Annotated in this window: 93 protein-coding genes, 2 tRNA genes, 1 rRNA gene and 4 pseudogenes; 43 read left to right on the top strand and 57 right to left on the bottom strand. The window is 63.3% G+C overall.

Annotation, left to right across the window (positions count from 1 at the left end):
• Nucleotides 1–182: 182 nt before the first annotated feature.
• A 5S ribosomal RNA gene (gene rrf, locus BM297_RS17565) occupies nucleotides 183–298 on the top strand.
• A 216-nt stretch (nucleotides 299–514) separates the two neighbouring features.
• Nucleotides 515–1,456, top strand: coding sequence for a DUF808 domain-containing protein (locus BM297_RS17560; protein WP_092433857.1), 942 nt, complete (start codon nucleotides 515–517; stop codon nucleotides 1,454–1,456).
• A gap of 53 nt (nucleotides 1,457–1,509) precedes the next feature.
• Here BM297_RS17560 and BM297_RS17555 read toward each other — a convergent pair whose 3' ends face one another.
• The gene (locus BM297_RS17555; protein WP_092433873.1) at nucleotides 1,510–2,025 is read right to left on the bottom strand and encodes an O-acetyl-ADP-ribose deacetylase; all 516 of its coding nucleotides are present in this window, start codon (nucleotides 2,023–2,025) and stop codon (nucleotides 1,510–1,512) included.
• 69 nt (nucleotides 2,026–2,094) lie between these two features.
• Nucleotides 2,095–3,927: an ABCB family ABC transporter ATP-binding protein/permease gene (locus BM297_RS17550; RefSeq protein ID WP_092433852.1), complete on the bottom strand. Its 1,833-nt coding sequence runs from the start codon at nucleotides 3,925–3,927 to the stop codon at nucleotides 2,095–2,097.
• Between the two features lie 262 nt (nucleotides 3,928–4,189).
• On the opposite strand from BM297_RS17550, the gene BM297_RS17545 reads away from it, so the two are divergent.
• The 3 genes from BM297_RS17545 to BM297_RS17535 all read left to right on the top strand — a co-directional run bounded on the left by BM297_RS17545 (nucleotide 4,190) and on the right by BM297_RS17535 (nucleotide 6,262).
• Nucleotides 4,190–4,816: a hypothetical protein gene (locus BM297_RS17545; RefSeq protein ID WP_092433850.1), complete on the top strand. Its 627-nt coding sequence runs from the start codon at nucleotides 4,190–4,192 to the stop codon at nucleotides 4,814–4,816.
• A gap of 100 nt (nucleotides 4,817–4,916) precedes the next feature.
• Nucleotides 4,917–5,312: a PA2779 family protein gene (locus tag BM297_RS17540; protein ID WP_092433849.1), complete on the top strand. Its 396-nt coding sequence runs from the start codon at nucleotides 4,917–4,919 to the stop codon at nucleotides 5,310–5,312.
• On the top strand, nucleotides 5,300–6,262 hold the full coding sequence (locus BM297_RS17535) for a PA2778 family cysteine peptidase (protein ID WP_092433847.1): 963 nt from the start codon (nucleotides 5,300–5,302) through the stop codon (nucleotides 6,260–6,262). The genes BM297_RS17540 and BM297_RS17535 overlap by 13 nt, the downstream gene beginning before the upstream one ends.
• A gap of 62 nt (nucleotides 6,263–6,324) precedes the next feature.
• On the opposite strand, the gene BM297_RS17530 is transcribed toward BM297_RS17535, so the two are convergent.
• Complete coding sequence (locus BM297_RS17530) at nucleotides 6,325–7,608, bottom strand: NAD(P)/FAD-dependent oxidoreductase (protein ID WP_092433846.1); 1,284 nt, start codon at nucleotides 7,606–7,608, stop codon at nucleotides 6,325–6,327.
• Between the two features lie 185 nt (nucleotides 7,609–7,793).
• Here BM297_RS17530 and BM297_RS17525 point away from each other — a divergent pair.
• The 11 genes from BM297_RS17525 (at nucleotide 7,794) to BM297_RS17475 (ending at nucleotide 16,430) form a co-directional block, all read left to right on the top strand.
• Nucleotides 7,794–7,870, top strand: a tRNA-Val gene (locus BM297_RS17525).
• Nucleotides 7,871–7,956: 86 nt separating this feature from the next.
• Entirely contained in the window at nucleotides 7,957–8,775 is an 819-nt protein-coding gene (locus BM297_RS17520) for an alpha/beta fold hydrolase (protein ID WP_245768291.1), read from the top strand.
• A gap of 207 nt (nucleotides 8,776–8,982) precedes the next feature.
• A complete protein-coding gene (thrS, locus tag BM297_RS17515) occupies nucleotides 8,983–10,893 on the top strand; it encodes a threonine--tRNA ligase (RefSeq protein WP_092433843.1) in 1,911 nt (636 codons plus the stop codon).
• A 33-nt stretch (nucleotides 10,894–10,926) separates the two neighbouring features.
• Nucleotides 10,927–11,460: a translation initiation factor IF-3 gene (infC, locus tag BM297_RS17510; protein WP_090313180.1), complete on the top strand. Its 534-nt coding sequence runs from the start codon at nucleotides 10,927–10,929 to the stop codon at nucleotides 11,458–11,460.
• Nucleotides 11,461–11,520: 60 nt separating this feature from the next.
• Entirely contained in the window at nucleotides 11,521–11,715 is a 195-nt protein-coding gene (rpmI, locus tag BM297_RS17505; RefSeq protein ID WP_090215844.1) for a 50S ribosomal protein L35, read from the top strand.
• A 29-nt stretch (nucleotides 11,716–11,744) separates the two neighbouring features.
• Entirely contained in the window at nucleotides 11,745–12,101 is a 357-nt protein-coding gene (gene rplT / locus BM297_RS17500; protein ID WP_092433839.1) for a 50S ribosomal protein L20, read from the top strand.
• A 94-nt stretch (nucleotides 12,102–12,195) separates the two neighbouring features.
• On the top strand, nucleotides 12,196–13,212 hold the full coding sequence (pheS, locus tag BM297_RS17495) for a phenylalanine--tRNA ligase subunit alpha (protein WP_092433836.1): 1,017 nt from the start codon (nucleotides 12,196–12,198) through the stop codon (nucleotides 13,210–13,212).
• A 33-nt stretch (nucleotides 13,213–13,245) separates the two neighbouring features.
• Nucleotides 13,246–15,624: a phenylalanine--tRNA ligase subunit beta gene (gene pheT / locus BM297_RS17490; protein ID WP_092433834.1), complete on the top strand. Its 2,379-nt coding sequence runs from the start codon at nucleotides 13,246–13,248 to the stop codon at nucleotides 15,622–15,624.
• Nucleotides 15,625–15,627: 3 nt separating this feature from the next.
• Nucleotides 15,628–15,936 (top strand): integration host factor subunit alpha, encoded by a 309-nt coding sequence (ihfA, locus tag BM297_RS17485; RefSeq protein ID WP_092433832.1) that lies wholly within the window; start codon nucleotides 15,628–15,630, stop codon nucleotides 15,934–15,936.
• On the top strand, nucleotides 15,911–16,279 hold the full coding sequence (locus tag BM297_RS17480; protein WP_092433830.1) for a MerR family transcriptional regulator: 369 nt from the start codon (nucleotides 15,911–15,913) through the stop codon (nucleotides 16,277–16,279). Before ihfA ends, BM297_RS17480 begins: the two co-directional genes overlap by 26 nt.
• Nucleotides 16,280–16,353: 74 nt before the next feature.
• A tRNA-Pro gene (locus BM297_RS17475) sits at nucleotides 16,354–16,430 on the top strand.
• Nucleotides 16,431–16,765: 335 nt separating this feature from the next.
• Here BM297_RS17475 and mobH read toward each other — a convergent pair.
• Nucleotides 16,766–18,469 (bottom strand): MobH family relaxase, encoded by a 1,704-nt coding sequence (gene mobH / locus BM297_RS17470; protein WP_092433828.1) that lies wholly within the window; start codon nucleotides 18,467–18,469, stop codon nucleotides 16,766–16,768.
• Between the two features lie 246 nt (nucleotides 18,470–18,715).
• Nucleotides 18,716–19,639, bottom strand: coding sequence for an ArdC family protein (locus BM297_RS17465; protein WP_092433826.1), 924 nt, complete (start codon nucleotides 19,637–19,639; stop codon nucleotides 18,716–18,718).
• Between the two features lie 438 nt (nucleotides 19,640–20,077).
• On the opposite strand from BM297_RS17465, the gene BM297_RS17460 reads away from it, so the two are divergent.
• Nucleotides 20,078–20,446: a DUF3742 family protein gene (locus BM297_RS17460; protein WP_092433825.1), complete on the top strand. Its 369-nt coding sequence runs from the start codon at nucleotides 20,078–20,080 to the stop codon at nucleotides 20,444–20,446.
• Nucleotides 20,447–20,462: 16 nt separating this feature from the next.
• Here the strand turns inward: BM297_RS17460 and BM297_RS17455 are convergent, their stop codons facing one another.
• The 6 genes and pseudogenes from BM297_RS17455 to BM297_RS17430 all read right to left on the bottom strand — a co-directional run bounded on the left by BM297_RS17455 (nucleotide 20,463) and on the right by BM297_RS17430 (nucleotide 26,813).
• Complete coding sequence (locus BM297_RS17455) at nucleotides 20,463–22,001, bottom strand: conjugal transfer protein TraG N-terminal domain-containing protein (RefSeq protein WP_092433824.1); 1,539 nt, start codon at nucleotides 21,999–22,001, stop codon at nucleotides 20,463–20,465.
• Nucleotides 22,002–22,010: 9 nt separating this feature from the next.
• Nucleotides 22,011–22,313 carry a hypothetical protein gene (locus tag BM297_RS17450; protein WP_092433822.1) on the bottom strand — a complete coding sequence of 101 codons (303 nt, stop codon included), beginning with the start codon at nucleotides 22,311–22,313 and terminating at the stop codon, nucleotides 22,011–22,013.
• On the bottom strand, nucleotides 22,310–23,689 hold the full coding sequence (locus tag BM297_RS17445; protein ID WP_092433821.1) for an integrating conjugative element protein: 1,380 nt from the start codon (nucleotides 23,687–23,689) through the stop codon (nucleotides 22,310–22,312). Before BM297_RS17445 ends, BM297_RS17450 begins: the two co-directional genes overlap by 4 nt.
• 8 nt (nucleotides 23,690–23,697) lie before the next feature.
• Entirely contained in the window at nucleotides 23,698–24,660 is a 963-nt protein-coding gene (locus tag BM297_RS17440; RefSeq protein WP_092433820.1) for a TIGR03756 family integrating conjugative element protein, read from the bottom strand.
• 382 nt (nucleotides 24,661–25,042) lie between these two features.
• Nucleotides 25,043–25,267 (bottom strand): diguanylate cyclase domain-containing protein, encoded by a 225-nt coding sequence (locus BM297_RS22395; protein ID WP_394328024.1) that lies wholly within the window; start codon nucleotides 25,265–25,267, stop codon nucleotides 25,043–25,045.
• Between the two features lie 293 nt (nucleotides 25,268–25,560).
• A pseudogene (locus BM297_RS17430) lies at nucleotides 25,561–26,813 on the bottom strand (transposase).
• Between the two features lie 475 nt (nucleotides 26,814–27,288).
• Here BM297_RS17430 and BM297_RS17425 point away from each other — a divergent pair.
• From BM297_RS17425 to BM297_RS17400, 6 genes are all read left to right on the top strand, one after another.
• Entirely contained in the window at nucleotides 27,289–28,590 is a 1,302-nt protein-coding gene (locus BM297_RS17425; protein WP_092433816.1) for a M20 family metallopeptidase, read from the top strand.
• Between the two features lie 230 nt (nucleotides 28,591–28,820).
• The gene (locus tag BM297_RS17420) at nucleotides 28,821–30,131 is read left to right on the top strand and encodes an OprD family outer membrane porin (RefSeq protein ID WP_245768289.1); all 1,311 of its coding nucleotides are present in this window, start codon (nucleotides 28,821–28,823) and stop codon (nucleotides 30,129–30,131) included.
• A gap of 19 nt (nucleotides 30,132–30,150) precedes the next feature.
• Nucleotides 30,151–31,494, top strand: a complete 1,344-nt coding sequence (locus BM297_RS17415) for an amidohydrolase (RefSeq protein WP_092433812.1) — start codon at nucleotides 30,151–30,153, stop codon at nucleotides 31,492–31,494.
• Between the two features lie 100 nt (nucleotides 31,495–31,594).
• A complete protein-coding gene (locus tag BM297_RS17410) occupies nucleotides 31,595–33,199 on the top strand; it encodes a flavin monoamine oxidase family protein (RefSeq protein WP_245768288.1) in 1,605 nt (534 codons plus the stop codon).
• A gap of 16 nt (nucleotides 33,200–33,215) precedes the next feature.
• A complete protein-coding gene (locus BM297_RS17405; RefSeq protein WP_092433808.1) occupies nucleotides 33,216–33,614 on the top strand; it encodes a c-type cytochrome in 399 nt (132 codons plus the stop codon).
• 39 nt (nucleotides 33,615–33,653) lie between these two features.
• A complete protein-coding gene (locus BM297_RS17400) occupies nucleotides 33,654–34,151 on the top strand; it encodes a RidA family protein (RefSeq protein WP_245768292.1) in 498 nt (165 codons plus the stop codon).
• 37 nt (nucleotides 34,152–34,188) lie between these two features.
• Here the strand turns inward: BM297_RS17400 and BM297_RS17395 are convergent, their stop codons facing one another.
• On the bottom strand, nucleotides 34,189–35,094 hold the full coding sequence (locus BM297_RS17395) for a LysR family transcriptional regulator (RefSeq protein ID WP_175526683.1): 906 nt from the start codon (nucleotides 35,092–35,094) through the stop codon (nucleotides 34,189–34,191).
• A 276-nt stretch (nucleotides 35,095–35,370) separates the two neighbouring features.
• On the opposite strand from BM297_RS17395, the gene BM297_RS17390 reads away from it, so the two are divergent.
• The 4 genes and pseudogenes from BM297_RS17390 to BM297_RS22390 form a co-directional block, all read left to right on the top strand.
• The gene (locus BM297_RS17390) at nucleotides 35,371–36,663 is read left to right on the top strand and encodes an MFS transporter (RefSeq protein ID WP_217648279.1); all 1,293 of its coding nucleotides are present in this window, start codon (nucleotides 35,371–35,373) and stop codon (nucleotides 36,661–36,663) included.
• A 4-nt stretch (nucleotides 36,664–36,667) separates the two neighbouring features.
• The gene (locus tag BM297_RS17385; protein ID WP_217648278.1) at nucleotides 36,668–38,317 is read left to right on the top strand and encodes a thiamine pyrophosphate-dependent enzyme; all 1,650 of its coding nucleotides are present in this window, start codon (nucleotides 36,668–36,670) and stop codon (nucleotides 38,315–38,317) included.
• A gap of 179 nt (nucleotides 38,318–38,496) precedes the next feature.
• The gene (locus BM297_RS17380) at nucleotides 38,497–39,990 is read left to right on the top strand and encodes an aldehyde dehydrogenase (RefSeq protein ID WP_092433799.1); all 1,494 of its coding nucleotides are present in this window, start codon (nucleotides 38,497–38,499) and stop codon (nucleotides 39,988–39,990) included.
• A gap of 463 nt (nucleotides 39,991–40,453) precedes the next feature.
• Nucleotides 40,454–40,605, top strand: a pseudogene (locus tag BM297_RS22390) (recombinase family protein); the annotation flags it as partial.
• 68 nt (nucleotides 40,606–40,673) lie between these two features.
• Here the strand turns inward: BM297_RS22390 and BM297_RS17375 are convergent.
• From BM297_RS17375 to BM297_RS17335, 9 genes are read right to left on the bottom strand one after another with little or no spacing between them, the layout of a single operon-like run.
• Nucleotides 40,674–43,409: a conjugative transfer ATPase gene (locus BM297_RS17375; RefSeq protein ID WP_092433797.1), complete on the bottom strand. Its 2,736-nt coding sequence runs from the start codon at nucleotides 43,407–43,409 to the stop codon at nucleotides 40,674–40,676.
• Nucleotides 43,409–43,810 (bottom strand): TIGR03751 family conjugal transfer lipoprotein, encoded by a 402-nt coding sequence (locus BM297_RS17370; RefSeq protein ID WP_092433795.1) that lies wholly within the window; start codon nucleotides 43,808–43,810, stop codon nucleotides 43,409–43,411. The genes BM297_RS17375 and BM297_RS17370 overlap by 1 nt, the downstream gene beginning before the upstream one ends.
• Nucleotides 43,773–45,245 carry a TIGR03752 family integrating conjugative element protein gene (locus BM297_RS17365; protein WP_092433794.1) on the bottom strand — a complete coding sequence of 491 codons (1,473 nt, stop codon included), beginning with the start codon at nucleotides 45,243–45,245 and terminating at the stop codon, nucleotides 43,773–43,775. Before BM297_RS17365 ends, BM297_RS17370 begins: the two co-directional genes overlap by 38 nt.
• Complete coding sequence (locus BM297_RS17360; protein ID WP_092433793.1) at nucleotides 45,235–46,038, bottom strand: TIGR03749 family integrating conjugative element protein; 804 nt, start codon at nucleotides 46,036–46,038, stop codon at nucleotides 45,235–45,237. The genes BM297_RS17365 and BM297_RS17360 overlap by 11 nt, the downstream gene beginning before the upstream one ends.
• The gene (locus tag BM297_RS17355; RefSeq protein ID WP_092433791.1) at nucleotides 46,035–46,676 is read right to left on the bottom strand and encodes a PFL_4703 family integrating conjugative element protein; all 642 of its coding nucleotides are present in this window, start codon (nucleotides 46,674–46,676) and stop codon (nucleotides 46,035–46,037) included. Before BM297_RS17355 ends, BM297_RS17360 begins: the two co-directional genes overlap by 4 nt.
• Entirely contained in the window at nucleotides 46,673–47,083 is a 411-nt protein-coding gene (locus BM297_RS17350; protein ID WP_092433790.1) for a TIGR03750 family conjugal transfer protein, read from the bottom strand. The genes BM297_RS17355 and BM297_RS17350 overlap by 4 nt, the downstream gene beginning before the upstream one ends.
• A gap of 7 nt (nucleotides 47,084–47,090) precedes the next feature.
• Complete coding sequence (locus tag BM297_RS17345) at nucleotides 47,091–47,450, bottom strand: TIGR03745 family integrating conjugative element membrane protein (protein WP_092433789.1); 360 nt, start codon at nucleotides 47,448–47,450, stop codon at nucleotides 47,091–47,093.
• A 17-nt stretch (nucleotides 47,451–47,467) separates the two neighbouring features.
• Nucleotides 47,468–47,707 (bottom strand): TIGR03758 family integrating conjugative element protein, encoded by a 240-nt coding sequence (locus BM297_RS17340; protein WP_092433787.1) that lies wholly within the window; start codon nucleotides 47,705–47,707, stop codon nucleotides 47,468–47,470.
• Nucleotides 47,704–48,024: an integrative conjugative element protein, RAQPRD family gene (locus tag BM297_RS17335; RefSeq protein ID WP_092433785.1), complete on the bottom strand. Its 321-nt coding sequence runs from the start codon at nucleotides 48,022–48,024 to the stop codon at nucleotides 47,704–47,706. The genes BM297_RS17340 and BM297_RS17335 overlap by 4 nt, the downstream gene beginning before the upstream one ends.
• Before the next feature lie 194 nt (nucleotides 48,025–48,218).
• On the opposite strand from BM297_RS17335, the gene BM297_RS17330 reads away from it, so the two are divergent.
• From BM297_RS17330 to BM297_RS17300, 8 genes are all read left to right on the top strand, one after another.
• Complete coding sequence (locus BM297_RS17330; protein WP_092433783.1) at nucleotides 48,219–49,835, top strand: type I restriction-modification system subunit M; 1,617 nt, start codon at nucleotides 48,219–48,221, stop codon at nucleotides 49,833–49,835.
• Nucleotides 49,832–51,028, top strand: coding sequence for a restriction endonuclease subunit S (locus BM297_RS17325; protein WP_092433781.1), 1,197 nt, complete (start codon nucleotides 49,832–49,834; stop codon nucleotides 51,026–51,028). Before BM297_RS17330 ends, BM297_RS17325 begins: the two co-directional genes overlap by 4 nt.
• Nucleotides 51,029–51,062: 34 nt before the next feature.
• Nucleotides 51,063–51,320, top strand: a complete 258-nt coding sequence (locus BM297_RS22000) for a DUF4145 domain-containing protein (protein ID WP_217648277.1) — start codon at nucleotides 51,063–51,065, stop codon at nucleotides 51,318–51,320.
• Nucleotides 51,290–54,598: a DEAD/DEAH box helicase family protein gene (locus BM297_RS17320; RefSeq protein WP_217648276.1), complete on the top strand. Its 3,309-nt coding sequence runs from the start codon at nucleotides 51,290–51,292 to the stop codon at nucleotides 54,596–54,598. The genes BM297_RS22000 and BM297_RS17320 overlap by 31 nt, the downstream gene beginning before the upstream one ends.
• An 87-nt stretch (nucleotides 54,599–54,685) precedes the next feature.
• On the top strand, nucleotides 54,686–55,930 hold the full coding sequence (locus BM297_RS17315; protein ID WP_092433779.1) for a hypothetical protein: 1,245 nt from the start codon (nucleotides 54,686–54,688) through the stop codon (nucleotides 55,928–55,930).
• Nucleotides 55,927–56,526 carry a condensin complex protein MksE gene (locus BM297_RS17310; protein WP_092433777.1) on the top strand — a complete coding sequence of 200 codons (600 nt, stop codon included), beginning with the start codon at nucleotides 55,927–55,929 and terminating at the stop codon, nucleotides 56,524–56,526. Before BM297_RS17315 ends, BM297_RS17310 begins: the two co-directional genes overlap by 4 nt.
• Nucleotides 56,523–59,297: a coiled-coil domain-containing protein gene (locus BM297_RS17305; protein WP_245768287.1), complete on the top strand. Its 2,775-nt coding sequence runs from the start codon at nucleotides 56,523–56,525 to the stop codon at nucleotides 59,295–59,297. The genes BM297_RS17310 and BM297_RS17305 overlap by 4 nt, the downstream gene beginning before the upstream one ends.
• Nucleotides 59,294–60,169 carry a DUF7281 domain-containing protein gene (locus BM297_RS17300; protein ID WP_092433776.1) on the top strand — a complete coding sequence of 292 codons (876 nt, stop codon included), beginning with the start codon at nucleotides 59,294–59,296 and terminating at the stop codon, nucleotides 60,167–60,169. The genes BM297_RS17305 and BM297_RS17300 overlap by 4 nt, the downstream gene beginning before the upstream one ends.
• Before the next feature lie 605 nt (nucleotides 60,170–60,774).
• On the opposite strand, the gene BM297_RS17295 is transcribed toward BM297_RS17300, so the two are convergent.
• The 25 genes from BM297_RS17295 to BM297_RS17175 all read right to left on the bottom strand — a co-directional run bounded on the left by BM297_RS17295 (nucleotide 60,775) and on the right by BM297_RS17175 (nucleotide 82,123).
• Complete coding sequence (locus BM297_RS17295; protein ID WP_092433774.1) at nucleotides 60,775–61,047, bottom strand: HU family DNA-binding protein; 273 nt, start codon at nucleotides 61,045–61,047, stop codon at nucleotides 60,775–60,777.
• An 85-nt stretch (nucleotides 61,048–61,132) separates the two neighbouring features.
• Nucleotides 61,133–61,498 carry a histone-like nucleoid-structuring protein, MvaT/MvaU family gene (locus BM297_RS17290; RefSeq protein WP_092433772.1) on the bottom strand — a complete coding sequence of 122 codons (366 nt, stop codon included), beginning with the start codon at nucleotides 61,496–61,498 and terminating at the stop codon, nucleotides 61,133–61,135.
• A 46-nt stretch (nucleotides 61,499–61,544) separates the two neighbouring features.
• Complete coding sequence (locus tag BM297_RS22185) at nucleotides 61,545–62,018, bottom strand: RloB domain-containing protein (protein WP_139231079.1); 474 nt, start codon at nucleotides 62,016–62,018, stop codon at nucleotides 61,545–61,547.
• A complete protein-coding gene (locus tag BM297_RS17280; RefSeq protein ID WP_092433770.1) occupies nucleotides 62,018–63,286 on the bottom strand; it encodes an AAA family ATPase in 1,269 nt (422 codons plus the stop codon). The genes BM297_RS22185 and BM297_RS17280 overlap by 1 nt, the downstream gene beginning before the upstream one ends.
• Nucleotides 63,287–63,394: 108 nt before the next feature.
• Entirely contained in the window at nucleotides 63,395–64,126 is a 732-nt protein-coding gene (locus BM297_RS17275; RefSeq protein ID WP_092433768.1) for a TIGR03747 family integrating conjugative element membrane protein, read from the bottom strand.
• A 6-nt stretch (nucleotides 64,127–64,132) separates the two neighbouring features.
• Nucleotides 64,133–66,265 (bottom strand): type IV conjugative transfer system coupling protein TraD, encoded by a 2,133-nt coding sequence (gene traD, locus BM297_RS17270; protein WP_092433766.1) that lies wholly within the window; start codon nucleotides 66,263–66,265, stop codon nucleotides 64,133–64,135.
• 3 nt (nucleotides 66,266–66,268) lie between these two features.
• Nucleotides 66,269–66,706 (bottom strand): integrating conjugative element protein, encoded by a 438-nt coding sequence (locus BM297_RS17265; protein WP_092433764.1) that lies wholly within the window; start codon nucleotides 66,704–66,706, stop codon nucleotides 66,269–66,271.
• Complete coding sequence (locus BM297_RS17260; protein WP_092433762.1) at nucleotides 66,703–67,263, bottom strand: lysozyme family protein; 561 nt, start codon at nucleotides 67,261–67,263, stop codon at nucleotides 66,703–66,705. Before BM297_RS17260 ends, BM297_RS17265 begins: the two co-directional genes overlap by 4 nt.
• Nucleotides 67,245–67,946 carry a TIGR03759 family integrating conjugative element protein gene (locus BM297_RS17255; protein WP_092433761.1) on the bottom strand — a complete coding sequence of 234 codons (702 nt, stop codon included), beginning with the start codon at nucleotides 67,944–67,946 and terminating at the stop codon, nucleotides 67,245–67,247. Before BM297_RS17255 ends, BM297_RS17260 begins: the two co-directional genes overlap by 19 nt.
• Entirely contained in the window at nucleotides 67,943–68,617 is a 675-nt protein-coding gene (locus BM297_RS17250; protein ID WP_092433758.1) for a hypothetical protein, read from the bottom strand. Before BM297_RS17250 ends, BM297_RS17255 begins: the two co-directional genes overlap by 4 nt.
• Entirely contained in the window at nucleotides 68,614–69,153 is a 540-nt protein-coding gene (gene pilL2, locus BM297_RS17245) for a PFGI-1 class ICE element type IV pilus protein PilL2 (protein WP_092433755.1), read from the bottom strand. The genes BM297_RS17250 and pilL2 overlap by 4 nt, the downstream gene beginning before the upstream one ends.
• A 153-nt stretch (nucleotides 69,154–69,306) precedes the next feature.
• Nucleotides 69,307–69,804, bottom strand: a complete 498-nt coding sequence (gene radC, locus BM297_RS17240; protein WP_092433754.1) for a RadC family protein — start codon at nucleotides 69,802–69,804, stop codon at nucleotides 69,307–69,309.
• A 108-nt stretch (nucleotides 69,805–69,912) separates the two neighbouring features.
• Nucleotides 69,913–70,167 carry a hypothetical protein gene (locus BM297_RS17235; RefSeq protein ID WP_092433752.1) on the bottom strand — a complete coding sequence of 85 codons (255 nt, stop codon included), beginning with the start codon at nucleotides 70,165–70,167 and terminating at the stop codon, nucleotides 69,913–69,915.
• Between the two features lie 88 nt (nucleotides 70,168–70,255).
• Nucleotides 70,256–70,819, bottom strand: coding sequence for an STY4534 family ICE replication protein (locus tag BM297_RS17230; protein ID WP_092433750.1), 564 nt, complete (start codon nucleotides 70,817–70,819; stop codon nucleotides 70,256–70,258).
• A 767-nt stretch (nucleotides 70,820–71,586) separates the two neighbouring features.
• Nucleotides 71,587–73,599, bottom strand: a complete 2,013-nt coding sequence (locus BM297_RS17225; RefSeq protein WP_092433747.1) for a DNA topoisomerase III — start codon at nucleotides 73,597–73,599, stop codon at nucleotides 71,587–71,589.
• A 30-nt stretch (nucleotides 73,600–73,629) separates the two neighbouring features.
• Complete coding sequence (locus BM297_RS17220; protein WP_092433744.1) at nucleotides 73,630–74,073, bottom strand: single-stranded DNA-binding protein; 444 nt, start codon at nucleotides 74,071–74,073, stop codon at nucleotides 73,630–73,632.
• Nucleotides 74,051–74,584 carry a DUF3158 family protein gene (locus BM297_RS17215; protein ID WP_092433741.1) on the bottom strand — a complete coding sequence of 178 codons (534 nt, stop codon included), beginning with the start codon at nucleotides 74,582–74,584 and terminating at the stop codon, nucleotides 74,051–74,053. Before BM297_RS17215 ends, BM297_RS17220 begins: the two co-directional genes overlap by 23 nt.
• Nucleotides 74,571–75,317: a PFL_4669 family integrating conjugative element protein gene (locus BM297_RS17210; RefSeq protein ID WP_092433738.1), complete on the bottom strand. Its 747-nt coding sequence runs from the start codon at nucleotides 75,315–75,317 to the stop codon at nucleotides 74,571–74,573. Before BM297_RS17210 ends, BM297_RS17215 begins: the two co-directional genes overlap by 14 nt.
• A gap of 205 nt (nucleotides 75,318–75,522) precedes the next feature.
• Entirely contained in the window at nucleotides 75,523–76,743 is a 1,221-nt protein-coding gene (locus BM297_RS17205; RefSeq protein ID WP_092433737.1) for an STY4528 family pathogenicity island replication protein, read from the bottom strand.
• The gene (locus tag BM297_RS17200) at nucleotides 76,740–77,291 is read right to left on the bottom strand and encodes a DUF2857 domain-containing protein (RefSeq protein WP_092433735.1); all 552 of its coding nucleotides are present in this window, start codon (nucleotides 77,289–77,291) and stop codon (nucleotides 76,740–76,742) included. The genes BM297_RS17205 and BM297_RS17200 overlap by 4 nt, the downstream gene beginning before the upstream one ends.
• Before the next feature lie 15 nt (nucleotides 77,292–77,306).
• On the bottom strand, nucleotides 77,307–78,827 hold the full coding sequence (locus tag BM297_RS17195; protein ID WP_092433733.1) for a ParB family protein: 1,521 nt from the start codon (nucleotides 78,825–78,827) through the stop codon (nucleotides 77,307–77,309).
• Entirely contained in the window at nucleotides 78,827–80,167 is a 1,341-nt protein-coding gene (gene dnaB / locus BM297_RS17190; RefSeq protein ID WP_092433731.1) for a replicative DNA helicase, read from the bottom strand. Before dnaB ends, BM297_RS17195 begins: the two co-directional genes overlap by 1 nt.
• A complete protein-coding gene (locus BM297_RS17185; RefSeq protein ID WP_092433729.1) occupies nucleotides 80,164–81,009 on the bottom strand; it encodes a ParA family protein in 846 nt (281 codons plus the stop codon). The genes dnaB and BM297_RS17185 overlap by 4 nt, the downstream gene beginning before the upstream one ends.
• 11 nt (nucleotides 81,010–81,020) lie before the next feature.
• Complete coding sequence (locus BM297_RS17180; RefSeq protein WP_092433727.1) at nucleotides 81,021–81,242, bottom strand: AlpA family transcriptional regulator; 222 nt, start codon at nucleotides 81,240–81,242, stop codon at nucleotides 81,021–81,023.
• A 125-nt stretch (nucleotides 81,243–81,367) separates the two neighbouring features.
• Nucleotides 81,368–82,123: a hypothetical protein gene (locus BM297_RS17175; RefSeq protein ID WP_092433725.1), complete on the bottom strand. Its 756-nt coding sequence runs from the start codon at nucleotides 82,121–82,123 to the stop codon at nucleotides 81,368–81,370.
• Between the two features lie 427 nt (nucleotides 82,124–82,550).
• Between BM297_RS17175 and BM297_RS17170 the strand changes: the two are divergent.
• Nucleotides 82,551–82,839 (top strand): annotated as a pseudogene (locus BM297_RS17170) (transposase); the annotation flags it as partial.
• A gap of 17 nt (nucleotides 82,840–82,856) precedes the next feature.
• Here the strand turns inward: BM297_RS17170 and BM297_RS17165 are convergent.
• The 3 genes and pseudogenes from BM297_RS17165 to BM297_RS17155 all read right to left on the bottom strand — a co-directional run bounded on the left by BM297_RS17165 (nucleotide 82,857) and on the right by BM297_RS17155 (nucleotide 86,233).
• Nucleotides 82,857–83,594: pseudogene (locus BM297_RS17165) on the bottom strand (IS5 family transposase).
• Nucleotides 83,595–83,825: 231 nt separating this feature from the next.
• Nucleotides 83,826–85,076, bottom strand: coding sequence for an FAD-dependent monooxygenase (locus BM297_RS17160; protein WP_092433723.1), 1,251 nt, complete (start codon nucleotides 85,074–85,076; stop codon nucleotides 83,826–83,828).
• Nucleotides 85,077–85,333: 257 nt separating this feature from the next.
• Nucleotides 85,334–86,233, bottom strand: coding sequence for a LysR family transcriptional regulator (locus BM297_RS17155; RefSeq protein ID WP_092433721.1), 900 nt, complete (start codon nucleotides 86,231–86,233; stop codon nucleotides 85,334–85,336).
• 152 nt (nucleotides 86,234–86,385) lie between these two features.
• Here BM297_RS17155 and BM297_RS17150 point away from each other — a divergent pair, with 152 nt between their 5' ends.
• Both BM297_RS17150 and BM297_RS17145 read left to right on the top strand, forming a co-directional pair.
• Nucleotides 86,386–87,090 (top strand): SDR family NAD(P)-dependent oxidoreductase, encoded by a 705-nt coding sequence (locus BM297_RS17150; protein ID WP_092433720.1) that lies wholly within the window; start codon nucleotides 86,386–86,388, stop codon nucleotides 87,088–87,090.
• A gap of 166 nt (nucleotides 87,091–87,256) precedes the next feature.
• On the top strand, nucleotides 87,257–87,610 hold the full coding sequence (locus tag BM297_RS17145; protein ID WP_092433719.1) for a putative quinol monooxygenase: 354 nt from the start codon (nucleotides 87,257–87,259) through the stop codon (nucleotides 87,608–87,610).
• Nucleotides 87,611–87,860: 250 nt separating this feature from the next.
• Here the strand turns inward: BM297_RS17145 and BM297_RS17140 are convergent, their stop codons facing one another.
• The 3 genes from BM297_RS17140 to BM297_RS17130 form a co-directional block, all read right to left on the bottom strand.
• A complete protein-coding gene (locus BM297_RS17140) occupies nucleotides 87,861–88,532 on the bottom strand; it encodes an alpha/beta hydrolase (RefSeq protein WP_092433717.1) in 672 nt (223 codons plus the stop codon).
• A 228-nt stretch (nucleotides 88,533–88,760) separates the two neighbouring features.
• Nucleotides 88,761–88,958 (bottom strand): tautomerase family protein, encoded by a 198-nt coding sequence (locus tag BM297_RS17135; RefSeq protein ID WP_090348245.1) that lies wholly within the window; start codon nucleotides 88,956–88,958, stop codon nucleotides 88,761–88,763.
• A 109-nt stretch (nucleotides 88,959–89,067) separates the two neighbouring features.
• Nucleotides 89,068–90,024 (bottom strand): alpha/beta fold hydrolase, encoded by a 957-nt coding sequence (locus BM297_RS17130; protein ID WP_245768286.1) that lies wholly within the window; start codon nucleotides 90,022–90,024, stop codon nucleotides 89,068–89,070.
• Nucleotides 90,025–90,165: 141 nt separating this feature from the next.
• On the opposite strand from BM297_RS17130, the gene BM297_RS17125 reads away from it, so the two are divergent.
• Complete coding sequence (locus tag BM297_RS17125) at nucleotides 90,166–91,056, top strand: LysR family transcriptional regulator (RefSeq protein ID WP_092433715.1); 891 nt, start codon at nucleotides 90,166–90,168, stop codon at nucleotides 91,054–91,056.
• A gap of 101 nt (nucleotides 91,057–91,157) precedes the next feature.
• Here the strand turns inward: BM297_RS17125 and BM297_RS17120 are convergent, their stop codons facing one another.
• The 4 genes from BM297_RS17120 to BM297_RS17105 are packed head-to-tail and all read right to left on the bottom strand — an operon-like array spanning nucleotide 91,158 to nucleotide 94,846.
• Complete coding sequence (locus BM297_RS17120) at nucleotides 91,158–92,141, bottom strand: LLM class flavin-dependent oxidoreductase (protein ID WP_092433713.1); 984 nt, start codon at nucleotides 92,139–92,141, stop codon at nucleotides 91,158–91,160.
• A 53-nt stretch (nucleotides 92,142–92,194) separates the two neighbouring features.
• Complete coding sequence (locus BM297_RS17115) at nucleotides 92,195–93,004, bottom strand: sugar phosphate isomerase/epimerase family protein (RefSeq protein ID WP_092433711.1); 810 nt, start codon at nucleotides 93,002–93,004, stop codon at nucleotides 92,195–92,197.
• A 25-nt stretch (nucleotides 93,005–93,029) separates the two neighbouring features.
• Nucleotides 93,030–93,830 (bottom strand): sugar phosphate isomerase/epimerase family protein, encoded by an 801-nt coding sequence (locus tag BM297_RS17110; RefSeq protein ID WP_092433709.1) that lies wholly within the window; start codon nucleotides 93,828–93,830, stop codon nucleotides 93,030–93,032.
• Nucleotides 93,830–94,846 carry an LLM class oxidoreductase gene (locus BM297_RS17105; protein WP_092433707.1) on the bottom strand — a complete coding sequence of 339 codons (1,017 nt, stop codon included), beginning with the start codon at nucleotides 94,844–94,846 and terminating at the stop codon, nucleotides 93,830–93,832. The genes BM297_RS17110 and BM297_RS17105 overlap by 1 nt, the downstream gene beginning before the upstream one ends.
• 135 nt (nucleotides 94,847–94,981) lie before the next feature.
• On the opposite strand from BM297_RS17105, the gene BM297_RS17100 reads away from it, so the two are divergent.
• Complete coding sequence (locus tag BM297_RS17100; RefSeq protein WP_092433706.1) at nucleotides 94,982–95,875, top strand: LysR family transcriptional regulator; 894 nt, start codon at nucleotides 94,982–94,984, stop codon at nucleotides 95,873–95,875.
• A gap of 164 nt (nucleotides 95,876–96,039) precedes the next feature.
• On the opposite strand, the gene nahR is transcribed toward BM297_RS17100, so the two are convergent.
• Nucleotides 96,040–96,942 carry an HTH-type transcriptional activator NahR gene (gene nahR, locus BM297_RS17095; RefSeq protein ID WP_092433704.1) on the bottom strand — a complete coding sequence of 301 codons (903 nt, stop codon included), beginning with the start codon at nucleotides 96,940–96,942 and terminating at the stop codon, nucleotides 96,040–96,042.
• A 153-nt stretch (nucleotides 96,943–97,095) separates the two neighbouring features.
• Here nahR and salA point away from each other — a divergent pair, with 153 nt between their 5' ends.
• The 3 genes from salA to BM297_RS17080 form a co-directional block, all read left to right on the top strand.
• Nucleotides 97,096–98,388 carry a salicylate 1-monooxygenase gene (gene salA / locus BM297_RS17090; RefSeq protein WP_092433702.1) on the top strand — a complete coding sequence of 431 codons (1,293 nt, stop codon included), beginning with the start codon at nucleotides 97,096–97,098 and terminating at the stop codon, nucleotides 98,386–98,388.
• Between the two features lie 75 nt (nucleotides 98,389–98,463).
• Entirely contained in the window at nucleotides 98,464–99,819 is a 1,356-nt protein-coding gene (locus BM297_RS17085; protein ID WP_092433701.1) for an MFS transporter, read from the top strand.
• A 177-nt stretch (nucleotides 99,820–99,996) separates the two neighbouring features.
• A partial coding sequence (locus BM297_RS17080; protein WP_139231078.1) for an OprD family outer membrane porin occupies nucleotides 99,997–100,616 on the top strand: 620 nt, incomplete at its 3' end.

The following is a 100,616-nucleotide window of genomic DNA, read 5'->3' as shown; positions in this document are numbered from 1 at the left end:
TGTGAGGCGTTGAGCTAACCAGTACTAATTGCCCGTGAGGCTTGACCATATAACACCCAAACAATTTGTTGTTTGCGTGTGACAGGCCGAAAGCTTGCAGGAACGCGTGAAATTACCGAAGATACACCGATATCACATACCCAATTAGGGGGAGCGACTAAAAACGATTCCCCAACAAATTGCTTGACGACCATAGAGCGTTGGAACCACCTGATCCCATCCCGAACTCAGCAGTGAAACGACGCATCGCCGATGGTAGTGTGGAGCTTCTCCATGTGAGAGTAGGTCATCGTCAAGCACCTATACAGAAACCCCGATCAGCTAACGCTGGTCGGGGTTTCGGCTTTTCGGCGGGGGGAAGCCTGTACACCATGCAATTGCTGTCATCATAGCGACGTCTTCCTTGGGGCCGCTAAGCGCTCTGTCACCGCATGCTGCGCGAAAATGACTTGCAGCATGGATATCGTTGGTGATGATGGCTTGAACCAACAACCAGAACGCAGGGAGTACCAACTTGGCTGGAAGTAGCTTGCTCGCATTGATTGATGACATTGCCACCATCCTCGACGACGTCTCGGTGATGACCAAGGTGGCGGCCAGAAAGACGGCTGGAGTGCTCGGTGATGACCTCGCCTTGAATGCCCAGCAGGTAACCGGGGTCCCTGCAGACCGGGAGTTGCCGGTGGTGTGGGCGGTCGCCAAGGGTTCATTCCTCAACAAGCTGATCCTGGTCCCTGCCGCTCTGCTGATCAGTGCGCTTGCGCCTTGGGCGATCACGCCTTTGCTGATGCTGGGGGGCGCGTTCCTGTGTTTCGAGGGCTTCGAGAAGCTGGCTCACAAGTTCCTGCACAGCAAGGTGGAAGAGGACGCCGACCATGCCCGGCAGCTAGCGGCATTGAGTGACCCCGCTGTCGACATGGTTGCATTTGAGCAGGACAAGATCAAAGGTGCAGTCCGCACGGACTTCATCCTCTCCGCGGAGATAATCGCCATTACCTTGGGGGCAGTAGCTGCAGCGGCCTTCATGCAGCAGGTGCTTGTGCTGTCGGTCATCGGCATCGTGATGACTGTCGGTGTGTATGGTCTGGTGGCGGGGATAGTGAAGCTGGATGACCTCGGGCTTCATCTCTGTCAGCGCGATTCGCGTCTGGCGAAACGCTTCGGCGGCGTGATCCTCAGCGCCGCGCCTTACCTGATGAGAGGACTCTCGGTCGTGGGCACCGCGGCCATGTTCATGGTCGGTGGCGCCATCCTGACCCACGGCATCCCCATGGTGCATCATGGCATCGAGCAGTTGGCCCGTGCGGGGGACGCAGGATCTGCTATAGGTGTAGCGCTCCAGGCCCTGGTTCCCACGCTGCTCAATGCCGCCTTCGGCATAGTGGTCGGCGGGGTGGTAGTGGCAGGGGTTGCCCTGTTCGGCAAGGTGCGGGGTAAGCTCGGGCTTGCTGAGTAGTCCTCTTTCCGTTGGAGTGGGCAGGGCGGTTCGTGGCTCTACCTCCCCGACCTTTAGTCCCGAGCCTCGAGAAGCCGAGTGTAAACCTGCAGATCTGCGCTGGAAAAACAGCAGAACACCACCGACTCGAGGGTGGGAAATGCCGGCAGGGTTGCCCGCACAGTATCCACGGCTATGACCGCGGCCTGCTCGAAGGGGTAGCCGAAGATGCCGGTACTGATGCTCGGGAAAGCCAGGCTACGTGCGCCCGCTTTGGCGGCGACTTCAAGGGCGCGACGGTAGCAGGAGGCCAGCAACTCCGCCTCCTGCTGCTGCCCACCGTGCCAGACAGGGCCGACCGTGTGGACGACGTAACGGGCGGGTAGGCGATAGCCGGGGGTGAGTTTGGCATCGCCACTATCGCAACTGCCAAGGCGACGGCATGCCTCGATGAGCTCCGCGCCCCCGGCTCGCAATATGGCTCCGGAAACACCGCCGCCGCCAAGCAGTGACGGATTGGCCGCGTTGACGATGGCGTCGACCGTGAGCGTGGTGATGTCGGCCTGGATGGCCTGCAGCTGTGCTGACATGACATGGGCCTGGTAAGTTTGAGGCATGCCTCCCATGTTAGAGGATCGCCAGCGACCTTGCCGGGAGCATCATCGGTCGTGTTGCTCGGTCGCCGCCTGCTCCGCGCGTTGCTGCTGAAGTCGCCACATCTGCGCGTATTGCCCGCCCAGGGCCAGCAACTGCGGGTGGCTGCCGCGCTCGACGATACGCCCATCATTCATCACCAGTATCTGGTCGGCGTTCATTACTGTGGACAGGCGGTGGGCGATCACTAGGGTGGTGCGTCCGAGTTGGATGCGCTCCAGCTCTGCCTGGATGGCGCGCTCCGACTGGGAGTCCAGCGCCGAGGTGGCCTCATCGAAGATCAGGATGCTGGGGTTCTTGAGGATCGCTCGGGCGATGGCCACACGCTGCTTCTCGCCACCGGAGAGCTTCAGGCCGCGCTCGCCGACTGGGGTTTCGTAGCCATCCGGCAAGCTCTGAACGAAGTCGTGGATATGCGCGGCGCGGGCTGCGGCCTCGACGTCTTCGCGACTGGCCGAGGGTTTGCCGTAGAGGATGTTGTAGTAAATGCTGTCGTTGAACAGCACGGTGTCCTGCGGAACGATGGCGATGGCGCTACGCACCGAGGCTTGGGTCAGCTGACGCAGGTCGTGGCCGCCAATTGTGATGCGACCGCCATCGACGTCGTAGAAGCGGTACAGCAGTCGCGCCAAGGTGGATTTGCCGCAGCCGGAGTGACCGACTACCGCTACGGTGCCGCCGGCCGGGATCTCGAAATCCACGTCATGCAGGATTTGCCGACGCGGGTCGTAGCCAAACTGCACCATCTCGAAGCGTACCTGAGGCTGGCTGGTGACCAGTTGCCGAGCGTCTGGAGAGTCCTGCACGTCCTGGCGTTCGTCCAGCAGGCCAAACAGGCGCTCCATGTTGGTCAGCGCCTGCTTAACTTCCCGGTACATCATGCCAAGCAGGAACAGTGGCGCGGAAAGCTGCAGCAGATAAGCATTGACCAGTACCAGATCCCCAACCGTCAGGGTGCCGGCGACTACCCCGTCCGCAGCCAGCCACATCATCGCGGTGACACCGAGGGACACGACTGCCGCCTGACCGAGATTGAGGAGTGCAAGGCTGGTTGTGGCCTTGACCTTGGCATTCTCCAGGCTGCGTAGGTTTTCGTCGTAGCGCGTTGCTTCGTGTTCCTCGTTGTTGAAGTACTTGACCGTCTCGTAGTTGAGTAGCGAGTCCACTGCACGTTCGTTGGCGCGGGTATCAGCCTCCACTGCGGCGCGATAATAGCGGGTACGCCATTCGGTGATGGCAAAGGTCCATATCCCATAGGCCAGCAGGGTGCCGAGGGTGATGGCGGCGAAACGCCAGTCGTAAGCCCACACCAATACCCCGGTGACCAGCAGTACCTCCAGCAGGATCGGAATGATCGAGTAAAGGGTCCAGTCGAGCAGGTCGGCAATCGCACTGCCGCCTCGCTCCACATCGCGAGCGACGCCGCCAGTACGCCGACCGAGGTGGAACTTCAGGCTGAGGCCGTGCAGGTGGCGGAACACTCTGAGGGTAACCTGGCGAGAGGTGCGCGCCATGACCCTGGCGAACACTACCTGGCGCAGCTCGGTGAACAGGGTGACGCCGATGCGCGCAGCGCCGTAGGCCAGTAGCAGGCCGACCGGCAGCATCATAAGGTTGGGCTCTACATTGAGACCGTCGACGATATGCTTGAGGACGATTGGTACCAACAGGTTAAGCAGCTTGGCAGCCAATACCAGGCTCAAGGCCAGAAGGATGCGTCCGAGGTAGGGACGCAGGTAGGGCAGCAGGTCTGCTATCACGGCGAAGTCACTGCGTACCTGTTCGGCATCCTTGGCCGGGGCAGTATCGGCTTGCTCATTGGTATTGCTGGACGTCATGGTCGTCTGATCCTTGTGTGCCTCGCCAGGCAGGACGGCGCGATAGGCCAATACTTAGCTGCCTATGCTGGGCCGGCTGTAGCCGCGATGCAACGGGCAAGCGTGGGCAGCTGAGGCGGGCTTGGTTTGCCGAGCAGGGTGGGGGGCTTGGCTGCGCGGCTGACTCACGAGTGGTCCCGTATTTTGCGGAGGCTCTCACGGATATCGATGCAGGAGCCGGGCAGGATCCCCGTGCAGAATATCGGGCAAGGAGGTCTTGGATATGGATGTGCATGAGATTCGGGCCGGTATGCCCGGCGGCCTGTCATCCGAGTCGTCTTGGGAGGCAGGCTATCGGCGTGGTTTCCACGACGCTCAGGTAGGCGCGGGGGCAACGGACCGTGCGCAGCTTGCCGCGATCGAGAAACTGTTGCAGCGGGTGTTGGCAGAAAAGTCGGAGCTCGGCGCGCGCGTGCAAACGCTGGGGGAGCAGTTGGCGGTGCATGATCGGGCGGTCAGTGCCGACCTCAAGAAAGGGATTGATGATCTGCAGCGACGAGCGACTTGTGCCGAGCTGGAAAGTGAAGCCTTGAGACAGGATCTGGCCGCGCTGGAGGACAAGCTGACTCGGCGCTCGAAGCAGTACGTGGAGCAGAGCTGGCAGTTCAATCGCAGCCGGGTATTCATGGATGCGACCCGTAAGGTATTGGAGGCTTTGCTGCAGGACGGTGCGGCGGAGTCGAGGCGCGTCCGCGAGTTGTTCGCGCAGAAATATACCGAACAGGTACAGCGGGCGCAGCTCAAGGGCTTGGTCAAGGCTGCGCCCGAGGCGAGCCCGGAGTTTGCCGAAGCCATGCCGTCCACGCGCAAATTCATCCTGGACATGCTCAGGGTGCTTCCACACCGCTAAGGCTGTGGCGCTGCCGTCGAACTGTGACAGGATCACCTAATCTACGATGGAACTCGGTTTCCCGGCGATAGTCGAATCGAGTCCTTGGAAGGAGAGTCCAATGTTGAAGCGAGTATTTTCCCGTCGGTTAGCTGCTTTGCTGGCGGCATCCCATCTGCTACTGATGGTTCAGGTTCCGCTAGTCCAGGCTGCGATGATCGCTACTCCGGAGGTGGTGCAGGCGCAGCAACAGCAGGTCGATCGTCAGCAATTGCTGGCCATGCTGGATGACCAGGGCGTGCAGGACAAACTGGTGACCTTGGGGGTCGAGCGCGGGCAGGTCGAGGAGCGCATCCGGGGCCTGACCAATGCCGAGCTGGCTCAGTTCAACCAGCAGCTCAGCGAGGCGCCGGCAGGCGGCATCATCGGGGTTATCGTGCTGTTCCTGGTCATCTTCATCATCACCGACATGCTCTGCGCGACTGATGTCTTCAGCTTCGTCAAATGCATCAATTGATGAGGCGGCAGGTCTTCTGCCTGTTGCTGGCTGGTCTGCTGCTCGGTGGCTGTGCCACGCCGCCGCAATTGTCGCCAAAGGCCGAGCTGCTGCCGGAGCGGGTCGAGCTGAGCGAGGTGCCGTTCTTCCCTCAGGCCGAATACCAATGTGGTCCGGCCGCACTAGCGACCATGCTCAACCAGCGAGGCGTGAGTACCACGCCGGGGCTGCTCAAGAATCGGGTGTTTCTCCCTGGGCGTAACGGCAGCCTGCAGGTCGAGTTGGTGGCGGCCGCGCGCGATCATGATCTGCTGGTCTACCCATTGGCGGCCAATCTGGAGTTTCTGTTGGCCGAGGTGGCGGCGGGTAATCCGGTGCTGGTGCTGCAGAATCTGGCCTTCGACTGGTATCCGCGCTGGCACTTTGCTGTGCTGGTGGGTTATGACCGTAGGAAGCAGCAGCTGATCTTGCGCTCCGGTACCACGCGGCGCTGGGTGACGAACTTTGCCAGTTTCGATGCGACCTGGGCGCGTGGCGGACGCTGGGCGGTTCTTACGCTGCCACCAGGCAGGTTGCCGGCCCAGGCCGAGCTGCGCCCCTGGTTGACGGCCGCCAGCGATCTCGAGCAGACCGGGCATGTCGCTGCGGCGGGGCGCGCCTACGAGGCGGCTGTGCGCCATTGGCCCCGTGAGGGCGTAGCCTGGTTCGCACTGGGCAATGCCCGTTATGCATCGCGGGATTTTGACGGCGCACAGGCGGCGCTCAGGCAGGCCGTTACGGTCGAGCCAACGCTGGCTCCAGGCTGGGCCAATCTGGCTCATGTGCTGGCAGAGCAGGGGTGTGCGATCCCCGCGGGACAGGCTCAGCAATGCGCTCGCGTGCTGGTTCCTGAGGAGTCGAGGTTTCGCGAGGCGTTGCCGACAGCTACTCGGGTGGGGGCGTGCACGGTCCTGCCCGCGTGTCCGCAGTAACGATCAAGGCTGGAGCGTCAGCGGCACCTTTGGGTGCCGTGGCTTCTTGGGGGGGGGGCTGTTCAGACGCCTAGGCGGTCGCGCAACTGGTAATACCAGGCGCCGAGCGCGGTGAGCGGGACACGGAGCAGGCGGCCCCCGGGGAAGGGGTAGTGCGGTAGGTTGGCGAAGGCATCGAAGCGCTCGGCCTGGCCGCGCAGGGCCTCGGCCAGCACCTTGCCGGCGAGATGGGTATAGGTCACGCCATGACCGCTGCAGCCCTGCGAATAGTAGATGTTGTCACCGATGCGCCCGACCTGAGGCAAGCGCGACAGGGTCAGCAGGAAATTGCCGGTCCAGGCGAAGTCGATCTTGACGTTCTGCAGTTGCGGGAAGGTATTGAGCATCTTCGGCCGGATGATGGCTTCGATGTTGGCCGGATCGCGCGCACCGTAGGTCACGCCGCCGCCGTAGATCAGGCGCCGGTCGGCCGAGAGGCGGTAATAGTCGAGCAGGTAGTTGCAGTCCTCGACGCAGTAATCCTGTGGCAGGAGGGTGCGGGCCAATTCTTCGCTCAGCGGTTCAGTGGTGATCACCTGGCTGCCGCAGGGCATCGACTTGGCGGCCAGTTCTGGCAGCAGATTGCCCAGATAGGCGTTGCCGGCCACCACTAGAAACTTCGCGCGTACCCGACCCTGCGGGGTGTGTGCCACTGGACTGGGGCCGCGCTCGATGCGCATGACTGCGGATTGTTCGTGAATCACCCCGCCCAGCGATTCCACCGCCGTCGCCTCGCCGAGGGCCAGGTTGAGTGGGTGGATATGCCCTCCGCTGTGGTCGAGCAGTCCGCCGACGTAGTTGTCGCAGGCAACCACCTGGCGGATCCCCTGCCGATCAAGCAGTTCCAGTTGGGTATGGCCGCAGCGCTCCCACAACCGCTTCTGTGTTTCCAAATGCCCCATCTGCCTGGTGCTGAGCGCGGCGAATACCCCGCCGTTCTTGAGGTCGCACTGGATGTTGTAACGTTCGATCCGTTCGCGAATGATCCGGCCACCCTCGAAGGCCATCTGTCCCATCAGGGCGGCGGCGTGTGCATTGGTACTGCGCTCGACCACATCGATGTCGCGGCTATAACTGTTGACTATCTGCCCGCCGTTGCGACCGGAGGCGCCGAAGCCGACCCGGGCGGCTTCGAGCACGGTGACGCGAAAGCCGTTTTCCAGCAGGAACAGCGCAGTCGACAGCCCGGTGTAGCCGGCGCCGATGATGCACACGTCCGTTTCGCATTCGCCGATCAGGGGTGGGCGTTGCGGTGCCGGGTTGGCGGAAAAGGCATAGTAGGATTGCGGATAGGGGGTGTGCGCCATTTTGCAACCTTCCGTTTTATATCCTTTACGTGTGCTTCGATCCTACTCGGGAATTGCAGGGGCTGCCAGAGGGTGGGGGCGCAGGCAAGATCCCGTCCAGGAAAAAAGATGGTGTTTTTTCAGTGGGTTAGCGAAAAAGTGTTTGACAGGGTTGGGGGTGTTCCCTATCATGTGCCCCACAACGCAGGCACATAGCTCAGTTGGTTAGAGCACCACCTTGACATGGTGGGGGTCGTTGGTTCGAGTCCAATTGTGCCTACCAAATACCAGAAAAGCCGGTCATTTTGACCGGCTTTTCTGCTTTCTGCATCCGGAAAATGGCGCAGCGAGGGTGTTCAGGTGGAGCCAGTGGTTTGGCGGCTGTCGGATTACGAGCTGAAGGGGCTCGAGCAGGGCTCGGGGCCTTCGTTGTTGCTAGTGCATGGTTCGCTGTGCGACTACCGCTTCTGGTCGGCGCAGATTTCGGCGCTGGCTGAGCGCTACCGCGTGCTGGCTGTCAGCCTGCGACATTACTTTCCTGAGCGCTGGGATGGCATGGGGGAGGGGTTCTCCACGGCGCAGCATGTCGCCGATCTGGCGGAGTTGATCGAGCGTCAGGGTGAGTCGGTGCATGTGCTTGGTCATTCCCGGGGTGGCAATGTCGCCCTGCGTCTGGCTGCGCAGCGGCCGGAGCTCGTGCGCTCGCTGCTGCTGGCCGATCCCGGCGGTGACTTCGCGCCTGAGTTGTTCGATGCGGCTGGCCTGCTGGCGCCGGCTGGAGCTGGTGAGCGCAATCAGTTTCGCATGGAGGCCTTGCGCTTGATTGGTGCCGGCCAGGTCGAGGCTGGTCTGCAGTTGTTCATCGATACGGTCAGTGGACCCGGGATCTGGCAGCGCTCTTCGGCGCGCTTTCGGCACATGGCTCTGGATAATGCCTTCACTCTGGTGGGGCAGGTTGATGATCGGCCGGAGTCGGTGACGCCTGCGCTGCTGGCCGAAATCCGCTGTCCGACGCTGTTGCTGGGTGGTGAGCGCAGTCCGCAGCCGTTTCCGGTGGTGCTGCAGATGCTTGAGTATCATCTATCCGGAGCGCGCTGCACGATCCTGCCAGGGGTGTCCCATGGCATGAATGTACAGCGCCCGGCGCTGTTCAATCGGCTGGTTGGTGAGTTTCTGGATGCTCAGTAGCGTAGTTTGCTAGGCGCTTTGCCTTGCGTCCTGTGGTTTTTTCTGAAACGATGTTGCGCTTATTTTTCCAGTGATCTCCGCTTGTGTGCCGGGAAGGCCGTATTCGGTCCTGCCATCGTAAGGCAGTTTTCCCGCCGGGCGCCGTTTACTGGCTCATCCCACCCCACGTGGCCTTTGGTAGGGGTCACCACTGAGAGAGGAGGCGCCATGCCCATCGTTACTCTTCCCGACGGCAGTCAGCGTTCATTCGAGCAACCGGTCAGTGTGGCCGAAGTTGCGCAATCCATCGGTGCCGGTCTGGCCAAGGCCGCGCTGGCCGGCAAGGTCGACGGCCAGCTGGTGGATACCTCGTATGTCATCGAGGGCGACGTCGCGCTGTCGATCATCACTGCGCGGGATGCGGAGGGTGTCGACGTGCTGCGCCACTCCTGTGCCCATCTGATGGCCATGGCAGTGCAGGAGCTGTTCCCCGGTACCCAGGTCACCATCGGCCCGGTGATCAATGATGGCTTCTACTACGACTTCGACTGCGAGCGTCCCTTCACCAGTGAGGATCTCGAGAAGATCGAGGCGAAGATGTACGAGCTGGCCAAGGCTGACTATCAGGTCAGCCGCTCGCTGATGTCGCGCGATGAGGCGGTGGCCTTCTTTGACCGGCTCGGCGAAAAGTACAAAGTCGAGATCATCGAGGCGATTCCTGGTGATCAGCAGTTGTCCTTCTACCGGCAGGGCGATTTCATCGATCTGTGCCGCGGTCCGCACGTGCCGTCCACCGGCAAGCTGCAGGCATTCAAGCTGATGAAGGTGGCTGGCGCCTACTGGCGCGGCGACTCGAAGAACAAGATGCTGCAGCGTATCTACGGTACCTGCTGGGGCAACAAGCAGGACCTCAAGGACCACCTGCACCGCCTGGAAGAGGCGGAGAAGCGCGATCACCGCAAGATCGGCAAGCGCCTGGATCTTTTTCACACCCAGGAAGAAGCGCCCGGTATGGTGTTCTGGCATCCCAACGGCTGGACCCTGTACCAGGTGCTCGAGCAGTACATGCGCCGTATCCAGCGCCAGAACGGCTACCTGGAGATCAAGACGCCGCAGGTGGTCGATCGCGTACTGTGGGAAAAGTCCGGGCACTGGGCTAACTATGGCGACCTGATGTTCACCACCGAGTCGGAAAGCCGCGACTACGCGGTCAAGCCGATGAACTGCCCGTGCCACGTGCAGGTGTTCAATCAGGGCCTGAAAAGCTACCGCGAGCTGCCGCTGCGCTTGGCCGAGTTCGGTGCCTGTCACCGCAACGAGCCGTCCGGCTCGCTGCACGGCATCATGCGCGTGCGCGGCTTCGTGCAGGACGATGCGCACATTTTCTGCACCGAAGGGCAGATGCAGGACGAGGCCGCGGCCTTCATCAAGCTGACCCTGGATGTCTACTCCGACTTCGGCTTCAAGGATATTCAGCTCAAGCTGTCGACCCGTCCGGAAAAGCGCGTCGGCTCCGACGACCTGTGGGACCGCGCCGAGGCTGCGCTGCAGTCCGCGCTGGACAACGCCGGGCTGCCGTGGGATCTGCAGCCGGGCGAAGGTGCCTTCTACGGTCCGAAGATCGAGTTCTCGCTGAAGGATTGCCTGGGGCGAGTCTGGCAGTGCGGTACTCTGCAGCTCGACTTCAATCTGCCGATCCGCCTCGGTGCCGAGTACGTCAGCGAGGACAACAGTCGCAAGCACCCGGTGATGCTGCACCGTGCCGTGCTCGGTTCCTTCGAGCGTTTCATCGGCATCCTCATCGAGCACTACGAGGGTTCCTTCCCGGCCTGGCTGGCGCCGACCCAGGCGGTGGTGCTGAATATCACCGATAAGCAGGGCGAATTTGCCGCCCGAGTGGCGAAAGAGCTCGAAGAAAATGGCTATCGTGCCAAGGCCGACTTGAGAAACGAGAAGATCGGCTTTAAAATCCGCGAGCATACTTTGCTCAAGGTTCCCTACCTGCTGGTGATCGGGGATCGCGAAGTCGAATCGCAAACCGTCGCCGTGCGTACGCGCGATGGTCAGGATCTGGGCTCGATGACCGTCACCGAGTTCCAGGATCTGCTGGTCCAGGCCGTTTCCCGGCGTGGTCGGTAACAGAACGGAGTAATCACTATTAAGCAGCGCGACATGAGACAAGACAGGCGAGTACAGGCCCGTCCGCCGATCAATGAAAACATCACGGCCCGCGAGGTTCGCCTGATCGGCGCTGATGGCCAGCAGGTTGGTGTGGTTTCCATTGCCGAAGCCATCCAGGCCGCTGAAGAGGCCAAGCTCGATCTGGTTGAGATTGTTGCTGATGCGGTTCCGCCGGTATGTCGGATCATGGACTACGGCAAGCACCTGTTCGAGAAGAAGAAGCAGGCTGCCGAGGCGAAGAAGAACCAGAAGCAGTCGCAGGTTAAAGAAGTAAAGTTTCGTCCAGGGACGGAAGAAGGGGATTACCAGGTAAAACTACGCAACCTGGTACGTTTCCTTGTCGACGGGGACAGGGCCAAGGTATCGCTTCGATTCCGTGGTCGTGAGATGGCCCACCAGGAGCTGGGCATGGAGTTGTTGAAGCGGGTCGAAAACGACCTCGCCGAATACGGCTCCGTCGAGCAGCATCCGAAGATGGAAGGACGCCAGCTGATCATGGTCATCGCCCCGAAAAAGAGAAAGTAACCACCAGGGCACTGGCAGGCCTTGCGGTTATGCGTAATCACTGAATGCGGAGTACTAAACATGCCAAAGATGAAAACCAAGAGCGGTGCCAAGAAGCGCTTCAAGCCGACTGCAAACGGCTTCAAGCACAAGCACGCTTTCAAGAGCCACATCCTGACCAAGATGACTACCAAGCGTAAGCGTCAGCTGCGCGGCACCTCGCTGATGCATGCATCCGACGTTGCCAAAGTAGAGCGCATGCTGCGCGTTCGTTAATCTGGTCAAGATAATCAAGAGGTTACAACATGGCTCGTGTTAAGCGTGGCGTCATCGCCCGTCGTCGTCACAAGAAGATTCTGAAACTCGCCAAAGGCTACTACGGTGCACGCTCGCGCGTGTTCCGCGTTGCCAAGCAGGCGGTAATCAAGGCAGGCCAGTACGCCTACCGCGACCGCCGTCAGAAGAAGCGTCAGTTTCGCGCTCTGTGGATCGCCCGTATCAATGCGGGTGCGCGTGTCAACGGTCTGTCCTACAGCCGTCTGATCGCGGGTCTGAAGAAGGCCGCCATCGAGATCGACCGCAAGGTTCTGGCCGATCTGGCAGTGAACGAAAAAGCGGCGTTTGCTGCGATTGTCGAGAAAGCCAAAGCCGTTCTGGCCTAAGCCCCACGACAATCGGACCTTCGGGTCCGGGCAACGTCACCAATAGGGGAAGGGCCTTTGTGCCCTTCCCCTATTTTGTATCTGGAGTTTGTACATGGAAAACCTGGATGCGCTGGTCTCCCAAGCCTTGGAGGCCGTGCGACACACCGAAGATGTGAATGCCCTGGAGCAGCTCCGGGTTCATTATCTTGGCAAGAAGGGCGAGCTGACCCAGCTCATGCAGACCCTGGGCAAGCTCTCGGCCGAGGAGCGCCCGAAGGCGGGCGCCCTGATCAATGCCGCCAAGACCAGCGTTCAGGATGCCCTCAATGCGCGCAAGGCCGACCTCGAGTCCGCCGCGCTGGCAGCCAAGCTGGCGGCCGAGCGCATCGACGTGACCCTGCCGGGCCGCGGTCAGGCCTCCGGTGGCCTGCATCCGGTGACCCGCACCTCCGAGCGCATCGAGCAGTTCTTCACCCGTATCGGCTACAACGTCGCCGAGGGTCCGGAAGTCGAAGACGACCATCACAACTTCGAAGCCCTCAACATCCCCGGCCACCACCCGGCGCGGGCGATGCACGACACCTTTTATTTCAACGCCAACATGTTGCTGCGCACCCACACCTCGCCGGTCCAGGTGCGCACCATGGAGAGCCAGCAGCCGCCGATCCGCATCGTCTGCCCCGGCCGCGTCTATCGCTGCGACTCCGACATCACCCACTCGCCGATGTTCCACCAGGTCGAAGGCCTGCTGGTCGACGAGAACATCAGCTTCGCCGACCTCAAGGGCACCATCGAGGAGTTCCTCCGCGTGTTCTTCGAGAAGCCGCTGGGCGTGCGTTTCCGCCCGTCGTTCTTCCCCTTCACCGAGCCGTCGGCCGAGGTCGACATGGAGTGCGTGATGTGCTCCGGCAAGGGCTGCCGCGTGTGCAAGCAGACCGGCTGGCTGGAAGTGATGGGCTGCGGCATGGTGCACCCGAACGTGCTGCGCATGTCCGGCATCGACCCGGAGAAATACTCCGGCTTCGCCTTCGGCATGGGCGTCGAGCGTCTGGCCATGCTGCGTTACGGCGTCAACGACTTGCGCCTGTTCTTCGACAACGACCTGCGCTTCCTCGCGCAATTCCGCTAGGTCGACCCGTCAACGAGATTTCAGGAGAGCAGGATGAAATTCAGCGAACAATGGTTGCGTACCTGGGTTAACCCGCAGGTTGCGCGCGATGAACTGGTGGCCCGCCTGTCCATGGCCGGCCTCGAGGTGGATAGTGTCACCCTGGCTGCCGGCGCATTCAGTGGCGTCGTGGTCGGCGAGATTCTGGCCACCGAACAGCACCCGGACGCCGACAAGCTGCGCGTCTGCCAGGTGAGCAACGGCGGCGAAACCTTCCAGGTGGTCTGCGGTGCACCCAATGCCCGTCCGGGGATCAAGATCCCCTTCGCCATGATCGGCGCGGTGCTGGGCGAGGACTTCAAGATCAAGAAGGCCAAGCTGCGCGGCGTCGAGTCGTTCGGCATGCTCTGCTCGGCCGCCGAGCTGCAGATCAGCGAAGAGAACGATGGTCTGCTCGAGCTGGCCGCCGATGCGCCGGTGGGCGAGGACATCCGCAGCTACCTCAATCTGGACGACGCGAGCATCGAGGTCGACCTGACCCCGAACCGCGGCGACTGCCTGTCGGTCGCCGGTCTGGCCCGCGAAGTCGGTGCCCTGTACGACGCCCCGGTCACCCGTCCGGCCATCGCCGCGGTGCCGGCGGTGCACGATGAGGTGCGCAGTGTTGAGGTGCTGGCCAGCCAGGCCTGTCCGCGCTACCTCGGCCGGGTGATCCGCAATGTCGATCTGTCACGTCCGACCCCTCTGTGGATGGTCGAGCGTCTGCGCCGCTCCGACGTGCGCGCCATCGACCCGGCGGTCGACGTCACCAACTACGTGATGCTCGAGCTGGGCCAGCCGATGCATGCCTTCGATCTTGCCGAGATCAAGGGTGGCATCCGCGTGCGCATGGCCGAGCCCGGCGAGAAGCTGGTGCTGCTGGATGGCCAGGAAGTTACCCTGCGTCCCGATACCCTGGTGATCGCCGATCACGAGCGCGCCCAGGCCATCGCCGGCGTGATGGGCGGCGAGCACAGCGGCGTGGCCGCCGGCACCCGCGACCTGTTCCTCGAGAGCGCCTTCTTCGACACCATCGCCATTGCTGGCAAGGCCCGCTCCTACGGCCTGCACACCGATGCCTCGCACCGCTTCGAGCGTGGCGTCGATTCGCAGCTGGCCCGCGAGGCCATGGAGCGCGCCACCGCGCTGCTGCTGGAAATCGTCGGCGGCGAACCCGGCCCGATCGTCGAGGCCGTCAGCGCCGCCGATCTGCCGCAGCTTGCTCCCGTCACCCTGCGTGCCGAGCGCATCGAGCAGATGCTTGGTCTCGAGCTGCCGGCTGCCGAAGTCGAGCGCCTGCTCGTTGCACTGGGTCTCAAGGTTGCTGCCAGCGGAGTAGGGCAGTGGCAGGTTGAGATCCCCAGCCATCGCTTCGACCTGTCCATCGAGGTGGACCTGATTGAGGAACTGGCCCGCCTGTACGGCTACAACCGTCTGCCGGTGCGCTACCCGCAGGCGCGTCTGGCGCCGCAGCCGCAGAGCGAGACGCGTGCCGATCGCGGTCAGTTGGCTCGCCTGCTGGTCGCTCGTGGCTATCAGGAAGCGATCACCTTCAGCTTCATCGATCCCAAGTGGTTCGAGCTGTTCCACCCGGGCGTGCAGCCGCTGACCCTGGCCAACCCGATCTCCGCCGACCTGGCCGCCATGCGTGCCTCGCTGTGGCCAGGCCTGGTCAAGGCGCTGCAGCACAACCTCAACCGCCAACAGAACCGCGTGCGTCTGTTCGAGTCCGGCCTGCGCTTCGTCGGCCAACTCGATGAACTCAAGCAGGAAGCCATGCTCGCCGGCGTGCTCTGCGGCAGCCGTCTGCCGGAGGCCTGGGCCAATGGCCGCGAAGCCGTGGACTTCTACGACCTCAAGGCTGATGTCGAGGCGCTGCTGAACTATGGCGGTGCCGGCCCTTCCTTCAGCTTCGTGGCTGGCGAGCATCCGGCCCTGCATCCGGGGCAGACCGCGCGCATCGAGCGCGACGGCCAACTGGTCGGCTTCATGGGGGCGCTGCACCCGGAGCTGGTCAAGACCCTGGGCCTGGATCAGCCGGTGTTCCTCTTCGAGCTGGTGCTGGCCGAAGTCGCCGCCGGTCGTCTGCCGCAGTTCCGCGAGCTGTCGCGCTTCCCCGAAGTGCGTCGCGACCTGGCGCTGCTGGTGGGGCGCGAGGTGTCGGCCGAAAGTATGCTGGCCGAGATCCGCGGCCAGGCTGGCGAATACCTCACCGACCTGCGTCTGTTCGACGTCTATCAGGGCAAAGGTATTGATCCGCTTAGCAAAAGTCTGGCAGTCGGCTTGACCTGGCAGCATCCATCGCGCACTCTTAACGACGAAGAAGTCAATGAAAATCTGCAAAGAATCATTGCTTCACTGGGAGAAAGGTTCCAAGCCACGTTAAGGAAGTAGCGTATGAAGGCCCTGACGAAAGCCGAGATCGCCGAACGCCTCCATGAGGAGTTGGGCCTGAACAAGCGTGAAGCCAAGGAGCTGGTTGAGCTGTTCTTCGAGGAGATTCGTCAGGCGTTGGAACATAACGAGCAGGTCAAGTTGTCCGGTTTCGGCAACTTCGACCTGCGCGACAAGCGCCAGCGGCCAGGACGCAACCCCAAGACGGGCGAGGAAATCCCCATCACCGCCCGTCGCGTGGTGACCTTCCGACCCGGGCAAAAGCTCAAGGCGCGAGTCGAGGCCCATGTCGAACCTGAACCCAAGCCATAACGACGAGCTGCCGCCGATTCCCAGCAGGCGCTATTTCACCATTGGTGAAGTGAGTGAGCTGTGTGCCGTCAAGCCACATGTACTGCGCTACTGGGAGCAAGAGTTTCCTCAGCTCAGCCCGGTAAAGCGCGCGGGTAATCGTCGTTATTACCAGCAGCAGGACGTGCTGATGATCCGCCAGATCCGGGCCCTGCTCTACGAGCAGGGTTTCACTATTGGCGGCGCGCGCCAGCGGCTATCCAGTGAGGAGGTGCGGGATGAAAGCACCCCGTACCGCCAGCTGATCCGGCAGATGATCGCCGAGCTGGAGGACGTGCTGCGGATTCTCCGCAGGCCGCTGTGAGTCTCCAAAAAAGCTTCCACAATTCATATGCTTAGTGTATATTTCACCTCGTCTTCAGAAGCTTGAAGGCATGTCGGGGCGTAGCGCAGCCCGGTAGCGCACTTGCATGGGGTGCAAGGGGTCGAGTGTTCGAATCACTCCGTCCCGACCAAAAATCCCTAGAAAATCCAAGCACTTACGGGTGCTTGGATTTTTTTATGCCTGTTGTTTTTGCTGGCGGATCAGAAATTGTCCGTTCTGGTGACCGTTTGGTGACCGTATGTACTTGGCTGGGATGCCCCCGTGACAGATCAGAGTCTGTAGGGGCTGGCTACGCCTCCGCCATCTCCCGCACGCAAAGCCTGGACTCTGCGACTTGGAGTTTCTGGGGGATGGTTTTGACCTGAGCTGCGAGCTTGCTGGAAGCAACACCCTGCGACGCTTGAGGTGTGCAGCCTCGAGGCGACTGCTGCCCATTGCGTCAAGCTGCTGTTAGCAGTGGTCAGATCAAGCCTCCCCTTGCGGCTCGACCAGGCGCAGAAAGGGATTGTCCATGGGGATGGCCTGGAAAATCGTCCCAGCCGGCTCGAGCAGATAGCCTTTGAGCCGACTCGCCTTGCGCCGCGGTCCCTGCACTTCACATTCCCAGATATTCAGCCCGTCAGGCCGCTTGCGGTGCTGCTGCAGGGCCTCGAAGCGCCTCTGCACACGGCGCCAGGGTTCCGCCGTGCCAGCCTGCGTGCTGAGTTCAGGGTGTTCCTGGCAATAGCGCTGGAAGATGCCGGGGGTGACCAGAAAGGCCATGCCGGCCACCGTGTGCACCTTGGCTCCGCTGTCATTGATGATCAGTGAATGTCCGGCGATTCCTGCCTTGAGCCAGTCGAGAAAATCCAGGCCTTGATCGCTGCTCGCAGGCAGTACCTGAGGGGCCTGTCTCTCTTCGGTAGCGGGTGCTTGCTCTGCATCAGACTCAGTGTCCAGCAGGCTCAGCAGCTCATCCACTGCGTCGGGCAGCGTGGGAGGTGTGCTCGGCGGGAGAGATAGGACTGATGGGCTTTTCGCAGGGTTTGGATTGTCTTCAGTGGCCTCGACCCGAACACTACCGGTAAACATCGCTGGTCGCTCCTCTTTCTGCCAGATCAGCGCCGGCGGCACCTTGAGCAGGGTGAAGGGCTGGTGCCAGGTGCCGTCCTCGATGGTGGCGCTCCAGATCGCCTTGCCCTCTGGCGTCGTCTCGACCAGGCCATGCGCCTGCAGCTCATCGAACATCGCCGAGTTGGAGGTCGGGATGCCGTCGATCGACTGTGCCAGCAGCCAGGCGCGTAGCTTGTCGGTCACCGTCTTGCTCACCAGCCACAGGGCATCTTGGGTCAGCCAGCCGGCAGCGCCCGGTTGGTTGAGTTTCAGCTCCTGGAGCAGCAGGTGACGCAGTCCCGTTATCAGATGGTGTTGCAGAGCGTGGGTGGGGGCCTGCAGGGCTTTTTGCGGATTGCCGCCGATGTTCTGTGCGGTGGACACCCGGTCGGCCTGGATGATCAGTTCGCCCAAGGTGCCGGCTCGCTCGTACTGGCCGGAGAGGGCATACAGCAAGCTGCTCCAGAGCGCTGGGAAACCGCTGAGCCAGTCGAGGCTGGCGTTATCGAGCACCTGCCGCAACAGCAGCCCGCTGGCGGCGGAGTGCAGTTGGTAGTCGCGCGGTCTGCGGTAGCTGAATCGGTAAGCCTGTTTCAGCGGCCCATGCCAGGGGTGCCAAGCTGAGCCATCCTGTTGCTCGACCTCGATATCCACAGCGATCTTGCCCACGTCATGAAGAAGGGCGCCGTAGGCGAGCCCGGCGGACCAGGCGTCCGACTGCGAGGCTTGGTCTTCCGGCGCTGCTCCGCTCGGCAGCAGGTGCGATTGACGCAACTTGAGGACGCAGGCGACCAGTTCCAGACCATGATCCAGCAGGCCACCCGAGTAGGCGTGATGGTGTGTCTCGCTGGCTGGGAGTTGCTGGACCAGCTCGGCGTAACGTTGGATCGGGCCGAGATAAAGCTGCTCGAAGAGCGGGTGGGAGAGGGCGGTGTACTGCCAGATGCGCTCGAGCAGCTGGCGTCGATGCGCGGGTTGCAGCAGTTCCGAGGCGGGCTGTGCTGCGAGATAACCGGCGGGTAGCGGGTCGGCGAAGGATGTGGCCTTTTGCGGCTTGCGCTGGAACAGCCAGAGCATCATGTTCTCCGGGAATAGCCGAGATGGCGGACCTTTTGGCCTTTTCGGGTAGGGCTCTTACCCTTGTCCACCATTCCCTTCGGACCCTTGTCAGCCTTTTTGCCCTTTTGCCGGGAGGCTGTCGGAAGGAAAATCGAACAGTCTGGATTCGCTTTGGTGGCAAGCCCAGCTGATCCCGCGTGTTTGCAAGAGGGTATCTGTCACAGCCTACCTGAGCGGCCCCGGATTGCCCGGGGCTGTTTCAGGTCAGGTAGCGAGGGGATGATCCTCGGCCAGGTTGATCAGGTACTCGCTGGCTTCGCGGGCAAAGCCGCCGGCGAGGAAGAGAAATTTCTTATCCGACTTCAGCGCCTTGAGCCACGAGTTGATGTAACCCTCATGCCGGAGTTCGCCCTGGATGCCGGCACGGGCGCACAGAAAGGCCGTGCCCATTTCGGCGACCAACTCTTCGAAGGCGTAGGCGTCGACGCCAAAAGGCGAGGGCGCGAAGGTTTGGTGACGCTTCAGGCGGGAAGCATGACCTGTCCAGTGGGTCAGTTCATGCAGGGCCGTCGCGTAATAGCCGGATTCGCTGGCGAACTGCTTCCTTTCGGGCAGCTGGATCAAGTCCTGGCTAGGGTTGTAGAACGCTTGGTCAGCTGGTCGATGCACAATCCGTGCGCCGGACCGCTGCAGCAATTGCTCGGCATACAGGTTGGGATCGAATTCGTCTGTTGGCGGCGAGTCTTCGGCTTCAGTTTCATACAGTCCTTCCAGTCCCTCGGTCTGCTCGATGTTGAACAGGAAGTTGGCTTTCAGCCAAGCGACCTGCGCCATCTCGGGGTTGCCTGCTTCGTCCAGAATCGGGTTACCGTGCTCGTCCTTGGCTTCGCGCTCCAGCGTCTTGTACAGAACAGCCAGTGTGCTGTGTTCACCCTTGCGGATATGGCCACCGGCACTGCGGGCCTGATTGAAGGTTAACCAGCGATCCTGGCTGAACCCCTGCAGCTGGGCTTCGGCCCACAGCAGGGGAATGTTGACACCCCGATAGGGCCGCCCGGTGATCGCATTGATAGGGAAGGGGGGATAGGTCGAGCCTCTTGCCGGAGACCAGGGCTTAATCCAGGGAATGACACCCTGATCAAGGGCGGCAACGATCTTGTTGGTGACGTTCTGGTAGATGTCAGTCATGGGGATTGCCTCGAAAAAGGGAACCCATACCCGGACGGGGATGCTGGTCCCCGGTGGGTGAAAAACTGGATGGCGGCAATGTCTCGCTCTGGAGTGGACATGCCGCGCCTGGCGAGCTTGAGGTGGAGTGGGCGTTCGTCACCGAAGTGATCGTGCGAGCTTCCGAACGCTGATCGCACTTGGGGAGTTGAACCACCAGCCAGCTGGCGCAGCCTTGAAGGTCCTGGCTACCTGGGGGTAGCTGTCGATGACAGCGATCCGTAACGAATTAATTAGCTACGCTTGGAAAGGGTGTCAACCGCATGGGAGGACGGCTTCCTGACATGTTTTCCACCGCTTTCCACTGAGCTCTGGGAGCTGCGAAAAAACTTTCCGGAGACTGGACGGTCACTATTGAAGCAGCGGCATTGCGCACGTTATCCAAGGGAGGTCGCTGGAATGAAATCTGTCCATGGCGTTTCAGCCTGGCAGCGCCTGGGATACCGGTTGGGTAATGCATGGCGTTGGCAGCAGCATTTCGAGAGGCGTGTGGCCCAGCGAGTTGAGCTTGCAGGTTTTTCGACTGGCAAAGTACTCATTAAATATATGTTTCTGATAGCAAAAGTCGCCTTGATTGGTTCGCTAATCCTGATCAGTTTTTGGCTGTTTGTGACAGTAGCTATCATTGCTGCGAGGCTATGGGTACAGGTTAATACTGGCTGCCAAAGCTTCCCCAAGGATTTTCTATGGCATCAGGCCTACGGTGATCCTTACGGGGAATACGAGCTTGAACGCGTTCCAGGGCAATCTGATCTGGATGATAAGTAGCTCGTTGCATTGACGCTTACTTATTGCCCATCGATTTCCCCGCAGATAACAGGGTGTCTGCTCCTTTGGCGCCAGCGTTTTGCGCGTGAATCGAGCCCTTGGAGAGCATGCTGTCCGCGATATTCCCTACGCTATATCCGGCCCAGCCCATTGCTGCCAGAAATAATGCAGGTAGCACAACAAACATCGCGCCCATCACATAACCGATCACCTGTGCTGCCACGGTGGCGTCATCCATGCCTGCTGATGGTAGGGTCAGCAGCAGTCGGTCGCCGAAGGCCACGCTGCCGTACAGGGTGTCGAGCATGCTGGAGTCGACCCAGCGGGCAAGCTCCCACCAGAAGGTCAGCATGTGCAGGGTGAACAGGGCGAAGGTCAGGGTCATCAGCACTTTCAGTTGGTAGGTGCTGATGAGTATCACCAGCGGCAGACAAATGATGGTGCCGAGCAGCAGAAAGGCTTGAATCATCGGTAATGCTGTGCGCAGGGCGTTCATGGCTGGGTAGTTGCTGAGGGTGCCGAAGGCCAGGCCGGTGTTGGTGGCCAGGTTGTTGAGGCGATGGCCGATCGACTCGCTGCGGCCGTTGCCACCGTAATCCTGATAGATCTGCCCAGGGGCCATGGTCAGCGATTGCATGCGCGGACTGACCAGTTCGCGCAGGGTGGCATTCTGGATCTCGGTCAGCGAGCGGCCGCTGAGCCAGCCACTGAGCTGGCTCCACAACCCCGGATCGACCTGCTCGACCAGGCGAGCCCGCAAGCCTATGACGGGATCCGACCACCACTGGCGACAACTGGGGTAGCCTGCGCCGTTGGGCAGCTGGGGCAGGGTCGCGTCGCGCGCCTCGTCATAGGGCCAGTTGAGTCGCGGGCTACGTGAGCGGTCGACGTCGTAATAGCCCGATGTGCTGAGAAAGTATTCAGAGCCGATCCAGGACGCCGCATGGTCCTCCTCCTTGCTCAGCACTGGCCGGTTGGTGAACAGGCGGGCTCGCGATCGGCCGTAACAATCCCGGGTGAAGTCAGCGACTTCCTGCAATAGCACCTGATCGTTAATCCGCGTCTCGTCGATTTCCATGCGGATCTGCCGGATGTCCGGTGCACAGGGGATGGCCGCGATGCCGGCCGCGGCTACACCCTTGCTAAGGGTATGCACCAGAAACCACCACAGAGGCACATTGGCCGACTGGTTGCCCAGAGTATCGAAGGTTACTCCCCAGGCGGTATTGCCCGGCTGCGCCACACTGATGCCGCAGCGCTCGCTCGCCGTGGCATCCAGTTTCATGCTGGTCAGACTGACCGGCAGCATGGGGACGCAGGCAAACAGCAGAACGACATAGGCCAGCCACAGGCGGTTCTCGACCCGGGCCACCGAGAGCAGCCCCTTGTTACCCTCGTCGGCGCCCTGTTGCCGGGCCGACAGCCACTCCTGGAGGATGATGGCGCCTAGCGGTGCGGCGAACAGGCCGGTATCCAGCAGCACGTTCCACACCCCGTTGTTGACGATCCAACCGAGCAGGGTCAGGTAGAACTCGAGGTAGCTGTTGGTGCTCATGGCAAGTCCTCAGATGAGTCCGGAGCGGCTGATCTCGATCCAGGCGATCAGCACTGCGCTAAGCAGGCCCAGGCGCCGCCACTGCGTTTGTGCTGCTGCCTGTGTCTGGCGCCGGTCAACCTGATGCCATAGCCCTGCGATGGCGGCATACAGACCCAGGCGCCATAGCAGGAGGTAATGACCGGCGCTTTCAAGTGCCTGCTTCCACTCAGCCACGCGATCCAGGCGCTCGATGCCCAGCTGGATCAGCAGAAGTGCCACCAGCAGCAGGCAAAAAACCAGAGTCACGGGAGTCAGCCAGTGCCGCTTCATGGGTTGGTACTCTGGGAGCGGTCAGCCTCCTTCAGGCGCTGCGGCTCGGGATCGGCCTGTTGCACGGCACGTGACGCTGTGCTGACGGCTTCCTGACGCTCCAGCACCCAGCGGGCGGTGTTTTGAGCCAGGGTCTGGCGTATCTGCATCTCGATCTGCAGGGTGCTTATTTCCCGCTCCAAGGTGTCAATGTTCTTCGCCAGGGCCTTCTGTGCGGGCTCGGCCGACTCGACGTTGGGCTCATGCCCGCCGGCAAGCAGAGTGCGCAGCAGCAGCAGCGACTTATCGATCACGCTGGATAGCGCGACTTCACTGGCCAGACGCCGGGCCAGCAGATCCTGATCGGGATCATCGCGCAGTGCCTCGATCACCCCGCGACTGACCTGCAGCATGGGGCTCGAGGCGGCGGCCAGGCTGTCAGCATTGATCGGTGTCGAGCCATCGAGCAGCGCCTGCAAGGCCTGCAGATGCTCGGTAAAGGCCTCCTGGATCAGGGGCGTGAGACCCGCCCCGGCAGTGGTGCGCCGGGTCTCACAATCGTCACAGGTCGCGACTTCGGTCTCGCCCAGCACGCGTACTGCCCAGTCGGTAGCGGCCTGCGGTGTGCTCCAGGTCCGGCAGAGCGCCGTGTCATCACAGTCGTTGCCGACGAGAGCCGCGCTTTCGGTGACGGCTCGGCCATGCAGCAGGTTGTAGCCGGAGCGCACCACATCGCTGGTGACGCGGATCGGCTGTTGTCCTGTGCCGCCGGCCTTGTTGCCGCCGATCCAGGTCACTCCCTGATTGCCGTTGTTGCGCTCGGTGCCCTGCACCACGCTCACCGCATCCTGGCTCTGCGCCAGGTTGCTCTGCATTTCCTGGCCTTTAGCCAAGGCCCCCCAGCTTCCCTGGTCGATGGTGTCGGCCATCTTCTGTGCCATGGCCTGGCAGGTTAGCTTGGAGCGATCGAAGTCAATGCGTCCCTGTAGGACGCCATTGCTTAGCAGCTCATACAGCCCGGGGTTGGAACGCTGGATGATCAGCGCCGGCAGTGACATGACTGCTTGGGTGGCGTTCTGCACGATGCTGCCCATAATCTGCTGGAAACCGTTGGTGAGCCCGTTCAGCTGGTTCTCCAGGGTGGTTTCCAGACTCATGTTTCCGCACATCAGATTGGCCTGCCAGGACAACCCAACGCCGAGGCCGCCGGGGCGGTACAGGGTGCTGGGCGAACCCACGGCCGAACCGCCGCCGATGGTGTAGAGCACCCGGTCATCCAGTACTTCGCCGCTGGCCCCCAGACGGTAGTCACTTGCCGCCGAGGCACTTGCGGAGCACAGGATGATGGCTAGGCAGAGGCTGCGGGAGATCTTGGGAGCAGGCAGCATAGATTTCATGATCCACCTCACTGGGCAAAATTGATGCTGCCGATAAAGAGTTGCCCCCGGCGCTGGCAGCAGCTGTAGGGGCGCCACAGCGACCAGGCATAGCCGCCGTCCTCGCTCTGTACTGCATCGCTGGGAAAAATTGCGCAGGTGTTCTGCATGACCGGGTAGAGCAGTTGCCACTTGTGGTTCCCGGTCTGGTTCTCCATCACTGCTGCAGGTGGCCAGTAACCGGCGGAGGCGTCGGGAGTCAGTGGTAGGTAGACATGGGGCTGGCCGTCGCGGGTGACGACATCGGCGGTACGTTGCGCCATCACCGCCGCGGCCTTGAAGTCATCGGGTTGGACCAGAAAGCCCTGGCGGGGATAGACGTTGCCCCACATGTTTCCGCCGGTTTGGCTGCCGATCTCGCGCTGCCCGGGGATGAGCGACTCCGGGTAGAGGTTTTCCGGCACACCATGGCGCCAGGCCAGGGTATCCAGAGTGCTGAGGAAGTAGGGCAGGAAGGCCGTGCCGCCGCTAGCACAGGCATAGCCGGACCGGGAGGCGAGCTGCGTGGAGGCCCAGCCGCTCGGGTGGCCGATAGCATCGGTGTTCTTGAATCGGGGCAGGTTGTCACGCCGAGTGCTGGGCGTGATCAGGTTGCCGCCTCCTTCGGCTCCCACTATGGGCGATGACAGAGAGGCCATCTCGATCCAGGGATTGCTGCCTGTGGTGGCATAGCTGGAGACGACCAGCTCCGGAATGAAGTGCCTCACCTTGACCGATGTCCGCACGTCGCAGCCTGTAGAGGTGCAGAACAGCCAGAAACAGACTCCCACTACCTTGTATTCGAGGCAGTTGGACGACAGCACTGAGCTGGCAATGCTGGCGGTGTTCAGGGCAAAGGCGGGCAGAGGAAGAGCCAGACTGGCAAGACATGCACGACTGACCCTCAGTAGCGCAGTTGCAGGGCTTTGGTCGGGGGAGCATGGGCGGGACATGACGTTGCCTCGATGCAGAAGAGCGTCGGGGCAGGATTGATCGTTGGATGGAGGATTCCAATGGAATAATCGACAACGGGGCGTCGATTTATAGGGCGGTTCGGCTGCTGTCGGTGGTCTTGGGGGGGGGCAGGGTTCGGGTCGGTAGTGGTCGCAACGAATGGCTGCGCCCTCATTGGTAGAAGCTGCCCACGGAGCCTGGCTCACGCACGGCTTATAGCCCAGAATTTATTTGCGCCCGTGTGATCGTCATCGTGCAGGAGGATTGACCGGTTTCTTGTTGCAATCATGCCTGAGCTGAGCCGCTTTGATCTGATGCGCGGTCTCGTCCACCACACGTTCAGTCGCTCCCAATCTTGCGATAAGAAAGAACTTGATGAGGTCAGTATCGAAAGCAGTTCCGCCCCGCATGTTTGGCTCGATGCATCGCCTGGCCTGCCTGCCTGACCAGCTCGTCGACCGACATGCCAGGCTTGTACAGGGCGATACCGATGCTGGTGGAAACCTGCAGGTGCAGGCCCTTGACGACAAATTCCGCCTGCATGGCGGCGGTCAGCTTGGCGGCAACGATCTCCGTGCAGTCAGGCGCGGAAAGGTCTTCAAGCAGCAGGACGAACTCGTCACCGCCCAGCCGGCATCATGATGCCGGCCTCCAGCTCGAACAAAAAGCGCTCGCCAACTCCTGCGCCAACGGCAGATCGGACTACGTCAGGCCTAGCTGCTTCCGTGCTGCTCTCAGAGGTTGTGAATTTTTAGATTCTGAAGCCTGCTGTGCCGCGATGCGGGGGAACATGCGGGATTCTCCGCTTCGCGCACTTTTGCACTGTCCGGGCCGCAGTGGTGGGGGGCCGAGACGCATAACGGTGCGTTTTGCCCAGGTTGCTGCGGCCCGCGGCCCTCTCAGGTCATCGCCGGCATACCCAGCAGCACCCCAGGCGCCAGCTCAAGCATGCGCATCAGGTTATGCGCCAGCGCGTACCACAACAGCACGCTTTTGACCTTGTCCAGCCCGCACACGTTGAAGCGCTGCAAGCCGCGGTTGCGGGCGATGGCGTTGACGCATTCGGCAGTGGCGGCGCGCTCCTTGTAGATCTCCTTGGCTTCATCTGTGCCCATCCGTTTCCGCCAGGCGGCGATGGTCTCGCTGTCGTCTGGGAGGGCGGCATGAGGATCGCGCTCGGCGTCCTTGGGCTTGGGCAGCGGGGCATACACGGTGGTGGTCGGCGCCAGGCGCTCGATGTCGTCATGCTTGGCGAAGCCGCCGTCCACCAGCATCTCCTGCGGACGGCGCGCGTAACGCTCGTCGAGCTGCTCGACCATCGGCGCCAGCTGGCCCAGGTCGCTGCCGCGGGTCACGACATCCACGCCCAAGATCACCTGGCTGGCCGTGTCGGTGGCCAGCTGCACGTTGTAGGCCGGGCGAAAACCGCCGTCGGGCATCTTCATCACGCTGGCCTCGGCATCCGTGGTGGAGGCCCGGGCACTGCTGGCCGGCTTGCCTTGTGCCTGCTTGATCTTCTCGACCTTTGGCAACTGGGCCAGCGCCTTGGCGATGCGCTCTTCGCGCTCCCGCGCGGCACGCTCGCGCGCCGCCTGCTGGCGTCGCTCGGTGGCCGCCGGATCGTCCCGCACTTCGCGCTTGAGGGCCTCGACCTGCTGGCGGGCCTGCGCGTGGAACTGCTGCAGTCGCTCCTTGCGTCGGAACGAGGCGGCGCCGGCGTGCGCACGCACGCGCATGCCGTCCTGCGCTACCTGCTTCATGGTCACGGTACCCGTAGCCAGCAGACTGGCCACATTGACGGTCAGCAAACGATCCAGAAAAGCGCCCTGTCCGACCCTGAAGTCCGACAGGGTGTGGTGGTTCACCTGCACCCCGCCGCACAGCCAGCGATAGGCATCATGCGCTTCACACAGCCGCCATCCACCGCTTTGATCCCGGCGTACAACGGCGAAAGGTCCTGCCGCTCGACGTAGCCCCACACCAGCCGCGCCTGGTGATCCTCCGAAAGCAAACTCTCCAGATCGCTGGGGCGCAGCTCGATCTGATTCCGGTTCGGGCGCTGCACACGCGCCGCCGCAGCCTTGCGGGGCGGCGCAGGCCGTGAGTCTGGAATAGGTAGATCGTCGAACAACTCGCCACCTGAGCCTGTCATTTCTTGCCTCCGGTCCAAATCCTGCGCCTATTCTCGCAGAGCGCAGGTTCGGTGGTTTTTTTCACAGCCTCTCAGGACTGCGCCGAGGACTTGTGCGGAGTCGATGTGAATCATGGTCTGCTCGAAGGGTTTCCGATCGGGAAAATATTTGAGAGAAGGTGCGCGAATACAAGCAAACTTTCCTGATCGGGAATGAGATGAAGGTCTTCTCGATGCCGCTCGCAGCAAAACGAACGACAGATAGCTGTTGCGTCGATCCGGGCCTCTTCCTGATGACGTCCGCTGGCCTCAAGTATGCAATCTTGGCATGGAAATCAGCAAAAACTGGTATTGGACTGTAGATCTATGGCCGCCCTAGGCTCTGCCCAAAGACGGTTTCCCCTCCCTTGAGCGGAGCTGGCACGAGCGCGATTGATGCCGAGAAAGAGACGTCCTTGTAGTTCGTTCGATTCTCAATATCCAAGGTTGCAATGTCATGACGATTGAAGCGGGTATTAAGCTGGCCGAAGGGAAAATCCTCAAGTGTGTGGCAGCGCTGCGCGACGATGCGGTGCAGATGCTGGGCGAACTGGTCGAGCAGCCCTCACTGTTGGGCGAGGAAGCCTCGGCTCAGGCCTACATGGAAGGCGTGTTCCGCGACCGCCTCGGCCTGCGCGTGGAGCGATTCGACATCGACGAGGACAAGATCCGCAACCACCCCGGCTATTCGCCCTCCCTTGTGTCCTATGACGGCCGCCCCAACGTGGTTGGCGTGCACCAGCCGCAGGGGGGACGCCGGGGCAAATCGCTGATCCTCAACGGCCATGTCGACGTGGTGCCGGTAGGCACCGAAAAGCTGTGGACCCGCCCGCCCTTCGAGGCCTGGGTCGAAGGCGACCGCCTGTACGGCCGCGGCTCGTCGGACATGAAAGCCGGCATCGTCGCCTACTCGATCGCCCTCCAGGCGCTGAAGCAGGCTGGCTACGAGCCAGCCGCGCCGGTGTTCCTGCAGTCGGTGGTCGAGGAGGAGTGCACCGGCAACGGCGCCCTGGCCTGCCTGGTGGAAGGCTACACCGCCGATGCGGCGATCATTCCCGAGCCGGTCGGCGGGGTGATGACCTGCCAGCTGGGCGTGATGTGGCTGGGCATCACTGTCATGGGCGTGCCGGCCCATGCAGCCATGGCCCAGGACGGCACCGATGCCATCGGTTTTGCCCTCTACCTGTTCCATGCGCTGAAGAAGCTGGAAGCCAGGTGGAATCAGCCCGAGTCGCGTCACGCCTGCTACAGCCAGCACCGCCATCCGGTGAACTTCAACCTCGGCAAGATCCAGGGCGGCGACTGGACCTCTTCGGTGGCCTCGGAATGCTGCATCGACGTGCGCATCGGCTTCTACCCGGGACGCACCCGCGAGGAGATCAAGACCGAGGTCGAGGCGGTGCTCAAGGAGGCCTTCGAGCAGAGTCCGCACGCGGCATCCTCCCAGTACGAAGTCACCTACCAGGGCTTCCAGGCCGAAGGCTGCGTGGTCGACATGAACGACCCGGTAATCCGCGACCTGGAGCAGGCACACCTCGATGTGGTCGGTAGCGAGGCAGCGCGCCTAGTCTTTACCGGCACCACCGATGCGCGCTTCTTCAACCTGTATGGCGGCATCCCGGCCACCTGTTACGGCCCGGTTGGTGGCTCCATCCACGGCATCGACGAGTGGGTTTCCATCCAGAGCATGATGGAGGTGGCTGCGGTTCTGGCCATATTCATGGCGCGCTGGTGCGGACTTAACAAGTTGCCCGAATAGTTGACGGCAATTGAGAGTATCGGTTCAGGTGTAATCCTGAGCTTCTAATCAAATCGTCGGGATATCGAGTGGACAGGCAATTCAAGCCAGTCCGCTGCGGCTCTCTGCGCACAATAAAAACAATAGGCAATATTAATTTTCTGCCTGTTCATGAATTTTAATAAAACTAACAAGGTGGTTTTATGAATAGGGTAAATGTCGTCGGTGGCGCGTGTCTGGCGTGTGCCGTTATGTCCACTCTGCCGGCGCACGCCGAGACTGCCGCGAGCAAGCAGGCACTGGCCGGAGGCTTTTTCGAGGAAGACAGCCTTACCTTCAGTACCCGCAATTGGTATGCGCGGGAAGCTGCGAAGAACAGCAGCGCGTTCGCCATCCGCAAGGATTGGGGCGTCGAGCGCACTCACGATCGCAACACCTGGGTGCAGGGCTCGATCCTCAAATACAGCTCCGGCTATACCCAGGGACAGGTGGGCTTCGGTCTGGATGTGGCGGCCTTCAATGCCCTCGCCCTGGAGAGCGGCAAGGGCGCGGTAGCAGGCGGGCGCAACCGCACCCTGACCGAAGACGACGGCGATGTGGTGGCCAATTGGAGCAAGGTGGGCATCGCCGACATCAGGATGCGCGTTTCCAATACCGAGCTGAAGGCCGGGCGTTTCAACGTCCGCAATCCGGTGATGAGCTTCTCCGATACCCGTGCCCTGCCGGCGACCTACGAAGGCTTCGCCCTGACCAGCGAAGAGTTCCGCAACCTGTACATCCAAGTCGGGTCCTTCGACCGTGCCAGCCCGCGGGTGGGTGCGGGCAGCGAGAAGCTCAGAACCCAGTACACCCTGGCCGATATCACCAGCGACCGGGTGTCCTTCGCCGGCTTCGACTACAAACCCTGGGCAGGCGGCCAGTATTCAGCCTGGTACTCGAACCTTGAGGATATCTGGGACCGCTACTATCTGGGCGCTTCCCAGGAGTTCGGCGACGGTCCGCTGCGCCATCGCCTCGCCGCCAACTACTACTTCACCGAGGACTCGGGCAGCGCCAAGGGCGGCCCTATTGACAATCACGCCTACAGCCTGGCCTTCACCTCCATGTATCAGGGGCACTCGGTCACCCTGGCCTGGCAGCAGATCGACGGCGACGAGTACTTCGACTACGTGCGCGACTCCAACGCCATCAACCTGGCCAACGCGCTGGTCTCCGAATACAACGGGCCGAACGAGAAGTCGTTGCGCCTGACCTACGGGTACGACTGGACCACCCAGGGCGTGCCGGGGCTGACTACCACGGTGTGGTACGCCAAGGGCTGGGATATCGACGGCACGCATTACCGCGGCGGTGCCGGCGGCCTCTACGCGTTCGGCCTGGGCCAGAAGGACCTCGACCATCACGAAGTGGCCGGTATGCTCAGCTATGCCGTGCAGTCCGGGCCGATCAAGGGCGCCAACTTCACCGCCGGATACGTCCAGCACCGCGCCAGCCAGAACCAGGGCGACGGCAGCTTCAACGAGCTGCGCATCGTCTCCAATTTCCCCTTCAAGCTGTTCTGACCCCGCGCGAGGCTGACTGATGAAATTCAATTCACTGTTGCTTTCAATCATGCTGGCTTCCGGCGCTGTGTCCGCCGCACCGGCCTCCAGCGACTGGGTCAAATCCGCTGCCGATGCGGTTGAACGGGAGGTCATCGACCTGCGCCATCACATTCACCAGCATCCGGAACTGGGCAACCAGGAAGTGAAGACCGCAGCACTGGTGGCCGAACACCTGCGCGAGCTGGGTATCCAAGTGCGCACCGGGGTGGCCAAGACCGGAGTGATCGGCGTCCTTGAAGGCGGCCGTCCAGGGCCGACCATAGCGCTGCGCGCCGACATGGATGCGCTGCCGGTCGAGGAACAGACCGGCCTGCCGTTCGCCAGCAAGGCGCGCGGCACTTACCTGGGCAAGGAGGTGCCGGTGATGCACGCCTGTGGCCATGACGCCCATACCGCCATGCTGCTCGGCGCCGCCAAGGTGCTCGCGGCGAACAAGGACAGAATCGCCGGCACCGTGGTGTTCCTGTTCCAGCCGGCCGAGGAAGGTGCGGCGGACATCGACTTCTTCGACCAGACGCAGATCTACGGAGCCCGCCATATGATCAAGGACGGCGCGCTGGACCAGCCCAAGGTCGAGGCCATCTTCGGCATCCATGTGATGGCTCAGATGCCCTCCGGGGAGGTTCGCTACAAGCCGGGGGCCGCCCTCAACAGCGCCGACGGCTTCCGCGTGACCGTGACCGGCAAACAGACCCACGGCTCGATGCCCTGGACCGGTGCCGATCCAATCGTCGCCAGCGCGCAGATCGTCAACGGCCTGCAGACCCTGGTCAGCCGCCGGGTCGACCTGCGCGAAGGCATGGGCGTGGTCAGCGTCGGCACCATTCAGGGAGGTAGTGCCGGCAACATCATCCCGGAAACCGTGAGCATGACCGGCACCATCCGCAGCAACAGCCCGGGCATCCGCGACAGTATCCACAGCCACCTGCCGCCGCTGGTCGAGGGCATCGCCGAGGCCAACGCCACCAAGGCCAAGGTGGAGCTGGCCAACTACGCACCGGTGACGATGAACGACCCGGCGCTCACTGCGGCCATGCTGCCGGCGCTGGAAAAGGCCGCTGACGGCAAGGTCGGGCAGCTAAGTTCACCCAGCGCCGGCAGCGAGGACTTCTCCTATTACGCGCAAAAGGTGCCTGGCCTGTTCGTGTTCCTCGGTGCCACACCCGCCGGCGTGGAGATGAGCAAGGCGGCTAACAACCACAGTCCGTTCTTCGCGGTGGATGACGCCACTCTCAAGACCGGCGTGCGGGCGCATGTCGAGTTCGTCCTGCGCTATCCGCAGGTGGCAGAGCAACTGGCGGCTGCGCGCAACAAATCCTGAGCGGCTTTGCCTCTTGACGGAGGCGAGAAATCACCTTATTGGCAGCAGTCTTCCAGCGGCGTAAGGCCCTGCCTGAATCACAGATGTGCAGAGGTTATCTATGGAACAGTCCACAGGTCTGAGCCGGCGTACGCTCTTGGCGTGGATCGGCAAGACAGCGGGTGCGGCGGCCATGTACCAGGCCATGACCGCCCTCAGTTTTGCTGGCGAATCCAGCTACAAGGGCCATTTCGAACTGAGTGCCGCCCCTGCCGGCGCCAGCGTGCTGGTGCTTGGCGCCGGCCTGGCCGGCATGACTGCGGCCTACGAGCTGCGCAAGGCCGGCTACAAGGTCAAGGTGCTGGAGTACAACGCCAAGGCCGGCGGACGCTGCTGGACTCTGCGCGGCGGCGACCGCTACACCGAGCTGGGCGGCACCAGCCAGGACTGCCGGTTCGACCAGGGCCTGTACTTCAACCCCGGCCCGTGGCGGATTCCCTACCACCACCATGCCATCCTCGATTACTGCGGCAAGTTCGGGGTCAGGCTCGAGCCGTTCATCCAGGTCAACCACAACGCCTTGCTGCACTCCAGCCGGGCGTTCAACGGCCAGCCGAAGCGCTACCGCGAAGTACAGGCTGATTATCAGGGGCACATCGCCGAGCTGCTGAGCAAGTCGGTCAAGCAGGGCGCACTGGATCAGCCGGTTAGCGCCGAGGACCGCGAAAAGCTGCTGGAAAGCCTGCGTGTCTGGGCCGGCCTGGATGACAGCAACAACTACATCAAGTCCATAGGCAGCAGCATGCGCCGGGGCTTCGCGGTCGATGCCGGCGGCGGCTTGATGCCGGAGGCAGTCACTTCCGACCTCCTCGACCGCCAGGCGCTGCTGCAGTCAGGCCTATGGCTGTATCTCATGGTCGGCCAGTTGCATGAGTTCCAGACCAGCATCTTCCAGCCGGTCGGCGGCATGGACATGATTGCCCAGGCGTTTGCCAAGCAGATCGATGGCCTGGTTCGCTACAACGCCAAGGTCACCCGCATCCAGCAAAACGACAGCGGTGTCACCGTCACCTATGAGGACACCACCGGCAGCGGCGGCACCAGGCAGGAAAAGGCCGACTGGTGCGTCTGTACCCTGCCACTGTCAATTCTCAGCCAGCTGCAGGTCGATGTTGCCGCTCCGATGCAAAACGCCATCCGTGCGGTGCCCTATGGCGCCTCGGCGAAAATCGGCCTGCAGTTCAAGCGGCGCTTCTGGGAGCAGGACGAGCGGATCTACGGTGGCATCAGCTACACCGATGCACCGATTGGCCAGATCGGCTATCCCAACTGCGACTACGGCAGCTCTGGCAAGGGCGTGCTGCTCGGCGGCTATGTCTGGCAAGGCAAAGATGCCTTTGAATTCACCGCCATGTCCCCCGAGATGCGCGTGAAGAAGGCGCTCGAGCAGGGTAGTCAACTACACCCGCAGTATCGCGAGGAGTTCGACAACGGCATTGCCGTGGGTTGGCATCGGGTACCGTGGACCCATGGCTGCTATGGCGTCTGGAGCGACGAAGCGCGCAAGGCTCATTACCACAACCTGTGTCAGATCGACGGTCGCCTGATCCTGGCTGGCGAGCATGTGTCGCATCTCCCGGCCTGGCAGGAAGGCGCCATTCTCTCTGCCCAAGATGCCATCAGCCGCCTGCATCGCCATGCTGTGGCCAGACAGACCGCCGCCTAAGCGCAAGGAAATCACGATGAACACACCTCGATTGATAGTCACGCTGGCGCTCGGCGGCCTGCTCACTGCGCAGGCCCAGGCCGACAGCGCGGTGGCGGTATCGACTGCCGGGCAGCAGGCGCAACGCGACGGCGAAACGCTGTACCACACGATCTGTCAGGCCTGTCACATGGACCAGGGCCAGGGGGCCAAGGGCGCCGCCGCCTACCCGGCGCTGGCCAACAACCCGCGCTTGGCCGCCGCGGCCTATCCGATCTACATGGTCGCCAATGGCCAGTCGGGCATGCCTGCCTTCAAGTCCAGCCTCAGCGATGAAGAGATCGCTGCGGTGGTCGGCTACATCCGTAGCCATTTCGGCAACCAGTACACCGAACCGGTCACGCTGCAGGACGTCAGGAACGTCACCCGGCGCTGACCTTCCCCAACCAAGGAACTCCAAACGATGAACAAGCTCATGCAGAACGTCCTGACCGGCGCCGCCCTGACCGGCGCCCTGCTGGCCACCCAGGCCAACGCAGCGGATGCAGTAATCCGCCACAAGATCCCCAACTCCAGCTTCCCCATCGCCCTGGCTGTCGAAGTACCGGCCACGGCGACCGTGGTCAACCTCAGCGGCAGCGTACCGGTGACGATCGACGCCAAGGCCCCGGCCGACAGCCTGGCCGCCTACGGTGACACCGAGGCGCAGACCGTCAGCGTGTTCAAGACCATCGACAAGACCCTGCAGAGCCTCGGTCTGAACATGGGGGACGTGGTCAAGATGCAGGTATTCCTGGTCGGCGATCCGACCAAGGGCGGCAAGATGGACTTCGCCGGCTTCATGAAGGGCTATGGCCAGTTCTTCGGTACCGAGGCACAGCCCAAGCTGCCGGCGCGCTCGGTGATGCAGGTCGCCGGACTGGTCAATCCGGCCTGGCTGGTAGAGATCGAGGTAACCGCCGTTCGTCCCTGAGGCGGGCTGCGGTTGCGGCGGGTAGTGTCCCTGCGGGCTACTCGCCCAGCTCGTTCAGCGGTAGCTGCCGTGCCGTAGACAGGTAGGTGCGCAGTTGTTCCGCCAGCGTCTCCAGCATCCCGGTGCCGTAGTGCTGGCGGTCCCAGGCGGCGTGCAGGGTCACGCCCAGGACGCCGCGTTCGCTGATCTGAATGTGCAGGCCATAGGCGCCGTAGCGCGGTCGGTCGGTGACGATCCCCACGCCATGCCCGCTCACCGCCAGGGCCTGGATGGTATGCGCCTCGTCGCATTCCTCCACGGAGCTGTATTGCAGCCCGGCACGGGCGACGGCGAGATCGAGTTCGACCCGGCTCACGCTGTGCGTGCTGGGCAGGATCAGCGGCTGGGTGAGCAGTTCCTCGAGGTTGATCGCGGTGCGGCCGGCCTGCGCCCAGGGATGGGATTGGGGCACGTAGGCCTTGATCGGAATCATGCCGAGTAACTGGCTGGCGAACTCTTCGCCGCAAGGGGCCGGGGAGATCACCAGATCGATGCCGCTGCGCAGCTGATCATGGATGTGAAAGTGCTCGGCTTCGTGGGTCAGGATCAGCGGAGCTGAGGGCGGCAGGGTAGCGAGGAAGGGTGCCACCAGGCCGCGTATGGTGGCCGGGGTGGCGGCCAGGTGCAGGCGTTTGATGTGCCCGGTGGCGATGTTCTTCGCCCCAGCCTGCACCAGGCGTGCATTGCTCAGCAGCAGGCGCGCCATGGGCACGAACTCGCGTCCGCCCGGGGTCAGCTGCAGCCGGTTGCGGTTGTGGTCGAACAGCTTGAAGCCCAGCTCGCTTTCCAGCGTCTGCAGCTGTCGACTCAGGGCCGGTTGCGCCATGAACAGCTGGCCAGCCGCGGCGGTGACCGTGCCGGTATCCACAACCATCAGGAAGCATTCGATGCGACGTATGTTCATGCATCGAAGCATATCAGAAGAGCATGGACAGGCAAGAAAATCGGCATTGGACGTTATGGAGTGTGACCCATAGTCTTTTCAATGTCATGACGGAAATTAACCAGGCAATCCGTGAGAGTCGCCCGAATCATTCGGAAGTTTGGGCGAATAACGATTACGGGTTGACTCCAGTAGGCGGAAATTTTCGCCGCGCGGCGGATAGTCGCTCTCCAGCTAATAATTAAGAAATCGGAGATATTCCAATTGAGTACTCACGAACTGACGGCGTCTGCAGCAGTGGAAACATCCAAGCCAGCTTCGCTACGCAAAATTGCCGCCGCCGCCTATATCGGCACTGCGCTGGAATGGTATGACTTCTTCCTGTTCGGCACCATGGCAGCGATTGTCTTCGCGCCATTGTTCTTCCCAGGCAGCGATCCGTCGCTATCGATGATTGGCGCCTTCCTCAGCTTCGGCGTCGGCTTCATCGCCCGCCCGGTGGGCGCGGTCATCTTCGGCCATATCGGCGACAAGTACGGTCGGCGCAGTGCGCTGGTCATCACCATCGCCCTGATGGGCGTGGCCACCACACTGATCGGCGTGCTGCCGACCTTCGCCACGGCGGGCATAGTCGCGCCGATCCTGCTCACCCTGCTGCGCGCCGTGCAAGGCGTGGCGACCGGCGGCGAGTGGGGTGGTGCGACCCTGCTGGCTCTCGAGAATGCGCCGAAGAAGAGCCGCGGCTTCTACGCTGCCATCGTCCAGCTCGGCGCGCCCACCGGCACCCTGCTGTCCTCCGGCGCCGTGGCGCTGGCCGCCTCGCTGCCCGGCGACGCCTTCCTCGACTGGGCCTGGCGCGTGCCGTTCCTAGTCTCCATCGTGCTGGTCGGCTTGGCCGTATGGCTGCGCTGGAACGTGGAGGAGACCCCGGAGTTCCGCAAGCTGGCTGCCGCAAACAAGACCGAGTCGCTACCGGTGGTCGAGGTGTTCCGCAGCGTACCTGGCCGCCTGGCGATTGGCATCGCCGCCTACCTGTTCGGCAACGCCGGCTTCTTCATCATCACCACCTTCATGATCGGCTACGTGACCCGCACCCTAGGCATGCCCAGCACGGTGATCCTGCAGGGGCTAACCATCGGTGCCGTCGCCCAGATGGTGGTGCTGGTGTTGGCCGGCAAGCTGGCCGACCGCATCGGTGCAGGCAAGACCGTGGCGCTGGGCTACGTGATTTGCCTGGCGTTGGCCTTCCCGATCTTCGCCTTGGTCGATACCCGGGACAACGGCCTGATCATGCTGGCGATGGTCTGCGGCGTCGGCCTGTCGTCGATTTCCTACGCCCCGATCGGCGCGCTACTCACCCAGCTGTTCCCCGCCCGCCTGCACTACAGCGGCCTGGGCCTGTCGGCGAACCTCGCCGGGTTGATCGCCGGCTTCATGCCGGCCGTCGCCACCTGGTTCCTGATGCTGTCGGACAACGCCTCCTGGGGGCCGGCATCGTTGCTGGCGACGATTTCCCTCGTGTCCCTGATCGGGACGCTCCTGGCCATGAAAGTGATCAAAGATGATGCAAGCAAAGCAGTTGGAGAATGAGACCATGACGGAATTGCGTAGTGGCGGTCAGCTCGTGGTCGAGCAATTGCTCCGCGAAGGTGTGGATACCGCGTTCTGTGTTCCCGGTGAAAGCTATCTGGAGGTGCTGGACGCGTTGCATGACGCGCCGATCAAGCTGGTGGTGTGCCGTCAGGAAGGCGGCGCCGGCTACATGGCCGACGCCCATGCGCGGGTCACCGGCAAGCCCGGCGTGTTCATGGTCACCCGCGGTCCGGGCGCGGCCAACGCCATGGTCGCCATCCACACCTCCTGGCAGGACAGCGTGCCGCTGGTGCTGTTCGTCGGTCTGATCCCGCGCGCCGAGACCTACCGCGAATCGTTCCAGGAGTTCGATCTCGACGGCTGGTTCGGCAGCACCGCCAAGGCGGTGTTCCAGATCGAGCACGCCGAGCGCGTGCCCGAACTGGTCGCCCGCGCCTTCGCCATCGCCCGCTCCGGACGCCCGGGGCCGGTAGTGATCGGCCTGCCGGAAGACATGCTGCGCGACCGCGTCGCCGTCCAGGCCACCGACTCGATCAGCGTGCAGCCGAGCGTGCCGGCCGCGCAAACCATGGACGAGCTGGCCTCGCTGCTGGCCACCGCCGCCCGCCCGCTGGTGGTGCTCGGCGGTGGCGGCTGGACCCCGGCCGCCAGCCGGCAGATCCAGGCCTGGGCCGAGCGCTACCAGCTGCCGGTAACCGTCGACTTCAACTGCCTGGACCTGATCGACCAGCGCTCGCCGAGCTACGTCGGCTCGCTGGGCTATGGCCGCGCGCAGACCCTCGCCGAGGCCATGCGCGACGCCGACCTGGTGATCGGCATAGGCTCGCCGCTGGGCGACATCGTCACCGACAGCTGGGCGCTGCTGCCGGTGCATGGCCACCCTGCCCGTCTGGTCACCGTGCTGCCCGACCACAACGCCCTGGGCGCTGCCCACCCGCGGGCGCGGCGCATCACCGCCAGCGTCGCCGACTTCGCCGCTGCGCTGGCCGACCTGCAGCCGGGCGAGCAGCCGGTCTGGGCCGAACGCACCCGCGCCCTGCGCGAGGCGGGTGAGCAGTACCGCCGTCCGGCGCCGATCGCCGGCGACGTCGACCTCAACGCGATCTTCAGCCACCTGCAGGCCAGCCTGCCGGAGGACACCCTCGTCACCTGGGGCGCGGGCAACCATGCCGGCTGGGCCGGGCGCTTCATGCGCTTCACCGGCTACCCGTCGCAGCTGGCGCCGCGCAACGGTTCCATGGGCTACGGCGTGCCGGCAGCGATCGCCGCGGCGCTGGCCCAGCCGGGCCGCCAGGTGCTGTCGGTGGCCGGCGACGGCTGCTTCATGATGAACGGCCAGGAAATCGCCGTGGCCCGTGGCCTCGGCGTGGCGCCGCTGATCGTCGTGCTCAACAACGGCATGTACGGAACCATCCGCACCCACCAGGAAATCCACCATCCACACCGGGTCAGCGGCACCGACCTGGTCAACCCGGACTTCGCCGCCTACGCCCGCGCCTACGGCGGCCACGGCGAGGTGGTCGAGCGCACCGAGGAGTTCGCCGGCGCCCTGGAGCGCGCGCGCGCCTCGGGGTTGGTCAGCATCATCGAGATCCGCATTGCGCAGGACATCATCAGTCCCGAGCTTCGGATGAGCGATCTCCATCAGTAACCGGCGGCTCGACCTTCGTCGTGCCGCAGGAGCCCTTTGCTAGGAAAGGCCCTCTTGGATGGGTGGCATCGGCGGCGTCTGCCGCAGATGCCCTCATCCACTTTTTTCGACCGCATTCCGGCTCCCGGCCCCCGACAAGTGCACCACCGCCCCCACGTCCTTCCCGAGAGAACAGCCCCATGACCACCCTGACCCGCGCCGACTGGGAGCAACGTGCCCGGTCGCTGTCCATCGAGACCCGCGCCTTCATCCACGGCGAATACGTCGACGCCGTCGGCGGAGACACCTTCGACTGCCTCAGCCCGATCGACGGCCGTCTGCTCGGCCAGGTCGCCAGCTGCGCCGCTGCCGACGCCGAGCGCGCGGTGGCCGATGCCCGCGCCACCTTCGACTCCGGCGTGTGGTCGCGCCTGGCCCCGGGGGAGCGCAAGCAAGCGATGGTCCGTTTCGGCAACCTGATCGCGCAGCACGCCGAAGAACTGGCGCTGCTGGAAACCCTCGACATGGGCAAGCCGGTCGCCCACGCCCTGGCCCTCGACATGGCCGCCGCCGCCGAGTGCATCCGCTGGAGCGGCGAGGCCCTCGACAAGATCTACGACGAGGTGGCGCCGACCCCCCACGACCAGCTCGGCCTGGTTACCCGCGAGCCGATCGGCGTGGTCGCCGCCATCGTGCCGTGGAACTTCCCGCTGATGATGAGCTGCTGGAAGCTCGGCCCGGCGCTGGCCAGCGGCAACTCGGTGATCCTCAAGCCCTCGGAGAAGTCGCCGCTGACCGCCATCCGTGTCGCCGCCCTTGCGGTCGAGGCCGGCATCCCAGCCGGTGTGTTCAACGTGCTGCCGGGCTTCGGCCATACCGTGGGCCAGGCCCTGGCCTTGCACATGGATGTCGACACCCTGGTGTTCACCGGCTCCACCCGGATCGCCAAGCAGCTGATGATCTATGCCGGCGAGTCGAACATGAAGCGCGTGTGGCTGGAGGCCGGCGGCAAGAGCGCCAACATCGTCTGCGCCGATGCCCCGGATCTGCAGGCAGCCGCTCAGGCCGCCGCAGCCGCCATCGCCTTCAACCAAGGCGAGGTGTGTACCGCCGGCTCGCGACTGCTGATCGAGCGCTCGATCCAGGAGCGCTTCGTGCCCATGGTGGTCGAGGCCCTCAAGACCTGGAGACCGGGCCACCCGCTGGATCCGTCGACCATGGTCGGCGCGCTGGTCGACCGCCAGCACCTCGACAGCGTGCTTGGCTACATCGCCGCCGGTAAGGCCGAGGGCGCCACCCTGCGCTGCGGCGGGTGCCGCGTGCTGGAGGAAAGCGGTGGGGTGTACGTCGAGCCGACTCTGTTCGACGGCGTGAACAACACCATGAAGATCGCCCGCGAGGAGATCTTCGGCCCAGTGCTGGCGGTGATTCCCTTCGACGATCTCGACGAGGCCGTGCGCATCGCCAACGACAGTCCCTACGGCCTGGCTGCCGCAGTGTGGACCCGAGACCTGTCCAAGGCCCACCTGGCGGCCAAGGCGTTGCGCGCCGGCAGCGTGTGGATCAACCAGTACAGCGGCGGTGACATGACCGCGCCGTTCGGCGGCTTCAAGCAGTCCGGCAACGGCCGCGACAAGTCGCTGCATGCCCTCGACAAGTACACCGAGCTCAAGGCCACTTGGATAAAGCTTTAGGGAAACGCTGAAAGCCACCCGCCTGGGACTCCCGCGCAAGCGGGAGCCTAGGTGCTCAGATGTAGCCCGTGGTGATCGACGTACTTGATTTATGTGGCCTTGATCTTGCCATCTATGCCAGCCGAGCTGGAGTTAAGATATTTGTGGCTTGTGCCGTGGAGACTTCTTAATTGCCGACGGTGTGGTCTTGCGCCCCTGAATTCTAGGTGCGGGCCTCCAGCCTGTCATGGCTCTCCGTGAAAAATCCGGTCAAATCCATCGGCGCCTTCGCCCTCAGTGGCGAGTGTGCTGCCCTCTAAAAGGATGCAAAGGAGGCGGAAGGCGTCACGAAAAACCGCCCCCGTTGAAGGGGGGCGGCTTGTTCGGTATCGGAGGCGTTCGACATGCAGTGCAATCGCTACAGGATTCAATTTATAGATCGTGTCATGTGGCCAACACGTGAACAAGATCGGTATGGCAATGTTTGTTCCAGAGGCCGCATGCACGGACAGCGGAACGGTTACGGGTCAGCACCCCCGACCAGAACCTGGAGCAGCCGTTGGAATGTGCCGGGTGGGTAGGTTGTTCACCGACAAGGCCTCCGGCAAGAATTCGCAGCGACCGCAGCTTGGCGCCGGTACGTCTTGTCAGTTCACCAAATCCCTATAGGCAGGCTGTAACGGTCCTGAACATGTGAAGCTGCCTTATTTGACCGCACCCGACAGCAGGATCCCGCGCTGAAGGTCGATGCGCCTGGCCACGTGGAACGCGGCCTCCAGTTCACTGCAGTCGTGTTCCTGCATCAGTTGCCAGCGCTCGGCCTTCTCTTCTGCCTCGGTCATTGCCAGGGCGAGGAACAGGCTGGGCGGCACCACGCGGAACAGGGCCTCGAGCTTTTTGGACAGCACCACCCCCTCGGTGAACTTGCCCGGCTCCTTGCTGGCCGACAGCAGCAGGGCCTTCTGCGCTGGAGTGAGCTTGCGGAAGCGGGCGATTTCCTCGATTTCCGCCGGCGGCATGTTCAGGCACACCCACCATTCGATCATGTTGAGCATGGTCTGCGCCGCGTCGGGAAAGTCGGCCAGGTTCTGCGTGGCCAGCCAGAACCAGGCGCCGAGCTTGCGCCACATCTTGGTGCCCTTGACCACGAATGGCGCGAGCAGCGGGTTGCGCGTGATGATGTGGCCTTCGTCGGTGACCATGATGATTGGCCGCCCCAGGTACTGGTCGCGCTCGGCCATGTTGTTCACCGTGTTCATCAGGCTGATGTAGCTGATCGACAGCTGAGCTTCGTAGCCTTCGCGGGCATAGGTAGCCAAGTCGACCAAGGTCACGTCGCTTTCCGGCCAGGGTGTGCCCTCGCGGTCGAACAGCTGCCCCTCGAAGCCCTGGCAGAACAGGTCGATGGATTCGCCCATTTCCTGCGCGCGGTCGCGGCGCTTGTCCGGCAGCCTGGCGTCCCCGGCGCAAGCCAGCAGGGCATCGCGGATATCGCGAGTCAGCACCTGGCGGTTGTCGGCCACGGCCTGCCGGGCCGCGGCTAGGATGCATTCGCGGATTAGGCTGCGGTCGGCGCGAGTCAGGCGAGCCTCTTCCTTGGCCTCGCCGCCGGTGATCATCAGGCGGGCGGTGATTTCCAGCTCGCCGAGGATGTCGCGCTGTTCATCCTGTCCGGCGGCCGGCTCTTCATCCAGCAGGTCTTCGTTCAGGATGGTCAGCAGTGCCGGCTCCTCGACCAGGCGCCGGGCGGCGGCGAAGGGTGCCAAGCTGACCGGACTGCCGGGCTTGAGCTGCACCTTGTTGACGCTCAGGCCCTGAGTGGCGAAATAGTCGGCCTGCAAGCCGAAGGAGTTGCCGGCCTCGACGATGAACAGCCGCGGCCGGTGCACGGCCATCACCTGCATCAGCAGGCCGACCAGGGTGGCGGACTTGCCGGCGCCGGTGGGACCGAACAGCAGCAGGTGGCCGTTCATGGCGCGATCCTGGACCGACAGCGGATCGAAGCTCAGCGGTGCGCCGCCACGGTTGAAGAAGGTTATGCCTGGATGACCGGTGCCGCAACTGCGCCCCCACACTGGGGCCAGATTGGCCAGGTGCTGGGCGAACAGCAGACGGGTGTACCAGTCGCGCTTGTCGCGGTCGGGCTGGTAGACCATCGGCAACCAGCGCAGATAGCTGTTGCAGGCGGCCACCTCGTCGCCTTCGCGCACCGGCTGCAGGCCGGCGCCAAGCAGGACGTTGCTCAGGACGACGCTGCGCTGGCGCAGCTCCTGCTCGTCCTTGCCGCGCAGGAAGAAGGCCAGAGTCGCGCGGTACAGCTTGTGCTGGCGCCCGAGGATGGTGCGGGCCTGCTCCACATCCTCGCGGGTCTGGCTGGATGCCAGGTTCTCGCCGATGGCCTTGCGCGCCAGACGGTTGAGCTGCTCCTCGAGCGCGTCCTGCGGTTTGATCACCAGGGTCAGGCTCAGCACGCAGTCCTCCGGCAACTGGTCGAACAGGGCATTGAGGGCGTCGCCCTTGGGCAGCTCGCCGCACAGCTGGCCGATGCGTGGCGGGCGGCGCAGCTTGTCCACCACCACGACCCGGTGGGGCAGCCCGTCGAAATACCACAGCCCCTTGTCAGCGTCCGAGCGCGGCTCACTGAAGAACAGCCGCTCGGCGAAGTCGTGATCGAACGGCAGCCGCAGCGAGTCGTCTTCGCCGGCCTCTGGGTAGGGCACGCGACGGTAGAAGTCTGCCGGGCACTCGGCGCTCAGGCCGGGTGCCGGATTGAACCAGGGCAGCAGCCAGGCGTAGAAGTCGCGGCCATCGAGGCGCCGGGAGGGCACCCCACAGGCCAGCAGGGCGTTGGTCAGCCGTTCGCAGGCCTGGTGCAGCCGCTGCTCCGGCGTGCCGCCCGGATCGTCCTCGCTTTCCAGCCAGCGGTAGATGACCAGGCGCACCCGGCGTTGGGTGCCTCGCCAGGGCAGGTGGGTGACCACGGTGTCGTCGAACAGTCCGCCCGGCTTGGCGATGGCCTGTAGATGGCGCTGGATGATCGCCAGGTAGCTGGCGCTGAAGGCGCTGTCGCGGGCCGGCTCGCGGATATAGCTGCGCAGCTGCTGCAAGTAGGGGCTGAAGTCGCACTCGTCCTGGCAGAAAAACTGCACCACCCAGGGCGTGCTGTCGTGTTCGTCGAAGCTGTCCTGCAGGGCATCCTCGATGGCGTCGCGGGCCTGCATCAGCCAGTCGAGCTCGCGGCCTTCAGTGCCGATCGGCTGCAGCTCGAACAGCGCGCCGACCGAGCGGTTGTCCTCCAACAGGAAGCAGCGGCTGTCTTCCAGGTATTCGACCCAGGGCACATGGTCGGTGAAGCTCGGCCCATGGGCGTAGCTCGCCTGCTCGTCAGCCTGGGTGGCGCGGCGTCGGCCGGAGTGGCGCCAGGGTTTCCTCGGGATCATCAATAGTCCTCCAGCCGTTCGCCTGGCAGGGCGTACTGCACTTTCTGGTAGAAGGGCAGCACCGTCGTGTAGCCGGGTACCGGCGCCTGTTCGCTGCCGGCCAGGTGCGGGTAGACGTAGAGCAGCAGGTCGGGATTGGGCAGGCGCGGAAACTGGCTGCGGATCTCGTTGGCAGCGCTGCGGCTGTAGGGCGCCTCGAGCGCCAGCGGCTCGGCCTCCAGCGGCCGGCGCAGCACCTGGCGGGCCTGCTGCAGCGGACTGCCGCGGCCGGCGGAGCCGTTCCAGATGGCCTGGATATCGTGTTCGCCTGGAGGCAGCAGCTGCGCCGTGTCGCTGGCACAGCCGGCCAGCAGGCCGAACAGGCTAATCCAGATCAGGTGTGTGCATACGCTGGGCTTCATGGCTGACTCTCCGGCCGGTAGGGGCATAGTCGATGGTGAGTTCGCGGTCGATGTGCAGTGCCACCCGGGCGGCTGGTGGCACATAGATGGCGGCGAAGGCCTCGCCATACAGCTGGTTGACCCATTCGCGCAGATCGCTGACGCCGCTGCTGAGGATGCTGTGCAGGGCGCTGTTACCCGAGCTGCTGCTCAGTCCCAGGCTGCCGCCGGCCGAACTGAACACCCCGCTGGACTGCTGCTCGTCGCTACCGAACAGGGCTGCGACCCCGGCGCCGGCCGCAGTGAGCAGGCTCTGGCTGCCCAGGTACTGCCGGGCGTTGGAGCGGCGTTCACCGGCGATGCAAGGAATGCCCTGCGGGTCGGACAGGTAGCCGAGGCCACCGCGGATGCGCTGCGTCTCGCCTGCCGGCGTGCTCTGGTTGCGGCTGACCACCGCCTGGGGTGGCGGCACGGTGCGCACGGTGCCGTCATGGAAAACGAAGGTGATCGACTCGATCTGGCCGCGCACGCAGGACAGGGTCCAGTCGCCGGTAGCGGTGCCGCTCATCACCGCGCCAGCCACATCCGGCAGCTCGATGCCATTGGCGGTCAGGTTGTCGGCACCGACCAGCACCTTGAACGGGTAGGGGTCATTGACCGTACCGTCCACCGGTATCCGGCCGATCAGCGCGCTCATGGCGACCGAGCCCAGCAACGTGGCGTTCTCTGGAATGGTGTAGACCGGTTGTGCGGCGGCGGTCATCTCGTCGGGCGCTGGGGGCTTCTCGCTCCGGGCAATGCTGCGCAGCTGTTGCTGGCCGCTGTCGCCGAGTGTGAAGGAGCCCGGCAGCGCCGTGCTTGCGCTCGGCACGTCGCTGCCGGTGGCCAGCCGGTCGCTCGGCTCGATCCACATCAGCGCAGGTTCGGCTGACTGGGGAAGTTGCTCGCCATCTCCCGGACGCAGACCCAGGCCGATCGGCAGGTCATGGTCCGGCCCGTTACCCAACTGTTCCAACTGCGCCTGCAGCTGCTGTAGCAGTCCGCGGGCCTGGCGGTTCTCTTCCTCGGACTTGCGCCGGGCTTCGTCGGCCTGCTGGCGCTCGGCGCTGGCGGTTGCCTTGAGGCCATTGAGGGCCGAGTCGATGCGCGTGTCGATGCCGTTTTCCCGATGGCGCAGGCGGTTGTTTTCCTCCTGCAGTTCGCCGTTGGCCTGCTTCATGCCCAGCAGCTCGCTGCGCATCGCCTTCACCTGGCCGACCAGGGTGGCGACGGTATCGTTCGGCGTGTCGCCGGCAATGCCCAAGGCCTGGGCTTCGGCAGCAGACAGGCCGGGCTGCTGCGGTTGGTCAGCGACGGGGCTGCTGGCCGGGCTGCCCATCCAGCCCCTGCCGAGGATCAGCGCCACGCCCAGCAGGAGCGCGGGAACCAGCCATTTGAGCAGGACATTAGCGTTCATCGTCAGCCTCCAGCGCTTTCGGCTGGGGCGCGATCAGCGCCTGTTCCAGTCCTCCGCCACGGGTGAGCAGATAGGCGACCGTGGTGTCTTCGGGCGTGCCGTGCGGGCCCAGATTCCCATGCTGGAAGCTGGTCCCGTACAGCCGGGCCTGCAGGCGGCGCGGGTCGAGGGTCACTACATCCGCCGTGCGGTTGCGCAGCTGCACCGCCGTGACCCAATAGTCATCCAGTCGCCAGGCGACCAAGGGTGTTGCCGTCACAGGATCGGTCGGCATCAGTGTCGCCAGCTCGCCGCGCAGGCGCAGACTGGCAGGGCGCACGCCCGGTAGCGGCTCCACCGTGCGCAACGGGGCATACAGCTGCTGGGCGGCATAGCGCAGCAGCGCCACCGGGATCGGGGTTGGTGTTGTGCCAGCCACGGGCGCGGTATCCACCGGGTCCGGCGCGGCCTTTGGCAGCACGATGCGCAGCGGCTCCAGCGCCTGGTTGCCGGGCTCGGCCGCAATATCCAACAGCAGGACTTCGCCGCTGTCGGTGAGCTGCAGTTGCAGGCGGGTCGGGGTGATGGCCTCGCTGGCCAGCAGATACAGGGCGCCGCCGCTGGACTGCACGCGCAGCTTGCCGGCCAGGGCCGCCGGCAGGCCGACCCGCACCGCCCGATCGACGAAGATCACCCGCTCCTGGCCGATTACCAGCGGCACGGCCAGTGGTAGGCGTTGCCAGTGGCGCAGTTCGAGAGCCTGGGTCAGGCCGCTCGCCAGACCCAGCAGCAGACAGAGCAGAACGCGGGTCATGGCGCCTCTCCCGGCAATTTGAGTTTCTGCGGCGTGCCCTGGTAGCAGTCCAGGGCCAGCCCCCACTTGTTGCGTTCGGGGTCCAGGTCGTAGCGCACCACCCGCAGCGGATAGCGCACCACGGCGCGCTTCACCGGCTCGGCGGCGTAATACTCGTCGGCATTGATATCCAGATTGACCAGCCAGCTGTCCTGGTCGAGCTGCTGTACGCGCAGCTCGGGATCGTCGCTGTAGCCGCGGCCGAGAATCTCGTAGACCCCGCGCACCCGCTGGCGCAGCTCGCCGGCGGCCTTGCGGTACTGGTAGTCGCCTTCGAAGAAGGCCTTGCAGGACGGCGTCAGATAGGACTGCAGTTGATGGATGGCCGCCAGATAGTCCTTCTCGCCATCCGTTGGCCAGCGATTGAGTTGGCCGAAGATGTACAGCGCGAAGCCATAGATGTTCTCTGGCGGAACATCCCACCACTTGCGCACGCTGCCAGTGCGCAGATCCGGCGGCACATGCACGGTGAGGTCCCGCGGTGCCGTCTGCCAGCCGAACCACAGGGCGGCGCACAGCACGGCCAGCAGTCCGACCGCCGCACGCAGACTGAAAATATGCGCCTGCTGGTCGTCCACCTTGTTCTTGAAGCGGCTCATGGGTACAGCCTCCCGTGTGGCTGATGCCGGCGTGTGCGGCGAACCGTCCAGGCACCCGAGTGCAGGATCAGCCCGCTGCGGCCGATAGCCCCGTACCGTGCCAACGACCACTGCAGTCGCCGGTACAGCCAGGTTTCCGGGCGGGCCCGTTTCGCCCGGCGCAGCAGGCTGCTGCTGGCGAACAGGGTCAACGCCATGCTGGCGATCATGCTGGTTGGCAGCATGGCCAGCGCCGAGGTGACCAGCGCCAGGGGGATGCCCAGCAGCAGGCCGCAACTTGCGCCGACGGCCAGGGCGACCCACATCTCGTCGCTGGTCAGGCCGCGCAGCACCGTGGGGTCACGGTTCAGCCGCTCCGGCAGAAAGCCCAGGGTGCCGTCCTCCAGGTGCTGGATCTCGTCGCGCATGGTCGTCTCACAGGATCTCGGCGGCCTTGGTCAGGAACCAGATGATGACCACCACCAGCAAGGCGCCGACGCCGACCACCGCACCCAGGTCCTTCCAGGTCTTGCGCTGGTTTTGCACGTCGGCATACACCGTCAGCGAATGCCAGGCCACGCCGAGAAAGGCGAGCAGGGCGATCATCAGACCGAGCAGGATGCCGCCGTCATAGGCGTAGTTCTTGATCGTCTCGACCAGACCGGTGCCGGCGCCACGCGAGGGCGGCTCCATGGTGGGCAGGGCGGCGAAGGTCAGGCTGGGGGGCAGCATCAGCAGCACGGACAGCAGACGCTGGCAGGTACGGTCACGCAGGTGGCATTTCACGGTACGCATGGCGGTGATCTCCGCGGTCAGGAAAGGGTGAAGAACAGCAGGACAAGCCAGGCGAGCAGCACGCGGGCCGCCACGCCGCCGAAGGTGCCGAAGGACACCGCGCCGCTCGCCCAGCCGCGGTAGCCGTTCCACAGCACCCAGACACACCAGAGCAGGGCCAGCAGCAACACCAGGGCCAGCCACAGGGCCGAACTGTCCTGCACGCTGAAGCCGCTGGCGGTACTGAAAGCGGTGACCTGCGCGGTGCTCATGCTCATGGCGCCACCTCCGTCCGGTAGGCGCCGCTCAGCTCGGCCGGATCGCGTGGCTGGGCGCGGGAGGGGGCGAGATAGTCCTGCACGCCGCTGCGCATGCGCTGCAGATCCTGGTGCAGACGCGGGTAGTCGAAGAAGTAGCGCTCGCCGGCGGCCGTCGAGGCCCCGGCCTCCGCCTCGCGGGCCAGCGTCTCGATGTTGGCCAGCTGCTGCAGGACCAGTGTGAGCCGGCTGGTTTCGTCGGCCGAAGCGGCCAGCGCCGGCGCGGCGCTGGCGCAGTACAGCAGGGCGATCAGGCAAGCACGAAGCGATACAGGCATGACGATGTCCCCGTCGGGTTTGGGGCCATCATTGGCAAGGGGGCCCGGGGCTGTCAGTGGGAAAACTGAACGGCAGGGGTTCGGTTTAGCCAGCGCCGGCCGAGGTATGGGGCGCTGCAGCGGGTGCCAATCGGTTAAAGTTGAGCCCTTCGACGTGGCACCATGCCCTCTCTACAGCAATCCCAAGGAACACCATGCTCACTGGCAAGCTCCGCAACCAGGTCGACAAGATCTGGGAAGCCTTCTGGACCGGCGGCATCAGCAACCCCATCTCCGTCATCGAACAGTTCACCTACCTACTGTTCATCCGTCGCCTCGACGATATCCATACCCAGCGCGAACAGGTCGCCAACGCCATCGGCGTGCCGCTGAACAATCCGGTGTTCGCGCCGGGGCAGGAGGCCCTGCGCTGGCACAAGTTCAAGAACATCGACCCGCAGCAGATGTACGAGCGGGTTCGCGATCAGGTGTTTCCCTTCATCAAGAACCTGCACGACGCCGACAGCACCTTCGCCCAGCACATGAAGGACGCCATCTTCATGGTGCCCAAGGCCTCGGTGCTGGATCTGGTGGTGCAACTGATCGACCAGCTCGACCTGCGCGACCGCGACACCAGTGGTGACCTCTACGAATACATGCTCTCCAAGCTGAGCAGCGCCGGCACCAACGGCCAGTTCCGCACCCCGCGGCATATCATCCGCCTGATGGTGGCGATGACCGCGCCGGTGCTGGATGGCGACAAGAGCGACACCCTCTGCGATCCGGCAGCAGGCACCTGCGGCTTCCTGATGGCTGCCGAGGAATACGTGCGCGCCTGTTACGGCGACCCGGTGCTGCGCCACGACAACGACAGCCACTTCCACAACCGTATGTTCACCGGCTTCGACTTCGACCAGCACATGCTGCGCATCGGCGCCATGAACCTGCTGCTGCACGGGGTCAACAACCCCACCGTGGCCTACCGCGACAGCCTGAGCGACCACGGCGAGGGCAACATCCGCGAAGCCTACTCGCTGATCCTCGCCAACCCGCCGTTCAAGGGCTCGGTCGCCTACGACGAGCTGTCGCCCGATCTGCTCTCCGCGCTCGGCAAGTCGCCGAAGAAGGCCCAGACGCGCAAGAAGACCACGGAACACGGCGAGGAAGCCGCCGAGAAGAAAGGCCCTTCGGAAAAGAGCGAGCTGCTGTTCCTGGCGCTGATCCTGCGCCTGCTCAAAACCGGCGGCCGCGCCGCGGTGATCGTCCCGGACGGCGTGCTGTTCGGCTCGACCAAGTCGCACCAGGCGATCCGCCAGACCCTGGTGGACAAGCACAAGCTGGACGCGGTGATCTCCATGCCGTCCGGGGTGTTCAAGCCCTACGCCGGGGTGTCCACGGCCATCCTGCTGTTCACCAAGACCGGCAACGGCGGCACCGACGACGTGTGGTTCTACGACATGCGGGCCGACGGCTGGAGCCTGGACGACAAGCGCAATGCGCTGCTCTCCGAGGCGCAGCAGGAGGCGCTCAATCGGCGCTTGCTGGGCGAGGCGGGCGAGCCCTTCGAGGCCCACGAGCAATGCAACCTGCCGGACATCCTCGACCGCTGGTTCGCCCGCGAGGGCGAGAAGGGCCGCGTGCGCAGCGAACAGTCGTTCCTGGTGCCCAAGGAGGAAATCGTCGGCAACGGCTACGACCTGGCAATCAACCGCTACAAGCAGGTGGTATACGAAGAAGTGCAGTACGACGCGCCGCAGGTGATCCTGGCGCGGATCAAGGCGCTGCAGCAGGCGATGGAGCAGGGCATTGAGGCGTTGGAGGGGATGCTGTGAGCTGGCCGACGAAGAGCCTCGCGGATATCGCCATTCTCAATCCGCGCATTCCGAAGGATAGGGAGCTGCCGGACACGGTTGTATTTCTGCCGATGGCTGCGATTTCCGAGCACGGTGAAATTCTCGCGCAGGAGCTGCGCCCGCTAGCCGAGGTGAGAAAGGGCTTTACCTACTTCGCGCGCGGCGACGTGCTGCTGGCCAAGATCACGCCTTGCTTTGAAAACGGTAAGGCTGCGTTTCTCGAAAATCTGCAGGGCGATGTTGGTTTCGGTTCGACCGAGTTCCATGTCATTCGCCCCAATGCCGAGGTGCTTGACGGGAAATATCTGTTCTACATGCTGTGGAACGACAAACTCCGCCATGACGGCGAGCTCAACATGACCGGCAGCGCCGGCCAACGTCGTGTACCCACCGGATTTCTTGAGCGCTATCGGATACCGCTGCCGCCTCTCGCCGTTCAGCGCCATATCGCCAAGGCGCTGGAGCAGGTCGACCGCCTGCGCCGGCAGGCGCAGCAGATGGAGACGGAGCTTGATCGGCTGGCGCAGGGGCTGTTTCTGGAGATGTTTCCTGAAGCAACTCGCGTTGCTGGGCAATTTACTGAGCCGCTAGGAACGCACATTGCATTTTTGACTAGCGGATCTAGAGGGTGGGCAGAGTTCTACGCGGATCGTGGCGCAATCTTTATTCGCTCACTGGACGTTAGAATGAATGAGCTCAATACCAATGAGGTTGCATATGTCAGCCCCCCGTGTTCGGCGGAGAGTAAGCGGACTAAAGTAGAGGCTGGTGATGTTCTTCTGACTATTACTGGATCCTGTATTGGTCGGGTATGTGAGGTTCCTTCTGGTCTGGGGGAGGCCTACATTTCACAGCACGTTTCATTGATGCGTCTAGAGAGTTCTTTGAATCCGACTTTCTTGTCGTTTTTTCTGTCGCTTCCATCTGGTGGTCAGCTTCAGATCTCAAAGTTGCAGTATGGGCAGACAAAGCCAGGCCTGAATCTTGAGCAAATAAGAAGCCTGCAAATTCCAGCCGTTACCATTGACCGGCAGATACAGTTCGTCGTGGCACTGCAGAAGATCGAGGCGCAGCGACAGATGGCGCGCCGGCAACAGGCGGAGCTGGAACAGGCTTTCCAGTCCCTGATACAACGCGCTTTCAAAGGCGAACTTACGCCCAAGGTGGCATGACCCGGCTACGGCCCCGAATTCGAAGGAACCACGGATGAGCAACTTCCTTTTCATGGTCGAATGGCCGGAGCTGCAGGAGCCCGCCGGCAAGGCCGAAAGCCTGGTGCATGCCGATCCGCGCGCCGCCTGCTTCTATGCGCGCTACGCCATGGAGCGGGCGGTGGGCTGGGTCTACCGTTTCGATCCGGCGATGGACCAGCCCGGCTACGACCACAGCCTGAACTCGGTGGTGTTCATCGCCGTGATGTTCGTCTACAGGCGATGGACCAGCCCGGCTACGACCACAGCCTGAACACCCTGATCCACCAGCCCTGCTTCAAGAACATGCTGCCGCCGCCGCTGTTCGGCAAGTTCAAACTGGTGCAGAAGGCCGGCAACGCCGCGGTACACAGCGAGCGCAAGGTGTCCGCCGGCGATGCCGCCCAGGTGGTCAAGGAGCTGCACCATATCCTCTACTGGTTCTATCGCAGCTACGCCAGCCAGCCGCCGCAGAATCAGGTGTTCGACGCGGCGAAGATGCCGCAGACGGTGGCCATCGACGCCCAGCTGGTGCAGCAGAGCGTCAGACAGCTCAAGGCGCTGGAACAGCAGCTGCAGGAGCGCGACCACAAGGCCGCCGAGGCGTTGGCGGTCCAGGAGCGCCAGAACGCCGAGTTGCGCGCCGAACTGGCCCGCCTGCAGGCGCAGGTAGCTAGCCACAAGGCCCAGCACCAGCAACTGCCGGACAGCCACGACTGGTCCGAGGCGGAAACCCGCAAGTACCTGATCGACCAACTGCTGCGCGAAGCCGGCTGGCAGCCCGACGGCGCCAATGTCGCCGAGTACGAAGTCACCGGCATGCCCAACCCCAAGGGGCTCGGCTACGTGGACTACGTGCTGTGGGGCGCCGACGGCAAGCCGCTGGCGGTGGTGGAGGCCAAGCGCGCCACCGTCGAGCCGCAACTGGGGCGGCAGCAGGCCAAGCTGTACGCCGATTGCCTGCAGCAGATGCACGGCCAGCGCCCGCTGATGTACTACACCAACGGCTACCAGATCTGGTTCTGGGATGACGCCAGCTACCCGCCGCGGATGATCCAGGGCTACCACAATCGGGACGAGCTGCAGCGCATGCTCGACCGCCGCAGCCTGGCCAGCCCGCTGGCCGGCATGGCGGTCGACAGCAGCATCGCCGGCCATGGCCGGCCCTACCAGGTGCAGGCGATCCGCTCGGTAAGCGAGCAGTTCGAGCAGCACAAGCAGCGCAAGAGCCTGCTGGTGATGGCCACCGGCACCGGCAAGACGCGCACGGTAATCGCCCTGGTGGATGTGCTGATGCGCGCCGGCTGGGTGAAGAACGTGCTGTTCCTCGCCGACCGCAACGCGCTGATCAGCCAGGCCAAGAAGGAGTTTTCCAAGCTGCTGCCCAAGGCCAGCGCGGAAATTCTCTCCGGCGGCACCCGCGCGCTGAAGAGCCGGGTGTCGCTGGCGACCTATCCGACCATGATGAACCTGCTCAATGCGCCGGCCGACCGGCGTCTGTGCGGCATCGGCCATTTCGATCTGGTGATCGTCGACGAGGCGCACCGCTCGATCTACCAGAAGTACCGCTACCTGTTCGACTACTTCGATGCGCTGCTGGTCGGCCTGACTGCGACACCGAAGAGCGAGATCGACAAGAACACCTACCAGATCTTCGATATCGAGAACGGTGTGCCGACTTTTGCCTACGAGGCGCACGAGGCTTTCGCCGATGGCGTGCTGGTGCCGCCGCGCGGCTACAGCGTGCCGCTCAAGTTCGTGCGTCAGGGAGTGAAGTATGCCGAGCTGTCCGCCGAGGAGCGCGAGGAGTGGGAGAGCAAGGAGGAGCTGGCCGACCGCGAGGAGGTGCTGCCCTCGGAGGTCAACCAGTTCCTGTTCAACATCGATACCGTCGACAAAGTGCTGCAGGCGCTGATGGCGCACGGCATCAAGGTGGCCGGCGGCGACCGTCTGGGCAAGACCATCGTCTTCGCCGCCAACAATGCTCATGCCGAACTGATCGTCGAGCGCTTCAACCATCACTACAAGGCGTACAAGGGCCACTTCGCGCGGGTGATCACCTACAAGGAGAAGTACGCCGATAGCCTGATCGACGAGTTCAAGGGCGAGCGCGAACCTACCGACCCGAATATTCCGCTGAGCATCGCGGTGTCGGTGGACATGCTGGATACCGGCATCGATGTGCCGGAGGTGGTCAACCTGGTGTTCTTCAAGGTGGTGCAGTCGCGGGTCAAGTTCCTACAGATGCTCGGGCGCGGCACGCGGCTGTGCAAGGACCTGTTCGCGCCCGGCGAGGACAAGACCGATTTCCGGGTCTTCGATTACTGCCAGAACTTCGAATTCTTCGAAGAAAATCCCGAAGGTGCTGCGGATAGCCTGGCCAAACCGCTGTCGCAGCAGATTTTCGCCAAGCGCCTGCAACTGGCCACGGCGCTCGCCGAGTCCGAGGACGAGGTGGAGCAGGGATACCGACGCTACACCCTCGACCTGCTGCATCACCGTGTGGCCGGGATGAATCTCGATAACTTCATGGTGCGCCCTCGCCGCCAACTGGTGGAGCGCTATCTCCAGCGCGAGGCCTGGAACCGCCTGGATGCCCTGCAGTTCGGCGAACTGGTCGATCAGCTCGGCGCCCTGCCCAGCGAGGCCGCGCCCTTCAGTGCGGCCGAGGCGGGCAACGAGCTGGCGCTGCGCTTCGACCATCTGGCCCTGCGCCTTCAGCTGGCGCGCCTGGAGGAGGGCGTGATCCCGGAAAACCTGCGCCTGCAGGTGCTGGAACTGGCCCGCCAGCTGGAAGCCAAGGCCAGCGTGCCGGACGTCAAAGCGCAGCTGCATTTCATCCAGCAGGTGCAGAGCGACGAGTGGTGGCAGGACGTGACCATTCCGATGCTCGATGAGCTGCGCTTGAGGCTGCGGCTGCTGGTGCAGTTCATCGATCGCGAGGCGCGCAAGGTGGTTTACACCCGCTTCGAGGACGAGCAGGGCGAGGCGGTCGAGAAGGATGTGATCGGCATCATCGCCAGCGGCGGCGCCCTGCTGCAGTACCGCAAAAAGGTCGAGGCCTTCATCAAGGCCAACGAGGATCAGCTGACCATCCAACGCATCAAGCGCAACCGCCCGGTCACCACCCATGACCTGACTGTGCTGGAGGACATGCTGTTTGCCGCCAGCGGCCTGCCTGACCGCGCGACCTACGAGAAGAGCATCCACCCGGACAAGCCGCTGGGCGTGTTCATCCGCGAGCTGGTGGGCCTGGACCGCGGCGAGGCCAAGGCCGCCTTCGCCGAGTACCTGGACGAGCAGCGCATGAACAGTGCGCAGATCCAGTTCGTCAATCTGCTGATCGACTACTTCACCCAGAACGGCGTGATGGCGCCGGAGCGCCTGACCCAGCCGCCGTTTGCCTCCGGCCTGCTCGGGCTGTTCCAGCCGCAGCAGATCACCGACCTGGCGCAGCGCATCCGTGCGATCAACGCCAATGCCGAGGCGGTGAACGAGGTGCTAGATGAGGCCATGCCAATGGCGGCGGAGGGCAAGGGCGGGTATGCGTAGCATGAGGTTGTTGCTGGGCGCCTGAGTTTCCAAGGATAGAGGCATTCTGCGGGAGACCGCTTTTTCACGGACTGAGGAGCATTGCCCATGGCTAACCCACGCTCTCTGGTGTTTGCCCTGTACAACCACTGGTCGGTGGTTGAGTGGCTGGTACAGCGTTCCCGCGAGCAGCCGGCCTTTGAGGCGGAGCAGGTGCTGGGGCTGATCGGCAAGGTCGATCCGAGCATGACGCTGGAGGTGCGCGAGGCTGTCTTGCGGACACTGACCAACGCCGAGATCCTCCAGGTGCTGCCGCGCGATGAGCTGTTGCAACTCAATGCCCATGTGCTCGAGTTTGTCCGCGGCCTGACCCGTGAGCATGAGCTGGGCCTTTCCGCCGTACTGCAGGCGCGGGTGCAGGGCATTCGCGAGGCGACCGCACGCCTGAATGAGGCACTGGAGCGCCGCGACCTGGATCTGCTGCGTCAGGCCGCTGTGCAGCTGGCCGAGCTGTTCCGCCAGATCGCCCAGCAGCTGGATCAGGATCGCCACGCCATTCTGGAAATTGCCGAGAAGGCCAAGGCCTCAGACAGCCAGATCCCGGCCGAGCGTCGCTATCGCCAGGTGCTGCAGGCCTACGACGACTACGTGGAGCCGATGGCGGCGATGATGGACAGCGGTCCGGCGGGCAGCTTCTACCGCCTGCTGGAGGAGGCCGAGCGTCGTCTCGACTACAGCTTGGAGGTGCTCACAGCTCAGGGAGCGCTGTACACCCTGCGCCTGCTGGTGCGTCAGGCGGGCTTCCAGGCCAAGGAGTTGCGCCGGCTGGGGCGCGAGGTGCTCAAGCAGTGCAGCGACACGCTGTTGCCGTTGCGCGAGGAGCTGCGCCGCCACAACAGCCTGTCGGCGGCCGTCAGTCAGCTCCTGGGACAGGTACGCAAGCGCGGCCTGACGCGCACCTTCCGCCATGCCGAATTGCCGCTCTGGCGAGCGGAACGGCCGCGCCGGGTTTCGGTCGGTGATGAGGTGCGCGCGATCATGGCCGAAGCACGCGATTTTCAGGCGGTGAGCCTGACCTTTCCGGAGGAGGCCTCCGTGGTCTCTGTTACCGAACTGCAGCTGGTGGATGGCGTCGAGCTGCGCGAGCGCCTAGCTGCCAGCGGACCGGTGCCGAGCCTGCTGGACTGGCTGCATGCGCAGTATGCACACCTGAGCGATGCCACCTTGCTACGCCTGTACCACGAGCTGATCAACGAGCCGGACTGGCATTTCGAGCAGGAGGGCCAGAAGCGGATCTCGGAGCTGGACAGGCTGCGCGTCACTCATTATCCCCACGGAATCTTCGCGCGATGACTCAAGTTGCCACCCTTTATCTCGGGCGTTTGCCTCATCTTGGCGAGCTGTTCGAGCTGTTCAATGCCGGCAAGCATCTCAACCGCGTCGCCGAACCAGCACTATGGGCCGAGCTGGAAAAGGAACAGGAGCAGTATCAGTCGCTGTTCGCCAGCCTGGGCTTCAACCTGCGCCTGGACGGGCGCGGTTTTGCCTGGTTCCACTTCGACAACGCCAGCAGCAACGTCGGCCGGACGACTCGCCAGCTGGCGCTGTTGTTCATGCTGCTGTTCGAACTGAAGGCAGACGAGGGGACGTACCTGGAGCGCTTCACCGACTGGCGTCTCGACAGAGGACTGCTCGCCATGCTCATGGAGCGCGGCCATGACCTGCTGCAGGCCGAGGGGCTGGACGAGGAATCGCTGGCCAGCCTGCTGGACCGGGCCTGTACCCATGGCTTCGCCGAGGCGGTTGCCGGTGGCTGGCGGTTGCTACCGGCTGTCTGGCGCTATCTGGACCATTTCGAGGCGCTGGCCAGCCAGCAGGCCGGAGATGCGGATGAGAGTGTCGGACTGGACGATCTGGACGGAACTACGGAGGAGGATGAGACACCATGATGGACTATGGCTTTCAACGTCTGGTACTGCTCAACAGCGCCGGCTACCAGCGCGCCGAGTTGCCGCTGGATGCGGCGGTGTCGCTGGTGGCGCCGAACAATACTGGAAAGACCAGTCTGATCAATGCTCTGCAGTTCTTGCTGATCATCGATCGGCGGCGGATGGATTTCGGCGCCTACGATGTCGAGCGCAGCCGGCGTTTCTATTTCCCGCACAACAGTGCCTACATCCTGCTCGAAGTACTGTTGCCCGAGTCGGGTAGCGTGGTGCTGGGTTGCGTCGGCAAGGGGGTCAGCCACGACTACGAGTACTTCGCCTACCGCGGCTCGCTGGAGCTGGACGATTACCGCCTGGATGATGGCAGCCTGGTGACCCAGCCGCAGCTGCTCGGCCATCTGGCCATGCGCGGGCGTCTCGCGGAGCGCTATAACGGCAGTGACTTCACCAAGATGGTGTACGGCAGCGGCCGACGCGGGCGGAGTGAGCAGGGCGATTTCACCGTATTCCGTCTGGAGCAGGTTAGCCAGGCCGAGGTCTTCCAGCGCGTGCTGACCCGTACCTTGCGCCTGGATCGCTTGCAGTCGAGGGAGGTCAAGGACTATCTGCTGCAGATCTTCAGCCGTGATCTGTCGGACGCCGGGATCGACTTCAAGCAGGAGTGGGACAAGGCCTTCGCCGACGTCAACGCCGACCGCACGCAGTACCTGGCGGCTCTGAACCAGCGCGAGCGTATCGACCAGCTCGAAAGGCTGCATGAGGAGCGTCTGCAACTGCGGGGCAAGTTGAGTTTCTTCCGTCCGCTGATCGATCAGGCACTGCTCGACTGGCAAGCCTACTATCAGCGCCAATCTGCCGAGCTGCGACTGGCGCGCGAGGAGGTCGAGCAGGCCGAGGAGCGTCTGCAGCGCGAGCAGCAGGAGTGGGCAGCCGAGCGGGAGCGGGGCAGGCACCGTGAAGCTGGGTTGCAAGCCGAGGATCGGTGTCAGGCGGAGCTGGAGCAGCGCTTCGCGCTGATCGACCGGCGTGAGCGGCTGGAGCAGGCGGAGGCGGCGGCCAGGGCTGATTACGAGAGGCAGGTGGCGCTGGTGGCGCAGGCGCAGGGCAGCAGTCCGGAGCAGATTCGCCGTGAGCGCCGCCGGGCACAGCAGGAACTGGACAGCACGGACCGAGAGCTGGCCAGTCTCGCCAGCAATCTGTATCAGCATTTGCAGCGGGTGCTGGATGAGACGCAGCTGGCCGCCGTCAACCGGTTGTTGGCCCGCGAGGTGATGATGCTGGCGGAGGAGGGGTTCAGTCTCGATGGCACGCTGTTGCGTCGAAGTCTGGAGCAATGGTTGCGCCATCCCGAGTGCATCGAGCTACCCGGCCTGAGCGTGCAACTGGCGAGTCTGCCTGCGCAGCACCGGCAGCGCAGTGCAGACGAAATCCGCGAGGAGCAGGCAGAGCTGAGGCAGCGCATAGCCCAGCTTGACGAGCAACTGCAGGCCGCCGAGGCGATGCGTGAGGCCCTGTTACTCAAGCAGCAACTGGAAGACGACTATCGGCAGACGCAGCATGATCTCGCAGCCTTCGATCAACTGGTGGTCTTGCGCGATGGCGCCGTAGTGCGTGCACGGTCTCTGCACGATTGTCAGATGGCCTTGCAGCAACTGGAGGAGCGCTTGGTCGGTGCGCAGGGTGAGGCTCGTCGTTTGCGAGAGCAGTTGCAGGTAGTGGGCCAGCGGCAGGAGGCGCTCGATCAGCAGAACCGGGAAATCAGCTACAGCCGCGAGCGGCGCAATGACAGCGGTCCGCTGTTCGACTATCTGGCCGAGCTGCCTCAGCACCCTTGGCTGGGCAGTGCCGAGCTGGCGCTCGAGCAATTGGCGGAGCATCTGCGAGAGTATCTGCAGGACTGTAGCCGGCTATTGCGCATCGAGGGCGAGGTTCGCACCCTGTGCGCCGAACTGCACGGTGGCGGCCTGACCAAGTATCAGATGGCCGAGGACCCGGACAGCGAGATCCGCCGGATCATCGAGTTCGCTCGGCATCTGCCCCAGGAGTTCGAAGCCATCGAGCGTAAAGCACGCACCGCGGTGGTCAACGTCACTGCCTGCCTGCGTCAGCTGCGCGATGGCCTGCATGCCTTCAAGGGCAAGATGCGTCAGTTCAACCAGTTGATCGGTCGGCGCCGGCTGTCCGACCTGGAAGTATTCAAGATCGAGCCGGAAGACGAGCGCGAGCTGGTCGAGGCCATCGAGACGCTGATCAGTACCGCAGAACAGGTAGATTCAGGGCAGACCTTTGAGCTGTTCAACCATGGCAGCGTACTCGACGACGAGATGCTCAACCGTGCCAAGACGCTGCTGATTCGCGAGGGCGAAGCCCGTGGCAGCCTGGCCGTCGAGCATCTGTTCCGCCTGAGTTTCATCGTCGGCAAGGAAGGGCAGAAGCCCGAGGCCTTCGCCGACATTGATGGTGCAGCGTCCAACGGCACCGTCCTGATGGCCAAGCTGGTGACCGGCCTGGCGCTACTGCACCAGATGCAGGACAAGCGCCATGCGGTACGAGCGGCCTGCTACCTGGACGAAGCCCTGGCGCTCGACGGTCCCAACCAGAAGAGTCTGATCGACACTGCTGCGGAATTTGGCTTCGCGCTGATCTTCGCTTCGCCGGCGCCCTTGGCCACCGCGCGCTATTGCGTACCGATCAGCCGTCACAATGGTCACAACCAGATCAGTCGCAAGAGTTGGCAGTTGCTCGAGCCGAAAGAGTCGGAGGTTGTGGCATGAGCCGTGCTCTTGCCGATGCGCTGGGCAAGCTGCTGGTCGCCGGTGAGCTTGCCATCAGCCACTGCACACTGGCCCAGCGCCAGGCGCTTGATGACTTCGCGCGCAAGACCGGCTTCGTGCGCCTGACCACCAGGGGGCGCGGGAGCCTGTACCAGATCGTCGGACGGGAGCGGGTCGAGGCCCATCTGGCGCAACTGCGCCCCCGCCAGCAGGAGGCACTGCCTGCAGACCTGCCGAGTCGTGCTCTGAATGTGGCTCGCTACCGTGACAGCAAGCGCGGCAGCGCCGGGCATGCCGTGCACTACCTGCTGCTCAAGGCTGTTGGAGCCGAGGTGCGCTGGCGCGATGGGCAGGAGGCGGTCGTTGAGCTATCCGCGCTGACTCGGTTGTGTGGTGCTGCGGCCCTGGCAGTGCAGTCGGGGGACGGTTGGCATTGCGACGAGCCGCTCTGGTTGGTCGAGAACCAGGCACTGTTCGACGATCCGAGCTGGTTGCCCGCCGATGCGGGCGGAGCTCTGTGCTACTACTCCGGTCAGTTGAGCAGCCTGATGCTCGACTGGCTGGCGGCACAGCCGCGCGCCCCACAGGTGATCCTTTTCCCCGATTACGATGGCATCGGTCTGCAGAACTTCGCCCGCCTGCGCGAGCGGCTCGGCGGTGGCTGTGAGCTCTGGCTAATACCCGGCTGGTCCGAGCGCTTGAGGCAATATGGCAATCGGCGGATCTGGCTGGACAATCTCGCCAACTTTCAGGATGCGGTGAGACGCCTGAGTATCGACGGCATGCCGGCGGCGGTGGCTGAGCTCTGCCGCACGATGCAGGCCGAGGGGCTGGCGCTGGAGCAGGAGAGCGTGTTCCTGGGGGAGCCTTGAGGGCTGCACTGCGACAGTGCGCAACCGTATTGCGCCAGATCGGATGTCTGCTCGCCCACTGGCGGGTTTCATTGCCGCTTTCTCCGCGGCGCCCGCCCCCGTTGCACCTGCTGTGCCTGTACGGCCCGTTCCAACTGGGCGCTGGATTGGCAGGGCAAGATGAACAGCGACTGCAGCTCATCGGTCAGGCCGAGAGTCTGCACCACGGTTTCCAGCGAGGAAGCACCTTTGCTTTCCAGCTTCTAGATGACTGAGGCCGCCTGCAATTGGTATAGCCCCGCGCGGCAGCAGGAGCCATGGTGAGTTTAGGGCGGTCGGCAGGGTCAGATAGAGCATCCTGGGTGGCAGCAGCAGTGGCACGGTCAGGCTCTTGGCCTGGTGGTAGTCGAGGCTGATTTTCCAGTCGGCGCCGAACGAGTCAGGGCAACGCCGTTCAGCTTGGTTGGCATCTGACCGCCGGGCACAACCGTGGCGATGGCGGTTGGATCAGCCCAGGCCTCGATCTCCGTCGGTGTGCTCGGGTGGTTGATGAATACAGGCTTGCCAAGCTCATCGTGGTCGGGATGGAGGATCGCCACGAGAAGAAGCGGGGCGCCTGGCTCCGGTCAGTTGATTGCGTCTTTCAGGCCCTTGCCCGGCTTGAAACCCGGCACCTTGACGGCTGCGATCTGCAAAGCTGCCCCGGTCTGCGGATTGCGACCCTCACGCGCGGCACGTTGCTTAACCTCGAAAGTGCCGAAGCCAACCAGGGTGACATGCTCCCCCTTCTGCAGCGTACTGGTGATGGCCGCGGTGAAGGCGTCCAGAACAGCAGTGGTAGTCGTTTTCGGCAGGTCGGCGGATGCGGCAACAGCAGCGATCAACTCAGCTTTGTTCATGCTTCAGTCCTGATTGGGATGTGGGCCATGAGTATAAACAGTGAGGTGGCCGCAGGCTCGGGCTCATCCGACTGCGGCGACGTCATCAGGCCTGTAGCCAGCCCTCGACCACGTCTGCCCCGAACTCTGCCTTCCAGGCCTTGAGCAAGGCGTGATTCGCGCTCTTGGTTTCGATGCGCTTGCCGGTGACCGGTTGCACATACAGCTTCACCTGACGGGCACGGCGCTGCTTCACGACAGCCGGCGCGGCCGGTTCAAGCTCGGTTGGCTGCGGATTGAGAATGGCGACCACCTTCGCCAGATCCATGCCGTGCTCGCCCATCAGCGCCTTCAGCTTGTCTTCGAACTCCATCTCGCGCTGGAGGCCGCTGTCGCCCTGGAGCTTCTCCAGCAGTGCCAGCTGTTCTTTGAGGGCCTGCTCCGCGCGGCGAAATTCGGCAAGTTTGGACATGTCATCTCCTTTGGTTTGGTAACGGAATCAAATCGGATGCGGCCGGCTAATTGCCGGCGCGCAGGTATTCATAAAGGGTGGCACGGCTGATGCCGAACTCGCGGGCCAGGGCGGATTTCGGCTCGTGCGCATCGACGCGACGCCGCAGCTCGGCAATCTGGGTGTCGTCCAGGGCTTTCTTCTCTTGCAGTGCAGCCGCGTAGCTTGGGTGCTCGTCACGATCGAATACGGCATAAACTTGCTCGAATGCCTTGGGTTGAATGCGGTTGTGGCGATTGCCCTGCAGAAAAAGCTCATGATCATATTCGACCACCTGGATTGGCGCAGGCCCATGGGCACTGTGGCGTACCTCCACACTGGCGGTGTTCAGGCGATAGACGGCGCGTATCTCCTGGAAATACAGCGGCTCGGTCTTGCTGCCTTCCGTGACGATCAGGATGCGGTCATGGCTCGCACGCTGGCCTTGTTTGCGCTGCAGATCCTTCTGCTGACGCGCCTTGGGCGAGTTGTCACGCGCCATCAGTGTCCGAGTCCCAGCGTATTGCCGATGAAGGGAATGCCGCCATAGCGCCCCATCAGGTAGCCACGCTCCAGTGCCTCGTTCTTGCGGGGGCTGAACTCTACCAGGGCGACCAGTTGCGAAGCCTGATCCCGGTCCTTCTCAACGAACCAGATCTGGTCGCGGCGGAAAAGGTCCGGGTCATCCAGCAGTGATGTGTCATGGGTACTGAAGATGAGTTGGGCGCCGTTCGCGTTGACTTCCGGGGTGTGGAACAGCCTGACCAGCTCCCGGACCAGCAGGGTGTGCAGACTGGTATCCAATTCGTCGATCACCAGGATCCGGCCGTTGGCCAGGATGTCGAGTACTGCGCCGCTGAGGAACAGCAGGCTGCGTGTGCCGCCTGACTCATCGGCAAGCTCGAATATCGCTTTGCCCTTGTCGGTGACATGGTGAAAGCGCAGCTGATTTTCTTCGACCTCTTCCATGCGTACTTCGGTCTTGCCGCCAGCCAGGTCGAAGTGCACGGACTGGCCGGGTACCTTGCGCGTCACTATGTCGATATCCGCGATGCTGATGTCCGCCGCCGATAGGAAATTGCAGATTTCCCGACGGCCTTCCACCTGCTTCAGTTTCTGGATGGAGACATTCATGTTTAGCGGATTCAGCTCGTTGAGGATGAGCAGCTGGTTGGCAAACCAGTCGAAGATAGGGCGCAGAGCCTCGCTGTTGAGCTGCACGGCCATCGACAAAAACAGGGAGTTGGGGCGCGTGGCACCCTCCCATACCCCCTTGGGGCCTTTGAGGCTGGCGCTGAATTCGTAGACATCCTTGCCCGTTTCCAGATCCAGATGGCGCTCGAACCAGCGCTGGGGTTTGAAGCTCTTGTAGACCAGCAGGTACTCGCTGAGGATCCGCTGGCTGGTCATGCTGAAACCGTACTGGTAACGCACGCCATCAAGCAGAAAGGTCACTTCGAACTCGGTGGGTTGCTTGGCTGATTCCATGTCCAGTCGGAAGGGCTGAACGCTGTAGGGCTGTCCGGGCTGGATGGCGGTTGCGGACTCGATCACGACCCCGCGCATGTACTGCAGGGCTTTGATCAGGTTGGACTTGCCGCTTGCGTTGGCCCCGTAGATGACGGCGCTGCGCAGCAGGGCCGGTGCGGCATTGATACCGGTGGCCTGGGTGTGGGTGTCCAGCAGGCTCTTGTCCTTGGATGCCACCAGGCTGAGCACCTGCTCGTCGCGCAACGAGCGGAAGTTTTTGGCGCGGAACTCGATCAGCATTGGGCTATCCCGGGGCGTTTCTCAAGAATATTTTATAATTATGCAGCTCTACGTCAAAATATCAATTTATTACTTGGGGTGGCTGCGTATGCTGAGGGGAAGGCATGCTCACAGATATTTCTTGAACGTCGCGGCCGTGATCGCTACTGCCGTCCCCTGCATGGCGGCGCTCGGCAGGAGGATCCATAGCGGGTTGAGGGATATCGGCAGTGTCAGGTAGAGCATCCAGGGTGCCGCCAGCAGCGGCACGACCAGGCTCTTGGCCCGGTGGTAGACGAAGCTGCTTTCCCGACCGGCGCCGAACTTGCGCAGGTCACGGCGCATCAGTCCGTCGACCAGGCCGGTGAGCATGGCTAGAGCGAACAGCGGCGTGGCCAGGACCAGGATGCAGACCCTAACCACGAAGGTCAGGCCGGTGAACAGGGCAGCCAGCACGAAATCCTCGAGCAGCACATAGAACTGGGCGATCAGGCTGGTCAGGCTGTCGTTACGGCTGTGGCTGCGTGCCTGTCGGGCATAGTCGAGCAGTCCACTGCGTTGGAACAGCCACTCGTGCAGCGACTCCACCAGCTGGCGCACGCTCTGTCCGGGCTGGCTGGTGATCAGGGATTGGCGGAAGTGTTCGCCGAGCCAGCTCAGCTCCGTGTGTAGCATGGCCTGGCTGTGCCGCCAGCCCTGTTCCGGCCAAAACAGCAGCAGGCCGGCATATTCGAGCAGCACCGAGAACAGCAGGGATACCAGCAGCAGGCCGATAACCTTCCAGGGCAGGCCGAGGAGGGCGCTGAACAGGGTGGTGCGCTGGCGCTGTTGCTGGGCGGCATGTTGCACGGGGGTGGCCATGGGTGGTCACTCCTGCTTGGCGTCGGCGGGCATGCCCGAATTCAGGCCGCGCTCGGGATCGAAATCCTCCGTGGGGCCACCGCCGCTGGCGCGCCACCATTGGCCGGCATTGTCGTTGTAGCGGGCGCGCATGTGCCGAGCCAGCTCCTGCAGGTTGGCCGGCATGGCGTCGTCGGGCGCCGGTCTGGGCAGAGGCATGCGCACCTTCCACAGTTGGCCGCCTTCCTGGAAGGAAAACGCCTGGCCCTTGGGCAGGCTGACGATATGCGCCGGCTCGATCAGCGGCACGCTGGTGGCGCTGACCCGGTCCTGGGAGGAGGAGGTGAAATCGGTACTGGCCTGCGGGTCCGCGGTGTCGGTGGCACCGGAGACCAGGGTGCGGGTCAGTACGTTGACCTTGGGCAGCTGCTGGGTCAACAGCTCGGCGGTAGCGGTCTCGCGCACCCGCAGCATTTGCAGGGTGTTGAAGTTGCCGATCACCTGGCCGGCCTTGGCGCGGTTGCCGAGGCGCGCCTCGATGTCGCTCAGCGTCTGGGTATAGGCAGTGACCTGGATGCCGGCGCCGCCGCCCTTGTTGATCAACGGGATGAACTCGTCGCCCATCAGCTCGTTGAACTCGTCGGCATGCAGGTTGATCGGCACCTGTCTGGCGCTTTGCGCCGACTGCGGCAGGCCGTGGTCGACGCCGTGCTTGTAGATGTGCCCGGCTACCGAAACCAGGTCGGCGAACATCGAGTTGCCTACCGCTGCGGCCACTTCCGCGTCGCTCAGGGCATCCAGGCCGACATAGACGATGCCGCGTTTGCGGATGATCTGCAGCCAGTCGAAGATCGGCCGCGGATCGCTGAGGTCGGTGTAGTCGGGGGCCAGCAGCTGGGCGGTTTTGCCGGTGGTGAGTTTCTCCAGTAGCGGCAAGAGGCTGGCGACGATCTTGTCGAAGTAGGTGCGGTCGTAGCGCACCGCCGAGCGCAGGCCGTCCAGCACCGGGTCATAGACGCGCTTGGCCGACAGGTACTGTTCGAGGGCCACCACCCGTTTCTCGCGGCCCTGCATGTGGCGGGGGATGTTCTTTTCGTTGAGCTTGCCCTCCAGTTGCACGATCAGCTCCCAGGCCCTGGGGTCATGCCGGGCGAAGAAGTGTTGGGCATATTCGATGAATAGCGCGTCGATGTTCACCACATGGCGCTGGATCAGCAGGTAGTCCGGGCGCTGGCCCAGCTCGATCAGGGCGCGGGCGATGATGTTGACGAAGCGCCAGGCGAACTCGCGGAAGGCGGCCGAGTTGCCTTCGCCACTGAGCTGGCCGGCGATGCGCGAGGCGACCTCCGAGACCCGGCCGAAGCGGCCCACGGCGTTGTAGCGGCAGGAGATTTCCGGCCAGCCCAGGTGGAAGACGTAGAACTCCTGCTCGCGCCCGGAGCGCCGGGCCTCTACGTACATGCGCTTGAGCAGATCGGCATCGCCTTTGGGATCGAAGACGATGCACACCTCGCCGCGGTGGATGTCCTGGGTGATGTAGACCTCGGCCAGGCGGGTCTTGCCGACTCGGGTGGTGCCCAGCACCAGGGTATGACCGACCCGCTCGTTCAGCGGCAGGCTGGCCTCGACCTCGTCGGGCTCGACGCCATGCAGCAGTGGCGAGCCGCCCACTGGCGGCAACGGCCGCAGCGGATTGAAAGAGCTATCCCAGGCGGTCAGCCGAGGCAGCCAGCGCAGCGGCGGCAGGCTGTGCTCCAGCCTGCGCTCCAGTCGCCTGGCTGCACGCTGCAGCCAGGGCTGTTCGATATAGCAGGCCACCGCTGGGTCCTGGGCCTCGACCAGGCGCTGGGTATGCAGGCGCGTCCAGCGAAAGCCGCGGCCGATGAACAGGCGCTGCTGGCTGATCGGAATCTGCCGGCTGGTCAGGGCATAGCGCGGCAGGCGGCGGATATGCCGGCGGTAACGCAGCACCTGCCAGGCCTGATGCAGGCGGAGCAGGCCGAACAGGCCATAGCCAACGGCAGCGCCCAGGCCAATTTCCGGCGACAGCGCCACCGCCCAGGGCGAGTTGAGGCAGAGGGTAGCGGCGCCGGCACAGAGGGCCGCACTGTAAAGCTCTACCGCCGGCCGCAGTTTGGACTCCAGTACATGCTCGGCCACGGCTTACTGCTCCAGCGCGCTGCCGGTGATCAGCACCGGGTAGTGCAGCAGTCCCAGGCGCCGTGCGATGTCCTCGCCACTGATCGGCAGGATGGTCAGTCCCGGTGCCGCGGCGCGAAGCCGTTGCAGGGCAGCGGCATCGGCCACCTCGATCGCCAGGCCGACCGCGCGCATCTGCTGCAGGGTCTCTCCACGCTGTGTCAGCCAGGCAAGGGAGTGCGGATCGTCACCGACCAGAAACAGTCGGGGCAGGCCAGGCAGCTTCAGGGGACGTGGCGTGAGCTTGCCGGGTGACAGGCTGGGACTGGTGACCGGCAGCATGGCGCTTTCATCCAGGGCTGCATGCCAGCGATAGGTCGCTGGCTGGGCAACAGGATCGGCCAGGCAGGGGCCAGACAGCAGCAAGGCCAGCAGCAGGGCAGTGCAGTGACGAGGCTTCATCTGTGACTCTCCGGCTGGGTGAGGGGCGCTGCGTCCTGGATCTGGGCCAGGTACTGTGTGAAACCGGCCCGGTAGCGGGCGGCAGGGGCTCCGCCGGCAGGGCGGTGATAGCGTCCTGCGGCCAGCGTCCAGTCGCCGCTGATCTGGTATTGCTCGCGCAGCAGTTGTGCGGCGACGGCCAGATTGCGATAAGGCTCCAGAGCGGCGCAGGGGCTGGCAAAGCGTTGGCCGTGGTAGCCCCAGTTGATCTGGCCGAGGCCGATGTCGATCCGTCGGACATCCGTGCTGGCCAGCGCCCGCTGCAGTGCCTGGCAGGCTGTCGCGCGCTGCCTGAAGCGCCAGGGCTTGCCGGCGACATTCAGCGTCCAGGGCCAGGGACGCAGCTGGCCGCGGATGCGCATAGCGCTTTCCTGCAGAGCTACGGCATACAGCACGGCCGCAGGTACGCCGGCAGTCTCGGCCGCCAGTTGGTAGGCAGGTGGCGGCAGCTCCTTCGCCAGCAGCGGCTGGGCTGCCAGCCCGGCCAGCAGGGCGAGCATCAGTCGAGGCGCTGCCATTGACCGTTCACCTGACGGAAGCTGGCGGGCAAGGTGCCCTGGCTGCCGAGTCGGGCCCAAGGCTCTTGGCCGTGATTGAGGGTGATCTGCCGCCGTTGCACGCGTTCCGGTTCGAGGCCGGCCTGCCGCGCCCAATCGCGGATGCGCCGGTCATCTCCCTGACTGTCGATGAGATACAGATCGAACGGCGTATCGCTGGCCTGCAACTGGCGGACCCGGTTCAGGCAGGCCGCGCAGTCGCTGGCAGCGAACAACGCCAGACGCGGTGTCGCCGGTGAAGCTCGGGGTGCATCGCTCAGGCCCCGGATCGGCAGCTGGCCGGGATACAGGCGGGCCCAAGCGTCGGCATAGGCGTTCTGATAAGCCAGCTCGCGCTCGGCGCGCTGGGCCTCCAGGCGCACCTGCAGCTCGGCGTAGCGCTGGCGTTCGGCGTCGCTGCGTGCCTCGACACCGAGGGTGGTGAGCGGGTCCAGACCGGGGCTCCAGTAGCCGCGTGGACCGGCTTGGATTTCCCGGAAGCGTGACCACTCCTGTTCGCTAAGTCCCCAGATCTTGGCCTGTTCCAGGCTCTCCCGGGTCAGCGTGGCCAGGCTGCTGGTGGTGACGCTGGTGCGGCTTTCTGGCGTGGCCTGCAGCTGTGCCGAGGACAGCAGCAGGAGTGCCAGGGCGGCAACGGGTTTCATGGCGCATTCCCTCCAGGCAGCGGCAGGTTCTGCTCGGGCTTGCCGGTAACGGCGAACTGCGCGGACTGCTTGTCCAGCGTCGTCAGGCGCCAGCCTGCGAACTGCTCGCCCAAGCGCAGCAGGCGCACATGACGCAGGGAGCGACTGGCCGTGGGGGCTATCGTCAGGAAGCGTTCGCCGCCGCGGCTCTCGATGGACAGCGCGGCAAAGGGTGGTGTGAGCCGCTCAGGCTGGCGGCGCGGGGTTGTGCGACGTGGCTTGGGGGCCGGCCTGGTGGCAAGAGCCGTCTGGAGGGCGCGGAGCTGGGTCTCCGCGAGGCTGAGGCGCTCAGCGAGGGACTGTAGCTCAGACCGCTGTGCGTGACTGGCCTGGGCCTGTTGCAGGCTGGTGAGTGCGGCTTCGCCCTGTTCGATTCCGGCGTGCAGCGCTGCTGTCTGGTTTTCCAGTACCGCCAGGTGCTGCTGGTGCTCATCGAGCATGACGGTAAAGCCGGCATTGGTTTCGCTCATGGCCAGCAGCCGCTCCTGCAGCAGGCCCAGTTGCGGCTGCTCCACCAGGTCGTGCGGCAGCGCTGCCAGCCGACCGTGCAGCTGGTACAGGCCAAGTCCGAGCGCCGGCAAGGCCAGGATGAGGAGGCCCAGGATGGCGTCGCGCACACGGACGGCGTTCATGGCCGCACCTCCAGCGCCTGGTCGGGTGCGGCAGGGTAGGCCTGTGCGCTTGGTTCTACAGGTGCTGTCTCGGTTGCGCTGTGGGGCTGAGCCACCTGGAAGCACAGCTGGCGCTGCTGCTGATCCACCTGCAGCTGCCAGGCCGGGCCGGCCAGGATCTCCAACGCCTCACGCAGACGCATCGGTCCCAACTGGTAATGCGCTGCCGGCAAGGGGTGGCTGTACAGCACCCGTGATCCGGCGCTGGCGGGGCACAGTACATAGCCGGTGCGCTGCAGCACATGGTGCATCGCATCTTCCACGCTCGGCTCTAGGCTGGCGGGGATGCGGATATCGACGATCTGGGCGAGCAGATCCCGCTGCCCCTCGGTCGACTCGGTACTGATCAGGGTGTAGCGACCGTAGGGCACGACCTCTGGTGGTGGGGAGGCTGGGCGGGGTATCGGTGCCGGGCTGATGTCCTGTGGCCAATCCTGCTGGCCGGCGCAGCCCGTCAGGGCACTGATCAGGACGAGGGTGACAAGCTGCCGGGACATGGGAAGGCTCTCCAACCAAGGGTGCGTGAAACCTTGGCAGGAGCGGTGGGTCGGGGCAGCCGATAAACCGAATCGTGGCGTTCGAGTTCCCCCGGAAATGTTGATGTGTGGCGAACACAAGCATGAAAAGCGGCGCCCGCAGGCGCCGTTGGATTACATCCAGCCATATTCGGCCAGTGACAGGGGTTGGCCTTCGCCCACGATGAAGTGGTCCAGTACGCGAACCTCCACCAGGGCCAGGGCGTCCTTGAGCTTCTGGGTGAGGATACGGTCGGCCTGGCTGGGTTCGGCGCAGCCGGAGGGGTGGTTGTGGGTGAAGATCACCGCGGCACTGTTCCAGTACAACGAGCGTTTCACCACCTGCCGGGGGTAGACGCTGGCACCGTCGATGGAGCCCTGAAACAGGACTTCGAAGGCCAGCACCCGGTGACGGGTGTCGAGAAAGACCACAGCAAAGACCTCGTGCTCCTGCATTGCCAGTTGCAGTTTCAGGAAGTCACGGACTTCGTCGGGCGAGGTAAGTGCGGCACCGCGTTGGAACATGCGTTGGTCAATGATGCGCATGGCTTCGGCGATGACCTGGTCCTCCTGGGCCCGCTGCTGGTCCTGGGTGTGGTCTGACGTTTCAATCAGGCTGAGAGAAAGGTTCATGGTGTTTCTCCGCGCAGGCGGGAGATGCGCGCCCCGAGGGGAGTGATCCCCCAGGGGCTGATGAGCATGGCGTGAGTGGTCGCAGGACGACTGACGACCGGTTGGTAATCAGATGCGGGTGAAGCGGTGACGCTGGCCATGCAGTGACGAATGGCAGCAGTCGCAGGGTGAGCGGGAAAACGCCTGGATTCCCCAGCCCTGTTCGGCATCGAAGTCGGCTGACAGCGGGGCCAGTTGCATCAGGCCGCGACGGATATCTCGCTCGCGCTGTTCCGCCTCGGCATCCTCAAGCAGCGACAGCGCGCTGTAGTCTTCATAGGCCGCTCCGAACAGGCAGTCGTCACATAGCCAGAAACTCTCCATGGATACCTCCTGAACAATGGCAACAGGAAGCACCACCCATGACGGGATGATGCTCCCGTCATGGGGTGAGTGAGACCAGTCCTGATCGTCAGGACGTCGGTGTTGCGGACTTGGCGCGACTGCGCCTGGTTTTCGCTGGGTTGGTGTCGGGCAGGCTGTCTGCTGGCGCCGTTGTGCCTGGCTCGATACAGGGCCCGCTGGCAGCCTCAGGTGTTGCAGGGAGCGTACCTTGTTCGTCGCTCTGCTCAGGTCTGGGGGCGGCCTGGTAGACCTGCTGGCCATCGATCCTGATCCAGGCGATGTACAGCAGACGGCCTTTCAGACTCGCGCCCGGTTGGCCGGCCTTGTCGCCCTTTCCATAGACGAAGGTGTCGATCCATAGATCGCCGATGCGAAATGCCAGCAGGACCTTCTTTCCGGCGATGACTGCATCCTGGCAGCGACGGATCAGCCGTTCGGCCTCGCCGCCGCTGACCTTGCAGTCGAAGTGGGTGTATTCCACATCGTCTTCGGCTCCGTGCAGTGCTGCGATATCGCAAGCCATGAAGGCATTGCCACGGCGTACCGGAACCTCGCGAATGCGGTTGAGATAGCCGATCCCGCTGGTATGCAGATCGAAGTACTTCGTGGTCGGGGAACTGCTCGGGTTCATGGTGGTGCTCCTCAGGGTAAATGCGGGAACACCATCCCGAACGGGAGGCGAATCCCGTTCGGGGTGAAAACAGCAACGAACAGCGGCCAGTTCCTGGCAACGCAGCAGTAAGGTTGGGCAGAGCAGGTGAAGGACTCACCGAAGGAGAGAAGAAGGCGTTCATCACCGCAGTGATTGTGCGAGCTTCCGAACGCTGATCGCACTGGGGCTGGACCACCAGAAACTGGCGTAGCCTTGAAGGTCCTGGCTACCTGGGCAGTGCTGTCGACGACAGCGCTGTGCATGTTTTGTATAGGCCGGGGCGGTGAGGGCGTCAAGCTACTGGCAAGGGGGCTTTCACGGCCATAACGCAGTGGAACTCCTTGGTGGAGCATGTTGGCGTTTGCGGCGTTCTATGCAGGAGGTAGTTTCGGTTCACTCGGCCAAGACATGTGGTCGATGGTCTGACAACAGAAAAAGAAGCCTGGCGTTCACGCCAGGCTGGGAAGAGATCAGCCACCTCCGGCCGTCGATCTGCGACGCACCAGTCGACCCTTGTCGTGGCCTGGGTCGTTTCAGTATCGGCACGCATCCGCGCACAAAGGGCACCCAGTGTTTCCCCGGTGGGCGCCGGGATTGAGCATGGCCGCCGGAGCGGATGGCCGCTGCTTCCTGCTGCAGGAGGCAGAGGGCATCCGTCCCGGCGGCGCTGTAACGCGGTGGGTGTGGTCAGGTCCGTGGTTAATCAGGCTCCGTACTCGGCTGAGTCCGACCGACCTGCCCGGAGCTTATCGGTCTGTACGTGTTGTCTGGCTACGTCGGCGGCTGGGGGCGCGTCTGGCCGGTTTTGTGTCAGCCATGCCCAGCGTTCCCGTGCATGCCGGGTACTTGCTGCAGGACCAGAATAGCCCATTGCGGCCACTGCGCCGGCGGGTTGTGCTGGCGCACAGTGGGCAGGCGGGGCCTTTGTCCGTCGGCAGCTGCAGTTCCAGCTGGGTATTGTGCTTGACCCAGCGCTCGATCCAGGAAGTCTGGCGCATGAGGAAGTGCTCCAGGCTCATGCGTCCGGCGGCGATCTCGTCGAGGGCCTGTTCCCAGACTGCCGTGGTACCTGGGTCGGCGATCGCCGCTGGGACTGCCTCGATCAGGGTGTGGGCAGCAGCCGAGGCCGTCAGGCTACGCTGCTTCTTCACTAGGTAGCCACGCTCAATCAGGCCCTTGATGATGCCGGCGCGAGTCGCTTCGGTGCCTATGCCGGCGCTCTCTCTGAGCGTACGGCGCAGGCGCGGATCCTCGACCAGTCTGGCCACTCCCTTCATGGCCCTGAGCAGGTCGCCTTCGGTGAAGGCCTTCGGGGGGCGGGTCTGCTGCTCGGTGAGCTCGGTGTGGCTGAGGCAACACAGGAGGCCTGGCTCGAGTGCCGGGAGTGACTGTTCGGCCGGCTTGTCCGAGTCGGGCTCTTCGGGATCGTTCAGCACCCTTTGCCAGCCGGTTTGCAGAACCTGTTTGCCGATCGCCAGCAGCTGCTGGCCTGCACAGGACAGTTCGACTCGGGTGCGCAGCCATTCATGAGCCGGCAGGAACTGCGCCAGATAGTGTCCGCGGATCAGCGCGTAGATCGCCTGTTCGTTCACCGTCATGCATCTCAGATCCACGCTCTGCACCGTGGGGATGATGCCGTGGTGGGCGGTGATCTTGTCATCGTTCCAGGCGCGCGAGCGCAGGCTGGTGTTCAGGCTGTCCAGCAGCGGGGCCAAAGTCGGGTCGTTGTGTCGTAGCGCCGCCAGCACGGCCGGCACTTCTTGGCGCAGGCTGTCTGGCAGATAGCCGCAGTCGGTACGGGGATAGGTGATCGCCTTGTGCTGCTCGTACAGCGACTGAGCGATGTCCAGGGTGGTCTGTACGCCGAGACCCAGCTTGCGTGAGCATAGCTCCTGCAGGGTGCTCAGGGCGAATGGCAAGGGGGCAGGCTGCTGCAGGCGCTCGCTGTCTATAGCACTGACGCAGGCGCTGGTTTCCTGGGCAAGGCGCTGAGCGACCTCGCGAGCCAGGTTATGGTCGACACAGTGGCCCTGCTGGTCGAGGGCAGCCTCGGGGGGCTGCCATTGCGCGGCAAAGGCCTGCCCATCCTGCTTCAGGCGGACGTCGACCTGCCAGTAGGGCGTTGGCACGAAGCTGGCAATGGCGCGGTCGCGATCCACCACCAGGCGCAGGGTCGGTGTCTGTACGCGGCCGACCGAGAGGATGCCATCGTAACCGCCGCGCCTGCCGAGCAGGGTGAATAGCCGGCTCAGGTTCATACCGACCAGCCAGTCGGCACGGGAGCGGGCGAGGGCCGCCAGGTACAGCGGGTAGGTTTCCTCGCCGGGCTTCAGGGCGGCCAGTGCCTTGCGGATCGAGGTCTCATCGAGGGCCGACAGCCAGAGGCGCTGAACAGTGCCCCGGTAGTCGCACAGCTCGAGGATTTCACGGGCGATCAGCTCACCTTCACGATCGGCATCGGTGGCGATGACCAAGGATTCGGCTTCGGCCAGGAGGCGCTTGACGACCCTGAACTGGTCCTTTGTCCTGGCCTTGATCTCGACCAGCCAGCGCTTGGGAATGATCGGCAGGTCCTCCAGCGACCACTGCTTGTAGCGGGCGTCGTAGGCCTCGGGCGGGGCGGCTTCCAGCAGATGCCCGACACACCAGGTTACGATGACATCCCGGCCGCTCAGACAGCCCTCCTCTCGGCGATGGGCGCCGAGCACTCGGGCGATGTCCCGGGCCTGGGAAGGTTTTTCGCAGAGAAACAGGCGCATGGCGGTTGCTCCTGGACAGTCCGGGCCGTATCAGCTGCGGGGGGTGCGTTTGCGGGCAGGCTTGCTGGCCTCTGCATCGGCTTCGGAAGTGGTCTCCGGCGTTGTGGCGGAGCGCTCCATGAGACTCACCTTCGCCAGGCGATTGGGCAGGATGCCGATTCGTCGCGCCTCGATCTTGAAGGTCACCCTGGGGTTGGCCTCCTGGTCCTCCCAGGTTTCTCGCACGGTGCGGCCCTGTACCAGAACGCGCATGCCCTTCTGGTACAGCTGGCTCCAAGCCTCGGCCTCGCGGTGCCAGATCTCGACCGGTGCCCAGTAGCCGCCGCGGTCCTCATAGCTGCCGTTACGCGAGATGGGGTTGTCGAAATAGACATTCAGGCGCAGTAGGCGGCGCGGCTCGTCCTGGTCCGCGTGAAACTCCTGAAACTCCGGCGCGCTGCCGATGTTGCCTTCACCGATGAAAAGAGTGCTCATGCTGGATGCTCCTTGGGTTGGGGAACTGCCGCAGGAGCTCTTCGGCAAGGGTCATCTTGCCCGCGCACTCCACGGCTTGGCGGTACAGCGAATGGGTAACGCTCATCTGCAGGTTCAGCGCGATGCGGTCGATCTCGGCGTGGTACAGCGCCTGGCGCAAGCTGGGTGAATGCGTCGGGTTGTTCATCTGGTCGGCCCAGACGTTGACGCCCATCCGCGAGAAGTCCCGCGAACGCCAGCGCAGGAAGGTGCTGCCGGCACCAGTGCTCTGCCGGGCCAGGCGCAGGTTGAGGAGGGAGTAGGGTGCATGCCTGGCCGACTGTTCGAGCCGGGTCATCAGCTCAGCCAGCTGGGCCTCGATGCTTCTGGCCAGCTGCGCCAGGGACTCCAGTTCCCCCTTACCCTTAAAGGGCTGTAAAAGGCCTTTTAGAGAGGCAGTGTGTTCAAACTGTCGATAGGCCTCCTGGGTCAGCCAGCCCGCTGTGGATGGGCCAGGCTCATTCCTGTTCATGGTCAAGACCTGCCTGGCTGATGGTGTCGGTCAGTGTGAGTTCCGCTGGCTCCCCTGGCTCAACGCCACGGCGCGCGATGGGTGGGGCGAATTGCGACCGTCTGGAGCCAGCGAGGACGTCTTCTGGCGGTAGTCCGAAGCGTTCGATGGCCGCTAATGCCCTGGCATTCTGCGTCTGCATGTCCTCGCGACTGGCCCCTGAATGTCGATAGCGCTGTGCCAGGCCGAACAGACTGCGCAACTGGTGTGCGCCGCTGTCGATGGTGCGCTCCATGTCTGCCCGCCCGATCAGGGCGGTATGGTGGGCGAGCAGGGTGCGGCGTACCAAGGTGTCGTAGTCGGTGAGCAGATAGACTGCGAGAAACCCCAGCTGGCTGCCGATGAACAGCGGCAGGGTAACTGGATGGATGTTGAGGTTGTCGCCGATGTCGACCTGGATCGGAATGTGTTGATTGATCTGCTCCAGCCTCTGGCTCAGCTCGCTCATGCCGGCTTTGGCCTGCAGCAGCTTTTCCTCGAGCTGCAGCATGGCCCAGTCGGCGTAGGGGTCATCGCAGGAGGCGGCCTGCTTGATCTGGTTGGTGACGCTGATGTAACCCGCCATACCCATGATCGGCCTGACCCCGTCGCGGGCCGGACGTCCCTGCCAGATGCGAGCGGCATGATGGGTATGCAGGGTCAGGCTGATGCTGCTGCGCAGAGAGCCCAGGTTGAGTTGGTAGTGGTCGGTCACATCGGCATCCTCGCTGCAGACGCTGGTCGAGCAGACAATGTTGCAGGCCGCTCGTACCTGCAGCCGGAAAACCGAAAGTGCGGTGTTGGTTTTTTCGCCGAGCGATACCTTGCGGCGCCTGGATCCATGCCAGTGGCATAGGTCGGGAGTCAGCCAGGCTCCCGGTTGGGAGTCATGCCAGTGGCATAATCCATCTGAACAAGCCTCACTGCTTGCCGCTGTGCGATCTGCCCAGTTTGCGCAGCTCCTCCAGGCAGGCCTGCACCTGGCTGGGAATGGGATCGCCCGAGTTTCTGCGGGAGCGGACGGGCTCGGTAGGACGCGGAGGGCGGTCTGCGGCTGGCTGGCTGACAGGGGTAGCGGCCCAGGGATGGAATTCGCCCTGCAGGGCCCGCTGGATGAGGCTCATCAGGTAGGCAGCGGGCTTGCGGATGCCTCCGGCGGCGCAGCGGGCGCCGGCTTCGGCCAGCACGGTCTGGCGATCGCCTGGCGGAAGCTTGCCCAGAGCCTGCTGTGCGGCGAGACGTTCGGCCGGGCTCAGGTTTAGGCTGTCCGGCCACTCGAGAGGGGGACCGCCGCCTTCGCGGGCCTGCGAGCGGGGTACTGTACTGATACAAATACCGGTGTTGGTATCAAGTACAGTACTGGCGGCGTTCGGATGCCGAACCGGGTGGCAGGAGCCTGATTTGCGGCTGGGTTCGGAATCCGAACCGGGACTGGCACGAATCCGAACCGGGCGCGGATCACCCCGTTCGGATTCGTGAATGACCGGTTGTTCTGGTGCGCTACCGGCAGCCTGTCGGGCGCAGCGCTCGCCCCAGGCCTCCAGACGCGTCGGCAGGCGACTCTGGTCGATATCGGTATCCTGCTGGATATCCTCGATGACATGCTCGGCCACGATGCGCACAGCTTTCGAAGCATGGCTGAGGCCGCTGCCGACCAGTTCCAGATAGCCCGCATCGAGCTCCAACGCTTCGGCCGGAGTCAGTGGCTCATCGTGCAGGACATAGAGCGACCCTTGCAGTCGACCGCTGATGGGGTCGCGACCACGGATGACCAGACTCAGCCAGCGGGTCAGGCGGAGGAGGGTCAGGATTCGGGCGATGGTTTCCCGGGAAGCCGCGGTGCCATAGGGCACGCTGGACAGATAGGCCTGCAGATCTTCGTAGCGAGGCGTGGACAGGCCCTGATCGTCGATCAGCAGGCGGATCACCTGCCAGGCGTTGCGCTCCAGTGGCGTCAGACGATTGTCCAGCAGCAGCTGCCGGGGCACGCTTTCGTGCAGCTGCCCGCTGTACATGAAGCCAGCCTGCAGGCCGCCAGGGCCGGGTTTGGGGGCGGCAGGCCGGGAGGGCCACTGCGCCTGGATCTGGCGTGCCTGCTGCTGGAGGACCCGCTGCCAGCGCACGAGCCCGGAGGGCTTCATCTTTGTCCCTTGTGCTGTTCGATCTGACGCCAGACGAGAGTCAGGCTGATTTGCTGCTCCTCGGCCAGGATCATCATCTCTTCAAGCTGCTCGGCGGGGTCAGTGCAGGATGCCTTGGTGCGTATCTGCCGCCAGCGTTGCCACAGGGCATGCTCCTGCTCTTCGCTCAGGTGCTGTGGGCGCCCCTTGCGTGCCAGGATATTCAGGACGCGCCGGCGCATGGCCGTTTCCGAGTGCACCAAGCCGAAGCATTTGTACATGATGCGGCTGCTGGCGCCGAGCCTGAGTGCACGGTTGATCAGCAGGTCATGCTGCTCATCATGTTCGCTTTGCGCCAGGATGCGGCGGAAGGCGGTGGCATTAATCTGCACCCAGGGCGCACTGGCATGTTCCAGCCGTGCCAGGGTGCCTGGCGACAGGGACTGCAGCTGATCGATGTCGTGTTCGCTCAGGCCCAGGGTCTGGCAGCTTTGCAGGTTGCCATGACGCAGCTCGTGCAGTACCTGAATCAGCATGGTCTGGTTGAGAATGATGAAAGAGACGTTCATGGCGTGAGTCTCCGGTCAGTCCAGCGGGGCTGTGGTCAGCTCGATCAGGCGGCGAGCCAGGCGGATCAGGCGAAACAGCTGGAGCACTTGCGGGTCTGGCAAGCGTTCCAGACCGATGTCTTCGGGCGGCTGGTTGGGCAGCGGCAGCTGGTAGACGCCAAGCAGGATCTGGCCGAACAGGGCGGCCGGTAGTTGGCGGCGATCCTGCCAATCCAGCCGGTCATGAGCTCGCAGTAGTGCGCCGAGCAGCAGATGAATCGATGCCGCTCTGCAGGTGCTCAGGGGCTGCAGCGGCAGGCACACGAAACCCAGACCGTCGTCACAGCTCATCACGCTGTCAGGGGTGCCGGCATGGTTCGCCAGCTCGCGGGCCAGATGGGAAATTTCCTCTCGCAGGCGCTCTGGTCTGTCGATCTCACGGTCGATGTGCCACAGGTCGTTGTCCTGCGCGTGATCCCGATGTTCAGTTGGTGTGTTCTCTGCGGCGATCTGCTGGCGGATGCGCTCGACACGGGACGGGTGGGAGGTTGCGGTGGTAGCCGATGCCGACTCGGGGCCCTGGAGGTCTTGCCTCGATGCATGTGCGGACTTGTCGGGAGCTGCGGGTGTGGGCAGCTGGACCTCCGCGTGCGGAGTGGTCAGTGGCCTGCTATTGGCTCCTGTGAGTGTCTCGGCTGTATCCGCCAGCTCCGCAGCGAGTAGTCGGCCCGGTTGCCCCAGCGCTTCACTCATACCGGCCAGGAGGGCGTCCTTGAGGCGCTCGTGCTCGAAGCTGCCCGGTTCATCGAGGCTGGCCAGAGTGCTGAACCACAGCTCATCGAAGTCGTTCCGGGTGTCTGGGTGTCGGTCCCAGACGCGTTTCGCCTGCTTGCGCAGCCCGAGTAGGCGTTGGATCAGCGGTTTGCCCAGTCCGGCATAGAGCGTTTGTGGAAGACCCGGCAGCAGATGCTCCAGGGTGTCGAGCATGCGACTGATATGGGGTTGGGAGATCGGATAGCCGCCAGCGGTCAGGCGCCGAGCCAGTTCGCTCTGGCTGAGCTCTCCGCCGTCGCGTTGGAACAGGGTTTTGATCTTGGCGACCGACAGCGCCCGCTCAATGAAGGTGAGCGGACTGTGCAGGTCGTTCTCGGCCATATGGCCAAGCAGGGCCGTAGTTTCATCGGCCCAGGGTCTGAACAGGCAGTGAATGCGGAAGAAGCGCTCGTCACGGGTCTCTTGCCACAGCTCGTTGAGGATTGCCAGGCGGGTATTTCCACCGTTGCGGATGATGAAGTGCGACTCGCCGGGGCGCCGGGTAATGGGAGGTGCCTGGTCCAGCCCGCGAGTCCGGATCGAGGCCTTGATCTCTTCGTACTGCGGGTTGCGGATCAGTCTTGGGTTGTGCTCATAGGGACGCAGCTGTTCCAAGGTCACCCTCATGGGGGTGTCGCACAACGGGTCGGACAGGGTGGGCGACTGCAGAGGTGTTGTGCCGGCCGGTCGATCCGGCCACAGCTTCTCCGTGATGGCATCCGGGGAGGAGGACAAGCTTTTCATCAGCATTCTCCTCCCCGGCGCGGGTCCGGCAGAGCGGTGAATCGCGCCTGTTCGCCAATGAAGCGGCAATGCACCGTGCCGGTTGGTCCATTACGGTGCTTGCCGATGATCAGTTCGGCGGTACCCTGTGCCTCGCTGTCCGGGTGATAGACCTCGTCCCGATAGACGAACAGGATCAGGTCGGCGTCCTGCTCGATGGCGCCGGACTCGCGCAGGTCGGCCAGCAATGGGCGTTTGTTGCTGCGCTGCTCCAGGGCGCGATTGAGCTGGGACAGCGCGATCACCGGACAACTCAGCTCCTTGGCCAGGGATTTGAGCGATGCCGAGATTTCGGCGATTTCCAGATGGCGATTCTCCTTGGCGGAGGCCTGCATCAGCTGTAGGTAGTCCACCAGCACCAGAGAGGGAGCTCCGCAGCGGCGGCTGGCTCGTCGCGTCCGGGCGCGCAGGGCACTACAGCTCAGAGCGGCCGTGTCGTCGATGACCAGACGCTCGCCGTAACTCTGCAGTCGAGCCACGGCAGCAGTCAGGCGTGGCCAGTCTTCATCCTGCAGTTGCCCCGTCAGCAGGTTGCTCAGCGGCAACTCGCCGAGGATGGCAAGCAATCGGTAAACCAGGGCGCGGGCGGGCATTTCCAGGCTGTAGACCTGCACTGAGCTCTGGGGCTGGGCCAGGAGTGCTGCCGCGATGAAGCTCAGGGCCAGGCTGGTCTTGCCCATCGATGGCCGGGCCGCCACTATCACTAGGTCGGCCGGCTGGAAGCCGGCCGTGTAGGCATCCAGATCGGCCAGCCCGCTGGGAATGCCGGTGGTGATTTCGCCGCTGTTGAAGTGCTCATCGATCTCGTCGATCACGCCTGCCAGGCACTGCTGCAGGTCGACGAACTCGTGCGGCTGGCTCTGTCCGAGCTGGAACAGCTGTTGCTCGAAGCGCTCCTGCAGTTGCACGCCGCTGGTATCGGCTTCGCAGACTGCCTGGTAGCAGCCCAGGCCGAACTGCATCAGGCGGCGGCGATGGGCGCGATCGCGGACGATGTCTGCGTAGGTACGGATATTGGCGACCGATGGCGTGTTCATGGCCATCTCGCCCAGATAGGCCAGGCCGCCAGCCTCGGGATGCGGTGCTAGGCGCTCGGACAGGGTCACCACATCGAAGGGACAGTCCTGTTCGGCTAGCGCTGCGATGGCACGAAAGATCAAGCGGTGGTCTTGGCGGTAGAAGTCCTCGGCCTGCAATTGATCGGCGATCAGCTCCCAGGCCGTGTTATCCAACATCAGCCCGCCCAGAACGCCTTGCTCGGCTTCGATGGAGTGTGGTGGTGCACTCGGGATGGATGTCATCGGCCGCCTCCATTGGTCTTGGCCAGCGCATGCAGCTGCGCCTGCCAGTGCGGAAACAGCTCGACGGCCAGCGCCTGCATGCTGCTCAGTGCCGAAGGCGCCTTGCGCCCCGTGGGTTGGTGTGGTTCGAGGCGATGAACCGGCAGCCCCTGAGTGGCCGCCTGCCGGTAGGCAACCAAGCCGGGAATCCGGGTGTCCAGAATGCGGACTGTCGGCAGGTTGCTGAAGGCCTGCTGCAGCCCCTGGATGATCAGGTGCGCGTCATTGGAGATGGCATCGGTACGATTGAGTAGCAGCCACAGCGGAGGAGTGACGATACCCAGATGGCGAAACGGTTGCAGTTCATCCAGTAAGCGCAGCGTGCCGCGATGCAGTTCGCGGGCGGCAAGCATTTCCGGAATGACCGGAGACAGCAGCAGGTCCGAAGCCAGGATCGCCATCTCCAGCAGCACGCTGCGAGCCCCCTGGGTGTCGATGAGTATCAGGTCGTAATGGGGGGCGAAGCGCGGCAGTAGGTTGCGCAGGCGCACGCGGCCGTCAGGCGCATGCAGCAACAGGGTAGCCAGCTGGCCGGCTGGATCGTTGGAGTAGATCAGGTCCAGGCCGCTGATGCCGGTGCGGGATACCACCTGCATGCGGTCGTCCAGGTTGGCGGCAATCAGTTCGCAGGCTCCGCAGGGGGCTTTCCACGCGAGCTCGTAGTAGCTGGAAAGCGTCGGCTGACTGTCGAGATCCAGCAGCAGCACGCTCAGACCGGCATCGGCCAGCAGGCCGCCGAGGTTGGCGGCGATTGTGGTCTTGCCGACGCCGCCCTTGGTCGAGATGATCGAGACGATATGCATGGTCGTTCCCCTCAGCCCAGGCGGGCCGCAATCCACTGCTCGATTTCCTGAGAATCCCAGCCAACTGCGCGCAGACCGATGCGCCGTGCCTGCGGGAACTTGCCGGCCTTCATCAGGTTGTAGATGTGTGCCCTCTTGAAGCCGGTGCGGCGCTCCACTTCTTCACGACGCAGGATGAGTCGCTCAGTACTCGGAAGGGGGAGGTCTTGTGCGGGATGGGTCTGCCTGGACATTGTGATCACTCCTTGGCGCCGGGTGGCGCATGCTGGGTTGTGATCTGTAGCAAAGCGGGTATTGGCCAACGGTAAACCGTAATGGCGGTACGGCTTACCGTATTGGCGGTGAACAGCGATATTTTTCAGTTTCTATTCAGACTGCGCCTTGCCGCGGCAAATTTTCGCTCGAGTGTGCGTTCGGTGATACCAAGCCGGCCACGGTGGTGGGCGACGATTGAGGAGATGATCGAAGTTTGGTTTCTGAAACTCGAGTAGGGTTTTCCGGAAGGGGAGTTTGAAAGCAGCAGATGGAGAAGAGAGCCGATAATGTTCAAGTGCGTCGTTTCGCTACGATCACTGGCCTCAGCAGGCTGATTACTGATCTGCGCCATCAACAGGCCTTTCGCCTGCTCAAGCTCGGCATTCTGAGCCAATAGCAATCGATAGGATTGCTGATGCTCGGCAACTTTGTTTTCGAGGGCCTCCCGATCGGCCTGCAGCACCTGGAAGGATTCGAAGCTGATGGCCTGATGCGTGGTGCGCTCAATGGCGTCGAAAAGGAATGTCGGCTTCTGGTCCGGGTAGTAGTGTGCCATCCAGGCTTTCAGATCGGTATGGCGTATAGTCAGGCAGCGTGTTTCCACTGGTGTTTCCGGCTGCACAGTAAGGCCCAGACAGCCGAAAGGCAGTTCTCCGCTCTGGATCGCATCCAGAATTTTCTCAATGTTGGCACCCAAACAAGGCCATTGTGGAAAAGCCTGCCGGCAGGACCATGGAGAGTCCAGCTTGGCAAGCAGTATCTCATCTTCAAAGGCCAGTAGTTTGCACCAGCGAAGAGCGGCTTCGATAGGGTAGTAGAAAGTCTTGGCGTCTGGGTTGTATGGTGGGTTCCTATACATGTTACTGATTCCATGCTGTTTTATGCGCGTGTTCAATGGCATAGTCATGCTGTGCCCACGGCATAAGAATTACTCCTGGTGATCGCCCCCACAGCCAGTGCTTCCAAAGGCGGAGAGAATTTCTTGCTATGCTCTCTGCATGAGAAGCCCTTGTAGGGCAGCTAATGCCGTTCGCTACGGAATGCTCACGGACTAAATGTTGCTAGTTCCGTGCTCTGCGACAGGCTTGTATAAATGTAGCGCTTCCTGTGGGATGGGCAGTATTTCAAGTCGTGATAGCTATGAGGTTTTTTCGTTTTGACAAGCAGTCAACAAAATAAGATGGCTTTTTTGGAGGGGGCCGGGCTGTCACTGGCAGATCGGCACTAGGTTCTGTACGAAAAGTCCGAACGGGTAGAATCGGCGCCATGACAGGCTGGAGGCCCGCATGGCAAAGCGCTACGAACTCCCGGATGCAGCTTGGGAGCTGATCGCCGATCTGGTTTCCCCCGAACAGAAGATGGGACGACCTCGCAGTGATGACCGACTGATGCTCAACGGCATCCTCTGGATCATGTGTTCAGGTGCAGCCTGGCGCGACCTGCCAGAGCGGTTCAGTCCATGGTCGACGGTATATCAGCGCTTTCGTGACTGGCGGGACGACGGCACGTTCGACCGAGTACTCTGAGCGTTTGCACATCTGGCTGAATCAGGAAGGCTTGATCGATCTGGATACCTAGGGGCTGTTGACGTTTCACATGGGTAGCCATAGGAACCCGCAGGCAATGGCTACCATGTTCTCGTAATTTCGCTTCAGCTTGTCGTATCGGAACGCCACGGCCCGGTAGTGCTTCAGCCGCGCAAAGGCGTTCTCGACCAGATGCCTGTAGCGATACAGCCCCCTGTCCAAGTCGGCATTGCCCCTGATCGAGTTGCGCTTTCTGGAGATCACCGGTCGGGCGCCCTGCGTCTCGATCTGTTCGCGGATGCGCTCACGGTCATAGCCCTTGTCCGCTACGATCACCTCGGCAGACGGCAGCTGTGCAATCAGCTCGGGAGCTGCCGTGCAGTCGTTGATGTCGCCTCCGGTGATCTCGAAAGCCACAGGCAAACCATGCGCATCGACCGCCAGGTGTATGACCGGCGCGGCTTTTGCCGATCGCCTCAGGCTGACCGCTGGCAGCACTGGCGCTGTGCTGATGGGCCTTTACATAGGTGCCGTCGATGAATGCCCACTCAAAGTCAGGCTCCTCGAGCAAAGCGTTGAAAACGTTGAGCCACTTGCCGGCCGCCGACCAAGGGTTGAATCGTTTGTACACAGAGTTCCAGCACCCAAAGGCACTGGGCAGGTCTCTCCAGGGGCAGCCCACGCGCATCCGGTAATGTATTCACTCAACCGCCATCCGCATATCTGGCTTGTGGTAAATCGCTTGCTGAAGCTGAATTTTTTCCAGCTTCGACCAAGCTCGTCACTGAGCATCAATCGGGGCATTGCAAACCCGCAGAATTGGTGTAGGAACCTCAATTCTGCGGGTTTGCTTCTCTTCCTCAAGACTTCCAGCGCGAAACGTCCACAGGCCATAAGCCATCAAGACCCAGGGCGGTGAGGATTTCTAGGGCTCGCTTCCCGGTTAATCGCAATGCTGCTCCGCTTAGGTGAGCAGCATTGCACCACAGGTCTTCTACGGTAAATTACATTCAGATGTGACGTAGAGAACCCGTATCACAACCAGGTTCCGCCCTGGCGTTCATCTGGCTCGTTGAGATCGCTAGCGTCGAAGCCGTGGATCCAATCGAGGTGATGCAGCATGGCATCATGTGAGGCAAGACGTGCATCGCGCCGATCCCTCTCTTCACCCGGTGGCAAGTGCAACATATCGCCAGTGGTCACGGACGCATACACAACCTTGCGCGCCCGACCACGACGCAGTCGCTCGTAACGTTCAAAGGTTTCTGCAATCGACGCGGAACCCGCAGCGGCAATGCAGTCAGCTAGGACCACGGCATCCTCGATCGACTGGTTGGCACCCTGTCCATGGTGCGGTACTAGGGAGTGTGCGGCATCACCGAGCAGCGTTACCCGACCTTTGCTCCAGCGGCCAAGGGTCATGCGATAAACCATGCCCCATCGCTGATTGACTGTCTTCAAGGTGTTCGAAGCGATCATCTCAAGGAGAGCGGGATGCCAGTCCTTGAAGAGGCGCAATTGTTCACCGTCGCCTGTAGGTGCGGTCGACTGTTTTAGTGGCCAGGTCGTCGGGGTGCGTTCAACGAGAAAGAAATTGATGTCTCCTTTCCTGTCTCCGCCGATCGGGTAGTGAAGGCAGTGGCCGGACTCACCCATCCAGAATTGAATAGCGGTCGGATCAGGCATGCTCGGTAGTTTATCGATTGGCACGATGCCGCGAAACGCCGTGTACCCCGCGTATATGTAATCTTCATAACCGAGCATCAAGTTTCGTACAGTGGAACGCACCCCGTCAGCGCCAATGACGATATCGGCTTCCGCTTTGCTACCGTCTTTGAAGTTCAGCACTACGTGCTCGCCAGTATCATCGATATTTACTAGGCGTTTATTCAGGTGAATGCGTTCCATACCCACCTTGGTGGAGAGAATCCTTTGCAGCTCGGCCCGGTGGATGCCGAGATAGGGGCCGCCGAAAAGGTCTCGATACGTCTGCCCCCCGGCGTGCCTGCCGATTTCACGGCCAGTCTTTCCGTCCCGGTAGATCAAGGCAGAAATTTCAAACGCAGCCTCGTCAAACGCCTCGCCCAAACCCCAGTGGTTATAATAAAAACGCGTGGCATTGGCGGATAATGCGACCGCGGCACCCACCTCACGCAATTCCTCCGCTTGCTCGTATATATCAACGTCGATACCGTGGTGGCGCATCGCAATCGCAAAGGTCAAGCCACCGATACCGCCACCGACCACAGCAATGCGGCGTATTTTATTGGTTTCTTTTTCATTCATAATGATTATCTCTTTCTTATTAGGTGTGGACGAAAATTGAGATAGCGCGAATGACATCATGCTGGGGCATGCAACAAGGGGCGGTTAGTTACAGCGTCTCATGTAGTTGCGTGAGAGTCCGCCCTGACTACGCATCCCTTTTATGATGCGTTGGGCGAACAATAGAGAATGGTGATATATAAGTAAATAAATTATGTGCTATAACCATCATCACCAGTGTGAATGTTGAGAAGAAAGCATGCAGCTGCACTCGCTCTTTACCAGTGCTGGCTGAACTCGATCAACTGGTCGACCACATAACGGACCTTGGGCCTCAGGTGCGAGGTCTTCGGCCAGAGTGCGTAGATGTCCACCGGATCGGGCTCCAGTTCGGCCAGCACCTCCACCAGTCGTCCGTCGGTGAGGTGCTGGCGGAACAAGTAGAGCGGCATCTGGCACAGGCCCAGGCCAGCCAGGGTGGCGTCGATCATGGCGGCGCCATCGCTGAACTGGTGGCTGGAGGGCGGGGCAAAGCGGATGTTCTGGCCCTCGCTGCAAATGCGCCAGGACAGGGGCAATCCACGCCTGAAACCGACGATGCAGTCATGCCGCTCCAGGCTGTGTAGGCCGTCGGGATAGCCCTGTCGTGCAAGGTAGTCGGGTGAGCCGCAGATGACCCAGCGCTGGCTCGCTAGCTTGCGCGCCACCAGATTGCTCTGGTCGCCGATTTCCCCGAAGCGGATCATCAGGTCGACCCCTTCCTCGATGGGGTCGATCAGGTGATCGTTGAAGGAGAGGCTCAACTTCAGAAGTGGAAACTGTTTGGCCAGTGACAGCAGCATCGGCATGATCACCTGCCGGCCGAAGGCCACAGGCATGTCCACGCGCAAGCGGCCGGCTGGCTCGCTGGCCCTGGGGCCGAGGCTGTCTTCGGCGCCCTTGATTTCATCGAGTGCCGCCGCGCAGGCGGCGAAATAGGCTTCGCCGTCGGCAGAGAGGTGAATGCGCCGAGTTGTGCGGTGGAATAGCTGGGTCCCCAGCCGTTCCTCCAGTCGGGCGATTGCCTTGCCCACCGCCGACTTGGAGACGCCAAGATGCTCGGCGGCCTCGGTGAAGCTGGAGGAGCGGGCGGCGGTGACGAAGGTGATGACCCCGTTCAGCGATTCGATCTGAATCATTCGGTGTTCTTCTGTTGACTTATTTTCTACTCATTTAAGAACTTCTGCCTGTTTATCTGATTATTTGTCAACTATAGCATGATCTCCCATCTGGACTGGCGCCTTGGAACAAGGGCCACTCTTCGATAGCCCACCTATCATCGGAGTCATCAATGACCATTGCAGACAAGCAGAAACACGCCCTGATACTTGGCGCATCGCGAGGCCTCGGCCTCGGGCTGGTTCAGAAATACCTAGAGCAAGGCTGGAAAGTCGTGGCGACCGAGCGCGCTCCGGGGCCGGATACCCGTCTGGGGCAACTGGTCGAGAAATCCGCTCAGGCACTGCGTGTGGAGCCGCTCGACATCAATGACCAGAAGCAGATCGAGCAGCTTGCCGAGAAGCTGAAAGGTGCCGCTTTCGATCTGCTGTTTGTGGTTGCCGGCGTGAGCGACGATCCGCAGCAGCTGTCCAGCCAGATCAGCAACGACGAGTTTGCCCACCTGATGCTGACCAACGCCCTCAGCCCCATGCGAGCGCTCGAAGCCTTCAGCGCCAATGTGCCGGCCGATGGGGTCGTGGCTGTCATGTCTTCCGCCCTGGGTAGCGTCAGCAACAACACCGAGGGAGGCTACGAGTCCTATCGCGCCAGCAAGGCCGCGCTGAACTCGCTGCTGCGCAGCTTCAGCGCGCGCAAGAAGGATGAGCGGACCTACATTGCCATGATGCCGGGCTGGGTACGCACTGACATGGGAGGCCCAGACGCTCCCGTTTCGGTCGAGGAAAGCACTGACGGCATGGCCAAGGCGATTGCCGCACGGCAGGGCAACGCTGGCGTGTTCTTCATCGACTTCCATGACAACGAAATCACCTGGTGATGGCCGGGGCGCTGGCATTTCCCGTATCGATCAATGGTTCGAAGCGGAAGCGATCAGCACCCATGGGGCGCAGAAGACCTCCGACCGGCGCCATCTAAATCCCGTTTCAATAAATGCGCCGCGTCACGGGACCGGAATCATTCACCACCGAAAACGAAGGCAAACCATGCGCGATGTAATCGTCAACATCTTCAATCTGAGTCTCGAACCTCAAAACTTCCCGGCCTTCAAGGCGCTGGTCGCGGAGATCGTCGAAGCCACCCGTCAGGAGCCGGGTACCCTGACCTACGAGTACAGCGTGAGCAGCGACCAGCGTTCGGTTCACATCATCGAACGCTATCGCTCCGAAGGGCTGGTCTCGCACATCGACCAGACCTTCGCTCCTTTTGCCAAGCGCTTCCTCGACCTGGTGACGGTCACCGACCTGGTTGTCTACGGCAACCCGGACGCCGAAGCGCGTAAACGCCTGGATGGCTTCGGTGCGGTCTACATGACCCCATTCGACGGCTTCACTCGCTGAGTGATGCGGGGCAGGGCGGATACGACCTGCCCCCTGAAGCGACATCCGAAGTTGCGGCCTGGCCGACGCTATCCTTGACCGCCTGATGCACAACGCCATTGGATCCAGCTCAAGGGCGAATCGATGTGCAAGCAGACGAGTAAATTGACGCCATCAGGCACCTCTGGCTGACAATGCCACCCTGCGTCGCTGCGCTGCGCTGCGCCTGCCCGGCCGTATGGTGTGGAATCCATACTCTCCCGGTGGTGGATTACTCAAGCTTCAGAAGTGGTCGTAGCCACTGGACGAAATCGCTGACTTCTTCACTGATGACTTCGTGACCCATTTCATAAATGTGGGTCTGATGGGGGACCCCTAAGCGTTCCAGCCATGCATCTGCCTGCTCGGCCCAGCTCAGTGGGAGTTTGTCGTCATGCTTCCCGTGAGCAACGAAGGCGGACAAGGAGCGCAAAGCTTCCCGAGGGGCAATGTGTGGCTCCAGCTCCGGCAGTATCCGACCGCTGAGCAGGCCGAAGCCCGCTACACAGTTGGGGGCGCTCAACCCGACACTGGAACTGAGGATGCCGCCCTGGCTGAAGCCGGCGATGACCGTCGGCATCTGGGGTTGCACTTGGATGAAGCGCAGCAACCGATTACGGCTTGCCTCCGCTTGATCTGCCTGGATTCCCGGCCCTGTACTGGTGAAGTTGACCTGGAACCAGGCAAAGCCCTGTGGGGCGACCTGTAGTGGCGCGCGCAGCAGAATTAGCTCCAGTGCGGGCGGAAGGAAGGGTAGGAGCCCAGCAAGGTTGCTTTCGTTGCCGCCCACGCCGTGAAGCAGCAGCAGGCGCGCGCGAGGAGTCTCGGAATTGGTGGCGAGTCGGTAGTACAGACCGGATTGCGGCTCATGCTGCAATTCAGAGAATGCGGTGTCTTGAGTCATAGCGATATCGTCTCGTGTGCGAAGGGCTGCTGGGACGGGTGCTGAACAGGTAGCTGTCCATCGCCAGCACGCCATACGTCAACCTCATGTCGCCAAGCATGGCAGGGCGCGGATCAACAGGCTGCTATAGAAAGGAACTCCCGGCATCGCTGCCGATCTCGGCCACCCTTGGCGATTGAGCCGACCCACCGAATGACCGGCGTTCACTACGGGTCCGAAGATGACCATTCAGGAGTCCTTGTCGGGCCCGCCGAACAGTTTGCCCGCCCCCGCCCAATCACTGGGGGCAATATCTTCGAAGATAACGTAGATGTAGTTCGGGTCAGTGCCGGTGTTCTTCACGATGCTTTCGGTGATCTCGGCCGCTACCGCCTGCTTGGCCGCATGGTCCTTGCCTTCAAACCAGCTCACTCGTACAACGGGCATATTGGCATCCTCTGAGAACATGATTAAGGGGCATTGCGGTAATCGCGTTGCCAAGTGCAGCCCGGCTTCCAGAGCCGGACGTTCGACCGGGGGGCCGATCGAATTCCGCTCAGCGCATCAGGAACCCATGCAGGTCTGAACTGAATTTCAATGGGTTCTTCAAGGCCAGGAAGTGGTCGCCATGATCCGCTTTCGAGTACACGAACAGCGAAGCGTCGGGAATGACTGAGGCCATCCAGCGCTGACTGTGAAGCCAGTCGCTGTACTCGCCCGAGAAAATCGCAGTCGGTGCGTCGATCTTGCTGCGGATGACGTCGCGCCAATCATTGGTCGCATGATCGAACAGCACCTGACCGGTATAGCTCATGTCATCGATGATGATGGACTGGGCGAACGCCAGGGCATTTGCGTAGTACGGCGAATCCATCTGCGTTGCGTGCTCCAGAACCCTGGTGCCGGAAATCAGCATGTTGACCGGCTTCATCTGGGTATACGAGGCAATCATGCGCTCCGGGGATGAAGTGAAAGCTCCGGCGTCCAGGCGCTCCTGTTCAGTCCAGTCCGCGTGGCAGTAGATCGAGGGGGCCTGATCGATAAAAGCCAGCTTGCGAACGCCCTGGGTACCGAACAGGTCGATATATGCCCACAACACCGAGGCGCCCATGGACCAGCCACAGTAATGTGCCTTGTCCAGATGCAGATGCTCGGCGAACTCCTTGAGATCCATGGCAATACGTGAAATCCGGGTGCCGAACGACACGCGCTGGGACAGCCCCTGATTGCGGACATCCAGTACATGGACGCGGTAATGCCGACTCAGCAGAACCATCAGGTAGACGTACAGCGCCCCGTTGGCCGACCAGCCGGGGATGAACACTAGGGGTTCACCTTCACCGGCCACCCAGTAGGCCAGCTCCACGTCATCGCTGGTGCGGAAGCGACCGATCTGCAGCCCGCCGAAATCCGACAGTCGCGTCGGTTGGCCCTCAATGGCACGCGGGAAGGTGAAGTCCGCCCCCAACACGGAAAGTGCCGAGACGGGTGCAACGTGTTCGAACGTTCTCAAGTCTGGTACCTGTGTGGGCGCAAAGGACGCGCATTCAAGCCGATCGCCCAAGCCCCTGCTCGAATGTCAGTTCATTCAATACTTGAAAGCAAAAGGGATAAATATCCAAAATGGACCGACATTCAAAACAGGTTGTTTGCAATGGACCGACTGTCCAGCATGAATGCCTTCGTAAAGGCGGCGGAATTGGGATCGTTCAGCGCCGCGGCGGAAGTGCTGCAGATTTCGTCGCAACTGGTGGGCAAGCATGTCCATCATCTGGAGCAACGCCTCGGTATGCGGCTGCTGAACCGCACTACGCGGCGCCAGAGTCTCACCGATTTCGGACGCTCATTTTATGAGCGCGCAAAAATCATCCTCGCCGAAGTGGAGCACGCCGAAAACCTCGCTGCGGAGGCTCAGGCGTCACCCAGTGGGCGCTTGCGCATCAACGCTCCGGTGAGCTTCGGTATGCAGCAGTTGGCAGTGCACCTGCCCGAGTACATGAAGGCGTTCCCAGAGGTCAGTGTCGAGCTGACGTTGTCCAATCGTACTGTGGATTTGATCGACGAAGGCTACGATGCGGTATTCAGGGTCGGCCAACTGGCCGACAGCGGGCTAATCGCCAGGCCTCTCGCTCCCTACAGACTCGTGCTCTGCGCCGCGCCGGACTATCTGGCGGCTCATGGCCCTTTGAATACGCCATGGGACTTGCAGACACATGAGTGCCTGGGTTTCGCGCACACGGAGTTGCGCACGCAGTGGACCTTCGACGGTCCAGACGGGTGGATCGTGGTGGCTGTCTCAGGGCGGCTGATGGTCGATCATGGGGAGCCGCTGCTGTGCGCCGCATTGGCGGGGCTGGGAATCTTGCTTCAGCCCCTCGAACTGGTTCGCAAGCACCTGGCGACGGGCGAGCTGGTTGCGCTGCTGCCGGACTATCAGGTGCCGACTCGGCCCTTGCACATTCTCTATGCCCCGGATCGCCGCATCACTCCGAAACTGCGCAGCTTCCTTGACTTCGCCATAGCCACCTTCGGCCAGGAGGCGTAGCGGCCGTCCCTGGCCAATGCCGTTGTTTGGCGACTGCCGCATATCGGAAGGAGCAGCCGGCCCCGGTGGCCGGGCTGTCGCAGCGGCATCCAGGGCCAGCGCTATTCGAGCAGATCCTCGATGGATTCGGCCGCCAGCTGATACGAGCGGCAACGCGCGGTGGGGGTGTAGATCCTGGCGTCGATCATCAGTTCGTTCGCGCCCGTGGTGGCAATGAACTCACGCAGCCAGGCCCCAACTTCGCGCTTATCCCCGATGGCGGTGCAAGCCATCGCCTGCGCCAGTCCCTGCAATTCGAAGTTGGACAGGCGCGCCATGTAGCCATCCTCCGGCTGCGGCAACGGCCCCGGCACACCGTTGTGCAGGTTATTCACCCAATGGCGATGCGAGCTGGCGATGTACTCCGCTTCGTCGTGGGTCTCGGCGGCGATGACGTTCACCCCGGCGATCACGTAAGGCTGCTGCAGATGCTCGCTGGGCCGGAAGTTGGTCCGGTAATGGGCGATCGCCTGCATCAGGAAACGCGGAGCGAAATGCGAAGCGAAGGCGTAGGGCAGACCGAGCTTCGCCGCGAGATCGGCACCTTGCAGGCTGGAGCCAAGAATCCACACCGGCACATCATGGCGACCGGGTAAGCCCCGTGCCTCCTGTCGGCCGTTGTTGGCCAGGTAGTCCATCAGTTGCGTGACGTCGGTAGCGAAGTCGCGCTCCGAGGCGTCGCCGCGCATCGCCCGGATGCTCGGGCCGGCAGATCCCGGTGCGCGTCCGACGCCCAGATCGATGCGTCCCGGGAACAGGGTCTCCAGCGTGGCGAACTGTTCCGCGATGACCAGCGGTGAATGGTTGGGCAGCATGATCCCGCCAGCGCCGACCCGCAGTGTCGATGTCGCCGCCGCCAGGTGCTGAATGATCAGGGTCGTGGCGGCCGAGCCGATACCCGACAGGTCGTGGTGCTCCGCCACCCAGTAGCGCCGGTAGCCATGTTTTTCCACGTGGCGGGCGAGCAGGGCGGCCTCTTCGAGCGAATGGGCCAGCCCTTTGCCTTCGCCGATCATCATGAGGTCGAGTACAGAGAGTGCGGTCATGGGGTCTCCATTTTTCAAGGATTGAACAAGGGGATGAAGGGGGCGCTCGACGCTCATTGCCCGCCGGCGAGCGGAGCCCACTGAGGGTGACGGCTCAGGCGCTCCTGCATCTCGCGGATGGTCGCCAGGGAGCGTTGCAGCTTCAGATAGACGTCCCCGCAGTAGTCCCAGCCCAGCAGCCCGATGCGGCCGCGGTAGCCCATGCGCGACAGCGCGGCGAGCAAAGCGAAGTTGTCCAGTTCGCCGCGGTCCGGGGGTTCCATTGTGGCCACGCCGCCCCAGCCCAGAGGTGAAAGCGCTGAGCCGGACGTGGTCACCTGCATCAGCCAGGGCTGCATTGCGCACAGACGCCCTTCGAGGTCGCCTTCCTCGCTGGCATACCAGTGGTAGCCATTGAAGGTGGCCCCCAGCTGCGGGTGATCGAAGTGCTGGCAGATAGCGACGACCTGCGAAGTGGTTTCCGTAACGTGATGGCGGTGCGGGTACAGCGCCAGGCGCAGGCCGCGCCGCTCGACAATCGGCAGCAGGCTTTCGATCACCCGCAGGATCGCCGGCTCGCCATTGAGCGAGGACTGCACGGCGAGCTCGATCAGCTCCACGCCTTCGACGGACTCGACGATTCGCCGCAGCATGGCGTCGTTGCGCCCCTCGTGCAGAACCAGGTATAGCGCCGCGATGTCCAGTCCGTGCTCGGTCTTGACGCTGGGCAGCAGCGACAGATCGGTCAACGGCTGCCCACCCCATGCCGCAACCGTGATCGCGTCGTAGCCGATCTCCGCGAGCATTTCGCACTGCGAGCGGAAGCTGTAGACGCCCATCGATGTGTAGAAGAAGGAATCCAGCGCGTGAATCGGTAGTTTCATGGAAAGGCTCTCTCGCGCTTTGGGGTCAGTACGGCAGCTGGTCCATCACCGCCCAGTGGGGGTGGTGCAACAGGCGACGCTCCATGGACCTGAAGGCGGTCAGCGAGCGACGCAGGTTGCCGTAGACATCGCCCCCCATGCTTTCCCAGCCGAGGAAGGCGTAGCGGCCCTGATAGCCACGCCGCGTCAGTGCGCCAAGCAGCACGAAGTTGTCCATCTCCCCCTCGTCCAGGGGTTCGATGGTGGCGGCACCTCCCCAGCCCAGCGGCGACAGGCGGCAACCGGCGATGTTCACCTGCCTGAGCCAGGGCCAGAGCGCGTCCAAGCGCTGCTCGAGCGCTTTCTCCTGGGTTGCGTACCAGTGGTAGCCGTTGAACACGATGCCCAGGCGTGGATGGTCGAACTCCTTGCACAGGGAGATGGCCTCGGAGGTGGTCTGCATGCCGTAGCGTATGTGCGGGTAGAGCACCAGCTCGATGTTCCGCCGCTCGCAGATCGGTAGCAGCCGATCGAGCATCCGGCGATCGGCATCCGTGACGGACTCGCCGGAATGCAGGGCCAGCTCGATAGAGCCGCACCCCTCGACGCTCTCGAACAGCCGAACCAAGCGCGACTCAAGGCCTTGGCGGTAGATCGCGTAGATGGCCCCGACGTCCAGCCCCCAGCGCTCCTTGACCCGTGGCAGCTCGGCCAGCTCCTGGCTCCACCAGGACACCGTCAACCCCTGATAGCCAAGCTCGGCCAGCATTTCGCACTGTGCTGCCAAGGGATAGCTACCCAGGCGGGTCTGGAAAATGAAGTCCATGGCGTGTGCGGGGTGGTTCATCACGGCGCCTCCATCTGCGCTGGGGCAAGGCTTGCGGGGTGGCCGATGGGGAAATGGGGCAGGACGTATTCCCCCAGCTCGTCGATGACCTCCGCGGCAGGCCTGCGCTGGGGCTTGAAGTTCAGCGCAACGTGGCAGACGCCCTGATCCTGTTGGCGCCGCCACAGGTCGATGAGCGTATTGCGCCCGGCCCGCATGACGCGCCCGGGCTGCAGCGGCAGGTTCGGATCGCGGTCCAGGTCGAAGAAGGTGCCGTAGCCATAGGGCTTGAAGGGCATGCCGGCGCAGGCGGCTCGCCATTGGTTGACGATATCCGGAATGCGTGCCGGGTCGGTCAGGTACCAGAGCACGCCGTCAGCGTGATTGGCGATCCACTCCATGCACTGTCCGGCCATGCCGATCACCAGCGTCGGGAGCCGGGCGGCACGCGGCTTGGGAAGCAGATCCAGGCTGCCGTCGAGCTGTCCGTAGAACCGCGAGACATGCATGGGCCATGTTTGCTCCGTGGCCGCCCGCAGCATGGCCAGGGCATCGCGAAAGCGTTCGGCGCGGTTGTCGAAGTCGCGGCCGAACGCCGGATATTCGCTGGTGCGGTCACCGGTGGCCAGGCCGAGAATGAAGCGGCCACCCAGCAATTGGTCGATGCTCGTCGCCTGTTTGGCAAGGATCAGCGGATCCCTCAGCGGCAGCACGATGCCGGCGGTACCGATGGCGATGTGCTTTGTCACCGCAGCCAGGTAGCCGGCGTAGACCAGGGGGTCCAGAAGCTGGCCGAGGTCGCCGAAGTTTGGGTCGTAGAACGGGACATCGCGTAGCCAGATCGCCGAAAAGCCCGCCTCGTCGACCTTTCGGGCCATGTTCTGGTGGTCGGCGAGCGTCGGCCAGGGAGTGTCGGGGTAGCTCTCGAGCGGTGCGATGAAGCCGAAGGTCAGTTGCCCTGGCTGAAAGATCCGGGCATAGCCGCGGTGCTCTGCGAGTTCCGGCGGCAGCGCGGTGAGTGGGCGTATGGAGTTCATGGTTGCCTCGTTTCGATACCGTCGGCCTGCATATCCAGGTCACGGGAAGCGCGACTATAGGGGGCACACCTTGAAAGAAAAATAAGCTAAAGTTCCGATCATTTCGGAATCTTGGGAATTAATGTGAGCTCCCGAATGGACCATCTCGGCGCCCTTGGCGCTTTCGTCCAGGCCGCCGAAACGCGCAGCTTCACCGAGGCGGGCAGGCGCCTGGGGGTGTCCTCCTCAGCCATCGGCAAGGCGGTGGCGCGCCTGGAGGAGCGCCTGGGCGTCAGGCTCTTCCATCGCTCCACGCGCGCCATCACGCTGACCGCCGAGGGCTCGCTGTTCCTGCAGCGATGCCACCGTGTCTTCGCCGAGCTTGAGGTTGCCGAGCGCGAGCTGACGCAGGCAGCCGGCAAGCCGCAAGGCAAACTGCGCATTAGCCTTCCGCAGTTGGGCGTGCGTCTGATGCCTCATCTGATCGCCTTCCAGCAGGCGTATCCCGCCATCGAACTGGAGCTGGACTTCAGCGACCGCCTGGTGAACGTGATCGAGGAGGGCTTCGACGCCGTCATGCGCATAGGTGAGGTACAGGACTCGCGCCTGGTCATGCGTGCGCTGAGCGGCTTCAGTCATCGGCTGGTAGCCGCTCCGTCCTACCTTGCCCGCCACGGCATGCCTGCGCATCCGCTCGAACTCGCGACTCACGCCTGCCTGCACTATCGCTATCCCACAAGCGGCAAGCTCGATCCCTGGCCGCTGGTGGAAAGGGGCGAGCCGCTGCACCTCGACCTGCCCCAGACCGCGGTCACCAACGCCATCGACCCCTTGCTGGCAATGGCCGAGGCAGGGCAGGGGATAGCCTGTCTGCCGGACTTCGTCGTCGCTGAAGCGATCGCCAAGGGAAGTCTGCTCGCACTTCTGGCCTCGTACGTCGAGGATCGCCGCACGCTCTGCATCCTCTGGCCCTCCAGCCGTCAGCCCTTGCCGAAGATAAAGGCGTTCGTCAATTTCATCGCCCAGCGTCTGGCGACGCCAATGGCCTGATGGCAGTGGCCGCGCCGGCGGATCGGCACCGCCGGTTCGACTGGGGTATCACCCAGCGCCGTCTACAAGAGCTGCCGGTTGATGAGCTGCCCCCGTTGCCAATCCGGGGGCAAGCTGGCTGCGCAAGATCACTGCCTCCCGCATCGCTCCGGCCTAATCGACGCTCAATCCGAAAACAGCTCGAACATCAGCTGCCGCAACCAGCGGTTGGCCGGGTCTTTGTGGTACTTCGCGTGCCAGAACATGTTGATGGCGATTTCCGGCAGGGCCACGGGGAGGGGCAGGGTGGTCAGGCCGAAGGGCTCCACGCAGCAGTCGGCGAAACGCTCGGGCACGGTGGCGAGCAGCTCGGTGCGCTGCAGGATATGGCCGACGGCGACGAAGTGCGGCACTTCCAAACGGATGTCGCGCCGGATGCCGGCCCGCGTCATGTGGGTGTCCACTTCGCCGTGGCCGGTGCTGGCGGCGATGACGCGCACATGGCCGTAGGCGCAGAAGCGCTCCAGGGTCAGGGGCTCGCGGGTGGCCGGATGGTCCTTGCAGCACAGGCACACGTAGCGGTTGTGGAACAACCGGCGCTGGAAGAAGCCGGCCTGCAGGTTGGGCAGCAGGCCCACGGCCAGGTCCACGGTGCCGTCCTGCAGGGCCTGCACCATGCTCACAGAACTGTCGCGCACGGTGCTGATCACGCAACGGGGCGCCTGGCGAGTGAGCGCATCCATCAGCCGGGGCATGAAATAGATCTCGCCGATGTCGGTCATGGCCAGGGTGAAGGTGCGCTCACTGGTCAGCGGGTCGAAGCGCTCCTGATGATGGAGGGCTTCGCGCAGGGTGTGCAACGCCTGGGCGACGGGTTCGGCCAACTGCGCAGCGTAGGGGGTGGGCTCCATGCCCTGGTAGGTGCGCACGAAGAGGTCGTCCTGCAGCGCGGTGCGCAGGCGCTTCAGGGCGTTGCTCACGGCAGGCTGGGTCAGGCCCAGGCTCTCCGCGGCGGTGGAGACGCGTCGGTCCACCAGCAACTGGTTGAATACCACCAGCAGGTTCAGATCCAGGTCACGCAGTTCCATGGAGCCTCGCTCGGGTCATCGCCTACGCCCCGCCGGGGTGGCGGGAACATTCACAGTACTAATAGTCTGTATGGTGTTTGGTGCATTTATCAATAGAGCTGGCTTCGCCATGATAGGTCCTACCCAAACAACAAAACCATCACGGGTACCCGCATGAACAACAACAAACCTGCCTTGCGCATCGGCATCATCGGCGGCGGCATTTCCGGCGTCGGCCTGGCACTGGATCTGTGCCGCCATTCCCATCTCCAAGTACAGCTGTTCGAGTCCGCGCCGGCGTTCGGCGAGGTAGGTGCCGGCGTGTCCTTCGGCCCCAACGCGGTGCGCGCCATCGCCGGCCTGGGACTGGGCGAGGCCTATCTGCAGGTCGCCGACCGTACGCCGGAGCCCTGGCAGGACGTGTGGTTCGAATGGCGCCGCGGCAGCGATGCCGGCTACCTGGGGGCCAGCATAGCTCCCGGCGTAGGCCAGTCCTCGGTGCACCGGGCGGACTTCCTCGACGCGCTGGTCGCCCACCTGCCCGAAGGTATCGCCCAATTCAGCAAGCGCGCCACCCAGGTCGAGCAGCAGGGCGATGAGGTGCGGGTGCTGTTCACCGACGGCACGGATTACCGCTGCGACCTGCTGATCGGCGCCGACGGCATCAAGTCCGCGCTGCGCAGCCATGTGCTGGAAGGCCAGGGGGTGGCGCCGCAGGCGCCGCGCTACACCGGGACCCGCGCCTATCGCGGGATGATCGACAGCCAGCGCCTGCGCGAAGCCTATCAGGCCCACGGCATCGACGAGCACCTGGTGGACGTGCCGCAGATGTATCTGGGACTCGACGGCCATATTCTGACCTTCCCGGTGAAGCACGGTCGCATCATCAACGTGGTGGCCTTCATCTCCGACCGCAGCCAGCCGGAGCCGACCTGGCCCGCGGATGCCCCCTGGGTGAGCGAGACGAGCCAGCGCGAGATGCTCGACGCCTTCACCGGCTGGGGCGACGCCGCGCGCGTCCTGCTGGAGTGCATCCCAGCGCCAACTCTCTGGGCACTGCACGACTTGGCGGAGCTGCCAGGCTACGTGCACGGTCGGGTCGCCCTGATCGGCGACGCCGCCCACGCCATGTTGCCGCACCAGGGCGCCGGCGCCGGCCAGGGGCTGGAGGACGCCTACTTCCTCGCCCGCCTGCTGGGCGATGTGAGAGCCGATGCCAGCAACCTCGCCGAGCTGCTCGAAGCCTACGACGCCCTGCGCCGCCCCCGCGCCTGCCGCGTGCAGCGAACTTCCTGGGAGGCCGGCGAACTTTACGAACTGCGCGACCCGGTCGTCGGTGCGAACGAGCAGGCGCTGGGGGATGTCCTGGCGACCCGCTTCGACTGGCTGTGGAACCACGATCTCGATGCCGACCTGGACGCGGCCCGTGCGCGTCTGGGTTGGGAAGCCATGAGCGCCTGCGCCTGAGACGACGGCTGCCCATTCCGGGGGCGCACCAGACGGCGTCCCCGGCTCAATAACAATGACAAGAAGAGCCATACCATGCGTACGATCGATGCAGGAGCCCTGCTGGACGGGGCGCGCTTCAATGCCTTTCACATGCGTGTACTGTTCTGGTGCGCGCTGATCATCATTTTCGACGGTTACGATCTGGTCATCTACGGTGTTGTGTTACCTGCGCTGATGAAGGACTGGGGGTTGACCGCACTGGAGGCTGGCCTGCTGGGCAGCTGCGCGCTGGTGGGGATGATGCTGGGGGCGCTGTTCTTCGGCCCCCTGTCGGACCGCATCGGGCGGCGCAAGACCATCATGACCTGCGTGATCCTGTTCAGCGGTTTCACCGTCATCAATGGCTTCGCGCGCAGTCCCGAGGAGTTCGCCCTGTGCCGCTTTCTCGCCGGACTCGGCATCGGCGGGGTGATGCCCAACGTGGTGGCGCTGATGAACGAATACGCGCCGAAGAAGCTGCGCAGCACCCTGGTGGCGATCATGTTCAGTGGCTACTCCGTCGGCGGGATGCTCTCCGCCGGGCTGGGCATGCTGTTGATGCCGAACTGGGGCTGGCAAGCGGTGTTCTTCGTCGCGGTGATTCCGCTGCTGGTGCTGCCGCTGCTGGTACGCCAGTTGCCTGAGTCGCTGAACTTCCTGTTGCGTCAGGGGCAGGTGGAGCGTGCCCAGGGACTGCTGCGCCGGGCGGTGCCTGACTACCAGCCCCGCTCGGGAGACCAGTTGAGTCTCGCCACGGGCAAGGCCGCCAAGGGCTCGATCCCGCAACTGTTCCAGGAAGGCCGCCTGCTCAACACCCTCATGCTCTGGCTGGCGTTCTTCTGCTGCCTGCTGATGATCTACGCCCTGAGCTCCTGGCTGCCCAAGCTGATGAATGCGGCCGGCTACGGGTTGAACTCCAGCCTGGCCTTCCTGCTGGTGCTCAACTTCGGGGCCATCTTCGGCGCCGTCGGTGGTGGCTGGCTGGCGGATCGCATCGGTCTCGGACGGGTGCTGCTGGGCTTCTTCGTCGGCGGCGCGCTCTCGCTCAGCTTGCTGGCGCTGAAGTCGCCGCTGCCGGTGCTGTACCTGCTGATCGGCATCGCCGGCGCCTGCACCATCGGCACGCAGATCCTCGCCAATGCCTGCACGGTGCAGTTCTACCCCGCGCACATCCGCTCCACGGGGCTGGGCTGGGCCATGGGCATCGGCCGCATCGGTGCCATCATCGGTCCGCTGCTCGGCGGTGCCCTGCATGCGGCGTCGATGCCGCTGCAGGTCAGCTTCCTTGCCTTCGCGGCGCCGGGCGTGGTGGGGGCGATCGCCATCGGGGTGTTCCTTTGGCACCGGCCGGGCCGGTTGCCCTGCCCCGACGTGACGGTAGCCAAGCCGCTGGAGCCAACCGCGGGCTGACCTTCGCCTCCTCGCCGGGCGGGCCTTCCGGCAACGGTTGGCCCGTCGTCTGCCAGTTCGTTCCGTTGCTGCCATCTTGCCGACCGTGCGTCTGGCAGGACGGCAACCCACACCCTGCGTGCCGCCACCGACGAGAGGCAGCAGGGTACCCAGAAAACATAAGAACAAGAGAAAACTATGATCCAGCAGCCGAAAACGCAGCGCCTCGCGCTCGCCATAGCCCTGGCCACGCCTCTGACCTCTCACGCCGCCGACGGCGGTTTCATCGCAGACTCGACCGCCACCCTGACCGCGCGCAACTACTACTTCAGCCGCGACTTCCGCGACGTGCCTGCCGCCGCCCAGTCCAAGCAGGAGGAGTGGGCCCAGGGCTTCATCCTCAACTTCAAGTCCGGCTACACCCCGGGCCCGGTCGGCTTTGGCGTCGATGCCATCGGACTCTTGGGCATCAAGCTGGACGGCAGTGCGGACCGCGCCGGCGCACTGGGCACCGGCCTGATGCCGCGCCACACCGATGGCGAGCCGGCCGACGAGTACAGCCGTGCCGGGGCGGCGCTCAAAATCCGGGTGTCGAAGACCGAGCTGAAGGTCGGCGAGCTGCAACCCAACCTGCCGGTGCTGACCTTCTCCGACATCCGCCTGCTGCCGCCGTCCTACACCGGGGCGAGCGTCGTCTCCCAGGAGTTCGCCGGGCTGACCCTGCAGGGCGGCCAGATGCGAGCCATGAGCCATCGCGACGAGGCCGGTGATGACGCGATGTCGCCGTGGATCGGCCGCCGAGCGGTGCTGGCGGTGAG

It is taken from the genome of Geopseudomonas sagittaria (assembly GCF_900115715.1).
Lineage (GTDB): Bacteria > Pseudomonadota > Gammaproteobacteria > Pseudomonadales > Pseudomonadaceae > Geopseudomonas > Geopseudomonas sagittaria.
This window is presented reverse-complemented; position numbering and strand designations above follow the sequence as displayed.

Bases quoted from the DNA above. Each gene is read 5' to 3' on its own strand.
- BM297_RS17290 (WP_092433772.1), bottom strand. From the start codon at position 61,498: ATGTCCAAACTTGCCGAATTTCGCCGCGCGGAGCAGGCCCTCAAAGAA.
- BM297_RS17105 (WP_092433707.1), bottom strand. From the start codon at position 94,846: ATGAACTCCATACGCCCACTCACCGCGCTGCCGCCGGAACTCGCAGAG.
- BM297_RS22000 (WP_217648277.1), top strand. From the start codon at position 51,063: ATGAGCAACTTCCTTTTCATGGTCGAATGGCCGGAGCTGCAGGAGCCC.
- BM297_RS17530 (WP_092433846.1), bottom strand. From the start codon at position 7,608: ATGGCGCACACCCCCTATCCGCAATCCTACTATGCCTTTTCCGCCAAC.
- BM297_RS17465 (WP_092433826.1), bottom strand. From the start codon at position 19,639: ATGACTGACATCTACCAGAACGTCACCAACAAGATCGTTGCCGCCCTT.
- BM297_RS17100 (WP_092433706.1), top strand. From the start codon at position 94,982: ATGGACCATCTCGGCGCCCTTGGCGCTTTCGTCCAGGCCGCCGAAACG.
- BM297_RS17535 (WP_092433847.1), top strand. From the start codon at position 5,300: ATGCATCAATTGATGAGGCGGCAGGTCTTCTGCCTGTTGCTGGCTGGT.
- BM297_RS17120 (WP_092433713.1), bottom strand. From the start codon at position 92,141: ATGACCGCACTCTCTGTACTCGACCTCATGATGATCGGCGAAGGCAAA.
- BM297_RS17220 (WP_092433744.1), bottom strand. From the start codon at position 74,073: ATGAGCACTCTTTTCATCGGTGAAGGCAACATCGGCAGCGCGCCGGAG.
- BM297_RS17195 (WP_092433733.1), bottom strand. From the start codon at position 78,827: ATGAAAAGCTTGTCCTCCTCCCCGGATGCCATCACGGAGAAGCTGTGG.
- rplT (WP_092433839.1), top strand. From the start codon at position 11,745: ATGGCTCGTGTTAAGCGTGGCGTCATCGCCCGTCGTCGTCACAAGAAG.
- BM297_RS17230 (WP_092433750.1), bottom strand. From the start codon at position 70,819: ATGAACCCGAGCAGTTCCCCGACCACGAAGTACTTCGATCTGCATACC.
- BM297_RS17395 (WP_175526683.1), bottom strand. From the start codon at position 35,094: ATGAACATACGTCGCATCGAATGCTTCCTGATGGTTGTGGATACCGGC.
- BM297_RS17335 (WP_092433785.1), bottom strand. From the start codon at position 48,024: ATGCCTGTATCGCTTCGTGCTTGCCTGATCGCCCTGCTGTACTGCGCC.
- BM297_RS17440 (WP_092433820.1), bottom strand. From the start codon at position 24,660: ATGTCCCGCCCATGCTCCCCCGACCAAAGCCCTGCAACTGCGCTACTG.
- BM297_RS17315 (WP_092433779.1), top strand. From the start codon at position 54,686: ATGGCTAACCCACGCTCTCTGGTGTTTGCCCTGTACAACCACTGGTCG.
- BM297_RS17160 (WP_092433723.1), bottom strand. From the start codon at position 85,076: ATGAATGAAAAAGAAACCAATAAAATACGCCGCATTGCTGTGGTCGGT.
- BM297_RS17385 (WP_217648278.1), top strand. From the start codon at position 36,668: ATGACGGAATTGCGTAGTGGCGGTCAGCTCGTGGTCGAGCAATTGCTC.
- salA (WP_092433702.1), top strand. From the start codon at position 97,096: ATGAACAACAACAAACCTGCCTTGCGCATCGGCATCATCGGCGGCGGC.
- BM297_RS17200 (WP_092433735.1), bottom strand. From the start codon at position 77,291: ATGAACGTCTCTTTCATCATTCTCAACCAGACCATGCTGATTCAGGTA.
- BM297_RS17415 (WP_092433812.1), top strand. From the start codon at position 30,151: ATGAAATTCAATTCACTGTTGCTTTCAATCATGCTGGCTTCCGGCGCT.
- BM297_RS17350 (WP_092433790.1), bottom strand. From the start codon at position 47,083: ATGCGCGACGAGATCCAGCACCTGGAGGACGGCACCCTGGGCTTTCTG.
- rpmI (WP_090215844.1), top strand. From the start codon at position 11,521: ATGCCAAAGATGAAAACCAAGAGCGGTGCCAAGAAGCGCTTCAAGCCG.
- BM297_RS17110 (WP_092433709.1), bottom strand. From the start codon at position 93,830: ATGAACCACCCCGCACACGCCATGGACTTCATTTTCCAGACCCGCCTG.
- BM297_RS17305 (WP_245768287.1), top strand. From the start codon at position 56,523: ATGATGGACTATGGCTTTCAACGTCTGGTACTGCTCAACAGCGCCGGC.
- BM297_RS17460 (WP_092433825.1), top strand. From the start codon at position 20,078: ATGAAATCTGTCCATGGCGTTTCAGCCTGGCAGCGCCTGGGATACCGG.
- BM297_RS17115 (WP_092433711.1), bottom strand. From the start codon at position 93,004: ATGAAACTACCGATTCACGCGCTGGATTCCTTCTTCTACACATCGATG.
- BM297_RS17155 (WP_092433721.1), bottom strand. From the start codon at position 86,233: ATGATTCAGATCGAATCGCTGAACGGGGTCATCACCTTCGTCACCGCC.
- BM297_RS17265 (WP_092433764.1), bottom strand. From the start codon at position 66,706: ATGAAGCCTCGTCACTGCACTGCCCTGCTGCTGGCCTTGCTGCTGTCT.
- BM297_RS17205 (WP_092433737.1), bottom strand. From the start codon at position 76,743: ATGAAGCCCTCCGGGCTCGTGCGCTGGCAGCGGGTCCTCCAGCAGCAG.
- BM297_RS17235 (WP_092433752.1), bottom strand. From the start codon at position 70,167: ATGGAGAGTTTCTGGCTATGTGACGACTGCCTGTTCGGAGCGGCCTAT.
- BM297_RS17255 (WP_092433761.1), bottom strand. From the start codon at position 67,946: ATGAAACCCGTTGCCGCCCTGGCACTCCTGCTGCTGTCCTCGGCACAG.
- BM297_RS17140 (WP_092433717.1), bottom strand. From the start codon at position 88,532: ATGACTCAAGACACCGCATTCTCTGAATTGCAGCATGAGCCGCAATCC.
- BM297_RS22185 (WP_139231079.1), bottom strand. From the start codon at position 62,018: ATGGCGCGTGACAACTCGCCCAAGGCGCGTCAGCAGAAGGATCTGCAG.
- BM297_RS17145 (WP_092433719.1), top strand. From the start codon at position 87,257: ATGCGCGATGTAATCGTCAACATCTTCAATCTGAGTCTCGAACCTCAA.
- BM297_RS17545 (WP_092433850.1), top strand. From the start codon at position 4,190: ATGGATGTGCATGAGATTCGGGCCGGTATGCCCGGCGGCCTGTCATCC.
- BM297_RS17295 (WP_092433774.1), bottom strand. From the start codon at position 61,047: ATGAACAAAGCTGAGTTGATCGCTGCTGTTGCCGCATCCGCCGACCTG.
- thrS (WP_092433843.1), top strand. From the start codon at position 8,983: ATGCCCATCGTTACTCTTCCCGACGGCAGTCAGCGTTCATTCGAGCAA.
- BM297_RS17340 (WP_092433787.1), bottom strand. From the start codon at position 47,707: ATGAGCATGAGCACCGCGCAGGTCACCGCTTTCAGTACCGCCAGCGGC.
- BM297_RS17400 (WP_245768292.1), top strand. From the start codon at position 33,654: ATGCAGAACGTCCTGACCGGCGCCGCCCTGACCGGCGCCCTGCTGGCC.
- BM297_RS17125 (WP_092433715.1), top strand. From the start codon at position 90,166: ATGGACCGACTGTCCAGCATGAATGCCTTCGTAAAGGCGGCGGAATTG.
- BM297_RS17375 (WP_092433797.1), bottom strand. From the start codon at position 43,409: ATGATCCCGAGGAAACCCTGGCGCCACTCCGGCCGACGCCGCGCCACC.
- BM297_RS17360 (WP_092433793.1), bottom strand. From the start codon at position 46,038: ATGACCCGCGTTCTGCTCTGTCTGCTGCTGGGTCTGGCGAGCGGCCTG.
- ihfA (WP_092433832.1), top strand. From the start codon at position 15,628: ATGAAGGCCCTGACGAAAGCCGAGATCGCCGAACGCCTCCATGAGGAG.
- BM297_RS17180 (WP_092433727.1), bottom strand. From the start codon at position 81,242: ATGTCCAGGCAGACCCATCCCGCACAAGACCTCCCCCTTCCGAGTACT.
- BM297_RS17280 (WP_092433770.1), bottom strand. From the start codon at position 63,286: ATGCTGATCGAGTTCCGCGCCAAAAACTTCCGCTCGTTGCGCGACGAG.
- BM297_RS17085 (WP_092433701.1), top strand. From the start codon at position 98,464: ATGCGTACGATCGATGCAGGAGCCCTGCTGGACGGGGCGCGCTTCAAT.
- mobH (WP_092433828.1), bottom strand. From the start codon at position 18,469: ATGCTCTGGCTGTTCCAGCGCAAGCCGCAAAAGGCCACATCCTTCGCC.
- BM297_RS17540 (WP_092433849.1), top strand. From the start codon at position 4,917: ATGTTGAAGCGAGTATTTTCCCGTCGGTTAGCTGCTTTGCTGGCGGCA.
- BM297_RS17225 (WP_092433747.1), bottom strand. From the start codon at position 73,599: ATGCGCCTGTTTCTCTGCGAAAAACCTTCCCAGGCCCGGGACATCGCC.
- BM297_RS17550 (WP_092433852.1), bottom strand. From the start codon at position 3,927: ATGACGTCCAGCAATACCAATGAGCAAGCCGATACTGCCCCGGCCAAG.
- BM297_RS17450 (WP_092433822.1), bottom strand. From the start codon at position 22,313: ATGAAGCGGCACTGGCTGACTCCCGTGACTCTGGTTTTTTGCCTGCTG.
- BM297_RS17330 (WP_092433783.1), top strand. From the start codon at position 48,219: ATGCTCACTGGCAAGCTCCGCAACCAGGTCGACAAGATCTGGGAAGCC.
- nahR (WP_092433704.1), bottom strand. From the start codon at position 96,942: ATGGAACTGCGTGACCTGGATCTGAACCTGCTGGTGGTATTCAACCAG.
- BM297_RS17425 (WP_092433816.1), top strand. From the start codon at position 27,289: ATGACGATTGAAGCGGGTATTAAGCTGGCCGAAGGGAAAATCCTCAAG.
- BM297_RS17380 (WP_092433799.1), top strand. From the start codon at position 38,497: ATGACCACCCTGACCCGCGCCGACTGGGAGCAACGTGCCCGGTCGCTG.
- BM297_RS17150 (WP_092433720.1), top strand. From the start codon at position 86,386: ATGACCATTGCAGACAAGCAGAAACACGCCCTGATACTTGGCGCATCG.
- BM297_RS17420 (WP_245768289.1), top strand. From the start codon at position 28,821: ATGTCCACTCTGCCGGCGCACGCCGAGACTGCCGCGAGCAAGCAGGCA.
- BM297_RS17310 (WP_092433777.1), top strand. From the start codon at position 55,927: ATGACTCAAGTTGCCACCCTTTATCTCGGGCGTTTGCCTCATCTTGGC.
- BM297_RS17405 (WP_092433808.1), top strand. From the start codon at position 33,216: ATGAACACACCTCGATTGATAGTCACGCTGGCGCTCGGCGGCCTGCTC.
- infC (WP_090313180.1), top strand. From the start codon at position 10,927: ATGAGACAAGACAGGCGAGTACAGGCCCGTCCGCCGATCAATGAAAAC.
- BM297_RS17555 (WP_092433873.1), bottom strand. From the start codon at position 2,025: ATGTCAGCACAGCTGCAGGCCATCCAGGCCGACATCACCACGCTCACG.
- pilL2 (WP_092433755.1), bottom strand. From the start codon at position 69,153: ATGTCCCGGCAGCTTGTCACCCTCGTCCTGATCAGTGCCCTGACGGGC.
- BM297_RS17320 (WP_217648276.1), top strand. From the start codon at position 51,290: ATGGACCAGCCCGGCTACGACCACAGCCTGAACACCCTGATCCACCAG.
- pheT (WP_092433834.1), top strand. From the start codon at position 13,246: ATGAAATTCAGCGAACAATGGTTGCGTACCTGGGTTAACCCGCAGGTT.
- BM297_RS17300 (WP_092433776.1), top strand. From the start codon at position 59,294: ATGAGCCGTGCTCTTGCCGATGCGCTGGGCAAGCTGCTGGTCGCCGGT.
- BM297_RS17175 (WP_092433725.1), bottom strand. From the start codon at position 82,123: ATGTATAGGAACCCACCATACAACCCAGACGCCAAGACTTTCTACTAC.
- BM297_RS17410 (WP_245768288.1), top strand. From the start codon at position 31,595: ATGGAACAGTCCACAGGTCTGAGCCGGCGTACGCTCTTGGCGTGGATC.
- BM297_RS17445 (WP_092433821.1), bottom strand. From the start codon at position 23,689: ATGAAATCTATGCTGCCTGCTCCCAAGATCTCCCGCAGCCTCTGCCTA.
- BM297_RS17365 (WP_092433794.1), bottom strand. From the start codon at position 45,245: ATGAACGCTAATGTCCTGCTCAAATGGCTGGTTCCCGCGCTCCTGCTG.
- BM297_RS17215 (WP_092433741.1), bottom strand. From the start codon at position 74,584: ATGAACAGGAATGAGCCTGGCCCATCCACAGCGGGCTGGCTGACCCAG.
- BM297_RS17260 (WP_092433762.1), bottom strand. From the start codon at position 67,263: ATGGCAGCGCCTCGACTGATGCTCGCCCTGCTGGCCGGGCTGGCAGCC.
- BM297_RS17185 (WP_092433729.1), bottom strand. From the start codon at position 81,009: ATGCATATCGTCTCGATCATCTCGACCAAGGGCGGCGTCGGCAAGACC.
- BM297_RS17345 (WP_092433789.1), bottom strand. From the start codon at position 47,450: ATGCGTACCGTGAAATGCCACCTGCGTGACCGTACCTGCCAGCGTCTG.
- BM297_RS17135 (WP_090348245.1), bottom strand. From the start codon at position 88,958: ATGCCCGTTGTACGAGTGAGCTGGTTTGAAGGCAAGGACCATGCGGCC.
- BM297_RS17455 (WP_092433824.1), bottom strand. From the start codon at position 22,001: ATGAGCACCAACAGCTACCTCGAGTTCTACCTGACCCTGCTCGGTTGG.
- radC (WP_092433754.1), bottom strand. From the start codon at position 69,804: ATGAACCTTTCTCTCAGCCTGATTGAAACGTCAGACCACACCCAGGAC.
- dnaB (WP_092433731.1), bottom strand. From the start codon at position 80,167: ATGACATCCATCCCGAGTGCACCACCACACTCCATCGAAGCCGAGCAA.
- BM297_RS17250 (WP_092433758.1), bottom strand. From the start codon at position 68,617: ATGAACGCCGTCCGTGTGCGCGACGCCATCCTGGGCCTCCTCATCCTG.
- BM297_RS17480 (WP_092433830.1), top strand. From the start codon at position 15,911: ATGTCGAACCTGAACCCAAGCCATAACGACGAGCTGCCGCCGATTCCC.
- BM297_RS17275 (WP_092433768.1), bottom strand. From the start codon at position 64,126: ATGGCCACCCCCGTGCAACATGCCGCCCAGCAACAGCGCCAGCGCACC.
- pheS (WP_092433836.1), top strand. From the start codon at position 12,196: ATGGAAAACCTGGATGCGCTGGTCTCCCAAGCCTTGGAGGCCGTGCGA.
- BM297_RS17370 (WP_092433795.1), bottom strand. From the start codon at position 43,810: ATGAAGCCCAGCGTATGCACACACCTGATCTGGATTAGCCTGTTCGGC.
- BM297_RS17355 (WP_092433791.1), bottom strand. From the start codon at position 46,676: ATGAGCCGCTTCAAGAACAAGGTGGACGACCAGCAGGCGCATATTTTC.